Source organism: Enterobacter sp. BIDMC109, assembly GCF_001037885.1.
Classification (GTDB): domain Bacteria; phylum Pseudomonadota; class Gammaproteobacteria; order Enterobacterales; family Enterobacteriaceae; genus Enterobacter; species Enterobacter hormaechei_C.
Genome location: NZ_KQ090002.1, coordinates 3,352,105 through 3,467,447 on the forward strand (window position 1 = coordinate 3,352,105; position 115,343 = coordinate 3,467,447).

Annotated in this window: 102 protein-coding genes and 1 other RNA gene (1 of these 103 running past the window's edge); 46 read left to right on the forward strand and 57 right to left on the reverse strand. The window is 55.4% G+C overall.

Features of this window, described 5'->3' with window-relative positions:
• From SK62_RS15875 to acrR, 3 genes are all read right to left on the reverse strand, one after another.
• A partial coding sequence (locus SK62_RS15875; protein WP_156173210.1) for a helix-turn-helix domain-containing protein occupies positions 1-375 on the reverse strand: 375 nt, incomplete at its 3' end.
• Between the two features lie 101 nt (positions 376-476).
• A complete protein-coding gene (gene mscK / locus SK62_RS15880; RefSeq protein WP_048249726.1) occupies positions 477-3,824 on the reverse strand; it encodes a mechanosensitive channel MscK in 3,348 nt (1,115 codons plus the stop codon).
• Positions 3,825-3,937: 113 nt separating this feature from the next.
• Positions 3,938-4,591: a multidrug efflux transporter transcriptional repressor AcrR gene (acrR, locus tag SK62_RS15885; RefSeq protein ID WP_015571247.1), complete on the reverse strand. Its 654-nt coding sequence runs from the start codon at positions 4,589-4,591 to the stop codon at positions 3,938-3,940.
• Positions 4,592-4,732: 141 nt separating this feature from the next.
• On the opposite strand from acrR, the gene acrA reads away from it, so the two are divergent.
• The 6 genes from acrA (at position 4,733) to SK62_RS15915 (ending at position 11,570) form a co-directional block, all read left to right on the forward strand.
• A complete protein-coding gene (acrA, locus tag SK62_RS15890) occupies positions 4,733-5,926 on the forward strand; it encodes a multidrug efflux RND transporter periplasmic adaptor subunit AcrA (RefSeq protein ID WP_017694395.1) in 1,194 nt (397 codons plus the stop codon).
• 22 nt (positions 5,927-5,948) lie between these two features.
• On the forward strand, positions 5,949-9,095 hold the full coding sequence (gene acrB / locus SK62_RS15895; RefSeq protein WP_015571248.1) for a multidrug efflux RND transporter permease subunit AcrB: 3,147 nt from the start codon (positions 5,949-5,951) through the stop codon (positions 9,093-9,095).
• A gap of 510 nt (positions 9,096-9,605) precedes the next feature.
• Complete coding sequence (gene tomB / locus SK62_RS15900) at positions 9,606-9,980, forward strand: Hha toxicity modulator TomB (RefSeq protein WP_006809850.1); 375 nt, start codon at positions 9,606-9,608, stop codon at positions 9,978-9,980.
• Positions 9,981-10,007: 27 nt separating this feature from the next.
• Complete coding sequence (locus SK62_RS15905) at positions 10,008-10,226, forward strand: HHA domain-containing protein (RefSeq protein WP_015571250.1); 219 nt, start codon at positions 10,008-10,010, stop codon at positions 10,224-10,226.
• 208 nt (positions 10,227-10,434) lie between these two features.
• Complete coding sequence (gene maa, locus SK62_RS15910) at positions 10,435-10,986, forward strand: maltose O-acetyltransferase (RefSeq protein WP_045339381.1); 552 nt, start codon at positions 10,435-10,437, stop codon at positions 10,984-10,986.
• Between the two features lie 116 nt (positions 10,987-11,102).
• A complete protein-coding gene (locus tag SK62_RS15915; RefSeq protein WP_023296041.1) occupies positions 11,103-11,570 on the forward strand; it encodes a YlaC family protein in 468 nt (155 codons plus the stop codon).
• Here the strand turns inward: SK62_RS15915 and SK62_RS15920 are convergent.
• Complete coding sequence (locus SK62_RS15920; protein ID WP_047718606.1) at positions 11,542-13,002, reverse strand: MocR-like pyridoxine biosynthesis transcription factor PdxR; 1,461 nt, start codon at positions 13,000-13,002, stop codon at positions 11,542-11,544. The genes SK62_RS15915 and SK62_RS15920 overlap by 29 nt on opposite strands.
• 101 nt (positions 13,003-13,103) lie before the next feature.
• Between SK62_RS15920 and SK62_RS15925 the strand changes: the two genes are divergently transcribed.
• Positions 13,104-13,814: a GNAT family N-acetyltransferase gene (locus SK62_RS15925; RefSeq protein WP_023296039.1), complete on the forward strand. Its 711-nt coding sequence runs from the start codon at positions 13,104-13,106 to the stop codon at positions 13,812-13,814.
• Here the strand turns inward: SK62_RS15925 and ykgO are convergent.
• Both ykgO and SK62_RS15935 read right to left on the reverse strand, forming a co-directional pair.
• Entirely contained in the window at positions 13,811-13,951 is a 141-nt protein-coding gene (ykgO, locus tag SK62_RS15930) for a type B 50S ribosomal protein L36 (RefSeq protein ID WP_003859006.1), read from the reverse strand. The genes SK62_RS15925 and ykgO overlap by 4 nt on opposite strands.
• A gap of 2 nt (positions 13,952-13,953) precedes the next feature.
• Positions 13,954-14,214, reverse strand: a complete 261-nt coding sequence (locus tag SK62_RS15935; protein WP_015571255.1) for a type B 50S ribosomal protein L31 — start codon at positions 14,212-14,214, stop codon at positions 13,954-13,956.
• 216 nt (positions 14,215-14,430) lie between these two features.
• Here SK62_RS15935 and SK62_RS15940 point away from each other — a divergent pair, with 216 nt between their 5' ends.
• Positions 14,431-15,999 (forward strand): EAL domain-containing protein, encoded by a 1,569-nt coding sequence (locus tag SK62_RS15940; RefSeq protein WP_047718605.1) that lies wholly within the window; start codon positions 14,431-14,433, stop codon positions 15,997-15,999.
• Here SK62_RS15940 and SK62_RS15945 read toward each other — a convergent pair.
• Positions 15,992-16,264 (reverse strand): metal-sensing transcriptional repressor, encoded by a 273-nt coding sequence (locus tag SK62_RS15945; protein ID WP_015571258.1) that lies wholly within the window; start codon positions 16,262-16,264, stop codon positions 15,992-15,994. The genes SK62_RS15940 and SK62_RS15945 overlap by 8 nt on opposite strands.
• Positions 16,265-16,398: 134 nt before the next feature.
• On the opposite strand from SK62_RS15945, the gene SK62_RS15950 reads away from it, so the two are divergent.
• Positions 16,399-17,214 (forward strand): nickel/cobalt efflux protein RcnA, encoded by an 816-nt coding sequence (locus tag SK62_RS15950; RefSeq protein ID WP_047718603.1) that lies wholly within the window; start codon positions 16,399-16,401, stop codon positions 17,212-17,214.
• Positions 17,215-17,249: 35 nt separating this feature from the next.
• Here the strand turns inward: SK62_RS15950 and SK62_RS15955 are convergent, their stop codons facing one another.
• The 3 genes from SK62_RS15955 to SK62_RS15965 all read right to left on the reverse strand — a co-directional run bounded on the left by SK62_RS15955 (position 17,250) and on the right by SK62_RS15965 (position 22,202).
• Entirely contained in the window at positions 17,250-20,339 is a 3,090-nt protein-coding gene (locus tag SK62_RS15955) for a beta-galactosidase (RefSeq protein ID WP_047718602.1), read from the reverse strand.
• Between the two features lie 103 nt (positions 20,340-20,442).
• Complete coding sequence (locus SK62_RS15960; RefSeq protein ID WP_017694402.1) at positions 20,443-21,513, reverse strand: LacI family DNA-binding transcriptional regulator; 1,071 nt, start codon at positions 21,511-21,513, stop codon at positions 20,443-20,445.
• 77 nt (positions 21,514-21,590) lie between these two features.
• Positions 21,591-22,202, reverse strand: coding sequence for a membrane protein YczE (locus tag SK62_RS15965; RefSeq protein WP_047718601.1), 612 nt, complete (start codon positions 22,200-22,202; stop codon positions 21,591-21,593).
• An 84-nt stretch (positions 22,203-22,286) separates the two neighbouring features.
• Here SK62_RS15965 and SK62_RS15970 point away from each other — a divergent pair, with 84 nt between their 5' ends.
• Positions 22,287-23,708 carry a MocR-like transcription factor YczR gene (locus SK62_RS15970; protein WP_047718600.1) on the forward strand — a complete coding sequence of 474 codons (1,422 nt, stop codon included), beginning with the start codon at positions 22,287-22,289 and terminating at the stop codon, positions 23,706-23,708.
• Positions 23,709-23,778: 70 nt separating this feature from the next.
• Here the strand turns inward: SK62_RS15970 and SK62_RS15975 are convergent, their stop codons facing one another.
• Both SK62_RS15975 and SK62_RS15980 read right to left on the reverse strand, forming a co-directional pair.
• On the reverse strand, positions 23,779-23,994 hold the full coding sequence (locus tag SK62_RS15975; protein WP_047718599.1) for a hypothetical protein: 216 nt from the start codon (positions 23,992-23,994) through the stop codon (positions 23,779-23,781).
• Positions 23,991-24,242: a hypothetical protein gene (locus SK62_RS15980; RefSeq protein ID WP_047718597.1), complete on the reverse strand. Its 252-nt coding sequence runs from the start codon at positions 24,240-24,242 to the stop codon at positions 23,991-23,993. The genes SK62_RS15975 and SK62_RS15980 overlap by 4 nt, the downstream gene beginning before the upstream one ends.
• A 421-nt stretch (positions 24,243-24,663) precedes the next feature.
• Here SK62_RS15980 and SK62_RS15985 point away from each other — a divergent pair, with 421 nt between their 5' ends.
• A complete protein-coding gene (locus SK62_RS15985; protein WP_226877233.1) occupies positions 24,664-27,150 on the forward strand; it encodes a BsuBI/PstI family type II restriction endonuclease in 2,487 nt (828 codons plus the stop codon).
• Between the two features lie 121 nt (positions 27,151-27,271).
• On the opposite strand, the gene ffs is transcribed toward SK62_RS15985, so the two are convergent.
• Positions 27,272-27,368: signal recognition particle sRNA small type (gene ffs / locus SK62_RS22455), an RNA gene on the reverse strand.
• Positions 27,369-27,538: 170 nt separating this feature from the next.
• On the opposite strand from ffs, the gene SK62_RS15990 reads away from it, so the two are divergent.
• Positions 27,539-27,850 (forward strand): MGMT family protein, encoded by a 312-nt coding sequence (locus SK62_RS15990; protein WP_003859016.1) that lies wholly within the window; start codon positions 27,539-27,541, stop codon positions 27,848-27,850.
• A gap of 37 nt (positions 27,851-27,887) precedes the next feature.
• Here SK62_RS15990 and SK62_RS15995 read toward each other — a convergent pair whose 3' ends face one another.
• On the reverse strand, positions 27,888-28,415 hold the full coding sequence (locus SK62_RS15995; protein WP_040117270.1) for a YbaY family lipoprotein: 528 nt from the start codon (positions 28,413-28,415) through the stop codon (positions 27,888-27,890).
• A gap of 203 nt (positions 28,416-28,618) precedes the next feature.
• Here SK62_RS15995 and tesB point away from each other — a divergent pair, with 203 nt between their 5' ends.
• The gene (gene tesB, locus SK62_RS16000) at positions 28,619-29,479 is read left to right on the forward strand and encodes an acyl-CoA thioesterase II (protein ID WP_015571264.1); all 861 of its coding nucleotides are present in this window, start codon (positions 28,619-28,621) and stop codon (positions 29,477-29,479) included.
• 95 nt (positions 29,480-29,574) lie between these two features.
• Here tesB and amtB read toward each other — a convergent pair whose 3' ends face one another.
• The 5 genes from amtB to SK62_RS16025 form a co-directional block, all read right to left on the reverse strand.
• Positions 29,575-30,861: an ammonium transporter AmtB gene (gene amtB / locus SK62_RS16005; RefSeq protein WP_015571265.1), complete on the reverse strand. Its 1,287-nt coding sequence runs from the start codon at positions 30,859-30,861 to the stop codon at positions 29,575-29,577.
• A 35-nt stretch (positions 30,862-30,896) separates the two neighbouring features.
• Entirely contained in the window at positions 30,897-31,235 is a 339-nt protein-coding gene (glnK, locus tag SK62_RS16010) for a P-II family nitrogen regulator (RefSeq protein ID WP_006809867.1), read from the reverse strand.
• Positions 31,236-31,446: 211 nt separating this feature from the next.
• Positions 31,447-33,228 carry a SmdB family multidrug efflux ABC transporter permease/ATP-binding protein gene (locus tag SK62_RS16015; protein ID WP_015571266.1) on the reverse strand — a complete coding sequence of 594 codons (1,782 nt, stop codon included), beginning with the start codon at positions 33,226-33,228 and terminating at the stop codon, positions 31,447-31,449.
• A complete protein-coding gene (locus SK62_RS16020) occupies positions 33,221-34,975 on the reverse strand; it encodes a SmdA family multidrug ABC transporter permease/ATP-binding protein (RefSeq protein WP_039271554.1) in 1,755 nt (584 codons plus the stop codon). Before SK62_RS16020 ends, SK62_RS16015 begins: the two co-directional genes overlap by 8 nt.
• A 30-nt stretch (positions 34,976-35,005) precedes the next feature.
• Entirely contained in the window at positions 35,006-35,464 is a 459-nt protein-coding gene (locus tag SK62_RS16025) for an Lrp/AsnC family transcriptional regulator (protein WP_015571267.1), read from the reverse strand.
• Between the two features lie 115 nt (positions 35,465-35,579).
• Here SK62_RS16025 and SK62_RS16030 point away from each other — a divergent pair, with 115 nt between their 5' ends.
• Positions 35,580-36,626 (forward strand): PLP-dependent cysteine synthase family protein, encoded by a 1,047-nt coding sequence (locus tag SK62_RS16030; RefSeq protein ID WP_048249729.1) that lies wholly within the window; start codon positions 35,580-35,582, stop codon positions 36,624-36,626.
• 41 nt (positions 36,627-36,667) lie between these two features.
• On the opposite strand, the gene cof is transcribed toward SK62_RS16030, so the two are convergent.
• A complete protein-coding gene (cof, locus tag SK62_RS16035; protein ID WP_017383195.1) occupies positions 36,668-37,486 on the reverse strand; it encodes an HMP-PP phosphatase in 819 nt (272 codons plus the stop codon).
• Positions 37,487-37,587: 101 nt separating this feature from the next.
• On the opposite strand from cof, the gene SK62_RS16040 reads away from it, so the two are divergent.
• Entirely contained in the window at positions 37,588-39,288 is a 1,701-nt protein-coding gene (locus tag SK62_RS16040) for an SgrR family transcriptional regulator (protein ID WP_047718594.1), read from the forward strand.
• A gap of 66 nt (positions 39,289-39,354) precedes the next feature.
• Positions 39,355-40,050, forward strand: coding sequence for a 7-cyano-7-deazaguanine synthase QueC (queC, locus tag SK62_RS16045; RefSeq protein ID WP_045327595.1), 696 nt, complete (start codon positions 39,355-39,357; stop codon positions 40,048-40,050).
• Positions 40,051-40,112: 62 nt separating this feature from the next.
• On the opposite strand, the gene SK62_RS16050 is transcribed toward queC, so the two are convergent.
• The 9 genes from SK62_RS16050 to bolA form a co-directional block, all read right to left on the reverse strand.
• Positions 40,113-40,511, reverse strand: a complete 399-nt coding sequence (locus tag SK62_RS16050) for a YbgC/FadM family acyl-CoA thioesterase (RefSeq protein WP_017694410.1) — start codon at positions 40,509-40,511, stop codon at positions 40,113-40,115.
• A 97-nt stretch (positions 40,512-40,608) separates the two neighbouring features.
• Positions 40,609-40,989 carry a helix-hairpin-helix domain-containing protein gene (locus SK62_RS16055; protein ID WP_017383193.1) on the reverse strand — a complete coding sequence of 127 codons (381 nt, stop codon included), beginning with the start codon at positions 40,987-40,989 and terminating at the stop codon, positions 40,609-40,611.
• Positions 40,990-41,137: 148 nt separating this feature from the next.
• Entirely contained in the window at positions 41,138-43,009 is a 1,872-nt protein-coding gene (gene ppiD / locus SK62_RS16060) for a peptidylprolyl isomerase (RefSeq protein WP_017383192.1), read from the reverse strand.
• A gap of 212 nt (positions 43,010-43,221) precedes the next feature.
• The gene (gene hupB, locus SK62_RS16065; protein ID WP_002444653.1) at positions 43,222-43,494 is read right to left on the reverse strand and encodes a nucleoid-associated protein HU-beta; all 273 of its coding nucleotides are present in this window, start codon (positions 43,492-43,494) and stop codon (positions 43,222-43,224) included.
• Between the two features lie 210 nt (positions 43,495-43,704).
• Positions 43,705-46,059: an endopeptidase La gene (lon, locus tag SK62_RS16070; protein WP_014882775.1), complete on the reverse strand. Its 2,355-nt coding sequence runs from the start codon at positions 46,057-46,059 to the stop codon at positions 43,705-43,707.
• A gap of 184 nt (positions 46,060-46,243) precedes the next feature.
• Positions 46,244-47,518 (reverse strand): ATP-dependent protease ATP-binding subunit ClpX, encoded by a 1,275-nt coding sequence (clpX, locus tag SK62_RS16075; RefSeq protein ID WP_015571275.1) that lies wholly within the window; start codon positions 47,516-47,518, stop codon positions 46,244-46,246.
• A gap of 127 nt (positions 47,519-47,645) precedes the next feature.
• Entirely contained in the window at positions 47,646-48,269 is a 624-nt protein-coding gene (clpP, locus tag SK62_RS16080) for an ATP-dependent Clp endopeptidase proteolytic subunit ClpP (protein WP_006809880.1), read from the reverse strand.
• A 260-nt stretch (positions 48,270-48,529) separates the two neighbouring features.
• The gene (gene tig / locus SK62_RS16085; protein WP_048249733.1) at positions 48,530-49,828 is read right to left on the reverse strand and encodes a trigger factor; all 1,299 of its coding nucleotides are present in this window, start codon (positions 49,826-49,828) and stop codon (positions 48,530-48,532) included.
• A 331-nt stretch (positions 49,829-50,159) separates the two neighbouring features.
• Positions 50,160-50,477 carry a transcriptional regulator BolA gene (gene bolA, locus SK62_RS16090; protein ID WP_003859051.1) on the reverse strand — a complete coding sequence of 106 codons (318 nt, stop codon included), beginning with the start codon at positions 50,475-50,477 and terminating at the stop codon, positions 50,160-50,162.
• 303 nt (positions 50,478-50,780) lie between these two features.
• Here bolA and SK62_RS16095 point away from each other — a divergent pair, with 303 nt between their 5' ends.
• The 7 genes from SK62_RS16095 to cyoE all read left to right on the forward strand — a co-directional run bounded on the left by SK62_RS16095 (position 50,781) and on the right by cyoE (position 58,144).
• Positions 50,781-51,359 (forward strand): lipoprotein, encoded by a 579-nt coding sequence (locus SK62_RS16095; protein WP_003859052.1) that lies wholly within the window; start codon positions 50,781-50,783, stop codon positions 51,357-51,359.
• Positions 51,360-51,404: 45 nt separating this feature from the next.
• Positions 51,405-52,880 (forward strand): muropeptide MFS transporter AmpG, encoded by a 1,476-nt coding sequence (gene ampG, locus SK62_RS16100; protein WP_047718592.1) that lies wholly within the window; start codon positions 51,405-51,407, stop codon positions 52,878-52,880.
• 479 nt (positions 52,881-53,359) lie between these two features.
• Positions 53,360-54,307, forward strand: a complete 948-nt coding sequence (cyoA, locus tag SK62_RS16110) for a cytochrome o ubiquinol oxidase subunit II (protein ID WP_006809886.1) — start codon at positions 53,360-53,362, stop codon at positions 54,305-54,307.
• Positions 54,308-54,323: 16 nt separating this feature from the next.
• A complete protein-coding gene (gene cyoB, locus SK62_RS16115) occupies positions 54,324-56,315 on the forward strand; it encodes a cytochrome o ubiquinol oxidase subunit I (protein WP_017383189.1) in 1,992 nt (663 codons plus the stop codon).
• Positions 56,305-56,919, forward strand: a complete 615-nt coding sequence (locus tag SK62_RS16120) for a cytochrome o ubiquinol oxidase subunit III (protein WP_003859057.1) — start codon at positions 56,305-56,307, stop codon at positions 56,917-56,919. The genes cyoB and SK62_RS16120 overlap by 11 nt, the downstream gene beginning before the upstream one ends.
• The gene (locus SK62_RS16125; protein WP_006809888.1) at positions 56,919-57,245 is read left to right on the forward strand and encodes a cytochrome o ubiquinol oxidase subunit IV; all 327 of its coding nucleotides are present in this window, start codon (positions 56,919-56,921) and stop codon (positions 57,243-57,245) included. The genes SK62_RS16120 and SK62_RS16125 overlap by 1 nt, the downstream gene beginning before the upstream one ends.
• 11 nt (positions 57,246-57,256) lie before the next feature.
• On the forward strand, positions 57,257-58,144 hold the full coding sequence (gene cyoE / locus SK62_RS16130) for a heme o synthase (protein ID WP_017383188.1): 888 nt from the start codon (positions 57,257-57,259) through the stop codon (positions 58,142-58,144).
• A gap of 40 nt (positions 58,145-58,184) precedes the next feature.
• Here cyoE and fucU read toward each other — a convergent pair whose 3' ends face one another.
• From fucU to fucI, 3 genes are read right to left on the reverse strand one after another with little or no spacing between them, the layout of a single operon-like run.
• The gene (fucU, locus tag SK62_RS16135) at positions 58,185-58,613 is read right to left on the reverse strand and encodes an L-fucose mutarotase (protein WP_017694412.1); all 429 of its coding nucleotides are present in this window, start codon (positions 58,611-58,613) and stop codon (positions 58,185-58,187) included.
• Positions 58,606-60,009 (reverse strand): L-fuculokinase, encoded by a 1,404-nt coding sequence (fucK, locus tag SK62_RS16140; RefSeq protein ID WP_045339437.1) that lies wholly within the window; start codon positions 60,007-60,009, stop codon positions 58,606-58,608. Before fucK ends, fucU begins: the two co-directional genes overlap by 8 nt.
• A 49-nt stretch (positions 60,010-60,058) precedes the next feature.
• On the reverse strand, positions 60,059-61,837 hold the full coding sequence (gene fucI / locus SK62_RS16145) for an L-fucose isomerase (RefSeq protein ID WP_047718590.1): 1,779 nt from the start codon (positions 61,835-61,837) through the stop codon (positions 60,059-60,061).
• Between the two features lie 407 nt (positions 61,838-62,244).
• Here fucI and SK62_RS16150 point away from each other — a divergent pair, with 407 nt between their 5' ends.
• The 7 genes from SK62_RS16150 to SK62_RS16180 all read left to right on the forward strand — a co-directional run bounded on the left by SK62_RS16150 (position 62,245) and on the right by SK62_RS16180 (position 70,538).
• A complete protein-coding gene (locus tag SK62_RS16150; protein WP_047718589.1) occupies positions 62,245-63,744 on the forward strand; it encodes a sugar ABC transporter ATP-binding protein in 1,500 nt (499 codons plus the stop codon).
• Between the two features lie 2 nt (positions 63,745-63,746).
• Positions 63,747-64,730, forward strand: a complete 984-nt coding sequence (locus SK62_RS16155) for an ABC transporter permease (protein WP_017383183.1) — start codon at positions 63,747-63,749, stop codon at positions 64,728-64,730.
• Positions 64,731-64,777: 47 nt separating this feature from the next.
• Positions 64,778-65,728, forward strand: a complete 951-nt coding sequence (locus SK62_RS16160; RefSeq protein WP_000858088.1) for an ABC transporter substrate-binding protein — start codon at positions 64,778-64,780, stop codon at positions 65,726-65,728.
• 11 nt (positions 65,729-65,739) lie between these two features.
• A complete protein-coding gene (locus SK62_RS16165) occupies positions 65,740-67,329 on the forward strand; it encodes an FGGY-family carbohydrate kinase (RefSeq protein ID WP_017383182.1) in 1,590 nt (529 codons plus the stop codon).
• Between the two features lie 61 nt (positions 67,330-67,390).
• Positions 67,391-68,386: a LacI family DNA-binding transcriptional regulator gene (locus SK62_RS16170; protein WP_015571284.1), complete on the forward strand. Its 996-nt coding sequence runs from the start codon at positions 67,391-67,393 to the stop codon at positions 68,384-68,386.
• Positions 68,387-68,414: 28 nt separating this feature from the next.
• A complete protein-coding gene (fucA, locus tag SK62_RS16175; RefSeq protein WP_017383181.1) occupies positions 68,415-69,062 on the forward strand; it encodes an L-fuculose-phosphate aldolase in 648 nt (215 codons plus the stop codon).
• 114 nt (positions 69,063-69,176) lie between these two features.
• The gene (locus SK62_RS16180; RefSeq protein WP_017694418.1) at positions 69,177-70,538 is read left to right on the forward strand and encodes an MFS transporter; all 1,362 of its coding nucleotides are present in this window, start codon (positions 69,177-69,179) and stop codon (positions 70,536-70,538) included.
• Positions 70,539-70,570: 32 nt separating this feature from the next.
• Here the strand turns inward: SK62_RS16180 and SK62_RS16185 are convergent, their stop codons facing one another.
• Positions 70,571-71,062, reverse strand: coding sequence for a YajQ family cyclic di-GMP-binding protein (locus SK62_RS16185; protein WP_017383179.1), 492 nt, complete (start codon positions 71,060-71,062; stop codon positions 70,571-70,573).
• A gap of 125 nt (positions 71,063-71,187) precedes the next feature.
• Between SK62_RS16185 and panE the strand changes: the two genes are divergently transcribed.
• The 5 genes from panE to SK62_RS16210 all read left to right on the forward strand — a co-directional run bounded on the left by panE (position 71,188) and on the right by SK62_RS16210 (position 76,281).
• Positions 71,188-72,099 (forward strand): 2-dehydropantoate 2-reductase, encoded by a 912-nt coding sequence (gene panE, locus SK62_RS16190; RefSeq protein ID WP_045911111.1) that lies wholly within the window; start codon positions 71,188-71,190, stop codon positions 72,097-72,099.
• Positions 72,062-72,655: a protein deglycase YajL gene (gene yajL, locus SK62_RS16195; RefSeq protein WP_015571288.1), complete on the forward strand. Its 594-nt coding sequence runs from the start codon at positions 72,062-72,064 to the stop codon at positions 72,653-72,655. Before panE ends, yajL begins: the two co-directional genes overlap by 38 nt.
• Before the next feature lie 300 nt (positions 72,656-72,955).
• Positions 72,956-74,224: a PTS sugar transporter subunit IIC gene (locus SK62_RS16200; RefSeq protein ID WP_032670497.1), complete on the forward strand. Its 1,269-nt coding sequence runs from the start codon at positions 72,956-72,958 to the stop codon at positions 74,222-74,224.
• A 12-nt stretch (positions 74,225-74,236) separates the two neighbouring features.
• On the forward strand, positions 74,237-75,562 hold the full coding sequence (locus SK62_RS16205) for a 6-phospho-beta-glucosidase (protein WP_017383176.1): 1,326 nt from the start codon (positions 74,237-74,239) through the stop codon (positions 75,560-75,562).
• Complete coding sequence (locus SK62_RS16210; RefSeq protein WP_023303188.1) at positions 75,559-76,281, forward strand: glucosamine-6-phosphate deaminase; 723 nt, start codon at positions 75,559-75,561, stop codon at positions 76,279-76,281. The genes SK62_RS16205 and SK62_RS16210 overlap by 4 nt, the downstream gene beginning before the upstream one ends.
• 26 nt (positions 76,282-76,307) lie before the next feature.
• Here the strand turns inward: SK62_RS16210 and SK62_RS16215 are convergent, their stop codons facing one another.
• Positions 76,308-77,042, reverse strand: coding sequence for a GntR family transcriptional regulator (locus SK62_RS16215; protein ID WP_023296016.1), 735 nt, complete (start codon positions 77,040-77,042; stop codon positions 76,308-76,310).
• Between the two features lie 69 nt (positions 77,043-77,111).
• Positions 77,112-78,560, reverse strand: a complete 1,449-nt coding sequence (gene thiI / locus SK62_RS16220; RefSeq protein ID WP_006809903.1) for a tRNA uracil 4-sulfurtransferase ThiI — start codon at positions 78,558-78,560, stop codon at positions 77,112-77,114.
• A 178-nt stretch (positions 78,561-78,738) separates the two neighbouring features.
• Here thiI and xseB point away from each other — a divergent pair, with 178 nt between their 5' ends.
• From xseB to SK62_RS16240, 4 genes are all read left to right on the forward strand, one after another.
• Positions 78,739-78,981: an exodeoxyribonuclease VII small subunit gene (xseB, locus tag SK62_RS16225; protein WP_003859094.1), complete on the forward strand. Its 243-nt coding sequence runs from the start codon at positions 78,739-78,741 to the stop codon at positions 78,979-78,981.
• Positions 78,982-79,881 (forward strand): (2E,6E)-farnesyl diphosphate synthase, encoded by a 900-nt coding sequence (ispA, locus tag SK62_RS16230; RefSeq protein ID WP_017383172.1) that lies wholly within the window; start codon positions 78,982-78,984, stop codon positions 79,879-79,881. It begins immediately after the preceding gene.
• Positions 79,882-79,905: 24 nt separating this feature from the next.
• Positions 79,906-81,768 carry a 1-deoxy-D-xylulose-5-phosphate synthase gene (gene dxs, locus SK62_RS16235; protein WP_015571294.1) on the forward strand — a complete coding sequence of 621 codons (1,863 nt, stop codon included), beginning with the start codon at positions 79,906-79,908 and terminating at the stop codon, positions 81,766-81,768.
• Positions 81,769-81,830: 62 nt separating this feature from the next.
• Complete coding sequence (locus SK62_RS16240; RefSeq protein WP_017383171.1) at positions 81,831-82,805, forward strand: aldo/keto reductase; 975 nt, start codon at positions 81,831-81,833, stop codon at positions 82,803-82,805.
• Positions 82,806-82,895: 90 nt separating this feature from the next.
• Here the strand turns inward: SK62_RS16240 and thiL are convergent, their stop codons facing one another.
• The 5 genes from thiL to nrdR form a co-directional block, all read right to left on the reverse strand.
• The gene (thiL, locus tag SK62_RS16245) at positions 82,896-83,867 is read right to left on the reverse strand and encodes a thiamine-phosphate kinase (RefSeq protein ID WP_017383170.1); all 972 of its coding nucleotides are present in this window, start codon (positions 83,865-83,867) and stop codon (positions 82,896-82,898) included.
• A 77-nt stretch (positions 83,868-83,944) separates the two neighbouring features.
• Positions 83,945-84,364, reverse strand: coding sequence for a transcription antitermination factor NusB (gene nusB / locus SK62_RS16250; RefSeq protein ID WP_006809908.1), 420 nt, complete (start codon positions 84,362-84,364; stop codon positions 83,945-83,947).
• 21 nt (positions 84,365-84,385) lie between these two features.
• On the reverse strand, positions 84,386-84,856 hold the full coding sequence (gene ribE / locus SK62_RS16255) for a 6,7-dimethyl-8-ribityllumazine synthase (protein ID WP_003859098.1): 471 nt from the start codon (positions 84,854-84,856) through the stop codon (positions 84,386-84,388).
• A gap of 87 nt (positions 84,857-84,943) precedes the next feature.
• Positions 84,944-86,047, reverse strand: a complete 1,104-nt coding sequence (ribD, locus tag SK62_RS16260; RefSeq protein WP_017383169.1) for a bifunctional diaminohydroxyphosphoribosylaminopyrimidine deaminase/5-amino-6-(5-phosphoribosylamino)uracil reductase RibD — start codon at positions 86,045-86,047, stop codon at positions 84,944-84,946.
• Between the two features lie 4 nt (positions 86,048-86,051).
• Positions 86,052-86,501: a transcriptional regulator NrdR gene (nrdR, locus tag SK62_RS16265; RefSeq protein ID WP_003859099.1), complete on the reverse strand. Its 450-nt coding sequence runs from the start codon at positions 86,499-86,501 to the stop codon at positions 86,052-86,054.
• Between the two features lie 152 nt (positions 86,502-86,653).
• Between nrdR and SK62_RS16270 the strand changes: the two genes are divergently transcribed.
• Both SK62_RS16270 and SK62_RS16275 read left to right on the forward strand, forming a co-directional pair.
• On the forward strand, positions 86,654-87,193 hold the full coding sequence (locus tag SK62_RS16270; protein WP_032649957.1) for a SadB/YajI family lipoprotein: 540 nt from the start codon (positions 86,654-86,656) through the stop codon (positions 87,191-87,193).
• A 268-nt stretch (positions 87,194-87,461) separates the two neighbouring features.
• Positions 87,462-88,346 (forward strand): nucleoside-specific channel-forming protein Tsx, encoded by an 885-nt coding sequence (locus SK62_RS16275; RefSeq protein ID WP_026080602.1) that lies wholly within the window; start codon positions 87,462-87,464, stop codon positions 88,344-88,346.
• A gap of 88 nt (positions 88,347-88,434) precedes the next feature.
• On the opposite strand, the gene SK62_RS16280 is transcribed toward SK62_RS16275, so the two are convergent.
• The 7 genes from SK62_RS16280 to queA form a co-directional block, all read right to left on the reverse strand.
• On the reverse strand, positions 88,435-89,115 hold the full coding sequence (locus SK62_RS16280; RefSeq protein WP_047718588.1) for a helix-turn-helix transcriptional regulator: 681 nt from the start codon (positions 89,113-89,115) through the stop codon (positions 88,435-88,437).
• A gap of 10 nt (positions 89,116-89,125) precedes the next feature.
• Entirely contained in the window at positions 89,126-89,491 is a 366-nt protein-coding gene (locus SK62_RS16285; RefSeq protein ID WP_017383165.1) for a VOC family protein, read from the reverse strand.
• Between the two features lie 138 nt (positions 89,492-89,629).
• Complete coding sequence (secF, locus tag SK62_RS16290; RefSeq protein ID WP_003859105.1) at positions 89,630-90,601, reverse strand: protein translocase subunit SecF; 972 nt, start codon at positions 90,599-90,601, stop codon at positions 89,630-89,632.
• A 10-nt stretch (positions 90,602-90,611) separates the two neighbouring features.
• Positions 90,612-92,459: a protein translocase subunit SecD gene (gene secD, locus SK62_RS16295; RefSeq protein WP_017383164.1), complete on the reverse strand. Its 1,848-nt coding sequence runs from the start codon at positions 92,457-92,459 to the stop codon at positions 90,612-90,614.
• Positions 92,460-92,486: 27 nt separating this feature from the next.
• A complete protein-coding gene (yajC, locus tag SK62_RS16300; RefSeq protein ID WP_003859109.1) occupies positions 92,487-92,819 on the reverse strand; it encodes a preprotein translocase subunit YajC in 333 nt (110 codons plus the stop codon).
• Positions 92,820-92,841: 22 nt separating this feature from the next.
• Positions 92,842-93,969, reverse strand: a complete 1,128-nt coding sequence (gene tgt, locus SK62_RS16305) for a tRNA guanosine(34) transglycosylase Tgt (protein WP_015571303.1) — start codon at positions 93,967-93,969, stop codon at positions 92,842-92,844.
• Between the two features lie 53 nt (positions 93,970-94,022).
• A complete protein-coding gene (gene queA, locus SK62_RS16310) occupies positions 94,023-95,093 on the reverse strand; it encodes a tRNA preQ1(34) S-adenosylmethionine ribosyltransferase-isomerase QueA (RefSeq protein WP_017694427.1) in 1,071 nt (356 codons plus the stop codon).
• A gap of 92 nt (positions 95,094-95,185) precedes the next feature.
• Between queA and acpH the strand changes: the two genes are divergently transcribed.
• Positions 95,186-95,767 (forward strand): ACP phosphodiesterase, encoded by a 582-nt coding sequence (acpH, locus tag SK62_RS16315; RefSeq protein WP_015571305.1) that lies wholly within the window; start codon positions 95,186-95,188, stop codon positions 95,765-95,767.
• 127 nt (positions 95,768-95,894) lie between these two features.
• Positions 95,895-96,497 carry a peroxiredoxin C gene (locus SK62_RS16320; RefSeq protein WP_003859113.1) on the forward strand — a complete coding sequence of 201 codons (603 nt, stop codon included), beginning with the start codon at positions 95,895-95,897 and terminating at the stop codon, positions 96,495-96,497.
• Positions 96,498-96,546: 49 nt separating this feature from the next.
• On the opposite strand, the gene SK62_RS16325 is transcribed toward SK62_RS16320, so the two are convergent.
• From SK62_RS16325 to phoB, 7 genes are all read right to left on the reverse strand, one after another.
• A complete protein-coding gene (locus tag SK62_RS16325) occupies positions 96,547-97,926 on the reverse strand; it encodes a DUF3999 domain-containing protein (RefSeq protein ID WP_047718587.1) in 1,380 nt (459 codons plus the stop codon).
• Positions 97,923-100,532, reverse strand: coding sequence for a DUF2339 domain-containing protein (locus SK62_RS16330; RefSeq protein WP_017383162.1), 2,610 nt, complete (start codon positions 100,530-100,532; stop codon positions 97,923-97,925). Before SK62_RS16330 ends, SK62_RS16325 begins: the two co-directional genes overlap by 4 nt.
• Positions 100,533-100,623: 91 nt before the next feature.
• On the reverse strand, positions 100,624-102,441 hold the full coding sequence (gene malZ, locus SK62_RS16335) for a maltodextrin glucosidase (RefSeq protein WP_047718585.1): 1,818 nt from the start codon (positions 102,439-102,441) through the stop codon (positions 100,624-100,626).
• Between the two features lie 163 nt (positions 102,442-102,604).
• Positions 102,605-103,978, reverse strand: coding sequence for a proline-specific permease ProY (proY, locus tag SK62_RS16340; protein WP_017383160.1), 1,374 nt, complete (start codon positions 103,976-103,978; stop codon positions 102,605-102,607).
• Between the two features lie 81 nt (positions 103,979-104,059).
• On the reverse strand, positions 104,060-105,379 hold the full coding sequence (gene brnQ, locus SK62_RS16345) for a branched-chain amino acid transporter carrier protein BrnQ (RefSeq protein ID WP_017694430.1): 1,320 nt from the start codon (positions 105,377-105,379) through the stop codon (positions 104,060-104,062).
• Positions 105,380-105,788: 409 nt separating this feature from the next.
• Positions 105,789-107,084 (reverse strand): phosphate regulon sensor histidine kinase PhoR, encoded by a 1,296-nt coding sequence (phoR, locus tag SK62_RS16350; protein WP_017383159.1) that lies wholly within the window; start codon positions 107,082-107,084, stop codon positions 105,789-105,791.
• A 21-nt stretch (positions 107,085-107,105) separates the two neighbouring features.
• Complete coding sequence (phoB, locus tag SK62_RS16355) at positions 107,106-107,795, reverse strand: phosphate response regulator transcription factor PhoB (protein ID WP_003859122.1); 690 nt, start codon at positions 107,793-107,795, stop codon at positions 107,106-107,108.
• A gap of 187 nt (positions 107,796-107,982) precedes the next feature.
• Between phoB and sbcD the strand changes: the two genes are divergently transcribed.
• Both sbcD and sbcC read left to right on the forward strand, forming a co-directional pair.
• A complete protein-coding gene (sbcD, locus tag SK62_RS16360) occupies positions 107,983-109,188 on the forward strand; it encodes an exonuclease subunit SbcD (protein ID WP_017694432.1) in 1,206 nt (401 codons plus the stop codon).
• Positions 109,185-112,316 carry an exonuclease subunit SbcC gene (gene sbcC, locus SK62_RS16365; protein WP_047718584.1) on the forward strand — a complete coding sequence of 1,044 codons (3,132 nt, stop codon included), beginning with the start codon at positions 109,185-109,187 and terminating at the stop codon, positions 112,314-112,316. The genes sbcD and sbcC overlap by 4 nt, the downstream gene beginning before the upstream one ends.
• A gap of 516 nt (positions 112,317-112,832) precedes the next feature.
• Here the strand turns inward: sbcC and mak are convergent.
• Positions 112,833-113,738, reverse strand: coding sequence for a fructokinase (gene mak / locus SK62_RS16370; protein WP_017383156.1), 906 nt, complete (start codon positions 113,736-113,738; stop codon positions 112,833-112,835).
• Positions 113,739-113,861: 123 nt separating this feature from the next.
• Here mak and rdgC point away from each other — a divergent pair, with 123 nt between their 5' ends.
• A complete protein-coding gene (gene rdgC, locus SK62_RS16375) occupies positions 113,862-114,776 on the forward strand; it encodes a recombination-associated protein RdgC (protein ID WP_006809928.1) in 915 nt (304 codons plus the stop codon).
• Between the two features lie 47 nt (positions 114,777-114,823).
• On the opposite strand, the gene ppnP is transcribed toward rdgC, so the two are convergent.
• Both ppnP and SK62_RS16385 read right to left on the reverse strand, forming a co-directional pair.
• Positions 114,824-115,111: a pyrimidine/purine nucleoside phosphorylase gene (gene ppnP, locus SK62_RS16380; RefSeq protein WP_003859131.1), complete on the reverse strand. Its 288-nt coding sequence runs from the start codon at positions 115,109-115,111 to the stop codon at positions 114,824-114,826.
• Positions 115,112-115,182: 71 nt separating this feature from the next.
• Positions 115,183-115,343: the final stretch of an AroM family protein gene (locus SK62_RS16385; RefSeq protein ID WP_003859133.1), read on the reverse strand. The gene runs 517 nt beyond the window's last position; 161 of the gene's 678 nt are visible here — the last part of the coding sequence; its start codon lies beyond the right edge, outside the window — the gene reads right to left on this strand; its stop codon occupies positions 115,183-115,185.

Below are 115,343 nucleotides of genomic sequence, written 5' to 3' on the forward strand. Positions count from 1 at the left end.
TCCCGGCAGCAGGCCATGGCGGGCCATCAGGTTATGGACGGTGCTGAAGGCAGGCATGGTGTGTCCCTGGTCTTCGAGCCAGCGCTTAATCTTGCGGGCTCCCCAGCGTTCATGACGGGCATGTGCCATGCGCAGCAGGGCAGTGATGTCGTCTGACGAGCGGTTCGGGGAATGGTGCGGTATGCGCGGGCGGTCCTGAAGGCCGGCGGCGCCTTCCTGAACCCAGCGCTGAAGCCACTTGTAGCCGGTGGCAGGGGAAATGCCGTAGTGACGGCAGAGGGAACGGATGTTCGCCCCGTCCTGCGAGGCGAACAAAACAAACTCGGTACGTAATGACATGGTATCTCTCGCATCCCAGGGCATAAGCGACTCCATAAACGGGTTCTTATGCCTTAGTTGTAAGTGTCTACCATGTCCCCGAACAAGTGTTCACTATGTCCCCGGACCGTACACCCCAGAGGGGAGAGGGAAATAGATTAGGCGGGAGTAGGGTCGTCCCCCTTAATCTCGCGCTTCACTTCCGTATGCTCATCGCCTTTCTCGTTGCGCAGATGAACCTCAAGCTGGTTAAAGGCGATATTAATATCGTTTTCACGACACAGACGGTCAATGGTGCGGTTCAGCTCATCGACGGTGTAGCTGCGATCGCGCAGTTCGCGTACGTACAGGCGCAGCTCATGATCCAAAGTGCTCGGCCCGAAGGTGGTGAAGAATACCGCTGGCGCAGGATCGTGCATCACTTTTGGATGGTCGGCTGCCGCCTTCAGCAGTACCTCTTTCACCTTGTCCAGATCCGAGCCATAGGCCACCCCGAGTCGGATCACCACGCGAGTGGTGGTATCCGAGAGCGACCAGTTGATCAGACGCTCGGTCACAAACGCTTTGTTCGGGATGATCACCTCTTTACGATCGAAGTCGGTAATGGTGGTCGCACGAATGCGGATCTTGCTGACGGTCCCGGAGAAAGTACCGATGGTGACGGTATCGCCGATACGCACCGGACGTTCGAACAGGATAATCAGGCCAGAGACAAAGTTACCGAAGATCTCCTGCAAGCCGAAGCCCAGACCCACCGACAACGCCGCCGCCAGCCACTGGAGTTTATCCCACGAGACGCCCAGCGAGCCGAATACCGTCATCGCCCCGACAATAATAATGACATAGTTCAGGATGGTGGTAATGGCGTACGACGCCCCCTGACGCAGGTTCAGCCTTGAGAGCACCAGCACTTCCAGCAGACCCGGCAGGTTGCGGATCAACGCCCAGGCAACCACTGACGACACCAGCGCAAAGAGCAGGCTGCCCATGGTGACGCTTTTCATTACCGCAGCGCCCGCTTCGGTACCGTTGTATTGCCAGAGCGTGATACTGTCGAGGTAGGCGAAGACGGTAATTAAATCAGACCAGATGGCCCAGAACATCACCGCAAACAGGGCGATCATCACCAGCATGGTAATACGCATCGTTTGCTGGTTAACCTGCTCCAGAGCAATGGTCGGCTCTTCCTGCGGCTCTGCCCCTTCAGCCCCCTCTTTCACCTGATGCTGCCGACGGGCAACAGCACGACGATAAGCAATGCGGCGCGCCGCCACGCTCAAACCACGCAGCACGGTCTGGAACAGCAGGTTCCATACAATCACCAGATAAACCGTTTCGATCCAGCGACCGGACAGACGCAGCGTGGTATAGAAGTAACCCGTCGCCGTCAGCACCATCAGCGCCAGAGGAATGATCGCCAGTACCGTTACGGTAGCCAGACGAAGATTGTGGGACTCTTTATCCCGCCAGCTGTCGCGGCACATTGGCCACATCAGAACGGCAATCAGCAGCAGGTTCAGCATAATCACCAGTTGCCCCAGCACGTCATCCATCAGGTGCAGCGGGGAAAGCTCCGCCACAACTGACCAGAAGTGCAGCGGCAGCAGCGCGAGGCTGATGCGCACAATCTGGCGACGCCAGTGGCTGGTGAGTTTTTCCGGCATGTTGAAGTGGCGGACGGCGACGCCATCTTTTTCCAGCACTTTCCAGCACAGACCAAACACCAGCCAGAACAGCGCCAGCTTCTTGCTGAACGCCCACAGCAGATCGCTGATATTCAGCTGCATGGTCAGCAGGATCAGGCCCACGGCGAGTATCAACAGGCAGACCGGCAGAGCACGGATCAGATCGATCAGGATCGCTTTCGGGGTGTGCAGTTGGCTGTCGTTACGCAGTTGCCCCACTTCCGAGGCCAGCTTCGCCTGGTACTGTTTCAGCCATTTCAAACGCCAGCGTATGACGCCAGCGATGAGCAGCAAAGGCAGCCCCGTCAGGAAGGCAATCATCACCGCAGGCCAGGCTTTCTCCCAGTTCACGGTAATTTTCATGCTTTTGATCTGGGATTTCACCGTTTCCGGGAAAGATTTAAACCAGTCCCAGTCCATGGGTTTATTGCTGTTCACCCAGAAAATCTGCTGGGTCAGGATCTCCTGGAGGCTTTTAGAAACGCTCACCAGCTGCTGCTGGTTGATTTGCAGGTTAATCGCCATCATCAGCTGGTTGCCCAGCTGCTTGTTAAGCTGATCGAGCAATTCGCGGCGCATGTCCACCACCTGCAACAGCGCGTCGTGAACTTCAGCATTCACTTCACCTGAATGGCCCTCTTCCACTTTGGCAACGAAGGTATCGCTCTGAAATAGCGCATCGCGCTGCTGGTTAACGTCAAACTGTTCAAGACGCAAATCCGCAATGCGGTTGGTCATGTCTTCCAGCTCGTCGGCGGAAGGCAGCGTCTGCTGTTGCTGGTAGAGAATGCGCGACAGCAGCAGGCTGCCCTTCAGGACGGCAATCTGCTCCTTGACGTTGCGCTCGGCCTGCAAAGCGCGATCCAGCCAGTTTTTGACCTTAATATTCTGCTGCACCAGCGCGCTGCCGCTTTCAGTCGCCTGAATCAGACGCTCGCTCAGTTGGTGGTTAATCTCCAGCTCCTGCTTCACCAGCGGGTTGGCCTGAATACGGGCCGTCTCGTCTGGCGAAACCGCTTCCTGCGCCGTTTTTTCAGTCAGCGTCAGGCGCTTGCTGTTCACCGCTTCCTGCAACAGCTGAAGCTGATGCTCAAGCCGGTTGATATTCGCGGTCACGTAGTCACGCTGTTTTTGCAGCGCATCCTGTAGCACCGTGTTGCCTTCCAGGCTCTTACGCTGCTGTTCAATCTCCGCGTTTAGCAGCGTCTGTTGGATGTTCAGCAGCGTTTGCTGGGTGGGACGAAGCGCCCCTTCCCCCACGGTGATGCCATTCAGACGGTTACGTATCTGCTGTAGCTGTTGCGACGCCGAGTACATGGCGTTCTGCACGCGCTCAGGCTGGGTTTGCAGCGAAACCAGCTGGCTGTTGTAGGTTGAGAGATCGGATTGCGCCGTTTGCAGATCGTCCAGCAGCTGCGCCACGCGCGACTCAAGCTGGCGCAACGACAGCGTGGCAAGCGTTTTTCGGGTTTCATCGTCGTTATCGACGTCGCTGAGCGCACTCAGCGCCTCCGTTGCCTTACGCATGTTCTCCGGCGCCTGAGCGACCTTCTGCCGTAGCTGGGCCGTTTCGGCTTTGATGCGATCGATCTTGTCCAGCGTTTCCAGGGTTTCCGTCAGATCCTGCTGAACGAGTTTTTCCTGGGCGGAGAGATCTTTTTGCTTATTCAGGGTGTCGAGTTGCGACTGAACATCAGCACGCGTGGGAATGTCACTGCCGTTGTCTGCACGGGCCCATGAAAGCGGCGCGGCTGCAAAGTAAAACAGCAGGATCAAAAACAGGGCCAGAACAGGATGTTGCGAGCGATTGATGTGCAGCATAGTTGTGAATGTGATGTGAGAAATGACCGGAAATAGTCGGGCATGAAGGATATCACGCCCGGCTGAAGCAGAATAGTACGACGGAAAGGGTCTACGATTTTTCCCATGCCCGATCAGGCAGAGCGCGGGCTAAGTTTACTTTGAAGGGTCGGACAGAGCTGGCACATCTCAAGAAAAATTTCGACGTAGCTGCGCGCCTCTGATCTGAGATCGAACGACTCCGGAGCAAAAAGCCAGTTTTCCATCAGGCCGGAAATATAGCTGCGCATCAGGATCGCCGCCCGGCGGGTGAGTAATGTGGCAGGAAGCATTTTGGCCTGCATGCACTCCGTGAGGACCTGTTCGATGCGATCGTAGCTTTCCAGACACAGGTCGCGCTGCGCCTGTTGAACCACCGCCATTTCACCAACGAACTCACATTTATGGAAGATGATTTCCATCATCAGACGACGACGCTCTTCAACAACCGTCGCTTCAAGGATATATACTAGAATTTCTCTTAACACTGAGAGTGGATCGTGAGGGAATTTTGCCCGATACTCACTCTCAAGATCGCTAATGCTGGACTCTGAAAGCTCCCAGATTTCACCAAACAGATCGGACTTGTCTTTGAAATGCCAGTAAATCGCTCCCCGCGTGACGCCCGCGGCCTGAGCAATCTGTGCCAGCGAGGTTGCCGAAACACCCTGCTGTGAGAACAAACGCATTGCCACATCCAGAATGTGTTGTCGGGTTTCCAGCGCTTGTTGTTTGGTTTTTCGTGCCATACGTTGATGAATTTACAGGAGTCAGATTTACATACATTTATGAATGTATGTACCATAGCATGACGATAATATAAACGCAGCAATGGGTTTTTAGACTCAGGACCCTTGATCAATTTGAAATCGGACACTCGAGGTTTACATATGAACAAAAACAGAGGGTTAACGCCTCTGGCGGTCGTTCTGATGCTCTCAGGCAGCTTAGCGCTTACAGGATGTGACGACAAACAGGCTCAACAAGGAGCTCAGCAGGTGCCAGAAGTTGGCGTCGTGACGCTCAAATCCGAACCTCTCCAGATGACAACAGAACTACCGGGCCGCACCAGCGCCTACCGCATTGCGGAAGTGCGTCCGCAGGTGAGCGGTATCATCCTGAAACGTAACTTCACCGAAGGCGGTGATGTCAAGGCAGGCGAGTCTCTGTATCAGATTGATCCAGCAACCTATCAGGCGTCTTATGAGAGCGCTAAGGGCGATCTGGCCAAAGCCGAAGCGGCAGCCAAAATCTCGCAGCTGACGTTGAATCGTTACAAGAAACTGCTCGGCACGCAGTACATCAGCCAACAGGATTACGATTCTGCCCTGGCCGATGCACAGCAAGCCAACGCAGCCGTTGTGGCGGCGAAAGCGGCGGTAGAAACCGCGCGTATTAACCTGGCCTACACCAAAGTGACCTCCCCTATCAGCGGTCGCATTGGTAAATCAGCCGTCACCGAAGGTGCGCTGGTGCAGAACGGTCAAACCAACGCGCTGGCCACCGTGCAGCAGCTCGACCCGATCTACGTTGACGTCACCCAGTCCAGCAACGATTTCCTGCGTCTCAAACAGGAGCTGGCTAACGGCACCCTGAAACAGGAAAACGGTAAAGCCAAAGTGGAACTGGTTACCAACGACGGTATCAAGTTCTCACAGACTGGCACACTGGAATTTTCTGATGTGACCGTCGATCAGACCACCGGCTCTATCACCATCCGGGCCATTTTCCCCAATCCGGATAAAACCCTGCTGCCCGGTATGTTCGTACGCGCCCGTCTTGAGGAAGGGACTAACCCAAGCGCCATTCTGGTTCCTCAGCAAGGTGTGACCCGTACGCCACGCGGTGATGCGAGCGCACTGGTTGTGGGTGCCGATAACAAAGTCGAAACACGCAATATCACTGCAACGCAGGCGATTGGCGACAAGTGGCTGGTAACGGAAGGTCTGAAAGATGGCGATCGCGTAATTATTACTGGTTTGCAAAAAGTTCGTCCTGGTGCGCAGGTCAAAGCTCAGGAAGTGAAATCTGACGACAAACAACAAGCGTCGGCCGCTGGCCAGTCAGAACAAACCAAGTCTTAACTTAAACAGGAGCCGTTAAGACATGCCTAATTTCTTTATCGATCGCCCCATATTTGCGTGGGTGATCGCCATAATCATCATGCTGGCCGGGGGACTTGCGATCCTGAAGCTGCCTGTCGCGCAATATCCAACGATTGCGCCGCCGGCAGTGACGATCTCCGCAACCTATCCGGGCGCTGATGCCAAAACGGTGCAGGATACCGTTACGCAGGTTATCGAACAGAACATGAACGGTATCGATAACCTGATGTACATGTCCTCAAACAGTGACTCAACCGGTACGGTTCAGATCACCCTGACCTTTGAATCCGGTACGGATGCGGACATTGCACAGGTTCAGGTGCAGAACAAATTGCAGCTGGCGATGCCTCTGCTGCCGCAGGAAGTACAACAGCAGGGCGTGAGCGTCGAGAAATCGTCCAGTAGCTTCCTGATGGTTGTCGGCGTGATCAACACCAACGGCACCATGACGCAGGAGGATATTTCCGACTACGTGGGCGCCAACATGAAGGACGCCATCAGCCGTACGTCTGGTGTGGGTGACGTTCAGCTGTTCGGTTCCCAGTACGCGATGCGTATCTGGATGGATCCGAATAAACTGAACAACTTCCAGCTGACGCCGGTTGACGTGATCAGCGCAATTAAAGCGCAGAACGCCCAGGTTGCCGCCGGTCAGTTGGGTGGTACACCGCCGGTGAAAGGCCAGCAGCTTAACGCGTCGATCATCGCGCAAACGCGTCTGACCTCCGCCGATGAGTTCAGCAAAATTCTGCTGAAGGTGAATCAGGACGGTTCGCAGGTTCGCCTGCGTGACGTGGCGAAGGTTGAGCTGGGCGGTGAGAACTACGACATCATTGCGAAGTTCAACGGTAAACCGGCTTCCGGTCTGGGTATCAAACTGGCGACGGGCGCGAACGCCCTGGACACCGCGACGGCTATCCGTGCAGAACTGAAGAAGATGGAACCGTTCTTCCCGTCAGGTCTGAAAATCGTTTATCCGTATGACACCACGCCATTCGTTAAAATTTCGATTCACGAAGTGGTGAAAACCCTGGTTGAGGCGATCATTCTCGTCTTCCTGGTGATGTACTTGTTCCTGCAAAACTTCCGCGCAACGCTGATCCCAACCATCGCCGTGCCGGTTGTACTGCTCGGGACCTTCGCGGTGCTGGCGATATTTGGCTACTCGATAAACACCCTGACGATGTTCGGGATGGTGCTCGCCATCGGCCTGCTGGTGGATGACGCCATCGTGGTGGTCGAAAACGTCGAGCGTGTCATGGCGGAAGAAGGCCTGCCGCCGAAGGAAGCAACCCGTAAATCAATGGGCCAGATCCAGGGCGCGCTGGTCGGTATCGCGATGGTACTGTCTGCGGTATTTATCCCGATGGCCTTCTTTGGCGGCTCTACCGGTGCGATTTACCGTCAGTTCTCCATCACCATTGTTTCGGCGATGGCGCTGTCGGTACTGGTTGCACTGATCCTGACGCCAGCCCTGTGCGCGACGATGCTGAAGCCGATTCAGAAAGGCGGTCACGGCGAGCATAAAGGCTTCTTCGGCTGGTTCAACCGCATGTTTGATAAGAGTACGCACCACTACACCGACAGCGTGGGTAATATCCTGCGCAGCACCGGTCGTTACCTGCTGCTCTATATCATCATCGTGGTGGGCATGGCTTTCCTGTTCGTTCGTCTGCCAAGCTCGTTCCTGCCAGATGAAGATCAGGGCGTGTTCCTGAGTATGGCGCAGCTTCCGGCCGGTGCGACGCAAGAGCGTACGCAAAAGGTGCTGGATGAGATGACCGACTACTTCCTGACCAAAGAGAAAGACAACGTCGAATCCGTGTTTGCGGTTAACGGCTTTGGCTTCGCGGGTCGTGGTCAGAACACCGGTATCGCCTTCGTTTCTCTGAAAGACTGGTCTGAACGTCCGGGCGCAGAGAACAAGGTAGAAGCCATTACCGGCCGCGCGATGGGCACCTTCTCACAGATTAAAGATGCGATGGTCTTCGCCTTTAACCTGCCAGCGATTGTTGAACTGGGTACGGCGACCGGCTTCGACTTCCAGCTGATTGACCAGGGCGGTCTGGGCCACGAAAAACTGACTCAGGCGCGTAACCAGCTGTTTGGCGAGGTGGCAAAACACCCTGACCTGCTGGTGGGCGTTCGCCCTAACGGTCTGGAAGATACGCCGCAGTACAAGATCGATATCGACCAGGAAAAAGCGCAGGCGCTGGGTGTTTCCATCAGCGACATTAATACCACGCTGGGTGCAGCCTGGGGTGGCAGCTACGTCAACGACTTCATCGACCGTGGTCGCGTGAAGAAAGTCTACGTGATGTCCGAAGCGCAATACCGTATGCTGCCGAACGATATCAACAACTGGTATGTTCGCGGCAGCGATGGCCAGATGGTGCCATTCTCCGCCTTCTCAACCTCGCGCTGGGAATACGGTTCACCGCGTCTGGAGCGTTATAACGGCTTGCCATCGATGGAAATCCTCGGTCAGGCAGCGCCGGGCCGAAGCACCGGTGAAGCCATGAACCTGATGGAAGAACTGGCTAGCAAACTGCCTGCGGGTGTCGGCTACGACTGGACCGGCATGTCCTATCAGGAACGTCTGTCCGGTAACCAGGCCCCTGCCCTGTACGCCATTTCACTGATTGTGGTGTTCCTGTGTCTGGCGGCATTGTATGAGAGCTGGTCGATTCCATTCTCCGTTATGCTGGTGGTTCCGCTGGGGGTTATCGGTGCGCTGCTTGCCGCAACGTTCCGTGGGCTGACCAACGACGTTTACTTCCAGGTGGGCCTGCTGACAACCATTGGCTTGTCGGCGAAGAACGCGATACTAATCGTCGAATTCGCCAAAGATCTGATGGAGAAAGAAGGAAAAGGCCTGATTGAAGCAACGCTGGAAGCCGTTCGTATGCGTTTGCGTCCAATCCTGATGACGTCCCTGGCATTTATCCTCGGCGTTATGCCGCTGGTTATCAGCTCCGGCGCGGGCTCCGGCGCACAGAACGCAGTAGGTACCGGCGTAATGGGTGGGATGGTAACCGCGACCGTTCTTGCGATCTTCTTCGTACCGGTGTTCTTCGTGGTGGTTCGCCGCCGCTTCAGCCGTAAGAATGAAGACGTTGAGCACAATCATTCGGTAGAACATCACTGATACCGGTTTCACATGATAAAAAGGCCGCATTTGCGGCCTTTTTCTTTTTCAGAAAAAATCATAAAATAGACCTATTGCCTTTCTATTTATTTTCCTCTTTTTTAATAAGGCCTATCATAATAGGCCGATAACTTACACCAGGAACTCAGCATTCTTTTATTATCATTTCGTGACGTAAATTATTCGGACTATTCCTAAGCAATGGAAAATATCTGAAGATATCTGGTTTCGGACTTCACATGAAACTTTGCGCTAACTCAATGAATTCTAAGGAACCGATAAAAATCGTCTTTTTTATTGATTAACGCGTTCGCTGCAAAAGGTAGATTTGCGTAAAGGCTCGAACAGTAACGATTTAATTGTAATTTTTCGTAATAGCGCGGTGAAATCTTGATCAGAGTGGCTTATAGTTAGAGTTATCAGGAACACAGCTCCCGTGTGGCTAAGCAAGTTGTATCCATCCCGACATGATGTTCGGTGAGTAAAAAATCACTCAGAAGGGGATGCGCTATGGACGAGTACTCGCCAAAAAGGCATGATATCGCGCAGTTGAAATTTCTCTGCGAATCCTTGTACCATGACTGCCTTGCCAATCTTGAAGAAAGTAACCATGGCTGGGTGAACGATCCAACGTCTGCTATCAATTTACAGCTTAACGAGCTGATCGAGCATATCGCCACCTTCGCACTTAATTATAAAATTAAGTACAATGAAGATAATAAGTTGATAGAGCAAATTGATGAATACCTGGACGACACCTTTATGTTGTTCAGCAGCTACGGCATTAACGCACAGGATTTGCAGAAATGGCGTAAATCAGGAAACCGTCTATTTCGCTGCTTCACTAATGTCAGCAGAGCTAATCCGGTTAGTCTTTCCTGTTAAAATTATTACAATTACTAAGGTGAATTTATGTCTGATAAACCATTAACAAAAGTCGATTATTTGATGCGCCTGCGACGCTGCCAGTCAATTGACACCCTTGAACGAGTTATTGAGAAAAATAAATACGAGCTGTCTGATAATGAACTGGCGGTATTTTATTCAGCTGCCGACCATCGTCTTGCTGAGCTGACCATGAATAAACTGTATGACAAGATCCCCTCTTCGGTGTGGAAATTTGTTCGTTAATCGTTGAAGAGAGACTGTAAAGGCATTACGCCCGTTGTTAAGCTGAATTTACCTTTCGAATTACGCTTCAAATGCAAACGCCAGGTTCCCGTATAAAACGTATTTATGCGCAAGAATGTTGTGACTCCCGTCACAGCCACTTTTAGGGAACGTTCCCTTTCTGGTTAATCCTCTTTACGCTGCGTAAAACGATTCCAGAGAGGTTCCCATGAGTGAAGAAAAACAGAAGATGATTGCAGGTGAATATTACCGCCCTGGCGATGACACGCTGAGGGCTGACCGTTTACGCGCGCGTCATCTTGTTCACCGCTATAACCATACCGCACCCGATGAGAAGGCCGAACGTCGCGCCTTATTAGCTGACCTGCTGGGTCAAAGCGAAGGTGCCTATATAGAGCCAAGCTTCCGCTGCGACTACGGGTATAACATCTATCTGGGCAAAAATTTTTACGCCAACTTTGACTGCGTCATGCTGGACGTCTGTCCTGTCCGCATTGGCGATAACTGTATGCTGGCGCCGGGAGTGCACATTTATACGGCCACGCATCCTCTGGATGCGACCGAACGTAACAGCGGGCTGGAGTACGGTAAACCGGTCACCATTGGTGATAATGTCTGGATCGGCGGACGCGCGGTGATTAATCCAGGCGTGACCATTGGCGATAATGCGGTTATCGCTTCCGGCGCGGTAGTGACCAAAGACGTGCCGGCCAATGCGGTAGTGGGCGGGAATCCGGCGAAAATCATTAAAATGATCTAAGTGCATCCTGAGTAACTGTTATGCTTTTTCCTGGCATAACTGTTACTTTCATCGCATAAACCCCTCTCATAAAATAGGCAGATCACCTGTATTTTTAACAATCATAAAGGCAAAAAATGACAGAGATACAGCGCCTGCTTACCGCCACCATCGACGATCTCAATACCCGCGAAAAGCGCGACAATCGCCCGCGCTTTAGCATCAGCTTTATTCGCAAACACCCCGGATTGTTCGTCGCCATGTACGCCGCCTGGCTGGCAACGCTTATCGTCATGCTGAAGTCTGAAACACTGGTCGATTCCGTCTGGCTACTGGTTGTGCTGTTCGTGGTGTTTAACGCGTTTTTCTTTTTCGACGTCAATCCGCGTTACCGGTATGAAGATATCGACGTACTCGATTTCCGCGTGTGCTACAACGGGGAGTGGTACAACACGCGCTACGTGCCGAAGGAGCTGATCGACAATATCCTGCTCTCGCCGGCCGTCGAAGCCGGGCAAAAAGAGAAGTTGCAGAAAATGGTCATCACTAAGGGCCAGCTCTCTTTTTATGATGTCTTTACCCTTTCCCGCCCCACTGCTGTGTAATGAGCGCCTGAAGACGTCGGATGCCCGGCGCAAACTGCGAAGCAGAGGTATTACCGTAACCTAAAACCAGACCGGTTTGCCCCTGCTTCGTCTCAAGGTAATACCCGCTCAGCGCAGCGGGTGCCAGCTGAAACGCTCTCGCCTGCTCCACCAGCCGCTGGTCGTCGATACCGTCAATCGCCAGCGTCAGGTGCATTCCCCCTTCCCCGGCAAGAACACGGTGCGGCGTATGAAGCTCTGCGCTCAGCACCTCCCGCAGCTGGCGGTAACGCTTACGATAAAGGCGGCGCATGGCGGCAAGATGTCGTGCATAGTGGCCTTCCTCAATAAACAGCGCCAGGGTGCGCTGTTCAGCGCGATGCCCGCCGCGCAGCAGCGAGCCGATGGCCGGACGCGCCGCCTTCGCCAGCGCTGGCGGTAACACCATGAACCCCATCCGGAGCGATGGAAACAGCGTTTTGCTGAACGTCCCCAGATACACAACGGGCGCATTGTTGACCATTCCCAGCATCGCCGGGACGGGCTCACCGGTATAACGAAATTCGCTGTCGTAATCATCCTCAATGATCCACGCGCTGTGCTGCCGGGCCAGTTCCAGCAGCGCCAGACGCCGCCGCGCGCTGAGCACGCTTCCGCAAGGGAACTGATGCGATGGCGAGGTAAAAATCAGCGTGGGTGAAGGCGCAGACAGCCCTTCCCAGCACATCCCCTCGTCATCCACCGGTATGCCTGTCATCGCCAGGCCGGTTTTGACAAAAGCGCTTTTGGCGCCGCTATAGCCGGGATTTTCCACCCAGGCGACATCCCCCGGCTCGCTTAACAGCATCGTGCAGAGATTGACGCCCTCCAGCGCCCCTTCGGTTATCACTATCTGGCTGGCATCGCAGTCAATGCCGCGGGAGAGCGCAAGATGGCGGGCAATGGCGGCCCGCAGCGTCGGCTCGCCGGCCGGGTCGCCATACCCTAACAGGGCGCTTCCCTCCTCGCGCAGGACGCGATCGTACAACCGCCGCCACAGCGGCAAGGGGAAATAGTTGATGGCAGGCGTTCCCGGCGTAAACGCCATCACCGGAGTGTCGCGCGGCACAGGCGCGGGCAGCAGGGCGACACGTTTTGTCAGCCTGACGTCCGGGTCCGGTAATGTCCGGGTAATCGTCCGAGGAGCGAATTGCCCCACCCGCGTACCCTGGCGGCTACGCAGCAAATAACCTTCGAGCGTGAGCTGGTCCAGCGCGGCATTGACGGTGTTTCGGGACACTGAGATCTGCTGTGCCAGCGTTCGCGAGCCGGGAAAATGGCTGCCGGACCGGAGCCTTCCGCACAGTATGGCCTCCCGCAAAGCAAGATAGAGCGCACGCTGGAGCGTCTCTCCCCCACGTTTTTTCAGCGCAGCATGGATCAAGGTGTAAAGCTCATCACCCGGTATATTCATCTTTCCTCCTCGTGGTACCAGAAAAACATAGCCTGGTGGTTCTTTTTAAGGAACCAGCAATTCATTAATCTGGAGATCTTTTCAATGTGACGGGAATAAAGATGAATACATTCAATGAGTTTGGACAAGCTGTAGGGGAAAGCCTTTTCGACTGGCAGCCTCGCCCGCACCCGTCCCGGGTGATACTTCAGGGTCGCTATTGTCGGCTTGAGCCGCTGCGCGTGGAGCATGCCCCGGCGTTGTTCTCTGCGTATTCCCTGGCCGGAGATACCCGAAGCTGGACGTGGCTGCTGCGTGAACCCGATGCCACCGCAGAGGAGTTTGCCGAATGGGTGGCAAGCGTAAGCGAATTAGCCGATCCCATCCACTTTACCGTTATCGATAACCAGACCCAGTCTCCTGTCGGGACGCTGTCCCTGATGCGGATCGATCCTAAAAACGGCGTTGTGGAAGTGGGACATGTTCACTTCTCGTCACTGTTAAGTCGCACGCCCATGTCGACAGAAGCGCAGTATCTGCTGATGCGGTACGTGTTCGATACCCTGGGCTACCGGCGTTATGAATGGAAGTGCAACAGCCTGAACGAACCATCCCGCAAAGCGGCTCTGCGTCTGGGCTTTCAGTTTGAAGGGCGTTTTCGCCAGGCGCTGGTCATTAAAGGCCGAAACCGGGACACCGACTGGTTTTCAATTCTCGACAAAGAGTGGCCAGCGCTGGCGAGCGCGTTTGAAAGCTGGCTTGCCACCGACAATTTTACCGCCGATGGCAAACAGAAAAGCTCCCTGGAAAGCTGGCGAGAGACGCGCGTTTAGCGTCTTTTTTTACGTCCCTGCACCGCCTTAAAGCGCGGGTTAGATTTGCAGATCACGTATAAGCGTCCCTTGCGTTTGACTATCTGGCAATCCGGGTGACGCTGTTTTGCACTGCGTAATGAGTTCAGCACCTGCATGATTAGCCTCGCTTCGCATCAAGAAAGCCACCAAAACGCTTGCGGAAGCGTGCCGCGCTGCCATCCGTCGAGAAGGTCTTCTGCTTCCCGGTATAAAACGGATGTGATTTAGAGGAGACATCAAGGGTAACGTAGGGATACGTTTTCCCCTCCAGCTCAATTTCACGGTCTGTCTTAATTGTTGAGCCGACTTTAAAGTATTCATTAGCCGTGGTGTCGTGAAACACAACGGTGCGATAGGTTGGATGGATATTCGGTTTCATCTCTGGCCTTCATGTATTGTTATAACATAACAAAATACTATCTGAGCTTTACTGCAAAAACAACCCCTGTGACGCACAGCCTGTTTTGAAAGGTTGATTCAGATACCTGCCTGAGACTGTCACATGCTATAACTATATCATTTAGCGATAAAAAACTTTTTCTTCTGGCGCGCAAACTCCAGGCCCAAGGTGGGCATATGGAAAGGATAAAGCAGCATGCGAACCCGACATCTGGTCAGCCTGGTAACAGGCATACTGATCTTCTCTGTGCTGGTCCCTGTGTGCCTCAGTATCTGGCTGGCGCATCGTCAGGCAGAGGATAAATTTGTGGACGCTCTGGACAGCTATGCCTCGCGCGTCCTGATCCGTACCGACAGAGTCGTTGCGCAGGCAAAACAGGCGCTCACGCACCTACAGACATTCCACGCCCCACCCTGCACTCCCCCGCATTTACGCGAAATGCGCCGGGTCGCGTTCTCCTGGCGCTATATTCAGGAAGTGATGTATACCGATAACCTGAAGCCGCTCTGCTCATCCCTGGAACAATCCAGTAATACGGCGATCTTGCCGCCCCCGATGCGGATCACCGCAGACGGGTATAGCGCGTGGCTCACCTCGCAAAACGACCTCGGCATTCACCGTTATATGGCCGTGCTGGGGAAAGGACATTATCTGGTGATGGTTGATCCGGCCTCGCTTGTGGATGTTGTTCCTTTCGGTGATATTTCGATGGATGCCGCCCTGGTGGGCAGCGAAACCCATCGGATATTTGCCAGAAGCAATATTGTCGACCCGTATATTCTTTCTGTCGTTAAGGAGCAGCAGGACGTTACGCGCGTGCAATACAACGGCTCGATGTACGTATTGAAGCCTGTACCCGAACTGGGGTTTACGGTGATCGCGTGGGCGTCGTTAAAACCGCTGGCGGAATCCTGGCACCAGCAGCTGATCATCTGGCTACCGGCTGGCATCTTGCTAAGCCTGGCTGGTGCCCTTATTGTCCTGCGCATCCTCCGCCGTTTGCTGTCCCCGCGTCACCGCCTGATCGACGCAATCAACAACCGGGAGATCGAGGTTTACTATCAGCCCATCGTAGCGCTGTGCAGTGGAAAACTGGTGGGTGCTGAAGCGCTGATGCGCTGGCCGCAGCCAGATGGCAGTCACCTGTCGCCCAATCTCTTTGTGCCGCTGGCTGAGCAGACGGGGCTTATTTCAACGCTGACGCAGCTGGTGGTGAATAAGGTGTTTGAGGATTTAGGCGCCTGGCTGCATCATCACCCGGAACTGCACATTTCTGTCAACCTTGCGCCATCCGATTTAACGTCCCCCGAGCTGCCTCGCCAGCTGAGTCAGTTGCTCAACAAATGGGGCGTCCACCCGCGCCAGATCGCCCTTGAATTGACCGAGCGCGGCTTTGCCGATCCCGCCGTCAGCGTGCCTGCCATCGCTGCGTTTCGCCGCGCCGGGCACGCTATCTACATTGATGATTTTGGTACGGGTTACTCCAGCCTGAGCTATTTGCAGGATCTGGATGTCGATACCCTGAAGATTGATAAATCCTTTGTGGATGCGCTGGAGTACAAGAACGTGACTCCCCACATCATCGAAATGGCCAAATCGCTTAAACTGGCGATGGTCGCAGAAGGCATTGAAACTGAAGGGCAGATCGAATGGTTGCATCGCCACGGCGTGCAGTACGGCCAGGGCTGGTATTTCAGCAAGGCGCTGCCTAAAGAGGATTTCATTCTCTGGGCCGGGCACAATCTGGAGAAGCACATTACTTAAGGTACGATTTGATCACCTGCATCACGACCCCGAGATCGGCCTCGCGCTGCGCTTCCTCTGGCTCTTTCACCACGTGATCGGTTAAATGTCCCTCAATCACTTGCATCATCATGCCGTTTACCGCACCCCTGATCGCCGCCAGTTGCTGTAACACCTCGGCGCATTCATGATCGCTGTTAAGCATTTTTTCCAGCGCAGCGCTTTGCCCCTGAATTTTTTTCAGGCGGGTCAATAACTTCTTTTTATCACGAACTGTGTGTGACATCGCTTAGCTCCTCTTTGGTGGCGTAAAAAGCATATCACGCTCTACTCCCCCTGGGTATTTTTCTACTGGGGGGTAGTATTATACTACTGGGGGGGAGTAGTTTTCTCGGCATGTTTTCCACCCCGGAATGTTCAATGAACGATTTTTCTTCTCTTCTACAGCAGGGTAACGCCTGGCTGTTTGTCCCCAGCGCCATCCTGCTTGGCGCGCTCCATGGCCTTGAGCCAGGCCATTCAAAAACAATGATGGCGGCTTTCATTGTGGCGATCCGCGGTACGCTGAAACAGGCTGTGTTGCTTGGGTTGTCCGCAACGCTGTCTCATACGGCGGTCGTCTGGATCATTGCGATGGCGGGATTATGGTTTGGTCGGGGATGGGATGCAGATACTTCTGAGCCCTGGTTTCAGTTGATTTCCGGGGTTCTGATCGTGTTGATCGCCCTGTGGATGGCGTGGCGAACCTGGCATGAGAGCCAGCCGCATCACCACCATGATGATCATCATCACCATCATGATCATCACGACCACGCGCATCATCACGACCACACGTCTCCTCTGGTTGAAGAGGAGTGGCAGGATGCCCACCAGCGCACACACGCCCAGGACATTAACCGACGCTTCAACGGTAAAGAGGTCACCACCGGGCAAATCGCGCTATTCGGCCTGACCGGTGGGCTTATCCCCTGTCCGGCCTCCATTACGGTGCTGCTGATCTGCCTGCAACTGAAACATTTCGCGCTCGGCGCCACGCTGGTGTTCAGTTTCAGTATCGGACTGGCGCTCACTCTCGTCGCCTCTGGCGCAATTGCCGCATTAAGCATGAAACATGCGGCGAAGCGCTGGCCCGGCTTTAGCGCCTTTTCGCGCAAGGCGCCGTGGATCTCAGCGGCACTGATCGCGGTAGTCGGGATTTATATGAGCATTCACGGCGCAAGCGGGATCCTGAGATAAGCATTGCGGCCACGGCAGTGGCCGCACGTGTCGGCTCAGCCGTTCTGCTGCCAGCTAAACGTGTAGCGCAGCCGGCGGTTTTGCAGAATGAAGGCCGGGGCTACGCTCGGGCTCCATGAGTCGTCCCCCCCTACGCCCATGTGAAACGCATCAAGATTCAACCAGCAGCCAGCCTCTTCCCGCAGCAAATGCTGATGCGTTGTCTCATGCAGCTGCCGCTGGCTATAACGGCTCAGGGAGAAATGGAACTGTCCCTGCAACTGATGGGAGCCAAACGTCAGCTCGCGGGTGTCGCAGCGCAAACCGTTCTCCGTCGGGAAGATATACGGCGTCTGCATCTCTTCCAGCGGTAACGCCCAACGCCCCTGCTGCGCCGCCAGTTTTCTGTCCGGATAGTTCTCCAGCGGGCCTAGCCCCAGCCAGCGCACCGTTTCCGGGATATCCGCCAGCATAACGCTCAGGCCCACGCGAGCGGGCTCAGGAATATCAGACGCCACCGTCACCTGCACATCACCGTGCAGTACCCCGTGGTCATCAATCCGCCAGACCTTGCAGCTGATAAACAGCGCTTTCCCCTGATGTTCCCAGACATGCTGCGTGGTCACCACCACCTCACGGGCATGCTGCTCCGCTTCACACTGGAGGAGCCGCGCGGACATCTCATACATTCCCGCCGCTTTCCAGCGTTCCACCCACGCGTTCGGATCGATGCGGGTCGCCTCGCTGACGCCAATGTCATTGTCCAGCGGCGCGCGGGTGAAGTTATCCGTTAGCGGGTAACGGAGCGTTTCAGCACCCTCGTTCCACCACTGGGTCAGGTTTCCGGTGAGACGGCTAAACTGCCAGCGCTGCTGCTGATGAGTAATGTCCAGCGCCTCGTCCTGCACCGTTAGCTGCGGAGGGGTTCCGCCTGCTTTCGGGGGCGCAAGGTACAGCGGAGCCGGGAGCGGCCACTGATCCCAGGCACAACGGTGGTCGGGCGGCGACCAGGGCGTGGCCTGCGGCTGAACGATTTCCACGTTGAGCCAGACCTCGCCCGGCTCAGCGTCAAGCTCAGGCAGCGGGATCTCAACACGCTGCGTCTCCTGAGGCGCAACAGAAAGGGGTGTTTTGCCGGAAGCCAATACCGCACCGTCACGCGCCACTGACCATCGCAGATGCTCGTTGTCAGTATGACGGAACAGATAATCGCTCTGGATATCGACGACCAGCGGAACGGTGCTCACCAGCGTAAAGGTAAAGAACTGCTGGGCACGCTGCGCCTCGTAAAGGGCGGGGTGCGGAGTGCGATCGGGAAATACCAGCCCGTTGAGGCAGAACTGACGGTCGTTGGGCTTATCGCCAAAATCGCCGCCGTAGGCCCAGAATGCCGTGCCGTCTTCCGCTTTTTTCGTCAGCGCCTGATCGACCCAGTCCCAGACAAACCCGCCCTGCAACCGGGGATGGCTGCGGAATGCCTGCCAGTAGCTGGCAAAGCCGCCAAAGCTGTTGCCCATCGCGTGGGCATACTCGCACAGGATCAGCGGACGGGTTTCGTCCGGCATGCCGATCCACTTTTTAATCGACCACTTTGGCACCGCCGGGAATGGCTGATCCTGATCGACGCGGGCATACATCGGGCAGACAATATCGGTAGCGGCCGTACTGGCGCCACCGCCTTCGTACTGCACCGGCCGCGTGGGATCGGCGGTTTTCAGCCAGCGGTACAGCGCATCGTGATTCGCCCCATGCCCGGACTCATTCCCCAGGGACCAGATGATGATGGACGGATGATTCCGGTCCCGCTGCACCATACGCGTTACGCGTTCGCTCATGGCAGGCAGCCAGCGCGGATCGTCCGCCAGGCGGCTCATCGGCACCATGCCGTGGGTTTCAATATTCGCCTCATCGACCACGTACAGGCCGTAGCGATCGCAAAGCGTGTACCACAGAGGATGGTTCGGATAATGCGAGCAGCGCACGGCGTTGAAGTTATGCTGCTTCATCAGTTCGATGTCGCGGCGCATGGTCGCCTCATCCATCACCTGCCCCTTCTCAGGATGATGTTCGTGACGGTTCACGCCGCGGATCAGCAGCGGTTTGCCGTTAAGCTTCAGCAGGCCGTTGCTGATTTCGACGCGTCTGAAACCGACATCGCAGGCTTCAGTCTCCAGCACGTTACCCTGCGCATCCCGAAGCGACATTGTCAGCCGATAGCATTCCGGTGTTTCAGCGCTCCACAGCGCGGGAGCGTTCACGGGGATCGCCACCGTGAGCCGTTCTGCCCAACTGCCGCGTTCGTCCACGATGGCCGATCCGGGCTGCTGCGTGGTTTGCGCGCAGGCTTCGCCGTTACGCCACAGGGTAAACGCCACCTCGCATTCGGCGTAGCGTGAGCCTTCCAGCGCAACGTCAACCCGGAGTATCGCCCGATCGCATTCGGCATTCAGATCGGTCACGATCTGATAATCGGCAATTCGCGTTTCCGGCTTGTGCAGCAGCGAGACGTCACGGAAAATGCCGCTCATCCGCCACATGTCCTGATCTTCCAGGTAGCTTCCGTCGCACCAGCGTAACACCATCACCGCCAGACGGTTCTGCCCCGGTCGCAGCACCGCGCTGAGATCGAACTCCGCAGGCAGACGGCTGTCCTGCGAATAACCCACCCACTGGCCGTTACACCACAGATGAAAAGCTGAATTCACCCCGTCAAAAATAATGCGGGTTTGCCCGCTGCACAGCCAGGCGTCATCCATATCAAATGTGAGCGAGTAACAACCGGTTGGGTTTTCAGCCGGAACATACGGCGGGTTCACATTTATCGGATAGGTGACGTTGGTATAGATGGGAGTATCAAATCCCTCCATCTGCCAGTTCGACGGCACGGGCATCCCAACGGCGTCAGCCAGATCGTCCGTTAACCATGTCTCGGGAACCTGCTCTGGCGCCGGGAAAAAGCTGAATCGCCAGACGCCATTAAGCAGACGCTTGCTCAGCGAAGGCTTATCCTCGCGGGCGAAGGTATCATCGCGCCAGCTATGAAAAGGCGCGTGTGCGGCCAGACGATTCCACTGCGTCACGCCCGGGTTTTCCCAGTCACGACGCGCCAGAAGTGCGCTGAGGGTCAGCGGCAATGTAGAAGACATATCAACCTCTTTGCGAAGCGCTCACAATTTCAGCCAACATGCCCTGGTAAACGGTGGCGGTAAAGACTTTGATCGTCACCAGGCGAGCACGATCACAAAAGTGCTAGCTGCGCGCCAGTTTCTCCGCCAGCAGCGCCAGAGTTCTGAGCTGTTGCGCCAGATCTTCACGATCGGCCTGCTGTGCGGCGCGCGGCGCGGTGGAATGACGCACGATCAACGTAACGGGAAGTTGTTCCTGCCAGCATTCGTCGTGATGGGCAGGTGCCATCAGCCGCTCCACGCTGCGCTCACCGGCCTCGCGGAACGCCTGCCGAACGGTGGTGAGCGGAGGTGAAAACCACGCGCTGTCAGCCGTATCATCAAACCCGACAACCGAGATCTGCCCCGGTACCGCAACGCCTTTTTCCGCACAGGCGCGTAAAACGCCAAGCGCCATCTGATCGTTAGCGACGAGGATCGCCTCCGGCAGCTGCGCGCCCGCCAGGAGCTGATGCCCTTTCTCATAGCCCGAGGCCGCGCTCCAGTCGCCCTGCGCCACCGCAAACGCCTCCACGCCGGCCCGGGCCAGCGTGGTTTTCCATCCCGCCAGACGAGCCCGGGCAGAGACAGAACTTTCCGGCCCGGCGAGCAGCGCAATTCGCTGGTGCCCCAGCGAAAGCAGATGCTCTGCCCCCAGGCCAGCGCCCTGTTCGGCATTGAAAACAAGGCTGTTAACCCGAGCTGTGGGGGAAACATCGAGAAAAAGAACCGGGGTCGGCGAGGCCATTTCCTGAAGCATTTCTGCCTGTGCATCTTCCAGCGGAACGTTCACCAGCAGCGCCTCCACGCGCTGCGCCAGTAATTCCTGCAAAGCAGCCTGACACTGCGCGGGTTGCTCCACCATGGAGATGAGTACGCTAGCCCCCTGCTCCACTGCCCGGGATTTTACAGCTGAGGCGATTTGCGACGGCGCATGCAGCGCCAGATCGCTGGTCATTAGCCCCAGCGTGCGGGTACGTTTCCCGGCCAGCTGCTGCGCGCCACGGTTAGGCACATAGTGTAGCGCCGCCATGGCCTGCCGGACCTTTTCCCGCGTACGGGCAGAAACGTGTTCTGCGTCGTTAATCACCCGGGAAACGGTCTGATAGGAAACGCCCGCCACGCGGGCAACGTCATAAAGAGTGATCGCTTTCATACATTCTGGCGTCGTAAAAAGAGAAGTCTCTATTCTGACACAGTTACGCCATCATAGCCTGTGAGCGCTTCGCAAAATTAAACAATCCGCTCCGGCTGCGCGGCTTTCTGAATGCGCGGCCTCTGGCGAAACCACGGCAAACAGAGCTGGATCAGCGGGCCGATGGTTAATGCATACAGTACGGTTCCAACGCCAAACGCTCCCCCGAGGAAGTAGCCGACGATCAACACGGTCACCTCGATCGCGGTACGCACGCTGCGGATCGACCAGCCCAGCCGGGCATGTATGCCGGTCATCAGACCGTCGCGCGGGCCTGCGCCAAAACCCGCGCCGATATACATCCCGGTGGCAAGGGCGTTAACCACAATGCCGGAAACCAGCAGGGTGATGCGCACGGGCAGCGAGGTGAGCTCAGGGATCAGCGCCATTGACGCATCGGCCGCCAGACCAATACAAATCACATTACTGATAGTACCCAGTCCCGGCAGCTGACGCAGCGGGATCCACAGCAGCAGCACCGCGGCCCCGGTTAAAATAATCACCGTGCCGATGCTCATCCCGGTCTGGATGGCGACGCCAAGGTGAAAGACATCCCACGGGTCGACACCCAGATCCGAACGAATAAACATCGCGGTTGAAAGCCCGTACAGGCCTAAACCGACATAAAGTTGTACCAGACGACGTACCATTTTCTCTTCTCCGAAGAACCAGGTTCCATCTTCGGTGAAAATGGCACTATGATTAATGTCCAGTTTTCAAATAGTGGACTGCACATGTCATCACGTCGTTTTGGTAGCCAGTCTCTGGTTCGCCTGTTAGGGCACTGGCAGCAAGCCTCTTCCCGTACCCCGCTGTGGCGCCAGCTGGCTGACGCGTTACGCCTGTTAATTCTGGATGGCAGGCTGGCGTTAAACACGCGCCTGCCCGGAGAGCGGGAACTGGCCGCCGCTCTGAGCGTAAGCCGCACCACCATCAGCAGCGCGCTGGCACATCTGCGGGAAGAGGGTTATCTGGAGAGCCGTCACGGCAGCGGTTCGCGGGCGATCCTGCCAGACAGCCGCGCCGTGCCCACGCTTTCTACTGCCAGCGCGGCGCTGGATCTCTCAACCGCCGCACTCAACGCGGGACCAGAGATCCACCAGGCCTACGCCCACGCGCTGACGGCCATCACGCCGAATCTGGCGCTGACCGGGTACGATCAGCTTGGGCTTCCGGCGCTGCGTGAAGCTATCGCCGCCCGCTACACCGCACGCGGTCTGCCCACCCGGGCAGACGAAGTGATGGTAGTGAACGGCGCCGTCAGCGGCTTCGCCCTGATCTTAAGAATGATGACCGGTCCCGGGGATCGCGTGGTGGTGGATCATCCCACCTACCCGCTGGCGATAGCCGCTATTCAGGGGGCGCTATGCCGGCCCGTGGGCGTTTCGCTGCCTGAAACGGGCTGGGATACCGACGGTTTTGCCGCAACGCTTGCCCAGACCGCCCCGCGTCTGGCCTATCTGATGCCGGATTTTCATAATCCGACCGGACGTTGCATGGATGCCGTGACGCGCCAGACCATAACCGACATCGCCGCGCAGACCCGCACCACGCTGGTGGTGGATGAAACCATGGTCGATCTCTGGTTCGATGTTCCCCCGCCGCCGCCGCTGGCCGCCTTTAACCCGGAGGCCACGGTGATGACGCTGGGTTCCGCAGGTAAAAGCTTCTGGGGTGGGCTGCGTCTCGGCTGGATCCGCGCCTCGTCACGCACTATCGCCACCCTCGCGCAAACGCGCGACACGCTGGATCTGGGCTCTCCGGTGCTGGAACAGCTGGCCACGCTGTGGCTTATCGAAAACAGTGCAACCTTCCTGCCTGCCCGGCGGCAAATGCTGGCAGAACGGCGCGACCGCTGCGGCCAGATGCTGCGGGAACATTTCCCCGAATGGCGGTTTCAGGAAGCGGAGGGAGGGCTTTCATACTGGATTGAATTACCCGGCATGCTGGCGACACAGCTGGCGGCACGCGCCGAAACGACAGGCATCATTATGGGCACCGGCACGCGTTTTGGACTATCAGGCGCGTTTGACCGCTACCTGCGTATGCCCTTCTCACTCAGTTCACCAGAACTTGAAGAGGCATTATTGCGGATCAAACCGCTGTGGCGTGCATTAAATAAAAGTGTAGCGCCAGTAAAACGGAGCCTGGTGTAAATTATTCGCCAGAAACAATAAAAACTGCTGACTGTATCGCATGCAGTCAGCAGTTTTCATGAAGAACAACTTAATGTTGAGGTGGAATCGGGAAGCCTTTCAGCGAAATAATGAAATTATCCCCTTCTTTCTTTATTTTTGCACCGGTATCACACCAGTCAGACGCAATACGAAAGAACTCATCACTTCCTACATTCCAGCCAAGACGAACATGTTTCACGTAGCCGGAACGTAACAGATTGCAGGCCTCGTTGTAGTCACTGGCAGTCGTTAGTTGTTGTTTCATTTTCTCTTCTTCAGAAGTTTACGTAGTGCTTTGATTTCTTTAGGAGTAAATGGAGTTACGCTCTCTTCTTCCGTATGCTGATTATCAATATCCTCTTCCGATACTCCCGCCTCTTCTACTGCTTCAAATGCCAGCAGCAGCAGTTTCTCTGTGGTCACGCTTAAATTCTCATTATTTTCTTCCGCATAGTGGCGAAGTCTTTCTTTTAGCGCTTCATCAATTTTAACGTTTAAAACCGCAGTAACCATGATTGTCACATCCGTTCGGAACACGTGTTTAATTTAATACACGAAGATAAGTTTGTTATCCAGATATATATTTTTTAGCTTATGACAGAATAAAGGCATCGTAAATAAAATGACAGTCTATTATTACAGGTTTATGACATTATTATTTCAGTTAAATGAAGTCTGTATTACACGCCAGGATAGCAGAATCGGTAAAGCAACCGTTGAACAGCTACGGACTGTTGACGCTGGGTTTACCATTAGCGGTGGCGCAGGCTAGGCTGGCGATCGGCAAAGCGGCCTTTGACGGACTAAAGATATCCTGATCGCTGCTCTGTTTGTAGTAACATTGTCGGCATGTGACGCATTCTGACTCTTAATATTGTTCCGGATGACACAGGAGCAGTATGCAATTTGAACTTTTTTGTTACCTAGTGGAAATATGATGCGCTTGTTGGAACTGGCTGATCAGCATAGAAAAGAAGCGAATAAGCTGTTAAATCCAAAGACAAAATCTGCACTCGGTCAGTTTATGACCCCGGCTCCGATTTGTCTGTTCATGGCAAGCCTGTTTGACGACATAAAAGGTGACATCAAGCTACTCGATCCAGGCTGCGGAGTGGGGTCGCTCTCTGCGGCGTTCGTAGAACGAGCGTTGCGCCTTGATGTCGACAAGATGGAGCTCGACGCCATCGACATTGCAGAAGTGATGCTTCCGTATCTTAGCAAGACACTGAAAGCCTGTGATGAGGCTGCAAATGGAAAATTAACCCATAAAATTAGTAAGGTAGATTACATACTTGAGGCAAGTCTGGCTAAAAATATTTCGACCAGTGAAGAGCCAGGGACTTATAGCCATGTGATTATGAATCCCCCTTATAAAAAAATTCTCTCGTCGAGCGCTCACCGGGCCTCTTTACGCAATGCAGGCATAGAAACGGTCAACCTATACTCTGGGTTTGTGGCGTTAGCTTTGAAACAGCTGAAAAAGGGAGGAGAATTAGTGGCGATTATTCCACGCTCTTTCTGTAATGGCCCTTACTATCAGCCTTTCCGCGAGCTTTTACTCTCTGAAACGTCCATCAAGCACATCCACATTTTCGACTCCCGTAATGCGGCATTTGCTGAGGATGAAGTGCTTCAAGAAAATATCATCATTCACTGTGTTAAAGGCGTTCCGCAGGGGCAGGTTATTATCACCTCCAGCCCAACGTCAGATTTTCATCTTGATGAAGAATCCGGGCAAATCACGGCCACCGATATGACGCAGCGCAAGGTGTCGATAGACAAAATAGTTAACCCAGCAGACAAACAAAAGTTCATTCATATCGCTGCAAGTCCCAGAGAACAGGACATAATCGAGAGATTATCCCCTTTTACAACAACTCTGGACGAGCTTAATGTTCAGGTTAGTACTGGGCCGGTAGTTGACTTTCGCCTTAAAAATGACCTCAGAGAAAGAATGGATTCCGGGTCAGTGCCGCTACTTTTTCCTCAGCATTTGAACGGCAAAGTGAATTGGCCCCTTGATGGGAAAAAACCTAATGCAATTAGGGTTTCCGAATCATCACGTCCCTGGTTATGGAAAAACCAGGGCTACTTCCTGATTTTAAAAAGATTTAGCAGCAAAGAGGAAAAGCGTCGCATTGTCGCAACATTATATGACTCCTCACTTCCTGGCGAGTTGATCGGTTTCGATAACAAAACCAATGTCTTCCATATTCAGAAGAAGGGTATGGATGCGGATCTCGCCCGCGGGCTTTATATCTATCTGAATTGCACTTTGCTGGATAAGTATTACCGTCAGTTTGGTGGGCATACTCAGGTAAATGCCTCTGATTTAAGATCAATTCATTATCCATCAATGCAAGTATTGCGAAAAATGGGTAGTGAGTTCGATGATGAAGTGCTTAAACAGAACCAAATTGACGAAATTATTAACAGGGAGTTAGATCTTATGACGAAAGGAAAAATCGCTGACCCGTTGAAAGCGCAGGAAAAAATAGAGCAAGCTCTTGATGTGTTGCGTCAACTTGGAATGCCTCGTGCTCAAATAAACGAGCGTTCGGCTTTAACTTTGCTCGCATTGCTTGATCTTCATCCTGATGGCGAGTGGGAGAAAATTGAACGCCCAATGTTGGGTGTGACACCGATCATGGATTGGTGTAGAGACGTTTACGGAAAAGAGTACGCCCCAAACACACGTGAAACCTTCCGTCGACAAACGCTCCATCAGTTTTGTGATGGCGGAATAGCTATATACAATCCGGATAAACCCGAACGCCCCGTTAACTCCCCTAAAGCTTGCTATCAGATAGCGCCTGAACTGCATACCGTGTTATTAAACTATGGTTCTGCCAAATGGGAAACAGCGCTTAAAGAACATATGGGCAACGTACCGACCTTAGTTGAGCAGTATGCCATGGCGCGAAAAATGGAAATGGTGCCATTAAAGCTGAATGACGGTACTGAATTAGAATTAAGCCCCGGTGCGCATAGTCAGCTCATCAAGGATATCATCGTTGAGTTTGGTCCTCGTTTCGCTCCTGAAGCAGAAGTTATTTACATCGGAGATACTGGCGCGAAGGAAGATCATTTTAGAAAAGACCGACTTGCGGAACTGGGAGTAAATGTTGATCGAAAAGGTAAACTGCCCGATGTTGTTCTTTATTGGCAAAAACGCAACTGGTTACTTTTAATTGAATCAGTTACTTCCCACGGGCCCGTCGATGGAAAGCGTCACGGTGAGTTAGCAAAATTATTTGCTTCTGCTAAACCCGGATTGGTATACGTTACAGCCTTCCCTGACCGGAAAGTGATGGCAAAATATCTGATGGAATTATCCTGGGAAACAGAGGTCTGGGTAGCTGATGCTCCAACCCATATGATCCACCTGAACGGCGATCGATTCCTTGGACCCCATACTTAAACCGAAAACGTCATCTTCGATTAAGGGAGCCGGATATAATCGGCTCTATATCAGAATGATTGTTGGCAAAGAGATGAGGTTTTAATCTATACGACTTAGCGTAAGCTCAAATGGGTGGGGGCCCTGCCAGCTACATCCCGGCACCCACGTCGTCTGCCCTGGCTGCTTCCTTCCGGACCTGACCTGGTGAACAGAGTAGCGTTGCGGGAGAACCAACAGAGCCCCCATTGAGAGCGTTGATAACCAACGCGCTGGCGCATTATCCCTGTGGAGCACCTCAATTGCAAGCCGCTGGCAACCGGATGCTGGATTATTGCGCAAACTGCCCCGACAATCTTCTTTATCTTCGTATAACATTACCCTTCGCTGATTTCCCGCAGGAGAAACAATGGACGAACATGACACTTTCCCACAGCGAGTGTGGCAAATCGTAGCCTCGATCCCGGAAGGCTGTGTCACGACCTATGGGGAAGTCGCCCGGCTGGCGGGTTCTCCACGCGCGGCGCGTCAGGTAGGCGGCGTGCTAAGGAGGCTACCAGAAGGAAGCACGTTACCGTGGCACCGGGTCGTCAATCGCCATGGCGCCATTTCCCTCACCGGGCCAGACTTGCAGCGCCAGCGTCAGGCTTTACTTTCAGAAGGGGTGCAGGTGTCCGGGGCAGGACAAATTGATATGCAGAAGTATCGCTGGGAGTACTGACGCCCTCTCCCGTCAACATGGAGAGGGCGAAAGAGAATTACAGCTGTGTTGGCGGTGTAGGCAGAGTCGGCTGATTGGTCTGCGTTGCAACAGGCACTTCAGTTTGCTGCACCGGTACCAGGTTCAGGTCGATTTTGGTGCCGCCTTTGTTGACCGCTTCCTGCACGGTATCGGTGATAAAGACCAGCTTATCGTTGATCGTTACCGCCGCGCTCAGGAGGATACGCGCATTGGGTTGCACGTCAGACGGGTTGTACGGCAGCACAAAGCTGAACGGCGCCTGTTTACCCTCTGTACGAACCGCGCGCTGCGCAAGCACTTTAGACGGCGCATCCGCCAGGGAAGCATCAGACAGCGTGACCGTTAAAACCGCATCCGGCGGCAGCGCAACCTTCTGTTTGATCCAGATCGTACCGGAAACATTTGGCTGCTGAATAGCTTGCTGTGAAAGGGTGTTAATCCCGTTTGCGCTTGCTGTTGGCACCGGTACATCGGCACTCTTACCAGCACAGGCGGACAACGCTACCGCAATTGCTACACCACTGAGCATAGGCACGAGTTTCATTGAAGTCTCCTTATCATCAATGCACCAGCGGGATCGATCCCATCTGATGTCGTTTTATTCACATAACGAATACAAGTGTGGCACAAATCACGGATTTATGCCTAATTTCGTCCGGATATTAAGATTATTCTACCCATCGGACCACTTTCATTTCTGGGTTATACTCAGCGTATCTTTCGCCACGGCGTTTATTGAGGACCACTATGAGTCAGGCACTGAACAATCTGCTGACATTACTGAACCTGGAAAAAATAGAAGAAGGGCTATTTCGCGGACAGAGCGAAGATTTAGGCTTACGCCAGGTTTTTGGCGGCCAGGTCGTGGGGCAAGCGCTGTATGCCGCCAAGGAGACCGTCCCGGCAGACCGTCTGGTGCACTCGTTTCACAGCTACTTTTTACGCCCCGGTGATAGCGCTAAACCGATTGTTTACGACGTGGAAGTTCTGCGTGACGGTCAAAGCTTCAGCGCCCGTCGCGTGGCGGCCATCCAGCATGGCAAACCCATCTTCTACATGACCGCCTCGTTCCAGGCGCCAGAGCCGGGCTATGAGCATCAAAAAAAGATGCCGTCTGCCCCGTCGCCGGACGATCTGAAATCGGAAACCGAAATTGCCCGCGCTCTCGCGCATCTGCTGCCGCCGCAGGTAAAAGAGAAGTTTCTGTGCGATAAACCGCTGGAGATCCGCCCGGTCGAATTTCATAACCCAATGAAGGGGCATACCGCTGAGCCCGCCCGCCAGGTGTGGATCCGCGCCAACGGCAGCGTACCCGCAGATTTACGCGTGCATCAGTACCTGCTGGGGTATGCGTCGGATTTCAACTTCCTGCCGGTTGCGCTACAGCCGCACGGTGTGGGCTTCCTCGAAAAAGGGATGCAGGTAGCCACAATTGACCATTCCATGTGGTTCCACCGTCCATTCGATATGAATGAATGGCTGCTTTACAGCGTGGAAAGTACCTCTGCGTCCAGCGCGCGCGGCTTTGTACGCGGGGAGTTTTACACTCAGGATGGCGTGCTGGTGGCTTCTACCGTGCAGGAAGGTGTGATGCGTAATCGCGGATGATGTAAAAAGCCCGGTGGCGCTGCGCTCACCGGGCCTGCGAATTGTGCTTTTTCAGGCCGGGTAAGGCGAAGCCGCCGCCCGGCAAGGCACTCAAATTATGCGTTATAGGCATTCTCGCCGTGGCTGTTGACGTCCAGGCCTTCGCGCTCCTGCTCTTCCGGCACGCGCAGCCCAACGGTCATATCAGCCAGCTTGTAACCGATAAAGGCCACAACACCGGACCAGACAACGGTGATCGCGATGCTTTCCAGCTGTACCAGCACCTGATGCATCATGGTCACGCCTTCTGCGTAACCTACTCCGCCCAGAGATTGGGCAGCAAAGATACCGGTCATGATACAGCCGACGATGCCGCACACACCGTGTACGCCGAATACATCACACGGATCGTCAACGCGCAGAACACGTTTCAGTGCGGTAACGCCCCACAGCCCCGCCAGTCCTGCGACGATACCGATCAGCAGCGCACCGCCCACGCCCACGTAACCGCACGCTGGTGTAATACCTACCAGACCGGCAATCGCCCCGGAACAGGCACCCAGCAGCGATGGCTTGCCGCGAACGGCCCACTCGCCAAATACCCATGAGAGGATAGCGCCGGCGGTTGCCACAACGGTATTCACGAAGGCCAGCGCGGCGATTTCGTTAGCGGCGCTGGCTGAACCTGCGTTGAAGCCGAACCAGCCAAAATAGAGGATGGCGGTGCCGGTAAAGACCATCGGCAGATTGTGCGGCTTGAATGCTTCCTTCCCGAAGCCCACGCGCTTACCAATCAGGTATGCGCCTACCAGACCTGCTACCGCGGCGTTGATGTGCACAACGGTACCGCCCGCAAAGTCCAGCGCGCCATGGGAAGCCAACAGACCACCTCCCCAGACCATATGCGCAATCGGGATATAGGAGAGCGTCAGCCAGACCACCACGAAAATCAGTACCGCAGAGAAGCGGATACGCTCAGCCAGCGCGCCCACAATCAGCCCCACGGTGATGCAGGCGAATGAGCCCTGGAACGCGACATGAATATACTGATAAAAACTGCCCATCACCGCGGTCAGTTCGATATTTTTCAGCATCGCCCAGTTAACGTTGCCGAAGAAGGCGTTGCCCTCCCCGAAGGCCAGCGAGTAACCGTAAACCACCCACAGCACGCACACCAGCGCGAACGTGACGGCAACCTGCGTCAGCATGGAGAGTACGTTCTTGCCGCGGATCAGGCCGCCGTAAAACAGCGCGATCCCCGGAATCGTCATGAACAGCACCAGCGCGGTGCAAATCATCATAAAGGCGTTATCGGCTTTGTCTGCCACAGCAGGTGCAGCCATTGCCAGGCCCGGCAGCAGTGCCAGCGAACCCAGACCTGTTTTCATTGTTGCTTTCTTCATTTTCTCGATCCCTATCACTGTGTGCCAGGAGTTACTTACAACGCCGCTTCGTCAGATTCGCCGGTACGGATGCGAATGACGCGCTGTAGTTCGGCAACGAAAATTTTGCCGTCGCCAATTTTTCCGGTGTAGGCTGCTTTGCTGACGACATCAATCACCTCATCAAGCTGATCGTCGGCAATCGCCACATCAATCTTCACTTTTGGCAGGAAGTTAACGCTGTATTCCGCCCCGCGATAAAGCTCGGCATGACCTTTCTGACGCCCAAAGCCTTTCACTTCGGTGACAGTCAGTCCCTGAATACCCATGGAAGACAGCGCTTCACGCACGTCTTCGAGTTTGAATGGTTTGATTACCACCGTAACCAGCTTCATATATCCCCTCCAGTCAGAATTCGGTAATGGCCGCAGCTAACACGAAAGGGATATTGCAAAGGGTGTGCCAGAAGTGAAAGGTGAGGAGGAAAGCGCCGCGGCGCGCATGCGCCGGGTAGGGATGAAAAAAAACGCACCATGGCAGTGCAGGGTGCGTTTCAGTTTTGCACCAACGGTTAAGTCTGTTAGCGCATTGCCTTGTTATGGTGCATCAGGCGCTGAGTGACTCTTCCTCGCGCGCGCTGGCGGCCAGTTCGTCGCCTGCCAGCTGCAACTGATACATCTGCCAGTAGCGTCCTTTTGCCTCAAGCAGCGCTCTGTGCGTCCCCCGTTCAACGGCCTGGCCACGGTGCAGCACCAGAATGGTATCGGCATCGACGATGGTTGAGAGGCGGTGGGCGATTACCACCAGCGTAGTGCGATCCCGCACGGCAGCCAGCGCCTGCTGGATCGCCTGCTCGGTACCGGAGTCAATGCTTGCGGTCGCTTCATCCAGAATTAACACCTGTGGCGTCTCAATCAGCACGCGCGCCAGCGCAAGAAGTTGCTTTTGCCCGACCGAGAGATTATTGCCCTGCTCACCCAGCCGGGTATGGATCCCCTCGCTTAACCCGCGCGCCAGATCCGCAAGCTGCACCGTTTCCAGCACCTCCCATACCTGCTCAGGCGTGAAAGGTCGTCCCAGCGTCACGTTGGCATAAAAGGTATCCGCCAGTACCACCGGATCCTGCTGCACCATCGCGACGCCCTTACGTAACGCGTTGTGGCTAAGCGCGGCAAGCGGCCGTCCGTCCAGACGGATCTCCCCCTGCGTCAACGGATAGTAGCCCATCAGCAAACTGGCGAGCGTGCTTTTGCCGCTGCCGGTATGCCCAACCAGGGCGACAAAACCGCGCGACGGTACCTCGAGGTTGATATCCTGCAAGACAAGCTGGTCGTCGCGGTAGGCAAACGAGACATGATCAAACGCTATGGATCCACTTTCCAGCGGGCGTTCGTCATCGCCATAGGTCTGACGCGGCCTGTCCATCAGCTCGAATACACGCTCGCCCGCAACCACCGCCTGTTGCAGCATCGATTGCTGCGTGGTGAGTTCAATCAGCGGTTCGTTAAGGCGTCCAAGGTAGCTGATAAATGCGTACAGTACCCCCACCTCGATGGTTCCGCGCGTCGTCAGGCCAAACAGCATCAACAGCCCGCACAGCACTAGCGCAGAGAAGAGGCTCAGCAGCGGGCGTAACAGGAAGCCATCCAGCCGTAACGTCTGCATCCGCGCCATATAGTGCGAGCGGCTGGCTTCTCCCATTCGCTCGCCAAAACGCGCCTGCTGGCGAAACTGCTGGATAACGCTCATGCCGTTGATCACTTCGTTGAAGCCATCATTGATATCTGCGAGGTAAGCGCGCACGCGACGAACAATCGGCGTGCTGTAGCGCTGGTAAATTACCATCACAATCAGCACCGCCGGGAAAATAGCGATCGCCACCAGCGCCATACGCCAGTCCAGGCTGAACATCGCCACCAGCATCGCGCCAATCAACGCGGCACTGCGCAGAACCGTTGCGACAACGGTTACATAGAGGTCGCGGATCACCTCGGTGTCATTGGTGACGCGCGAAATAACCTGCCCGACCGGCTGAGTATCAAACTCGCTCAGCGGCTGGCGCAGCGCGGCATCCATCACATCCGTGCGAAGCTGCTGGACCACGCCCACGGCGGCCCGGTTAAACAGCAGCGACTGCGCATAGTGCAGCCCCGCCGCCGTCAGCTGTAGGCCGACATACGCCACGCCCAGCCCCGCCACCAGCCCCAGCGGCAGATAGTTTTTCGCCACCATATTGTCGATGAAATAACTGATAAGCAGCGGACCGGTCACCTCCGCAATCGCGGCGATCCACAGCAACAGCACGGCGATGGAAAGCGGTTTGCGCCACGGTGAGCCATAGGCCAGCAGCCGTTTTAACGTCGGCCACATCTGTCCAAACTTACGCATCGGCGACCTCCTCATCCAGCGCGGCTTCAAGCTGTTGATAGCGGTACATATCCCGATACCATCCGGTCTGCCCGGCAAGCTGCTCATGCTGACCACGCTGAGCAATATGCCCGTGCTGAAGCACCAGAATTTCACTGGCTTCGGTAAGGGCCGACAGACGGTGCGCGCTGATGATGACCGTGCGCCCCTCTCCCCACTGGCGAAGGTTATGCAAAATTTGATGTTCAGTACGCCCGTCAACTGCGGACAGCGCATCATCCAGTATCAGGATCTCAGCGTCCAGCAGCAGCGCGCGGGCAATAGAGATACGCTGTTTTTGTCCGCCGGAGAGCATAACGCCCCGCTCACCCACTTCCGTATCGTAGCCCTGCGGCAGGCGCAGAATATCCTCGTGGACGCTGGCCAGACGCGCCACGTGCTCGATCTGGTCCTGTGTCGCCGTCGGACACCCGAGCGCGATATTGTTGGCAATGGTGTCTGAAAACAAAAACGGCGTCTGGCTGACGACCGCCAGGCGGCTGCGCCAGTCATCCAGCAGCAGACGTGGCAGAGGGACGTCGTGGAAACGGATATCGCCTTCGCTCACGTCAAAATGGCGCTGAATCAGTGACAGAATGGTGCTTTTACCGGAACCCGTCGGGCCACAGATGCCCAGCATCTGACCAGGACGCAGCGTGAAACTGACGTTCTCAAGCACCGGATGTTCCGTTTGCGGGTAGATAAAGGCGCGGATATCAGCCTTGAGAATACCCGGACCTTCCGCCACCGGCTCGCTGCCATCGTTCACGACCGGCACTTCCGCCAGCATGGCGCGGATACGGCTGTAAGCGGCGCTCCCGCGTTCAACGATATTAAACATCCAGGCCAGCGCCAGCATCGGCCAGATCATCAGCCCAAGGTACATCGCAAAGCTGGTTAACTGCCCGAGGGTCATCGTGCCTTGCACCACCATCCAGCTGCCGCCGCCCACTGCCAGCAGGTTCGCCATGCCAATCGCAATATAAATTGTCGGATCGAAACGGGCATCAATACGCGCCACGCGCATGTTTTTCGCGCCGGTATCGGCGGCGTCGGCGGCAAACAGCGCGGACTGGCGGTCTTCCAGACCAAACGCTTTAATCATGCGGATGCTGGTCATGCTCTCCTGGGTGCGATCATTCAGCGACGAGAACGCCGCCTGCGCCAGCTTAAAGCGTTCATGGAGCTGCTCGCCGTAGCGGTTAATTGCCAGCGCCATCAGCGGCATCGGCAGCAGCGCCAGCAGCGTGAGCTCCCAGCTAATTTGCGTAGACATCACAATCAGTACCGCACAGCCCATCACCAGGGAATCCACCAGCGTTAGCACCCCTTCACCGGCGGCAAACACCACGCGGTCTACATCGTTAGTGGCGCGGGCGATGAGATCCCCGGTACGGTGACGCAGATAAAACTCAGGGTGCTGGCGGCTCAGCTGGCGGTAAAAGTCCTCGCGCAGCTCAACGGCAAGCTGATAGGACGCGCCGAACAGCAGCACGCGCCAGACATAACGCAGCAGGTAAACCACCACGGCCGTCAGCACCAGCGTACCGCCCCACATCATCACCCGTGCGGCGGTGTAATGTTGTTCCGTAACGCCATCCACGACGTAACCCACCACTTTGGGCGGGATTAGTTGCAGAATGGCAATGATAATAAGCAGGGCCACCGCGCCGAGGTAGCGTTGCCACTCCCGACGAAAGTACCAGCTTAATTGGGCAAATAATCGCACGCGGTCTTTTCCTGAAGGTATTTTAAGAAGTTATTCAATGGGTAACGCTGTGGTGTATTTAATCTGTTCCATGGCGAAACTGGAGGTGACATCGGACAAGCCTGGTACGCTATTGACCAGCCGCTTGTAGAAATCATCGTAGCGCTTCATGTCTGCCACCTGAACGCGCATCAGATAGTCGTATTCCCCCGCCATGCGCCAGAAGCCGAGCACTTCGGGCATGTCGGAAACCTGGGTGACGAAGCGGCAGTACCATTCGCTACTGTGATGCTGCGTTTTTATCAGGACGAAGGCGGTCAGTCCAAGCCCCAGTTTTTCGGGATCCAGCAACGCCACGCGTCCCAGCAGAATGCCATCATCTTCCAGCTTCTTGAGGCGCTTCCAGCACGGTGTGGTGGTCAGATTAACGGCATCTGCCAGCGCCTGCAAAGAGAGGGTGCAGTCGCTTTGCAGCAAAGAAAGCAGCTTACGATCAATTTTATCTAACATAGCCACCTCGAAGAGAAAATTATTCTCCTTACATTCTATTTTAAAGGTCAGATAGCAACAATTTTTTCTGTGCTTTTCGCTATGCTGGGCACAAAATGACAAACGGATAACTACGATGAATAGCACCTGGGTTAAACATGCCATCAGCGAAATAAATGCCGACTATCAGCGCTCGGCAGACACCCACTTGATCCGCCTGCCTCTGCCTGGATTTCCCGGCATTCAGCTTTACCTGAAGGATGAAAGCACCCATCCTACCGGCAGCCTGAAGCATCGCCTGGCGCGTTCACTCTTTTTATACGGTTTATGTAACGGCTGGATTAAAGAAGGCACCACGATTATTGAATCGTCGTCCGGATCAACTGCCGTCTCCGAAGCCTACTTTGCCCGCCTGCTGGGCCTCCCGTTTATCGCCGTGATGCCCTCCTGCACGGCGAAACGTAAAGTCGAACAGATCGAATTTTACGGCGGACGCTGCCACTTTGTGGAAAGCGCCTGCGAAATCTATGCGGCCTCCGAAATGCTGGCCCGCGAACTGAATGGTCACTATATGGACCAGTTTACCTTCGCCGAGCGCGCCACCGACTGGCGCGGCAATAATAACATTGCGGACAGCATTTTCCGCCAGATGACCCACGAGCCGCATCCTGTTCCCTCTTACATTGTCATGAGCGCGGGCACGGGCGGAACCTCCGCCACCATCGGACGTTATATCCGCTGTCAGGGTTATGATACGCAGCTGATGGTAGTTGACCCGCAAAACTCGGTGTTCCTCGATTACTGGCAATCCCGCGATGCCAGCCTGCGCAGCCCCGTGGGGAGCAAGATCGAAGGGATTGGTCGCCCGCGCGTCGAACCCTCGTTCATTCCGGACGTTGTGGATGAGATGCTCCGCGTGCCGGACGCCGCCAGCGCCGCGACGGCGCACTGGCTGGAGACACAGCTTGGCCGTAAAGTCGGGGCTTCCACCGGCACCAATATGTGGGGCGCGCTACAGCTGGCCGCGAGGATGCGCGAAGAAGGCCGTACCGGCTCTGTCGTCACGCTGCTGTGTGACAGCGGGGAGCGCTACCTGGACACCTATTACAACGCAGAATGGGTGCAGGCAACTATTGGCGATGTAGAACCGTGGAAAGCGCAGATTTCGCAGCTGGTGAAATAAAAAAAAGCCAGGCTTTAGCCTGGCTTGCTGGAAGGGTCTCACTATTCGGGGGAATATGGGAGGTTATTTTTGTCCAGCCAATGCGTCAAAAAATGGGACACCGCTTCGTTACGACAGTGTCCGATAACCGGTAAATGCGGGAGCGCGGCAATAAGTTGCGGCATCGCGTTCCCCATAATCAGTCCACGACCCACGCTGCTCAGCATCTCGTGGTCGTTCATGGCGTCACCAAAGGCCATACAGTCCTGCATCGTCAGCCCCAGATGATCGCTCAGCACCGCCAGCGCAGATCCTTTGTTACAGCCCACCGGCAGCACTTCAAGGCAGTCCACCGCCGAGAAGGTCAGGTGCGCCCGGTCGCCCAGCGCCTCGTTAAGCTGAATACGCAGGCGGCAGAGATCGTCGTGATCGCCACAGAAGCAGATCTTGGTCACCTTGTGTGCCGGAATGCGGCGCAAATCGATAAGCTGATATTTAAAGCCGCTGTAAACGTGAGCGTGCAGCAAGGCCGGGATCTCACGCCCGGTAAACCAGCCTTCATCATTAAAAACATGCACGCTGGCCTGCGTATCCCAGGTGCTGTGCAGGACAATGTCCGCCACTTCCGGATTCAGATCCTGACGGTGCAGCATATTGCCGTCGACGGAGTGAATGCGCGTCCCGTTGCCGGTGATCAGGAACGCATCGAGGGCAAATGTTCCCAGCAGATGGCGCATCTCGAGAACATGACGACCAGTGGCAAACGTCAGGGTGACTTCACGCTCGCGCAGGCGCTTAAGTGTGTTCAGGGTTTTCTCCCCTAAACGGTGATCCGGCATTAACAGCGTGCCGTCCATATCAAATGCAGCGAGCCGAGCCATAATTACTCCCGAAATGTGATGCGGTTAACTTGTGCATCAGTATTACGTGAGATATACGGAAGTAATAGTGAATAGATGATAATTATTGTTCCGGGTTTTTCATGCGCCAGCTTAATCGTCTTAACCAGTATCAGCGTCTGTGGCACCCCTCCGCCGGCGCACCGCAGCAGGTTACCATCAGTGAACTTGCCAGCCGCTGCTTTTGCAGCGAGCGACATGTTCGCACCCTGCTGCGCCAGGCGCAGGAGGCGGGCTGGCTAAGCTGGCACGCCCGCTCCGGACGAGGTAAGCGTGGGGAATTACGCTTTCACGTCACCCCGGACTCGTTGCGTAATACGATGATGGAAGAGGCCCTGAAAAGTGGACAGCAGCACAACGCGCTGGAGCTGGCCCAGCTCGCGCCTGAAGATTTGCGATCGCTGCTGCATCCGTTTATGGGCGGGCAGTGGCAGAACGATACGCCGACGCTGCGTATTCCCTACTATCGCTCGCTGGAGCCGCTCCAGCCAGGGTTTCTCCCTGGCCGGGCGGAGCAGCATCTGGCGGGACAGGTATTCTCTGGTTTGACGCGTTTTAATGGTAACAGCAGTGAACCCACGGGCGATCTGGCGCATCACTGGGAAATCTCCGCTGACGGCCTGCGCTGGCATTTCTACATTCGCTCCACCCTGCACTGGCATAACGGCGATAAAATAGAGACGGCACAGCTCCGGCAAAGCCTGACGGCGCTGTTAACGCAGCCCGGCTTGGGCACGCTTTTCCGCAGCGTCTTACGTATCGAAACCACGCATCCGCAGTGCCTGACGTTTATTCTCCATCAACCTGACTACTGGCTGGCGCACAGGCTGGCAACCTACTGTAGCCGTCTGGCGCATCCCGATTACCCCGTGGTGGGCAGCGGTCCCTTTCGACTGAGCGTTTTTGAGCCTGAACTGGTGCGTCTGGAAAGCCACGAGCAGTATCACCTTGGCCATCCGTTGCTTAAGGCTATCGAGTACTGGATCACGCCCCAGCTTTTTGACTACAGTCTGGGCACCAGCTGTCGCCACCCGGTGCAAATCGCCATTGGCGAGGCCGACGAGCTGGCCAGCCTGCGGCTGGTGAGTAACAGCACCAGTCTGGGTTTCTGCTACCTCACGCTGAAACAGAGCCCACGTCTGAGCGAACTTCAGGCAAAGCGGCTGATTAATATCATTCATCTCTCAACGCTGCTGCACACGCTTCCCCTGAACGAAGGGCTCATCACCCCTACCGAGGAACTGCTTCCCGGCTGGGCGATCCCCCAATGGCCTGATTTAACCGACGTTGCGCTGCCAGAGGCATTGACGCTCGTCTACCACCTGCCGGTTGAGCTTCACACCATGGCCAGCCAGTTAAAAGCATACCTTGCGCGGCAGGGTTGTGAACTGACCGTCATCTTTCACGACGCCAAAACGTGGGACGGGTGCCAGCAGCTTGCCGATGCAGACATCATGATGGGAGACAGACTGATTGGCGAAGCGCCAGCGTACACGCTTGAGCAGTGGCTCCGCTGCGATGCGCTCTGGCCGCATCTGCTGAGCGCACCGGCATACGCCCATTTGCAGGCCACGCTGGATGCGGTGCAGACGCAGGCCGACGAACGTGACCGACACGCAGGACTTCAGGCTATCTTCAGCCGGTTAATGGAGACAGCCGTCCTGACGCCGCTCTTTAACTACCAGTATCAAATCAGCGCGCCTCCGGGCGTCAACGGCATACGCCTTAACACTCGCGGCTGGTTTGACTTCACCGAAGCCTGGCTTCCTCCCCCAAACGCGTGAAGAAGCTGGTCGCCGCTTTAGCCAGGCGTTAACATGACGCTTTTACTGTAACTGTCGAGATGATCTATGAAACGTGCCGTCGTCGTGTTCAGCGGAGGACAAGATTCCACCACCTGCCTGATTCAGGCGCTTCACCAGTATGATGAAGTGCACTGCGTCACTTTTGATTATGGTCAGCGTCATCGCGCTGAAATCGATGTCGCTCGTGAACTGGCCCTCAAACTGGGCGCCCGCGCTCATAAAGTGCTGGACGTGACGCTGTTAAATGAACTGGCCGTCAGCAGCCTCACCCGCGACAGCATTCCAGTGCCTGATTACGAACCGGATGCCAGCGGCATTCCGAGCACCTTCGTACCGGGCCGCAACATTCTCTTCCTGACCCTGACGGCGATCTATGCCTACCAGGTGAAAGCCGAAGCGGTGATCACGGGCGTATGTGAGACCGACTTCTCTGGCTACCCGGACTGCCGGGATGAATTCGTGAAAGCACTCAATCACGCTGTCGATCTGGGAATGGCAAAAGAGACCCGCTTCGAAACGCCGCTGATGTGGCTGGATAAGGCTGAAACCTGGGCCCTGGCCGACTACTGGGGCAAGCTGGATGTTGTTCGCAACGAGACCCTGACCTGCTACAACGGCATTAAAGGGGACGGCTGCGGGCAGTGTGCCGCCTGTAACCTGCGCGCGAACGGTCTGAATCATTATTTTGCGGATAAAGCGGGCGTGATGGCCGCGATGCAGAAAAAGACCGGGCTGAAATAAGGGCTACCTGACCGTGCTGTCGAACGGTAAGTGTCGACAGCACAGTTATTCCTGAACATTTCTTACGCGATCATCAGCTCCAGCTTTTCGCGCAACTCCCCTTCCAGCGGCAACGCTTTCTGGGTTTTGAGATCGATACAGACAAAGGTGATCAGCGCATCGGCCACCACCTGCCCTTCTGGCTCCAGCGTAACGACCTGGCTCAATACACCACTTTTGCCATTCAGTTGTTGGACCTCACTGGTCACGGTGAGCACATCCCCCAGCACAGCCGGGCGGCGGTAGTTAATGTTGATATTGACGACCACAAACGCGATGTTGTGTGCGGTCAGCCACTGGAAGCTTTCGCTGTTCTCCAGGCCGTCCCAGCGCGCCTCTTCAAGAAATTCAAGGTAGCGGGCGTTATTGACGTGCTGGTAAACATCGAGGTGATAACCACGGACTTTGATTTGTGTCTGCATAGCGCAATAGCCTTTCGTTGTTATAGGTTCAGAGGTCATAACTGGTATGACCTCTTTATCCTGGCAAATTTTTGCCGCAGTGCAAGTGATTACGCGATTACAGCGTCAGGTGTGCGAGATTGCGCTCAACCAGCGCGCTGCCCATACCCGGCACCTGCTTGAGATCGTCAAGGGTTTTGAAAGGGCCATACTCTTCACGATAGCTGACGATGGCCTGCGCTTTTTTTAGACCCACACCATTCATAACGCGGGCAAGATCGTCCGCAGAGGCAGTATTGATACTGACCCGCGTACCCTCGTCCTCAATGGCTTTCGTGCTGGCCGTCGCGTTGGCTTTAACATGACCTTGTGACGTTGCATCGGCCTGGTTTTGTGCAGCCTGCGCTTTAACCGAGGGGGACGCCGCCAGCGCGCCCGCACTCATCCCGGAAGTGGCAATAGCCAGTGTAATTAACAGTGCTTTGATTCCACATTTCATGCTGTTTTCTCCTTGTTTGTTGACAGCCACGCCACAATAACCGCACGGGAAAACAGGGACAAACAACAGATTGCAGAAATGGAAAAGGCCGCGAAAGCGGCCTTTAGTTTTTGCAGAGCGTTACGAAAATCTGCGAGCAGATACGTAATTATTGCTCCTGAGTGACCACATCACCCAGTTTGATTTTGGCTTCTTTACGCAGGTTGCTCATCATCGCTTCGAAAGCAATCTGGGCATTGTTCTGGGTAATTCCCTGAACCATGGCCTTCTTCTGCGCGTCTGGCAGCGTACCGGCTTTTACTTCATCCAGCGCCAGAAGCACCACGTTACCCTGCATATCGGTCGTGGTGCCAAAGACAGGTTTGTCTTTCGCCGGCAGGCTCAGGCCAAACGCCGCCTGGCTGACAGGATCCTGACCGGTACGGCTCAGCGTTTTTGCTTCGCCAAAGCTCAGGCCAGCCGCTTTCAGCGCATCGTTCTTACCGGCTTTCAGATCGGCCAGAATTTTCTCTGCATCCAGTTTTGCCTGCTGTGCCGCTTTGTTGTGTTTGACCAGCGCCACCACCTGATCTTTCACTTCCGCCAGGGGCTTCACTGCCTCGGCTTTGTGCTCGCTGACGCGCAGTACGAACGCACGGTCACCGTCAACGGTAATGATGTCTGAGTTGCTGCCCGGCGTACCGTTCTCACCGACCAGACCACCATTGAAAATGGCATCTGAAACTGGTTTGAAGTTCAGTTCTTCCGGCAGGTTTTCGTGGCTGAACCAGCCCGTCTCAACCGCTTTAACGCCAGCAGCCTGCTCAGCACCCGCCAGTGATTCATTGTCGTTGCTTGCGGCATCGCTCACTTTCTGTTGCAGAGCATAGAAGGCGTCCAGCGCTTTCTCCTGCTTCACTTTCGCAGCGATATCATCACGAACGTCAGCCAGCGGCTTGGTTTTCGCCGCCACAACATCGTCCAGACGCGCCACCAGGAAACCAACGGAGGATTTGATTACACCAGACAGTTGGCCTTTCTCTTTCAGGCCTGCATTTTTCAGCTCGTCCGGGGTAGTGGACTCTTCCAGCCAGCCCATATCACCGCCGTTTTTGGCAGAAATAATGTCGGTGGATTTTGCTTTCGCTAAGGTGGCGAAATCAGCGCCTTTGTTCAGCTCGTCCAGCACGGCTTTCGCTTCTGCTTCCGTTTTGGTCTGGATCACGCTGTAACGGTTACGCTGCGGCTGAGTGAACTGATCCTGATGCTGGTCGTAATAAGACTGGATCTCGGCGTCAGTCGCGTTTTCCTGCATCGCAGCTGCATCCAGCTTGATATAGCTTACGCGGAACTGTTCCGGAGAGATGAAGTTGTTCTTGTTTTGCTCGTAGTAAGCATTAACTTCAGCGTCGCTAACCTGCTGTTTCGCTGCCAGTGCGTTGACATCAATCGTCGCTTCACGCACCACGCGTTGCTGCGCCACCAGTGCCGCCAGCTCTTCAGTTTCGCCTTTCAGCATGAAATCGGTGCCCACCACCGCGTTGATCAGCTGTTGCGTGGTCAACTGGTTACGCAGCGCCTGAGCGTACTGGTCAGCCGTCATACCCATCTGGTTAACAATGCTGTTGTAACGCGCGTTGTCGAACTTCCCATTAGACTGGAAAGCCTGCGTCGAGAAGATGGCTTTTTTAACCTGCTCATCGCTGATGCCCAGACCGAGGCTTTTCGCGTACTGATCCAGCAGCGCTTCGTCGATAAGGCGGTTCAGCGTCTGCTGACGCAGGTTTTTCATATAGCCTTCGTTGGCTGCAAGTTCAGAGTATTGGTCGCCCAGTTGCTGCTGCATGCGGTTACGTTCACCAGCAAAAGCGTTCTCGAACTGCCCACGGCTAATTTCCTGGCCATTCACTTTTGCGGCGTAGTTCGCGCCACCGCCGATGAGGTAACTACTCACACCGGTCAATATGAACGACACGATAATGATACCGAAAATAATCTTGAGCACGAGACTGTTAGCAGCCGTGCGTAAGCTGTCCATCATGGTGTAACAACACTCCGCTGTAGGTGACTGGTTACCTGACGCTGACGGAAAATCCTGACCGTCGCGCGTAAAGGCGTATTGTGACAAGAAAACAGGGCAATTGTCAGCCCACAACTCGCATAAACTCGCACAAATCAGGTCTGGACAAACAAAAAAGGCACATCAAACGATGCGCCCTTGTACTTTTCAGCTTCCCTGGAGCGGGAAAGCAATCAGTTTACTGCGTCTTTCAGCGCTTTACCTGCACGGAAACCCGGCACTTTAGCGGCAGCAATGGTGATCTCTTTACCGGTCTGAGGGTTGCGGCCAGTACGGGCTGCACGCTCTTTAACCGCAAAAGTACCGAAGCCTACCAGTGCAACGTCGTCCCCAGCTTGCAGAGATTCAGTAACAGAAGCAATTAAAGCATCTAAAGCACGTCCCGCTGCAGCTTTAGAAATATCAGCACCCGCAGCAATTTTGTCAATCAGTTGAGATTTATTCACTGTTCTCTTCCTCTCTTTATAATTTATATCGCACCTGAATCCTTCACAGCGCGACCGCGCAGCAGTTATATCAGTCCTGCTATGACCTTACAACACCCGTTGTTGATGGCTAACCCAATCAGCAATCTAAATTAGCTATACAAAAAAAGGCTGGCAAGTACGAAATGACTTACCAGCCTTGTTTTTATTGGCGCTCTTTGCGCGAGGTCACTATTTTGCGGTCACAACCTGCATTCCGGACGGTTCATTTTGCAGTGCGAGAGTCAGAACTTCCTCAATGCGTTTCACCGGATGGATCTGCAAATCGGCAATAACGTTGTCCGGAATCTCTTCCAGATCGCGTTTATTTTCGTAAGGGATCAATACGGTTTTGATCCCACCGCGGTGTGCCGCCAGCAGTTTTTCTTTTAACCCGCCGATAGGCAGTACCTGACCACGCAGCGTAATTTCACCGGTCATGGCCACATCAGCACGAACCGGGTTCCCTGTCAGGCAGGAAACCAGCGCCGTACACATGGCAATACCCGCGCTTGGGCCATCTTTCGGCGTCGCCCCTTCCGGAACGTGAACGTGAATGTCGCGTTTTTCGTAGAAATCCGGGTTGATACCCAGTTTTTCCGCGCGCGCGCGCACCACGGTCAGCGCCGCCTGGATGGACTCCTGCATCACTTCACCCAGTGAACCGGTGTAGGTCAGCTTGCCTTTGCCCGGGACACAGGCGGTTTCGATGGTCAGCAGATCGCCGCCCACTTCCGTCCATGCCAGACCGGTCACCTGACCAACGCGGTTTTCGTTGTCTGCACGACCGTAGTCGAAGCGCTGAACGCCAAGGTACGCATGCAGATTGTCGCCGTTAATCACAATGTGTTTCAGGCTCTTATCCAGCAGCAGCTGTTTCACCGCTTTACGACACAGTTTGGAGATTTCACGCTCAAGGCTACGCACGCCCGCTTCACGGGTGTAATAGCGAATGATGCCGATAATCGCGCTGTCCTCGACGGTCAGCTCGTTGGCTTTCAGCGCGTTACGCTCAATCTGTTTCGGCAGCAGGTGCTGCTTAGCAATGTTCAGCTTCTCATCTTCGGTATAACCGGAGAGACGGATCACTTCCATACGGTCCAGCAGCGGGGCCGGAATGTTCATGGAGTTGGAGGTCGCCACGAACATCACATCGCTCAGGTCGTAGTCCACTTCCAGGTAGTGATCGCTGAACGCCACGTTCTGTTCTGGATCAAGCACTTCCAGCAGCGCCGACGCCGGATCGCCACGCATGTCCGAAGACATTTTGTCGATCTCATCGAGCAGGAACAGCGGGTTTTTAACCCCCACTTTCGCCATCTTCTGGATCAGCTTGCCCGGCATGGAACCGATATAGGTGCGACGATGGCCGCGGATTTCCGCTTCATCGCGTACGCCGCCCAGCGCCATACGGATATACTTACGTCCGGTCGCTTTGGCGATGGACTGGCCCAGAGAGGTTTTACCCACGCCTGGAGGCCCTACCAGGCACAGGATTGGGCCTTTGATTTTGTTCACACGGCTCTGTACCGCGAGGTACTCAAGAATGCGGTCTTTCACGCGTTCCAGGCCGTAGTGGTCGGTATCGAGGATTTCCTGCGCCTGACGCAGGTCTTTTTTGACCTTGCTGCGGGCATTCCACGGAACCTGCACCATCCACTCAATATAGCCGCGCACGACGGTCGCCTCTGCCGACATCGGAGACATCATTTTCAGCTTCTGCAACTCAGCTTCGGCTTTCTCTTTCGCCTCTTTCGGCATCTTCGCCGCGTCGATCTTACGCTTCAGCGCTTCGTTTTCATCCGGCGCATCGTCCATCTCGCCGAGCTCTTTCTGAATGGCTTTCATTTGCTCGTTCAGATAGTACTCACGCTGCGATTTTTCCATCTGCTTTTTGACGCGGTTGCGAATGCGCTTCTCAACCTGGAGCAGATCGATCTCAGACTCCATCATCGCCATCAGGTATTCCAGACGTTCGTTAACGTCGGACATTTCCAGCACGGACTGTTTGTCGGCAAGCTTCAGCGGCATGTGCGCAGCGATGGTATCCGCCAGACGTGCAGGATCGTCGATGCTGTTCAGCGACGTCAGCACTTCAGGTGGGATTTTCTTATTCAGCTTGATGTAGCCTTCGAACTGGCTGATCGCGGTGCGTACCAGCACTTCCTGTTCGCGCTCATCAAGTTCCGGTGAATCAAGGTACTCTGCCTTCGCAGAGAAGTGCTCGCCATCGTCTGACAGAGTGGTAATACGCGCACGCTGTAAGCCTTCCACCAGCACCTTCACGGTGCCGTCTGGCAGCTTCAGCATCTGCAAAATAGAGGCCACGGTCCCGACGGTGAAAAGATCGTTTACACCCGGCTCATCCGTTGATGCTTCCTTCTGCGCGACCAACATGATTTTTTTATCATGATCCATGGCGGCTTCGAGGCAACGGATAGATTTTTCCCGCCCTACAAATAAGGGTATGACCATGTGCGGATAAACCACCACATCGCGCAACGGCAATACGGGGATTTCAATGCGTTCAGAACGCTCAGGATTCATAGAGCTCTCTCTTAGTTTAGTGTCCGCCAGGTAAACTGGTCATGTAACTGTGCTTCACACAACCATTAACATGTAATCCAGTATATGGGGATGTTTCCCATACATTCAACGCCATGAATACGGAAAAAGTAAAGGGGAGATAAAATCCCCCCTTTTTGATTAACTGATTGTATGAAATGGTGAATTATTCGCCAGATGCCTGCTGCGCTTCCGGTTTACCGTAAATCAGTAACGGCTTGGACTGGCCACCAATGACGGACTCGTCGATCACGACTTTTTCAACGTCTTCCATAGAAGGAAGATCGTACATCGTGTCGAGCAATGCTGCTTCTACGATAGAACGCAGGCCACGGGCACCGGTTTTACGCGCCATCGCTTTCTTGGCAATCGCGTCCAGTGCTTCGTCACGGAATTCCAGCTCAACGCCTTCCAGATTAAACAGCGCCTGATACTGCTTGGTCAGCGCGTTTTTCGGCTCTTTCAGGATCTGAATCAGCGCGTCTTCGCTCAGTTCGTTCAGGGTCGCCACAACCGGCAGACGGCCGATAAATTCCGGAATCAAACCGAATTTGATCAGATCTTCCGGTTCAACCTGCGCCAGCAGCTGGCCTTCGTTTGGTTTTTCAGACGTGGCTTTCACCGTTGCGCCAAAACCAATGCCGGAGCCGGTTTCCACACGGTGAGAGATCACTTTATCCAGGCCTGCAAACGCACCACCACAGATAAACAGGATCTTGGAGGTATCAACCTGCAAGAATTCCTGCTGCGGATGTTTACGCCCACCCTGCGGTGGAACAGCCGCAACCGTACCTTCGATCAGCTTCAGCAGCGCCTGCTGCACGCCCTCGCCCGAGACGTCACGGGTGATCGACGGGTTGTCTGATTTACGGGAGATTTTGTCGATCTCATCGATATAGACGATCCCGCGCTGGGCTTTCTGTACGTCGTAATCGCACTTCTGGAGCAGCTTCTGGATAATATTTTCAACGTCTTCACCCACATAACCGGCTTCGGTCAGGGTGGTGGCATCCGCCATGGTGAACGGAACATCCAGCAGGCGCGCCAGCGTTTCCGCCAGCAGGGTTTTACCAGAACCCGTAGGCCCGATCAGCAGAATGTTACTTTTGCCCAGCTCTACGCCATTGCTGGTATCGCCGTTACGCAGACGTTTGTAGTGGTTGTATACCGCCACCGCCAGCACTTTTTTCGCCTGCTCCTGACCAATGACATAGTCGTCCAGGTGGTGGCGAATCTCGTGTGGCGTTGGTAACGCGCTGCGCTCACGGTGCGGCGCGACTTCTTTAATCTCTTCGCGAATGATGTCGTTACATAAATCGACGCATTCGTCGCAGATATACACGGACGGCCCGGCAATCAGTTTACGCACTTCATGCTGGCTTTTGCCGCAAAAAGAGCAGTACAGCAGTTTGCCCGAACCATCTTTGCGTTTATCTGTCATGAGTCCAAACCTCTTTTTAAGTTCTATGTGCCGCACATGACGACGCAAATGCCATTCTCAGACGCAAGCTGCTTACAGGCAACGTTCCGCCCTACCTTAGTATAGCGGCACACTCGCGTCGCGGGCATCAATTACGATGGGTCAAAATGGAGTCGACTAAGCCGTACTCAACTGCCTCTGGTGCAGAGAGGAAGCGATCGCGCTCGGTATCGCGCTCGATCTGCTCGAGAGGTTGACCCGTATGCTGCGCCATAAGTTCATTCATGCGCGCTTTTACTTTCAGAATTTCTCGGGCGTGGATTTCAATATCCGTCGCCTGGCCCTGGTAACCACCCAGCGGCTGGTGAATCATCACGCGGGAGTTAGGCAGGCAGAAACGCTTACCTTTCGCCCCTGCGGTTAACAGGAAAGCACCCATGGATGCCGCCTGCCCCATACAGATGGTACTGACATCCGGCTTGATGAATTGCATGGTGTCATAAATTGACATACCCGCCGTAATCACACCGCCTGGCGAGTTGATGTACAGGTAAATGTCTTTTTCCGGGTTTTCCGCTTCCAGGAACAGCATCTGCGCCACGATCAGGTTAGCCATATGGTCTTCCACCTGGCCGGTCAGAAAGATAACGCGTTCCTTGAGCAGACGGGAATAGATATCGAAAGAACGCTCACCGCGTGAGGTCTGTTCAATAACCATTGGCACCAGCGCCATATGGGGTGCAAAGTTATCTCGTTCGCCACTGTATGACATTTCCGTCTCCTGGTTCAAAATTGAAAACACCTGCTGTACTGATTGTAACCTTATGGACGGATTATCAGCCAGTCTCAATCATCGTGATTACATACTAATGGGGGTCGCCATGCCCTATTTCAAGCATAACAACGTTTTGTTGTAACGCTAACACTGAAAGGGCGTTTTAGCACCCTTCCAGGACTAAAGCTGTGATAAAAAAAACCCGTCGCCGGAGGGCAACGGGTTTTTTGTTCAAACTTTAAACCGTCGGGGCGAAATTACGCCTGCTGGTTCATCAGTTCGGTGAAAGAGGTCTCTTTTTCGGTCACTTTCGCTTTCGCCAGTACCGCTTCAACAGCCTGCTCTTCCAGTGCGACGTTGCGCATGTTGTCCATCAGCTCTTTGTTCTTACCGTAGAACTCGATCACTTCTGATGGGTCTTCGTATGCAGAAGCCATCTCTTCGATCAGGCCTTTCACACGCTCTTCGTCAGCTTTCAGCTCGTGGGTACGAATCACTTCGCCCAGCAGCAGGCCAACAACAACGCGACGTTTCGCTTGCTCTTCGAACAGCTCGCGTGGCAGTTCCATCGCTTGCTGCTGGTTGCCACCGAAGCGCTGTGCAGCCTGACGGCGCAGAACGTCGATTTCGCTGTCGATCAGGGCAGCAGGAACGTCGATGTCGTTCGCTTTCACCAGACCTTCAATCGCCTGAGACTTCACGCGGTTACGTACAGCGCCGTTCAGCTCGCGCTCCATGTTTTTACGCACTTCGGTACGCAGGCCCGCAACAGAACCATCTTCCACGCCGAAACGCTTGATGAATTCTTCAGTCAGTTCTGGCAGTTCGCGCTCTTCCACTTTCTTCAGGTTGATAACGAACTTCGCTGCTTTACCTTTCAGGTTTTCAGCGTGGTATTCTTCAGGGAAGGTCACGTCAATGGTGAACTCTTCGCCCGCTTTGTGGCCTTTGATACCGTCTTCGAAGCCTGGGATCATACGACCCTGGCCCATCGCCAGTACGAAGTCAGACGCTTTACCGCCTTCGAACTCTTCGCCGTCTACAGAACCGGTGAAGTCGATGGTTACGCGGTCTTCCGCGTCAACAGCGCCTTCTTTCTCTTTCCAGTTCGCCTGCTGCTTGCGCAGGGTATCCAGCATGCCGTCAACGTCTTCGTCAGTCACGGAAACGATCGGTTTTTCAACTTCGATAGATTCCAGACCTTTCAGCTCAACTTCCGGGTACACTTCGAACTCTACGGAGTAGGTGAAGTCTTCGCCCTGCTTGTATTCACCTGGAACGTAGTTCGGCGCGCCGGCTGGATTGATTTTTTCTTTGATGATCGCGTCGATAAAGTTGCGGCTCATCAGTTCACCCAGCACATCCTGACGCACGGAAGCGCCATAACGCTGAGCAACAACATTCATTGGTACTTTGCCCTTGCGGAAGCCGTCAATACGTACTTTTTTTGCTACGTTGAACAGCTCGCTTTTCACAGCAGTTTCGATGCTGTCAGCAGCGATAGTAATCGTTACACGGCGGCCAAGGCCTTGAGTGGTTTCAACTGAAACTTGCATCTTGTTACCTCAAAAAAATCACAGTGCTCGGTCAACTCTGAATCTGTCTGTTATACCGGGATGCTCTCTTATGTGCAGATTCACATTCCCTGTCGCCAGAATCATCCCGAAGACATTCAATAAGACGCGGCATTATAGCGGCATCACTTAGGTGAGTCGAGAACGGTTGGAGCATGTTGCTGCGGCTTTTTTCACACTTTAAGGCTATTTTTAGCCTTAAAAACGCGCCATCCGCTCAAAACTCAGACAAAACAAAACGGCCCGAAGGCCGTTTTGACGAAATCTGTAAGCAACATACTGGAAAAACTCCGGCGGTTGCAAATCCGATTTATCAGGCGATGGTGCCTGCACCCCGACAAGGCGGTGATGCGAATACCGTATCCTGTAGCCCTTCCCATTCCTTAATGGTGTAGGTATGCAGCGCCAGCGCATGTACGGTTGTGGAGAGTTCTTCCGTCAAGGTGCTGTAGATCAAGCGGTGTCGGTTCAGGAAACGTTCTCCCGTGAAGCGATCGCTGACCAGAACCACTTTAAAGTGGCTTTCAGAACCTGCCGGCACGTTATGACGATAGCTTTCGTCGACAACTTCGAGAAACACAGGGTTGAACGCTGCCCTTAATTTTTCTTCTATCTGTTCACGTATCATCATGAAATCACTCCTCCGACAACGCTAAGGTGTCACCCATCCCTTTAAATATTAGCCGCTTTTACCGGTTCCATTACACCTTGACAACAAATATTTAGCTTTCGTCTGATTTTCTCATCCAAACGAATGAAGTTCACTATGAGGTTCATACGTTTTGTCACTTACAGGCAGAGAAAAGCGGAAAGGTGGTCAGTTTTCGGACAAGGCGATGAATTTACATGCGTTGACCACTTCCCCTGGCCGTTAGCGATGTTATGATGGCGGCAATTTTTCTCTCTTTGCTTACGATTCGTTGAGAACCCGAAAATGTTAAAAAAACTCTTCTTTCCGTTGGTAGCACTCTTTATGCTCGCCGGCTGCGCGACTCCGCCGACGACCATTGACGTTTCACCAAAAATTACCCTGCCTCAGCAGGATCCAAGCCTGATGGGCGTCACAGTCAGCATTAATGGCGCCGATCAGCGTCAGGACCAGGCGCTGGCGAAAGTGACTCGCGACAACCAGCAGGTCACGCTGACCGCCTCCCGCGACCTGCGCTTCCTGTTGCAGGAAGTGCTGGAAAAACAGATGACCTCCCGTGGCTACATGATTGGCCCAAGCGGCGCGGTTGATCTGCAAATCATCGTGAACAACCTGTACGCTGACGTCTCCCAGGGTAACGTTCGCTACAACATTGCGACCAAAGCCGATATCGCCATCATTGCTACCGCGAAGAACGGCAATAAAATGAACAAAAACTACCGTGCAAGCTATTCCGTTGAAGGCGCATTCCAGGCCTCCAACAAAAATATCGCTGACGCGGTTAACAGTGTGCTGACTGACACCATTGCCGACATGGCACAGGACACCAGCATTCACGACTTCATCAAGCAGAACGCCCGTTAATCCTGCTGACTGACCCGGTGCTTCACCGGGTCAGTTCATAAGAACATGTCCAGTCACTACTTACGTATTTTCCAGCAACCGAAATCAGCTATTCTGCTGATCCTTGGTTTCGCCTCCGGTTTACCCCTTGCGCTCACCTCCGGCACGTTACAGGCGTGGATGACGGTTGAGAACATCGATCTTAAAACCATAGGTTTCTTCTCGCTCGTCGGCCAGGCTTACGTCTTTAAGTTCCTGTGGTCGCCGGTGATGGATCGCTATACCCCACCGTTCCTCGGGCGCCGTCGCGGCTGGTTAGTGATGACGCAGGTGCTGCTGTTGCTGGCCATTGCCGCAATGGGTTTCCTTGAGCCGTCAACACAGCTGCGCTGGATGGCCGCGCTTGCGGTGGTGATCGCCTTCTGCTCCGCTTCGCAGGACATTGTTTTTGACGCCTGGAAGACGGACGTCCTGCCAGCGGAAGAGCGTGGCGCCGGTGCGGCAATCAGCGTGCTTGGCTACCGCCTGGGTATGCTGGTTTCCGGCGGGCTGGCCCTCTGGCTTGCCGACCGCTATCTCGGCTGGCAGGGAATGTACTGGCTGATGGCCGCTCTGCTGATCCCCTGCATTATTGCCACGCTATTCGCGCCTGAACCGAGCGATGTGATTCCGGTCCCCCGCTCGCTGGAGCAGGCCGTCGCCGCACCGCTCCGCGACTTCTTTGGTCGCAATAATGCCTGGCTGATCCTGCTGCTGATTGTCCTTTATAAGCTTGGCGACGCTTTCGCCATGAGTCTGACCACCACCTTCCTGATCCGCGGCGTCGGGTTTGATGCGGGCGAAGTCGGCGTGGTGAACAAAACCCTGGGACTGTTTGCCACGATCGTCGGCGCGCTGTACGGCGGTGTATTGATGCAGCGCCTGACGCTGTTCCGCGCTCTGCTGATCTTCGGCATCCTTCAGGGCGCATCGAATGCCGGTTACTGGCTGCTGTCGATCACCGACAAGCATATGATCAGCATGGCGACGGCGGTATTCTTTGAAAACCTGTGTGGCGGTATGGGCACTGCGGCATTTGTCGCCCTGCTGATGACGCTGTGCAATAAGTCATTTTCCGCCACCCAATTTGCGCTACTGTCTGCCCTTTCTGCCGTCGGGCGCGTATACGTTGGCCCCGTCGCGGGCTGGTTTGTTGAAGCTCACGGCTGGCCGACGTTTTATCTCTTCTCGGTGGTGGCGGCGGTGCCGGGGATTTTATTGCTGCTGGTCTGTCGCCAGACGCTGGAATATACCCAGCGGACGGAACACTTCATGCCGCGCACGGAATATCAGGCTGCCTATCGGTTTGCCCTGCGTCTGCTGATGGCTGGTTGTCTTGCGCTGATAGTGTGGCTCGCGGTACTCATCTTGAATGCGACGACCACCTTGTCGCTTCCGTTTGAAACCCAGCTGCTTGATGCAGGGGTGTTACTCGCCATCGTGGGTATCCTGACCGGTGGGATGCTGGATTTCATGTCATTGCGGAAAACGCAGATGACATGAAGTAAAAAGCGAAAGGTTATTTCCCGTTGTAATAACGACACGAAATTATAACGGCGAAATAACCGCCATCGGCAAAAAAAAATATTTGTTGTTTTGTGCGGGATAGCATTCGGAAATTATTGGAGCTTATTTCGCTACGCTATTTTCCGTTAAACGATTCAGCATTCGAAAGATTGAATTTTCGTTTTTTAGTTGTCTTTTTATTGATAATTAATTGTTAATTATTTGTATATTTTTCACAATGGTTATACCAATTGTCCCTTTTGCGGTATGCTGGGGCACCCTTTCGTTATAACGCCCGCTCCGTGCGGCTTCCCCCGGAAAACGCGACATAATTTGCAACACTTGTGACATGTGCGGCAGAACCCGGTAACACCTTCCTGACACAGGGCTAATGATGTTTACAGTAATGTAACCTTCCCGTAAAATGCCCCCACACTTTAAACGCCACCAGACTCCCGTGGAATTGAGGTCGTTAAATGAGACTCAGGAAATACAATAAAAGTTTGGGATGGTTGTCATTATTCGCAGGCACTGTATTACTCAGTGGCTGCGATTCTGCACTACTAGACCCCAAAGGACAGATTGGACTGGAACAACGTTCATTGATACTGACGGCTTTTGGCCTGATGTTGATTGTGGTTATTCCTGCCATCTTGATGGCTGTTGGTTTCGCCTGGAAGTATCGTGCGAGCAATAAAGATGCGAAGTATAGCCCTAACTGGTCACACTCCAATAAAGTGGAAGCTGTGGTCTGGACGGTACCTATTCTGATCATCCTGTTCCTTGCTGTACTGACTTGGAAAACCACTCACGCACTTGAGCCGAGCAAACCGCTGGTTCACGATGAAAAACCTATTACCATTGAAGTGGTCTCCATGGACTGGAAATGGTTCTTCATCTATCCAGAACAGGGCATTGCTACCGTGAATGAAATCGCCTTCCCGGCGAACACTCCGGTTCAGTTCAAAGTGACCTCCAACTCCGTAATGAACTCCTTCTTCATCCCACGTCTGGGCAGCCAGATTTACGCGATGGCCGGTATGCAGACTAACCTGCACCTGATCGCGAATGAAGCAGGCACCTACGACGGTATCTCCGCCAGCTATAGTGGCCCGGGCTTCTCGGGTATGAAGTTCAAAGCTATCGCTACGCCAGACCGCGCGACTTTCGACCAGTGGGTTGCAAAAGCGAAGCAGTCTCCAAACACCATGTCTGACATGGCGGCGTTCGAAAAAGTGGCTGCACCTAGCGAATACAACAAGGTGGAGTACTTCTCTAACGTGAAACCGAATCTGTTCAAAGACGTTATTGGCAAATTTATGGATCACGGCATGAGCATGGACATGACCCAGCCTGAAGGCGAGCACAACACGCACCAGGGTATGGAAGGCATGGACATGAGCCACGCGGAAACCGCTCACTAAGGGGCCGAGGAAGAAAATGTTCGGAAAATTGACACTGGATGCAGTGCCCTACCATGAACCGATTATTATGGTTACGGTGGCTGCAATTATCATTGGTGGCGCGGCCTTAGTTGGCCTGATCACTTACTTCGGTAAGTGGAGCTACCTGTGGAATGAGTGGCTGACTTCGGTTGACCACAAAAAACTCGGTATCATGTACTGCATCGTCGGTATCGTCATGTTAATTCGTGGCTTTGCGGATGCAATCATGATGCGTAGCCAGCAGGCGCTTGCGTCTGCGGGCGAAGCCGGCTTCCTGCCACCGCACCACTACGATCAGATCTTTACCGCCCACGGCGTTATCATGATCTTCTTCGTGGCGATGCCGCTGGTAATCGGTCTGATGAACGTGGTCGTTCCGCTGCAAATCGGCGCGCGCGACGTTGCGTTCCCGTTCCTGAACAACCTGAGCTTCTGGTTCACGGTTGTCGGCGTTATCCTGGTTAACCTATCACTGGGTGTGGGCGAATTTGCTCAGACTGGCTGGCTGGCCTACCCGCCGCTGTCGGGAATTGAGTACAGTCCGGGCGTGGGCGTTGACTACTGGATTTGGGCGCTTCAGCTCTCCGGTGTCGGTACCACCCTGACCGGTATTAACTTCTTCGTGACCATCCTGAAGATGCGTGCACCAGGTATGACGATGTTCAAGATGCCAGTATTTACCTGGGCATCTCTGTGCGCCAACGTCCTGATTATCGCGTCGTTCCCAATTCTGACCGTCACCATCGCGCTGCTGACCCTGGATCGCTATCTGGGTACCCATTTCTTCACGAATGATATGGGTGGCAACATGATGATGTACATCAACCTGATTTGGGCCTGGGGTCACCCGGAAGTGTACATCCTGGTTCTGCCGGTGTTCGGTGTGTTCTCCGAAATCGCGGCAACCTTCTCGCGTAAACGCCTGTTTGGTTACACCTCTCTGGTGTGGGCAACCGTATGTATTACCGTCCTGTCGTTCATCGTCTGGCTGCACCACTTCTTCACCATGGGTGCGGGTGCCAACGTAAACGCCTTCTTCGGTATTACCACCATGATTATCGCGATCCCTACCGGGGTTAAGATCTTCAACTGGCTGTTCACCATGTACCAGGGTCGTATCGTGTTCCACTCAGCTATGCTGTGGACCATCGGCTTCATCGTGACCTTCTCCGTAGGTGGGATGACCGGCGTACTGCTGGCGGTACCAGGTGCTGACTTCGTTCTGCACAACAGTCTGTTCCTGATTGCGCACTTCCATAACGTTATCATCGGTGGCGTGGTCTTCGGCTGCTTCGCTGGTGTGACCTACTGGTGGCCAAAAGCGTTCGGTTTCACCCTGAACGAAAAATGGGGTAAACGCGCGTTCTGGTTCTGGATCATCGGCTTCTTCGTGGCGTTTATGCCGCTGTACGTGCTGGGCTTCATGGGGATGACCCGTCGTCTGAGCCAGCAGATCGATCCGCAGTTCCACCCAATGCTGATGGTTGCAGCGGGCGGCGCAGCGCTGATTGCCTGCGGTATTCTGTGCCAGCTGATTCAGTACTACGTGTCTATCCGTGACCGTAACCTGAACCGCGACCTGACCGGTGACCCGTGGGGTGGTCGTACGCTGGAGTGGGCGACCTCTTCTCCGCCTCCGTTCTATAACTTTGCCGTAGTGCCGCACATTCACGAGCGTGATGCATTCTGGGAAATGAAAGAAAAAGGTGAAGCGTACAAGCAACCTGAGCATTACGAAGAGATCCATATGCCGAAAAACAGCGCCGCGGGCATGGTTATTGCCGCTTTCGCAACGGTATTTGGTTTCGCAATGATCTGGCACATCTGGTGGATGGCGATTGTTGGCTTCGCTGGCATCGTAATCAGCTGGATTGTGAAGAGCTTTGACGAGGACGTGGACTACTACGTACCAGTCCGTGAAGTTGAAAAGCTGGAAAACCAGCATTTTGACGAGATTTCTAAAGCGGGGCTGAAAAATGGCAACTGATACTCTGGCGCACTCAACTGCCCACGCGCATGAACATGCGCACCATGATACAGGACCGACGAAAGTCTTCGGTTTCTGGATCTACCTGATGAGCGACTGCATCCTGTTCTGCTGTCTGTTCGCAACCTATGCCGTTCTGGTGAACGGCACAGCGGGCGGCCCGACCGGTAAGGACATCTTTGAACTGCCGTTCGTTCTGGTTGAAACCGCACTGCTGTTATTCAGCTCCATCACCTACGGCATGGCGGCTATCGCCATGTACAAAAACAACAAGAGCCAGGTTGTCTCCTGGCTGGCGTTGACCTGGCTGTTTGGTGCTGGCTTTATCGGGATGGAAATCTATGAATTCCATCACCTGATCATGGAAGGTTTCGGCCCGGATCGTAGCGGCTTCCTGTCAGCGTTCTTCGCGCTGGTAGGCACCCACGGTCTGCACGTGACCTCGGGTCTGATCTGGATGGCGGTGCTGATGTTCCAGATCTCCCGTCGCGGCCTGACCAGTACTAACCGTACCCGTATTATGTGCCTGAGCCTGTTCTGGCACTTCCTGGACGTGGTATGGATCTGTGTGTTCTCTGTTGTCTATCTGATGGGGGCGATGTAATGAGTCATTCTAACGATCATGGCGCTTCCCACGGCAGCGTAAAAACCTACATGACAGGTTTCATCCTGTCGATCATTCTGACGGTGATCCCGTTCTGGATGGTGATGAACGGTTCTGCATCTAAGCCGGTTATCCTGGGCGCAATCCTGGTGACCGCGGTGATTCAGATTCTGGTGCATCTGGTTTGCTTCCTGCACATGAACACCAAGTCCGATGAAGGCTGGAACATGACGGCCTTTATCTTTACCGTGATTATCATCGCTATCCTGGTAGTCGGTTCCATCTGGATTATGTGGAACCTTAACTACAACATGATGGTTCACTAAGAGCGGCGAGTATGTTTAAGCAATACCTGCAAGTCACGAAACCAGGCATCATCTTTGGCAACCTGATCTCCGTAATCGGAGGGTTCCTGCTGGCCTCTAAAGGCAGCATTGATTACACCCTCTTTATTTACACGCTGGTCGGTGTGTCACTGGTGGTTGCGTCCGGTTGTGTATTTAACAACTACATCGACATGGATATCGACAAGAAGATGGAAAGGACCAAAAATCGGGTGCTGGTTAAAGGCCTGATTGCTCCTTCCGTCTCGCTGGTGTACGCCACCTTGCTGGGTATTGCTGGCTTTATGCTGCTGTGGTTTGGTGCTAACCCGCTGGCCTGCTGGCTGGGGGTGATGGGGTTCGTGGTGTATGTGGGCGTCTACAGCCTGTATATGAAACGTCACTCCGTCTACGGCACGCTGATTGGTTCTCTCTCCGGCGCGGCGCCGCCGGTGATTGGCTACTGCGCCGTCACGAACGAGTTCGACAGCGGTGCGCTCATCCTGCTGGCTATCTTTAGCCTGTGGCAGATGCCGCACTCCTACGCCATCGCGATTTTCCGCTTTAAGGATTATCAGGCGGCGAACATTCCGGTTCTGCCGGTCGTGAAAGGCATTTCGGTTGCCAAGAACCACATCACGCTCTACATCATCGCTTTTGCCGTGGCAACGCTGATGCTCTCTCTGGGCGGTTACGCCGGATATAAATATCTGGTGGTAGCAGCTGCGGTGAGCGTATGGTGGCTCGGCATGGCCCTGCGCGGTTATAAAGTGGAAGATGACAAGGTCTGGGCACGCAAGCTGTTTGTGTTCTCGATTGTCGCCATCACCTCACTGTCCGTGATGATGTCCGTAGACTTCATGGTGCCAGATTCACAACACCTGCTGACTTACGTCTGGTAAGAAGACTGATGTAAAAACGCCGGGTTTAGCCCGGCGTTTTTTATTGGTACGGCGTAACCCCTTTCTTTAACAGTATATTGCCGTATTTCGCGGTCTCGCCCGTCACCACGATGGCGTACGCTTTCTGTGCCCGCGCATAAAACGCATAACGGTCAATACGCGTAACCCCCTCCCCTTCCGCCTCACCAAAAAGTGCGTTGCGATAGCGCGCTTCTACCTGTATATCGAGCGTATCCCCGTCGACAGGGGCCATCATCACCAGCGGTGGCGCATAGCTGTCCAGTTCAAACAGCGGTATCACCGCGGCCAGCAAATCGCTGATGAGCAGGCCATCTGCGCGGATCGTCTTTGGCCCCAGGCTGTGCGCGGGAAAGTGAGCATCTGCAAAAATAATCTCGTCACCATGACCCATTTCTGCCAGCGTTTTCAGCAGCTCGGGTGAAATCAGAGGGGATATCGTTTTAAGCACAAGGTTGCTCCTCAGGATAGAAATAACGGTAACGATAGTGGACCCGATCGCGAGCAGCCTCAGCGCTGGCCGTTTCTCCGACGCCCCACCATCCGTACAAAGACGCCCCCAGCACGGTCGTATCAGCCTCTTCAAGAACCTTCACCGGGATCCCAAGCGCATTGGACTTGAGCTGATTCCACAGCATATTGCGGCTACCTCCCCCCACCAGCAGGAGTTCACGCGCCTTAAATTGCGCGATCGCCTCCAGCGCCAGGCATTTTTCTTGCAGATGCACCGTGAGTCCTTCCAGGGCTGCGCGGTAAAAATGGGCTGGCGTTGTGGTGAGCGTAACGCCCTGCCAGCCGGCGAGTGGAGAATCGAGCAGTTGGGTATTCATCGTGACGCCATCCGCGCCGTTCGGAATTGCCGCCGCCTGAGCCAGAATAGTGTCCCAGTCGGTACCAGGCGACCAGAACAGCGCGCGGATCCACTCCAGTACGCCAGACGCCAGATATTGCATTCCCGGATTATAGAGCCCCGTCCGGCTATCCAGTTCGCAGGTCGCACCCGGGTATTGCCCCAGCAAAGCGGTATCAACCTGCGTGGTGCGCGCCATTAAAATCTCCCAGGTACCCGAAGAGAGAACTGGCTCATTAATTCCCGCCCCGGCGCCAAAAAGGGCAAACTGCGTGTCGTGCCCGGCGGAGATCACCGGCACACCGCAAGGCAATCCGAGCCTGGATGCAGCGTCGGGCCGCAATTCACCAATCCTTTCTCCGGGGGAAACCAGCGGCGGGAAAAGGGAATGAGGCACGCCGATCTTGCTTAAGATCGTTTCACTGAAGCGCTGCTGATGCAGATCGAACATCTGACTGGTACCGGCCATCGTGAGATCGGTCGTCATCTTTCCGGTCAGACGATGGTTGATTAGCGAGGAGATAAAAAGCCAGGCGTGAGCACGCTGTAACAGATCGGGATGGTTGTCCTGAAGCCAGCCTAGCTTATACAACGTGTTAAAACTAAACTGCCCAACGCCGGTGATCTGCTGTAGTTCTGCCGGGGAGCATGAACGGGCAACCGCTTCCATCACCGGCACGGTTCGCGGGCACTTCCAGCTGATGATCGGGTAAAGCAGTTCTCCCCGCTCATCTACCAGTGCGCCATCCACGCCAAAGGTCGTCACACTCATTCCGCACAGCTGATGCTCGCTCAGCGCTGCGCTGATTTTCTGACAACAGACGGCAAACCGTTGCATGATGGCGTCGAGCGACCACTGGTGCCAGGCCGGATTTTCAGCGGCGCTTTCGCTTTCGTTCGCCACCGCGGCGCGCGCCACAATATTCCCTTCAGGATCCAGTGCAATGGCGCGCACGTTCGTCGCGCCACAATCGAGAACCAGAAAACATTTTTTCATCGCGGTCCCCACAGGCTGCCAGCCCGCCGGAGCAGGCTGGCAGGCCGGCTTAATGTTTGTATAACGGTCCGTAATTTTCACAGGCGCGGTAATCCTGCCCTTCCGGATCCATACCGTGAGCGCCCCAGGCCGTCGGCCGATAAATCAGCGCCTCCGGTACGTTATGCATGCATACAGGGATGCGTAGCATGGACGCCAGGGTGATGAAATCAGCGCCGACGTGCCCGACGGTTAATACCCCGTGGTTAGCGCCCCAGTTCGCCATCACTGAATAGACGTCGCTGAACGGGCCTTTACCGGTCAGGCGTGGGGCAAACCAGGTGGTGGGCCAGGTTGAATCGGTGCGCTTATTCAGAATGTCATGTACGTGTTCCGGCAGCTCAACACTCCAGCCTTCCGCTATCTGTAATACCGGACCCACACCCTTGATGAGGTTTACGCGGGTCATGGTAAATGGCACGCCACCCCGGGTGAGGAAGTTTGATGAGAAACCGCCCCCGCGGAAGTATTCATGCACCGCCGGACACCAGTGGGTTACGGCCAGGCACGCGTTGGCTTCCTGCTCAGTAATGTCCCAGTGTGGTTTCAGGGTCGGTTTCCCCTCGGCGTTTTTCTGCTCCGCTGTACCGTCCAGCGCCGCCGAGCCGGAGTTGATCAGATGAATAATGCCGTGCTCAGCCCGTCCAGTGAGCTTCTGGCCGGTAACACGCTCAACCGACTCCGGCGACCAGTAGGTGCGTACATCAGCAAAAATCTGCGCGGTGCCGGTCATCAGATGCCCAAACAGCATCGCTACCCCGTTAAGGCTGTCATTTTCCGTCGCCACTACCAACGGCTGGCGAATACCGTTCCAGTCGAAAGAGCTGTTCAGCAGCGCCTCTGCGGTATCACCATTTGGATACTGATCCGTCCAGTGGCGCTGCCCCTGGAAACCGGACGCAATGGCGTTATAGCCCAGCGATTCCTCCACGCGGCCCATCGCAGCGAGTTTAGGGTTGCCCTGCATCATGTCGCGGATGCACATCGCCATTAGCAGGCTCTCCCGCAGGATCGCGGCATTTTCCTGTTCATTGCGACGATACTGCTCTGCGTTTTTATCCTCGCCGAAACGGAAATGTGCCTTCGCCCAGCTCAGGGCCAGCTCAAGTTCTTGCTCGTCGTAAATCTTATGATCGATGCGGCGACGCAGTTCGGTCATATCCACCGCCTGCACCTTCATCCCCAGCCAGGATTCAAAGAAGTTGTGATCGACAATCGAGCCCGCGATCCCCATTGAGACACCGCCCACCGACAGATAACTTTTCCCCTTCATGCTGGCGACCGCCAGGCCCGCCCGGGCGAAGCGCAACAATTTTTCCTCAACGTCTGCCGGGATGGTCTCGTCGCCCGCATCCTGTACATCGTGGCCGTAAATGGAAAACGCCGGGATCCCTTTCTGGTTATGCGCTGCCAGCGCCGCTGCGAGGTATACCGCCCCCGGACGCTCGGTGCCATTAAAGCCCCAGATCGCTTTCGGGCGCAGCGGATCCATATCAATGGTTTCACTCCCGTAACACCAGCAGGGGGTGATGGTGATCGTCAGACCAACGTGGCACGTGCTGAACTTCTCTTCGCAAGCGGCGGATTCCGCCATTCCGGCAATGCAGCTGTCGGCAATTACGCACTCTACGGGCGTACCGCAGGGGTGGCGTAATTTTTCACTGAGTAGCGCCGCCGTGGCTTTCGCCATGTTCATGGTCTGCTCTTCCAGAGACTCACGTACGCCCATTCGGCGGCCATCAATAACAGGTCGAATGCCAATCCGGGGTAACGCTTTTATCGTTTTCATAGCCCTTCCTCACGTTGGTTAACCTATCCGTCTCAGGGGCATAGCCGTGAAAAAGCGCCCGGGCAGCACCGTGAACGGAAAGCGGTGAAATCTGCTAACTCGAATTAGCTTAGGGTTCTCACTAAAAATGAGACAAGATAAATGTGCAGGATCTGTGAGCAGTTTCACGATGAGAGGTCAAAATTCGATCAGTGTCAGGTATTACGATTCAGCAAAAACTAAAAATATCGTTTAAATTCAATTAAATAACAAAATACCTTTGCACGACGTCACAATTTGAATACAAATGATTTGGCTAAATTATGACCCTAAAATAGCTTTTAAGGACGAAAGCTAAGTCGAGTTAGCTTAATAACTAAATCACTGTGGCTTGTGATTCATTGCCTTTCCAACACAGGAATTTTGCAATGTCAGAGACTCTTATTCAGATGACGCGCATCACCAAACGCTTTCCCGGCGTGCTGGCGCTGAATCAGGTTGATTTCGATTTACGCCGCGGCGAAGTTCATGCCCTGTTAGGTGAAAACGGTGCTGGCAAATCGACGCTGATGAAAATATTATCCGGTGTTTACCAACCCGATTCCGGTGAAATTCGCTTTGAAGGGCAATCCGTATCATTCAGCGATCCGCTAAGTGCTCAGCACGCAGGTATTACGATTATCCATCAGGAATTTAATCTCTTTCCCGATTTAACCGTGGAAGAGAATATCTTTATTGGCCGTGAATTCTGCAAAAATAGTCGCTGGCAGTTAGATAAACGCGCCCAGCGACAGGCGGTTGAGAAAATACTGCACACGCTGAATTTAAAAATCGCCCCGGACGCCCGCGTCAGTGAATTAACCGTAGCCCAGCAGCAGATGGTGGAAATTGCCAAAGCGATTTCGGTCAATGCCAAAGTGCTAATCATGGATGAACCCACCGCCGCGCTGACCGAAAGTGAAATCGAGAGTTTATTTGACGTCACGCGGATGCTCAAGGCTCAGGGCACGGGGATAGTCTACATCTCGCACCGTCTGGAAGAATTGGCGCTGATCGCCGATCGCGCGACCGTCATGCGCGACGGACAATACATCGCCACCGTAGATTATGAAACGGTTCAGATCGGCGAGCTTATCGCCATGATGGTTGGCCGCAATCTCGATAACATCTACCCAAAACGCCCGCCGCATCAGCGCAGAGAAAAAGTGCTGGAGGTGAATGGCCTGACGCGAAATGGTGTACTGCACGACATCAACTTTACCCTCTGGCGCGGTGAGATCCTCGGCCTCGCTGGCTTAATGGGCGCAGGCCGAACGGAACTGGGCCGGGCCCTGTTTGGCGCCGATGCGATCGACGCCGGTACCCTGACGCTGAACGGCACCCCCACACGGATTAAAGACGTGGCTGACGCCATTGAGAAAGGCATCAGCTATTTAACAGAAGACCGCAAAAAAGAGGGACTCGCCCTCGGCCTTTCCGTTGAGATGAACATTATGCTCGGCAATTACCCGGACTACGCCGGCGCCGCGGGTAATGTCGATGAAAAACGCTGCCGGGTGTCCAGTCAGAAACTGGTGGATGCGCTGCGAATAAAAACGCCGCATCTGGAACAGGCGGCACTGAATTTAAGCGGCGGTAATCAACAGAAGATCATTATTGCCCGCTGGGTCTGTAAAGATACCGATATTTTAATTTTTGATGAGCCAACCCGGGGAATTGATGTTGGCGCCAAGCTGGAAATTTATGAACTAATGAACCGCCTTGTCGCTAAAGGTAAATCGATCATCATGATTTCATCCGAACTGCCGGAAGTATTAGGAATGTGCGACCGCATACTTGTGATGCGCAGCGGCCGCATTGCCGGCGAAATAGAGGCTGAGCACGCCACCCAGGAAAAAATCATGCAATACGCCACGCTGGAGGATTAATCATGTCCGTTACCGTTCCATCGCCGCAAAGCGGAAGTCATACGATGAAAATAAATAAAGCGCTCCTGATGCGTCTGGCGCCTCTTTTTAGCCTGGTATTGCTGGTTCTGTTTTTCAGCTTCAGCTCACCGTTCTTCTTTAATACTGAAAATATCATGACTATCGCCCTGCAAACGGCGGTGATTGGCATCATGGCCATTGGCGTAACCTTTGTGATTATTACCGCCGGGATCGACCTGTCGCTCGGATCGGTGGTGGCGTTCTCAGGGGTTGCGGTGGGCATCGCCGCCGGGTTTGGTATGCCGCTGCCGGTCTGTATTCTGGCAGGCGTGCTCGCCGGCGGGCTTTGCGGCTATGTGAACGCGTTTCTGGTCACCAAAATGACCATACCACCGTTTATTGCCACCCTCGGCTTAATGATGTCGGTACGCGGCATCAATATGGTGATGACCGATGGCCGCGCGATTTATTTTTCTGACTACCCGCAGTTCAAGCTGCTAGCGCAGGGTCGCCTGTTCGACGTCCTGCCTTACCCGGTGTTCTACCTGGTCATCGTGGCACTGATCGCCATGTGGATCCTGAAGAAAACGGTGATGGGCCGCTATATCTACGCTGTCGGCAGCAATGAAACGGCGGCACATCTTTCCGGGATCAAAGTCCAGCGAGTGAAAATTTTCGTTTACGCCTTATGCGGCCTGTTAACCGGCGTGGCCGGGGTGATCCTCGCCTCTCGTCTCAATTCAGGCCAGCCAACCGTAGGCGTGGGTTATGAGCTGGAAGCCATTGCGGCGGTAGTGATCGGCGGTACCAGTCTGATGGGCGGCGTGGGCACGATTGGCGGCACCATCATAGGCGCGTTCATTATGAGCGTGCTGAAAAACGGCCTCAATCTCATGGGCGTGTCCCAGTTCTGGCAGATGGTGGCGATGGGCGTGGTCGTCGTTGCCGCCGTCTACCTGGACACGTTACGTAAAAGAATGCGTTAGGTTCTCGATACAACAAGCCCTGCCAACCCCTACAACGGAGCAAAATAATGAAAACCAGCCATATCCTGAGCGCCCTGTCGCTCGTTGCCATCCTGTCCAGCAGCGCGCTGGCAAAAGATTTAAACCTGCCGGTAGTCAGTAAAGGTTACCAGCACGAATTCTGGCAGACGGTCAAAATGGGGACGGAAGCTGCCGCAAAAGAGTTGGGTGACAAAACCAGCTACGTTGGCCCTGCCGATGAAACGCAAATCGCCGAGCAGATCCAGTTAGTCGAAAACACCATGGCACAAAAGCCAAACGGCCTGTTGCTGGCCGCGCTTGATGCAAACGCCCTTGCCCCGCTGGTCGAAACTGCCAACAGCCGGGGGATCAAAGTGGTGACCTTCGACTCGGGCGTGAACTCCGATATCCCGGCCAGCTTTGTCGCCACCAATAACCGTAAGGCGGGCGCACAGGCTGCGGATGCGCTGGCGGAGCAGGTAGGCCAGAAGGGGAAAGTGGGTATTATCGCCCACGTAGCCGGAACGACGTCCGCCATTGAGCGCTCTGAAGGATTCAGCGAGCGAATGAAAGAGAAGTACCCGAATATTCAGGTACTGCCGGTGCAATATAGCGATGGCGACCCGCAAAAAGCGATGGATAAAACCATTGATATGGTTCAGGCCAACCCGGATATCGCCGGTATTTATGCCACCAACGAAGGCTCAACCCTGGGCGTTGCGAACGCTATCGACAGCCAGAATCTGAAGGGCAAAGTGAAAGTCATCGGTTTTGACAGCACCGAAGCCATCATTAACTTCCTCAAAAACGGCGTGATTCAGGGCTTCGTGGTGCAGGACGCGTACCAGATTGGTTATCAGGGCATAAAGGCGCTGAACGCGGTAATTTCCGGACAGACGGTGGCTAAAGAAATTGATATTCCAGTGAAATATGTCAATGCGCAGAATATCAACACCCCTGAAATTGATAAACTGTTACATCCGTTTGGTAAAAAATAAGGAAGTTTATGATGAGTGACGGCTATTTCCTCGGGGTCGATGTGGGTTCAGCCAGCGTTCGTGCTGGGCTTTACTCTGCGCAAGGCGAGCGTTTGAGCTTCGCGACCCGTCCGATTTCGCAGTTTCACGCCAGCAACGCGCGCGTGGAACAGTCCTCCGCGGAGATCTGGCAGCAGGTTTGCGCGGTGGTGCGGGAAGCCGTCGACTCCTCTGGGATCTCACCCGACGCCATTTGTTCGATTGGCTTCGACGCCACGTGCTCGCTGGTCGCGCTGGATGCTGAGGGTAACGGCCTGAGCGTGTCCCCCGACAGTCCGGCATCGCAGGACATCATTATGTGGATGGATCATCGTGCTCACGAAGAAACTGTTCGCATCAATGCCACACGCGATCCTGCCCTGTGCTACGTGGGCGGCGAGGTGAGTATTGAAATGGAACTGCCAAAACTGCTGTGGTTGCAGCGACATCATCCTGAAACATGGAATCAGGCCTGGCGCTTTTTCGACCTTGCCGATTTTCTGGTCTGGAAAGCGACGGGCCAGGACGCCGCCAGCCTGTGCACCCTCACCTGCAAATGGAACTACCTTGCGCATGAGGCGCAGTTCAGCGAATCGCTGCTCAGGGAGGTAGGGCTGGAGACCTTACTGACAAAAATTCCCGATACTATTCTGGACGTCGCTGAATGCGTCGGGAAACTCAGCCCACAGGCAGCGCAAGCTCTGGGGTTGCCCGAAGAGGTGGTTGTGGCAAGCGGCATGATCGATGCCCACGCGGGTGGCGTGGCGCTGACGGGCTCACACCCGGAGGGCACGCTGGCGCTCATCAGCGGAACCTCGAACTGCCATATGCTTGCCAGTCAGACGGAGATCCATACGCCCGGCGTCTGGGGGCCTTACTGGAGCGCCATGCTGCCGGGCTACTGGCTGACGGAAGGCGGGCAAAGTGCTGCCGGGGCGCTGGTCGACTGGACGTTGCGCGAGCACGGAGCCAGCGCAGACCTGTTTGCAAAAGCAGAAGCGGCGCAACGCCATCCGGTGGCGCTGCTCAACGACTGGGTAGCCGCGCTTGAACAGGAAGAAAAATATCCCACCCGCAACCTGCACATTCTGGCCGATCACCACGGCAACCGCTCGCCGCGTTCGCGTCCGGATGCGCGGGGCAGCGTGGTCGGTCTGACATTAGAAACCGGTGAACGTGCGCTGGCGAGGCTCTATCTGGCCACGCTACAGGCCATAGCCTATGGCACACGACATATTATGGATACCCTGAAACATCACGGGCACACCTTGTCGCGCATTGTCATTTGTGGAGGAGCCACCCATAACCGGCTCTGGCTGCGGGAGTATGCCGATGCCACGGGCTGCGATATTCATCTCTTAGCCGAAGAAGATGCCGTCACTCTCGGCGCGGCCATTTGCGGCGCTGTGGCGAGCGGTGCATGGGCAACGCTCACCGATGCCACCCGGGAAATGGTCAAAGCCGGCGACATCATCACCCGTCGGCCGGAAACCGCGGCTTTCCACAGGCAAAAATATGAGGCGTACCTGATGCTGTGGACCCAGCAGCAGGCGCTTAATCTCCTGATGCAACAGGAAATGTAATGGCAGGATGCGTATGCTTTATCAGCAGTTTTTTACGTACGTTAAGGATTGAGGCGTAGCGATGGCCAAAACAGTTGAACAGATAGCGAAGGATCTGAATTTATCCGTCACCACCGTGCGGCTGGTACTGAGCGGGAAAGCCGAACAGTATCGGATCAGCGTGAAAACACAGTCCCGAATTAATGAACACGTCGAGCGCTTCGGCTATACCCTCAACCATTCGGCGCGCAGTCTTAAGCTAAACAAAACCGAGACGCTGGGGCTCATCGTGCCCAACATCTCGAACGTGTTCTTTGCAACGCTCGCCGAGAAACTCGAACTGCGCTGCCGCCGTTCGGGCTACCAGCTGATGATCAGCTGTACTTACAACGATGTGGATTACGAAAACAAGCTGGTCAAAGCCCTGATGGCGCGCAACGTGGACGGCTTGTTTATCGTTCCCTCGACGCTGGAAAACCAGCAGCATCATTTGCGGCAGATCCAAAAACCACTGGTGCTCCTCGACCGGGATTTTGGCTTTACTGACAACGCGCTGGTTGAGAGTCATAACGAGGCCGGGGGGGATGAACTGGCCCGCAACATGCTGGCAGAGAGAAAAACGCCGCTCTGGTTCCTTGTGGGCGATACCGCACTGCCCAGTATTACGGACCGTCTGAACGGCTACTTACAGGCCCTGAAAACAGCCGGTATTCACCATCGCGAGTGGGTCATCGAAGGGCCGGACAATACGCCGGAGGGCGGATATGCCCTGATGGATTCGCTTATCGACAGCCAGGGTGTTCCGCAGGCGTTTATCGCCTCATCGTTACCCGTTCTGGAAGGGGCAATCGAAGCCCTGCGGACGCGTACCGGCACCGTGCCCCAACACATCAATATCGGCACCTTCGATGAGCACCCCATGCTGGGGTTCCTGCCTAACAGCGTCTGGTCCATGCAGCAGGATGAAGATACCTGGGCGGAAAAAGCGTTTGAACTGATGCAGCGAGCCATCGACGGCGAAGCGGTCAACGAGACGGCGAAAGTCGATATGAAGCTGGTCAAACGTTCCCGCCAGTAAATATAAAACTGTACCCGGAGAATAAAAAATGGAACGAGCCCGATTAGCCAGAGACATTATCGACACCTGCCTTGAGATGACCCGCATGGGGTTAAATCAGGGCACCGCCGGCAATATCAGCGTTCGCTATCGCGACGGCATGCTGATTACGCCGACCGGAATTCCCTACGAGCATCTGACCGAAGAGAGTATCGTCTATGTAGATGCACAGGGGCGGCACGAAGAAGATAAACTGCCCTCCAGCGAATGGCGTTTTCATCAGGTTGTGTATCAGACCCGCCCGGATGCTAACGCCGTCGTCCATAACCATGCGGTTAACTGTACCGCCGTCTCGATACTCAACCGCCCCATTCCTGCTATTCACTATATGATTGCCGCCGCCGGGGGAAACTCCATTCCCTGCGCCCCTTACGCGACCTTCGGGACGCGCGCGCTGTCAGAGCATGTCGCGGTCGCATTACGCGATCGCAAAGCGACGCTCTTACAGCACCACGGCCTGATAACCTGCGAAGAAAATCTTGAAAAGGCACTGTGGCTGGCGCAGGAGGTAGAGGTGCTGGCAAAACTCTACCTGGCCACGCTGGCGATAGTAGATCCCGTTCCGGTACTCAGTGACGATGAAATTGCCATTGTTCTTGAGAAATTCAAAAGCTACGGATTGCGCGTCGAGGCGTAATTTTTTATCCGGGGGTGCTTTTATCACACCCTCGTAATATCTCTTAAACAAACACCTATTTACCGCACTTATCACCCCGCCTAAACTATGGCCTGCTTTTTGGTAGAGGTGGTAATGAACGATTATAAAATGACGCCAGGCGAACTGCGTGCGACCTGGGGTTTAGGGACTGTTTTCTCGCTGCGGATGCTTGGCATGTTTATGGTCCTGCCCGTTCTGACCACATATGGCATGGCGTTACAGGGTGCCAGCGAAGCGCTGATTGGTCTGGCGATTGGTATCTACGGCCTGGCGCAGGCGATATTCCAGATCCCCTTTGGCCTGCTCTCCGACCGCGTGGGTCGCAAACCGCTGATTGTCGGCGGGCTGCTGGTGTTTGTACTTGGCAGCATCATCGCCGCCCTCTCCCACTCCATCTGGGGAATTATTCTTGGGCGCGCCCTGCAAGGTTCCGGGGCGATTGCCGCCGCCGTGATGGCGCTGCTGTCAGACTTAACCCGCGAGCAAAACCGCACCAAAGCCATGGCGTTTATCGGCGTCAGCTTCGGCGTCACGTTTGCCATTGCCATGGTGCTGGGGCCTGTTATCACTCATGCGCTCGGCCTGCACGCCCTGTTCTGGATGATTGCGGTGCTGGCGACCATTGGGATCGCACTCACGCTGTGGGTTGTGCCTGACAGTAAAAACCACGTCCTCAACCGTGAATCCGGGATGGTGAAAGGCTGCTTCAGCAAAGTCATCGCCGAGCCGCGCCTGCTTAAGCTGAACTTCGGCATTATGTGCCTGCACATTCTGCTGATGTCCACCTTCGTCGCCCTGCCCGGTCAACTTGCCGCAGCCGGTTTCCCGGCGGCAGAGCACTGGAAAATTTATCTGGTCACAATGCTGATCTCGTTTGTCTCCGTTGTGCCCTTCATTATTTACGCCGAAGTGAAGCGCAAAATGAAACGCGTTTTCGTGGGCTGCGTGGCGTTATTGCTGATTGCCGAGATTGTGCTGTGGGGCGCTGGCCCGCATTTCTGGGAACTGATCGCCGGCGTACAGCTGTTCTTCCTGGCGTTTAATCTGATGGAAGCCCTGCTGCCGTCGCTTATCAGCAAAGAGTCTCCGGCAGGATACAAAGGCACCGCGATGGGCATTTACTCCACCAGCCAGTTTCTCGGCGTGGCGATCGGCGGGTCGCTCGGCGGCTGGGTGGACGGTTTGTTTGACTCCCAGACCGTTTTCCTCGCCGGTGCGCTGCTGGCGATGCTCTGGCTGTTTGTTGCCAGCACCATGAAAGAGCCGCGCTATGTAAGTAGCCTGCGGGTAGAAATTCCCGATGACGTGGCAATCGGTGACGCGTTAAAACAGCGTCTGGAAGCGACAGAGGGCGTGAGCGAAGTGCTGATTGTTCCGGAAGAGCGCAGTGCGTATGTCAAAATTGACAGCAAAGTGACTAACCGCTTTGAGGTGGAGCAGGCGCTGAAGGCCTGAAAAAATGCCCGGTTTAGCCGGGCATGATTGTCTTAATCGCGGAAGTTTTTAAACTGGAATGGCTGGCCGAGATCGCCGCCACGCACCAGCGCCATCACGGATTGCAGGTCATCACGGGATTTTCCGGTCACGCGGATCTCTTCACCCTGGATCTGCGCCTGCACTTTGAGCTTACTGTCTTTGATAAGCTTAACGATTTTTTTCTGTACCGCGCTCTCAATCCCCTGCTTCAGCTTCGCTTCCACAAACCAGGTTTTGCCGCTGTGAACAAAATCTTCCGGTACATCGAGTGAGGTCCCTTCAATGCCGCGCTTGAGCAGCTTGGCGCGCAGGATATCCAGCAACTGGTTGACCTGGAAATCAGACTCGCTCAGGACTTTGATCGTCTTGTTCGCGTCGTTCAGTTCAATGGTCGCCTCAACGCCACGAAAATCGAAACGTGACTCAACCTCACGGACAGCATTTTCTACGCCGTTACGCGCTTCCTGCAAATCAACTTCAGAAACAATATCGAAAGATGGCATCTTTTCTTCTCCCTTCATTTTTGTTGCGTTGCATAATACCCGCAACGAGGCATAACGAGAAGCTTAGCTGATGGCGCTATACTTAGCGTCATAGCACCTGGCGCCGTTGCAGGTGAGGAGGAACGATGAAAGTAACAGTGCTTGGATGCGGAGCCCTTGGCCAACTCTGGCTTACAGCGCTATGCAAACAGGGACACGACGTTCAGGGCTGGCTGCGAATTCCCCAGCCCTATTGCAGTGTGAACGTAATTGGTACAGACGGTTCAATTTTCAACGAGTCTTTGACGGCAAACGATCCGGAATTTCTTGCCACCAGCGATTTGCTGCTGGTCACGCTGAAGGCCTGGCAGGTCTCCGATGCGGTGAAAAGCCTGGCCGCCCAGTTACCTGAAAGCACGCCAATCCTGCTGATTCACAACGGTATGGGTACCATTGAAGAGCTAAAATCTGTCCGGCAACCCCTGCTGATGGGGACAACCACCCACGCGGCACGTCGCGACGGTAACGTCATTATCCATGTTGCCAGTGGTATCACCCATATCGGTCCTGCGCGTGAACAGACCGGCGATTACAGCTATCTTGCGGATACCCTGCAAAGCACGCTGCCTGACGTCGCCTGGCACAATAACATTCGCGCGGAACTGTGGCGCAAACTGGCGGTCAACTGCGCGATCAATCCGCTGACCGCCCTGCTGGATTGCCCTAACGGTGAGCTGCGCAAGCATCCCGATCGGGTAGCGCTGATTTGCCGGGAAGTTGCCGCCGTCATTGAACGCGAAGGCTACCACACCTCAGAGTCCGATTTACGTTATTATGTCGACCAGGTCATTGAGAGTACGGCAGAAAATATCTCCTCAATGTTGCAGGATATCCGGGCTATGCGGCATACCGAAATTGATTACATTACCGGTTATCTGTTAAAACGCGCCCGGGCACACGGTATTACCGTTGCGGAAAACAGCCGTCTGTTTGAGTTAGTAAAACGAAAGGAGAGTGAGTATGAGCGCATCGGCACTGGTATGCCTCGCCCCTGGTAGCGAAGAGACAGAAGCGGTCACCACCATTGATTTGATGGTGCGTGGTGGTATTAAGGTTACTACCGCCAGCGTCGCCAGCGACGGAAGTCTGGCGATTACCTGCTCGCGTGGGGTGAAGATCCTGGCGGATGCACCGCTTGTACAGGTGGCGGACGGTGATTACGACATGATCGTTTTGCCGGGTGGGCTGAAGGGTGCAGAGTGTTTCCGCGACAGCCCGCTGCTGGTTGAAACCGTTCGTCAGTTTCATCTTTCCGGGCGTATCGTCGCGGCAATCTGTGCGGCCGCGGGTACGGTGCTGGTTCCGCACGACATTTTCCCCATCGGCAATATGACAGGCTTTCCTGGCCTGAAGGACACAATTCCGGAAGATCAGTGGGTGGATAAACGCGTGGTCTGGGATCCGCGCGTTAACCTGCTCACCAGCCAGGGGCCGGGCACCGCCATTGATTTTGGCCTGAAGATTATTGACCTGCTGGTCGGGCGCGAAAAAGCGTACGAAGTGGCGTCATCGCTGGTGATGGCGGCGGGGATTTATAATTTCTACGAAGCCTGATGTCCTCCCGGGCTGGCAACGCGCTGGCCCGTCTGCCCTACAGAAATAGTGCAGCCAGCGTCACAGTTCTGTGATTCATTTTCCTGCCCTAAAGCGTCTCTCCACCGTTTTACCCTTTCAAAAACCCTTTATTTTCAGACAAATAATCAAATCCGCACCGCATTGCATGCCTGTTTGACAGGCTAAAAGAACCGTGAAAAACTGCATTCAACTGGTATATACCAGTTTAAAAATCCGCCAGCAAAGCCTGATAACATCAACAGCGGCGGGAGAGCAGAAATCTCTTCTGGAGTAAGCAATGTGATTACATTTCTTGAGCACAGAGTCATTCCTGTACTGATTCGCGTAGGCGAAAATAAAATACTGGTCGCCGTGCGCAACGGTATTGCGCTGACCTTACCCTTCACCATCACCGGTAGCCTGTTTCTCATTCTCGCCAATCTACCGATACCCGGCTGGAGTGAATGGCTTGGCCCGTTTGCCGAAAAGCTCAGCGCCCCGGTGGGCGTTACCTTTGGTGCAATAGGGCTGATTTCTGCGGTGGGTATCAGCTACAACCTCGCGAAGGAGTACAACCTCAACGCTATCACCTGCTGCATAGTCACGCTGGTGGTTTTCTTACTGGCGCAACTCAACGACAGCTATCAGCTCAACGTTGACAATCTTGGTGCGGCGGGGCTGTTTTCTGCCATCATCCTGGCGATTTTGACGGTGCACATCGTGCGATTTTTTATCCGGCACAACGTCGTGATCACCCTGCCGGAGGGCGTGCCTCCTGCCGTGGCGCAATCTTTTGCGAGCCTGATCCCCGCCGCGGTAGCAATCACTCTGATCTGGCTGATTAGGGTCATCCTGAATTTTGATATCAACCACTTCTTCACCCTGCTGCTCAGCCCGCTCGTCTCCGGCCTCGGTTCGCTGCCGGGCATGCTGGTGCTTATTTTTCTGATTTCGCTGCTGTGGTGCTGCGGCATACATGGCGACAACGTGCTTTCCGGCATCACCAGTCCCATTTTCCTGAAATACATCGCTGAAAATACTCAGGCCTATCTGCATCATCAGCCCATTCCCCATATTACCGCCGACGGGTTTTATATCGTCTTTATGTGCCTGGGCGGAACGGGCGCGACCATGGGGCTGGTCATTGCCATGCTGCGTTCCCGCAGTCGGCTGTACAAATCAGTGGGTAAGCTCTCCCTGCCCTCCGCGATATTTTGTATTAACGAACCTGTCATTTTCGGTTGCCCGATAGTCTTCAACCCACTGCTGATGATCCCGTTTACCCTGACGCCGATGATCCTGTGCATCTCAACCTGGTCGCTGATGTACTTCGACATCATTGGTCGCCCCGTCTTACAGATCCCCTGGACCATGCCGCCGATTTTCGCCGCATGGTTCGTGACCGGCGGCAATATCCCTGCCGTGATCTGGTCCATCTGCACGCTGGTTATTTCCGCCCTGGTCTGGCTGCCGTTTTTCAAACTGGCCGAGCGCAAACAACTTGAAACCGAAGCGGCCGAAGAAAATGCCCGCCGCAACGCGGACACGCTTTCCGACCCCATCTTGTAAAAAGGAACCACGATGAAAAAGCTCAAGGTTGTCACTATTGGCGGCGGCTCCAGCTACACGCCAGAATTGATCGACGGTTTTATCAAACGCTACGCAGAGCTGCCGGTCACCGATTATTATTTGCTGGATATTGAAGAGGGAAAAGAGAAGCTGGAGATTGTCGGAAAGCTGGCCCAGCGCATGGTAGCTGAAGCCGGGCTCCCAATGAATATCCACCTGACGCTCGATCGGGAAGAGGCGCTGAAAGATGCCGATTTTGTCACCACGCAGCTGCGTGTCGGCTTTCTTGATGCCCGCATCAACGATGAAAAAATCCCGCTAAAATACGGCGTTCTGGGGCAAGAGACGACAGGTCCCGGCGGGTTTATGAAAGCTCAACGCACGATCCCGGTCCTGCTGGATATCTGTAAGGACATGGAAAGATGGTGCCCGAACGGCTGGCTGATTAACTTCACCAACCCGGCCGGGATTGTCACCGAGGCAATCACCCGCCACTCGGCCATTCGGACCATAGGCATTTGCAGTGGCGCAAACAGCATGATGATGGACATCGCCACAGCCTACGGCGTGCAGAAGTCGGACGTTTACGCACGCATTATTGGTCTGAACCATCTTATTTTTGCCGACCAAATTTTCCTCAAGGGAGAGGATTATACCGACGACTTTATTGAAAAACTGGCCGAGGGCAGCGCAAATAACTCCCTGAAAAATATACCGGACATTGGGTTTAGTGCCCGCTTTGCCAGGGCACTCCACATGTACCCTATCTCCTACCTCAAATACTATTTTTTGACCCGCGAGATGACCGACGCCGCGCTGCGCGATGCAAATACTAAGGGAACCCGCGGCGAGCAGACGCGCGAAATTGAGCAACGGCTTTTTACGCTTTACCAGGACCCCCATCTCGCGCACAAGCCGAAAGAGCTGGAGCAGCGCGGAGGCGCCTGGTACTCCGATACTGCATGCTCGATCATCAGCGCTATTTATAACGATAAAAAAGAGATCCACGTCGTAAATGTTCCTAACAGGGGCACAACACCCGATCTGCCGGATCACGTTACGCTGGAAACCAACGCCATGATCGACCGAAACGGCGCGCATCCCCTCGCCTATGGCAGGCTGCCCGTGAAGATCCGCGGCCTGATCCAGAGCGTGAAGGCCTATGAAGAGCTCACCGTTGAGGCCGCTGTCACTGGAAATTACGACACGGCGCTGCTGGCGCTGAGCGTAAATCCCCTTGTGCCTTCTGCCGCCGCGGCAGAACAGATCCTTAATGAATATCTTGAGGTCAACCACCGTTATTTACCCCAGTATGCTAAACGTAAGGACGCACAATGAACGTAGAACAGACAGACGATTATGCGGCGCTGAGTGACGCCGTGGCGAAAGCGGTCATTGAAACCGTTACGCAAAAACCCGATGCGCTGATTTGCATCGCGGGTGGAGATACGCCGCTGGGCGTTTTTGCCGCGCTTGTGCACGCCAGCAAACAGGGTAAGGTCGATTTTTCCCGTGCGGCATTTGTTGGCCTGGATGAGTGGCTGGGGCTCGGTCAGGCCGATAAAGGCAGCTGCCGGGAGATGGTATGGGGCCATTTCTTCAGCCACCTGGCCCTGCGCGACGATCAGATCTGTTTCTTTGATGGCCTGACGCAATCCCCCGAGGAAGAGTGTCAGCGTGTGGATAACTTTATTACGGCCCACGGTGGGCCTGACATCATTGTGTTGGGGATCGGTATGAACGGCCATATCGGCTTCAATGAACCGGGCGCCGCCCTCGATACCGGTTGCCACATCGTGGACCTGGATGCGGTGACGCAGGCCGTTTCGGTTAAATACTTCGGCCAGCAGCGTCATATCCGTCAGGGCATTTCGCTGGGGATGAAGACTATCCTGGCCTCACGGGCCATTATTTTGATGGCAAGCGGCGAGAAAAAAGCCGACATCATCGCAACAACCGTCAATTCCGCACCGGACCCGGCGGTTCCCGCGACGCTGCTAAAGCCGCACCCACGGTTAAGGATCATTGTCGATAAAGCGGCAGCCGCTAAGCTGTAAAAGAGAAACAGGCGCTGATGCGCCTGTTATCGTTTGATGTGCATATTCTTGACGCGGAAAATATCTGCCCGGTTGTAGCTGATGGAGAAGTTAAATGCTCTACCGTCATCGAGGCGCGTGACTTCGGTAATTTTCAACATCGGCTGGCCTGGCAGAATATTGAGATGGGCCGCCAGCTCCTCATCAAAAAGATCCGCTTCAATCAGTGAATCGGCGTCGCTGATTTTCTTACCGGTAAAGTCTTCAATATAGCCATACAGCGATCCCACTTCGAGAATAGCCTGCGGAACAGTGGCAACCACCTTGTGAGGAATATTGCTGTCTTCAATTAACACCGGCTGTCCGTCCAGTAAACGGATACGGCGAATAAACCAGACATCATCACCCTGCGCAATTTCGAGGTGCTGTGCCAGCGCCGCGTCGGCGTGAAGGGTCGTCAACGTCAGCAAGCGGCTGGTTACGTTGACCCGCCCCTGAAATTCACGGGAAAACCCGAGAATACTGTCACTCTTTTCATTATTCAGAATGTAAATATTGCTGGCAGTATTCTTTAAAACAAACATGCCCTTGCCGTGGATACGCTCGATATACCCTTCCTGTACCAGCATCGCCATGGCTTTCTGAACCGTTACGCGCGTAACGTCATAAATACCGGCAAGATCGCGCTCCGACGGAATGCTTTCGCCCTTTTTGTAGACTTCATTGAGAATATCTTTTTTGATTCTCTCTTTGATTTCCCAGTACTTATGTTTTTTTTCCATTGTCGATTACCCGGCCAAAAAGAGCATAGAATCGCAGGCCCGGTAGCGCTCGCGCCACCGGGCGAGAAACTACGGGCGATACACCTTCACGTTCGCGAAGCCCTGCTCACGCAGATACAGCGCCTGCAAACGGCTCATGACCCCACGTTCGCACCACAGCAGATACGTTTTGCTCTGGTCGAGATCGCCAAACTGGGTGCTCAGCTTGTAGAACGGCAGCGAAACCACCTCGACGCCTTCCACCTGCAACGGCTTGTCATCCTGCTCATCAACAGAACGGATATCCAGAATCGTATCGTTAGCACCGAAGCCGCTGACCGTCTCCACCTCAACCACTTCCTGCTCGGTCTGCTGAGCGATCTCACGGATATCGATGTTGGACGCTTCCGCCACCACTTTTTCCAGGATGCTGAAATCGAAGTTCTCTTCTTCCGCTTCGATCTTCGCCTTCACCGCTTTGATGGTTGGACTTTTTGAGATCACACCGCAATATTCCGGCATGGTGCGGGCAAAATCTTCAGTACCGATTTTACGCGCCAGATCGATGATGTGCTCTTTATCGTGAGAGATCAGCGGACGCAGGATCAGCGTATCAGACACGTTATCGATAAGACGCAGGTTGGTCAGCGTCTGGCTGGAGACCTGCCCCAGCGCTTCACCGGTGACCAGCGCCTGCACGCCGTAGCGCTCAGCCACTTTAGACGCCGCACGTACCATCATGCGCTTCAGCACCACGCCCATCTGACCGTCGTCCACTTTTTCGAGGATTTCGCCGACCACCGGCTCAAAGTTGATCGCCACAAAACGCACGCGGTGAGAGCTGCCGAAGCGGTTCCACAGGTAATGCGCCACCTGACGTACGCCGATTTCATGCGCCGCGCCGCCCAGGTTAAAGAAGCAGTAGTGCACGCGGCAGCCACGACGCATCAGCATATAGCTGGACACGCCGGAGTCGAAACCACCGGAGATCAGCGACAGCACATCTTCCTGAGTGCCGATAGGGAAACCGCCAATACCTTCATAACGACCCTTGACCAGCAGCAGGCGATCGTTTTCGATCTCAAGGTTAACGGTGACGTCCGGGTTAGTCAGGCGCACGCGCGCCGTTTCAACGTGCTGGTTCAGACCACCACCGACGTAGCGCTCAACCTCAATAGAGCTAAACTCATGCTTACCCCGGCGCTTCACGCGCACGCAGAACGTTTTCCCTTCGATCTGGTCGCGGTACTGCACCAGCGCCTTTTCGAAGATATCGTGCATATCGGTGAAGGGAACGTCTTCCACTTCCAGAATATGGTGAATACCCGGGATACGGGTCAGCGCGTCGCGAATATCAAGACGTTTGTTTTCGTCTTTCGCGCGGACTTCTACGTGGTCCCAGTGACGCACCACGGCGAGCGTTTCGTCGTAGTGTTTTAATACGTTACGAATGTTCCCGGTGAGAATTTTAATAAAGCGCAAACGCACGGATTGGCTTTTGATGGTGATTTCAGGGAACAATTTAATGATAAACTTCATGGCGGCAATGTTTCTTAGGCAAGCTTATAAAGGCTTGTAGTGGAAAATGATACAGCAGCCCACACCCGTGGCTGCATCCAGGCGCGCAAGTATACCACCATCGCGCCACTCGCGTTATTTGATAATTGCCCCGAGTCCGTTACCATGTCAGGGCGAAAAATTTAAGAGTCAATTCACTATGCCGAAGAAAAACGACGCACCGGCCAGTTTCGAAACTGCGCTGAGTGAACTGGAGCAGATCGTTACCCGTCTTGAGAGTGGCGATCTCCCGCTGGAAGACGCGCTCAACGAATTTGAACGCGGCGTGCAGCTCGCGCGCCAGGGGCAGGTAAAACTCCAGCAGGCCGAGCAGCGTGTGCAGATCCTGCTTTCCGACAGCGAAGACGCTAAAACCACGCCATTCACACCGGACGCCGAGTAAATGGATTTTTCCAACGCGCTTCAGGCGCGCGTCATCCGCGCCAACGATGCGCTGCGCCGATTCATTGAGCCGCAGCCTTTTCAGAACACTCCACTGGTTGAAGCCATGCACTATGGCGCACTCTTGGGGGGTAAACGCCTGCGTCCGTTCCTGGTGTATGCCACGGGCAATATGTTCGGTATCAGCGATAACACGCTGGACGCCCCGGCAGCCGCCGTGGAGTGTATCCACGCCTATTCGCTGATCCATGATGATTTGCCGGCCATGGACGATGACGATTTGCGTCGCGGTCAGCCAACCTGCCATATCAAATTTGGCGAAGCGAATGCCATTCTGGCGGGGGATGCGCTGCAAACCCTGGCCTTCTCCATTCTGAGCGATGCGCCGATGGTTGAGGTGAGCGATCGCGATCGTCTGGCAATGGTGTCCGAACTGGCAATGGCCAGCGGCGTCGCCGGGATGTGCGGCGGCCAGGCGCTGGATTTAGAGGCTGAAGGGCGTCAGGTTACTCTGGAACAGCTGGAGCGCATCCACCGTCACAAAACGGGCGCACTGATTCGTGCAGCCGTTCGCCTGGGCGCGTTGAGCGCGGGTGAACGCGGGCGTAAAGCCCTGCCGGTTCTGGACAGATACGCAGAAAGTATCGGTCTGGCATTCCAGGTTCAGGATGACATTCTGGATGTGGTGGGCGATACTGCAACATTGGGAAAACGTCAGGGTGCGGATCAGCAGCTTGGCAAAAGTACCTACCCCGCCCTGTTGGGCCTTGAGCATGCCCAACGTAAAGCCCGGGATCTGATAGACGATGCCCGCCGGTCGCTGAATGAGCTGGCCGCGCAATCGCTGGATACCTCGGCACTGGAAGCGCTAGCGGACTACATAATCCAGCGTGATAAATAAACTATAAATCTCGATGAGCCTTTGATGAGTTTTGATATTGCCAAATACCCGACACTGGCGTTAGTTGACTCCACTCAGGAGTTACGTCTGTTGCCGAAAGAGAGTCTGCCGAAGCTGTGTGACGAGCTGCGTCGCTACCTGCTCGACAGCGTTAGCCGCTCCAGCGGCCACTTCGCCTCCGGACTTGGCACGGTTGAGCTGACCGTGGCGTTGCATTACGTCTATAACACGCCGTTCGATCAGCTGATCTGGGATGTAGGCCACCAGGCCTATCCGCACAAAATTCTGACCGGACGTCGCGATAAAATTGGCACCATTCGCCAGAAAGGGGGCCTGCACCCGTTCCCGTGGCGCGGCGAGAGTGAATATGATGTGTTAAGCGTCGGCCACTCTTCCACCTCCATTTCTGCGGGCATTGGTATTGCCGTTGCCGCCGAAAAAGAGAATAAACAACGCCGCACCGTCTGCGTGATTGGCGACGGGGCGATCACCGCCGGGATGGCCTTTGAGGCCATGAACCACGCGGGCGATATCAAACCGGACATGCTGGTGATCCTCAACGATAACGAAATGTCGATCTCCGAGAACGTCGGCGCGCTGAATAACCATCTGGCGCAGCTGCTGTCCGGCAAGCTTTACTCCTCACTGCGTGAAGGCGGTAAAAAAGTCTTCTCCGGCGTACCGCCGATTAAAGAGCTGCTTAAGCGTACCGAAGAACACATCAAAGGCATGGTCGTGCCGGGTACGCTGTTCGAAGAGCTGGGCTTTAACTATATTGGCCCGGTGGACGGCCACGATGTGCTGGGCCTGGTGACGACGCTTAAAAACATGCGCGACCTGAAAGGCCCGCAGTTCCTGCATATCATGACCAAAAAAGGGCGTGGTTACGAACCGGCGGAAAAAGATCCGATCACCTTCCACGCGGTGCCTAAGTTCGACCATACCAGCGGTTGTCTGCCGAAAAGCAGCGGCGGGATGCCAAGCTACTCAAAAATCTTTGGCGACTGGCTGTGCGAAACGGCGGCGAAAGACAACATGCTGATGGCGGTGACGCCTGCCATGCGTGAAGGCTCCGGCATGGTGGAGTTTTCCAAAAAATACCCGGACCAGTATTTCGACGTGGCTATCGCCGAGCAGCACGCGGTAACTTTTGCTGCGGGCCTGGCGATTGGCGGCTACAAGCCGGTGGTAGCGATCTACTCTACCTTCCTGCAACGCGCCTACGATCAGGTTATCCATGACGTTGCCATTCAGAAGCTGCCGGTGCTGTTTGCTATCGATCGCGCGGGCATTGTGGGGGCTGATGGCCAGACGCACCAGGGCGCGTTTGATCTCTCCTTCCTGCGCTGCATCCCTGATATGGTGATCATGACGCCAAGCGACGAAAACGAGTGTCGTCAGATGCTGTATACCGGTTACCACTATCAGGACGGCCCCTGCGCGGTACGTTACCCGCGCGGTAATGCCCTTGGCGTTGAATTACAGCCGCTGGAAAAACTGGATATCGGTAAAGGTCTGGTGAAACGCCGTGGTGAAAAAGTGGCGATCCTGAACTTTGGTACGTTGATGCCGGAAGCGGCAAAAGTCGCTGAAAACCTGAATGCGACGCTGGTCGATATGCGCTTCGTGAAGCCGCTCGATGAATCTCTGATTCTGAGCATGGCGGAAAGCCATGACGTTCTGGTCACGCTGGAAGAGAACGCCATCATGGGTGGCGCGGGTAGCGGCGTGAACGAAGTGCTTATGGCGAACCGTAAAGCCGTTCCGGTGCTTAATCTCGGCCTCCCTGACCACTTCATCCCGCAAGGCACCCAGGATGAGGCGCGCGCCGACATTGGTCTGGACGCCGCCGGTATCGAAGCTAAAATCCGCACCTGGCTGGCCTGATCCCTCCCCTTTTCTGCTCCTGCTATGCTTAAACGTATTGTTTAAACAGCAGGAGCGGAACCATGCAATACACGACATTAGGAAAAACGGACCTTAAGGTGTCCCGGCTTTGCCTGGGATGCATGACGTTTGGCGAGCCTGACCGGGGAAATCATGCCTGGACGCTGCCGGAAGAGAGCAGCCGCCCTATCATCAAGCGCGCCATTGACGGCGGCATCAACTTCTTCGATACCGCCAACAGCTACTCAGACGGCAGCAGCGAAGAGATTGTGGGCCGCGCCCTGCGAGATTTTGCCCGTCGTGATGACGTTGTGGTCGCCACTAAGGTGTACTACCCGTCAGGCGATCTGGCGGAAGGCCTTTCTCGCGCGCAGATCCTGCGTTCCATTGATGACAGCCTCAGACGCCTGAACATGGATTACGTCGACCTGCTGCAAATCCACCGCTGGGATTACAACACCCCGATCGAAGAGACGCTTGAAGCGTTAAACGACGTTGTGAAAGCCGGTAAAGCGCGCTACATCGGCGCATCGTCCATGCATGCCTCACAGTTTGCCCAGGCGCTCGATCTCCAGGCGCAGCACGGCTGGGCGCGCTTTGTCACCATGCAGGATCACTACAACCTGATTTACCGGGAAGAAGAGCGCGAGATGCTGCCGCTCTGCTACCAGGAAGGCGTGGCGGTGATCCCGTGGAGCCCGCTGGCGCGCGGAAGGTTAACCCGTCCGTGGGGGGAAACTACCGCCCGGCTGGTATCGGATGAAGTGGGTAAAAACCTGTATGACGATACAGAAGCCAGCGATGCGTTAATTGCCGAACGCTTAGCCGGGATCGCCGACGATATCGGTGCAACGCGCGCGCAGGTGGCGCTGGCGTGGCTGCTGAGCAAGCGCGGTGTCGCCGCGCCGATTGTGGGCACATCGCGGGAAGAACAGCTGGATGAGTTGTTAAGTGCGGTGGACTTATCGTTGACGCCGGAGCAGATTGCCGAGCTGGAGACGCCGTATCAGCAGCATCCGGTGGTAGGGTTTAAGTAAACACTTGCCGGGTGGCGCTACGCTTACCCGGCCTACAAATAAAGTGCGATCGTAGGCCGGGTAAGGCGAAGCCGCCACCCGGCAAAACACTCACCCAAAGTGATCGTACCCTTTCCAGTCAAGCGTAACCGGGGCGCCGTCGCGGACAAACAGCAACCCTTCACTTTCCGGCATCACCTGCCCGATGCAGGTAAATTTCGCGCCGAGATGCGCTAGCGCCACATCCAGCGTCCCGCGATTCAGCTCAGGCACGGTGAAGCACAGCTCATAATCTTCTCCACCGGATAACGCCCAGCGCAGCGCCTGTTCAGGTTCGACATGGCGAAGCAGTTGCTCCGACAACGGGAACAGATCCAGGTCAACGCGTGCGCCCACGCCGCTGGCCTTCAGGATATGGCCGAGATCGGAGATCAGCCCGTCAGACAAATCGATAGCCGAACTGGCCCGCTCGCGCAGCGCCTGACCGTGCAGAATACGCGGCGTTGGCCGCAGATGGCGCTTCACCAGATACGCCGCATCGTCAGCCTCTTCAACCGTTAAACGGTTCTGAAGGATCGCCAGCCCTGCCGCGCTGTCGCCCGGCGTACCGGTCACGTAGATCCAGTCGCCTGGTTTTGCACCCGAGCGCTTCAGCGCGCGCCCGGCAGGCACATAGCCGTGGATTGCCAGGGTCATGGACAGCGGACCGGCGGTGGTATCACCGCCAATCAGCTGCATATCGTAATAATTCAGCTGTTCAAACAGGGCATCGCTGAAGGCTTCAAGCCAGGCTTCATCCACCTCCGGCAGGGTCAGAGCCAGCGTCAGCCAGGCCGGGTCGGCGCCCATTGCCGCCAGATCGCTGACGTTCACCGCCAGCGCTTTATACGCCAGATCGGCAGGATCGATATCCGGCAGGAAATGACGCCCACACACTAAGGTGTCGGTGCTGATTGCCAGCGTCTGTTTTTCGGGAATATTGAGAAGTGCGCAGTCATCGCCAATGCCGGTTTCAACATCAAGACGAGAGGTTCTGACACGGTCGAAATAACGGGCAATCAGGGAGAATTCGCCGCATGCCATACGTTATGCCTCAGCAAATTAAATAAAAAACCGGAGCAGCACTGCCAAAAAGGCAATGCAAGACTCCGGTTTGCGGATCACTTTTTGTGGGGACGGATCGCAGGTGCGGCTTTATCCAGCACGCCGTTAACAAACTTGTGGCTGTCTTCAGCGCCGAAGGTTTTCGCCAGTTCGATCGCTTCGTTGATGGCCACTTTGTACGGCACATCATCACGTTTAGACAGCTCAAACAGCGCGATACGCAACACTGCTTTTTCGACCTGGCCCAGCTCTTCGAGCAGACGGGACAGGTATGGCTTCATCAGACCATCGAGATACGCGCTATTAGTCGCCACTCCCGACAGCAGTTCACGGAAGTACAGAACGTCAACGTCTTTCACGTCCTGTTCTGACAGGAACTGGTATTCAACATCAGCGATGTCGTTCTGGGACAACTGCCAGGAGTAAAGTGCCTGGACGGCACATTCACGGGCGCGGCGACGAGCAGCAGGTTTCACGGAATTCCCCTTACAAAAAAATCAGGCCTTGATGGCTTTCAATACATTGATCATTTCAAGCGCGGTCAGTGCAGCTTCTGCACCTTTGTTACCGGCTTTAGTGCCAGCACGTTCGATGGCTTGTTCAATACTTTCGGTGGTCAGCACGCCGAACGCGACAGGGATTTCAGCATCCTGTGCAACGTGTGCCAGACCGTTGCTTGCACCGCCCGCAACGTATTCGAAGTGCGCAGTGCCGCCACGAATAACGGTACCCAGCGCAATCACCGCGTCGTATTTACCGGTTTTCGCCAGCGCGCCCGCTGCCAGTGGCAGTTCGTAAGCACCTGGTACCCAAACGACGGTAATGTTGTCATCTTTAACCTGGCCGATACGTTTCAGGGCGTCAACCGCACCTTCCAGCAGGCTATCGTTGATGAAGTTGTTGAAACGCGCAATGGTGATGGCGACGCGAGCGTCCGGGGTAGCTACAGCAGCTTCAATAATGTTCATACTCTTCCTTTACGGGTTCATTTGGCCCCGCAGGGGGGCGGATTTTATCATAATACTTTGCGCACTGCTTCCCTATTTCAGGAGCAATTACGCTGTCGTTAAATGGAGGCAGACATCCGGGCCTACCGGACGAATCTCGCTGAATGAGAGTTGCGGCGCATCGGCCAGTTTTTCTAGGCCGGGCAGCACAAACAGGCCGCGCGCGTCATTACCTAACAGTTTAGGCGCAACGTAGACGAGAAGCTCATCCACCAGCCCCGCCTGAAGCAGTGCGCCGGCGAGCGTCGGACCGGCTTCAACCCATATGCTGTTGACCTGCTGTTTGCCGAGCAACATCATCAGCACCACGAGATCGAGATGCCCGTTATGTTCCGGCACCATAATGCTGCGCACGCCTTCCGGCCACTCGCGCGTATCTTCTTTGGTGCGGGCAATCCAGGTTTCACCCGGCTGCTGCACGATGCGGTGCTCCGGCGTCACGCGGTTCTGGCTATCAACAATAATGCGCAGCGGCTGACGCAGGTTCTCCTGCGGATAGAGCGCCTGCGTATCCGCATTCAGCTCTTCCCAGCGCACGGTCATGGCCGGATCGTCAGCCAGTACCGTTTCACTGCTGGTGAGAATAGCATGGCTTTGCGCGCGCAGACGTTGCACATCGCGCCTTGCCTGCGGCGAGGTGATCCACTGGCTCTCGCCGTTCGCCATCGCCGTGCGGCCATCCAGTGACGCGCCAAGCTTAAGCTGGATAAACGGGAAGCCGGTGCGCATACGCTTCAGGAAGCCTTTGTTAATGTTTTCGGCATCCTGCATCATCAGGCCGTGGCTGACGTCGATGCCTTCCTGTTGCAGACGATACAGCCCGCGGCCCGCCACCTGCGGATTAGGATCCTGCATAGCGGCGACAACGCGCGAGACGCCCGCCGCAATCAGCGCCTCACAGCACGGCGGCGTACGTCCGTGATGGCTGCATGGCTCCAGCGTCACATAGGCCGTCGCGCCACGCGCTTTCTCACCCGCCATGCGCAGGGCATGCACTTCAGCATGCGGCTCGCCTGCGCGGTAGTGAAAACCTTCCCCCACGATCTCGCCATCTTTAACAATGACGCACCCGACATTGGGGTTAGGGTGAGTGGTAAACCGACCGCGCTGCGCCAGCTTCATGGCGCGCGCCATGTACATCTCATCGTGCATGGGCTTAATCCTGTAAGCGGGCGATCTCTTCGCCAAACTCTTTAATGTCTTCGAAGCTGCGGTAAACGGAGGCAAAGCGGATATAGGCGACTTTATCGAGCTTCTTCAGCTGTTCCATCACCAGATTGCCGATCATTTTGCTCGGCACTTCGCGCTCGCCTAACCCCCGCAGATAAGATTTAATATGGTTTAACGCCATTTCGACGTCATCGGAGCTGACGGGCCGTTTTTCCAGCGCCTTGAGCATCCCGCTACGCAGTTTCTCTTCATTGAACGGTTCGCGCACATCGTTACTTTTTACCACGCGCGGCATTACCAGCTCTGCCACCTCAAAGGTGGTAAAACGCTCGTTGCACACCAGACACTGCCGACGACGACGCACGGAAGACCCTTCGCCTACAAGACGCGAGTCGATGACTTTGGTATCCACAGCGGAGCAAAATGGGCAATGCATACGATGTCCCTGTTATCTGGTTAACTGATTTCTATTTTACCCTGAACTGGCCCGACAACAAAGGAAGAGCTTTTTGAGACAAAGGATCTATGCCTGACGGCACTATCCTGTCTACCATTGCAGGAATCTGTGATTTCAAGGAATTAAACGCAATGACAAGACGTTACCTGAAAATAGTGCTGGTGGGGAGCCTGTTCACGCTCAGCGCCTGCGCACAGCAAAGCGAAGTCCGCGAGATGAAACAAAGCGTGAATACGCTTAACGTGGCGATGGACAAACTTAACAAAGAAACCGTGAAGATCACCCAGCAGAACGCGCTGAATGCCAAATCCAGCAATGGCGTTTATTTATTGCCAGGTGCAAACACGCCCGCGCGTCTGAACAGCCAGATTGGCACGCTAAAGATGTCTGTGGTGAATGTTGCAGCGAATGCCGATGGTACTCGCGCAACATTACGCATTCAGGGTGAGTCCAACGATCCGCTTCCCGCGTTCAGCGGCACCGTAGAGTGGGGCCAGATTCAGGGCACCACGGAGAGCTATCAGGAAGTGAACGTGAAGAATCAGCTCTTCACCGCCCCCGCCAGCACGCTGGCGCCGAGCGATGTTGATATCCCGCTCCAGCTGAGCGGACTGACCCCAGAACAGCTGGGCTTTATCCGTATTCACGACATTCAACCCGCCGCGCAATAACCCGCCCTTCTAGCGGAGTGAAATGTCACTCCGCTAACATTTACATTTCGTATGGATTGGCAACATAAATGATTGCCGCTACAATCCCGCCCGTCTAAAGTACGCAAACGTGAACGCAATCGATTACGTATGTGAGAGATATGTGAAACAACACATATTTTTGTGAGCAAGGATTCCTATAATAGGCTCCGCAGAAATACGAAATATTTAGAAACGCAATTCGCGCATTTTTCACTCCCGGAAGGGAATTTCAATCAGTGGCATGATTATGAAAAAAACATTACTCGCAGCCGGTGCAGTTCTGGCACTCTCCACCTCTTTCACTGTTAACGCAGCGGAAAACGACAAACCACAATACCTTTCCGACTGGTGGCATCAGAGCGTTAACGTTGTAGGCAGCTACCATACCCGTTTCGGACCGCAGATCCGTAACGATACCTACCTCGAGTACGAAGCATTCGCTAAAAAAGACTGGTTTGATTTCTATGGCTACATGGACGCACCGGTATTCTTCGGCGGTAACACCGACGCGAAAGGTATCTGGAACCACGGTTCCCCACTGTTCATGGAGATCGAACCCCGCTTCTCCATTGATAAACTGACCGGTACCAGTCTGGCGTTTGGTCCGTTCAAAGAGTGGTATTTCGCAAACAACTACATCTACGACATGGGTCGCAACAAGTCCGGTCGCCAGAGCACCTGGTACATGGGTCTGGGTACAGACATTGAGACTGGCCTGCCGATGAGCCTGTCCATGAACGTCTACGCAAAATACCAGTGGCAGAACTACGGCGCCGCGAACGAGAACGAGTGGGACGGCTACCGTTTCAAAGTGAAATACTTCGTGCCAATTACCCAACTGTGGGGCGGTAACCTGAGCTATATCGGCTTCACCAACTTTGACTGGGGTTCAGACCTGGGCGATAACGATTTCCGCGACCTGAACGGCAGAAAAGCGCGCACTAACGACTCCATCGCGTCCAGCCACATCCTGGCGCTGAACTACGATCACTGGCACTACTCTGTTGTTGCGCGTTACTGGCACAACGGTGGCCAGTGGAACGACGACGCCAGCCTGAACTTTGGCAACGGCGACTTCAGCGTTCGCTCTACCGGTTGGGGTGGTTACCTGGTCGTGGGTTACAACTTCTAATCAGTGCGGATTCCGCCCGGTGGCGCTACGCTTACCGGGCCTACGATCCGAATGTAGGCCGGGTAAGGCGTAGCCGCCCCCCGGCTTTTTACTGCCTCACCTTGCGCAAAAAATCTGCCAATGACCTGTCCGCACTCTCGCTAAACCGCCTCTCCATCTGCACAATATTGAGGCATCGGTCGAGCCGGAAACAGCGGTAGTCATCGCGTCGCTCGCACCACGCAGCCAACAGCCAGTGCTCCCCCCAGAAGAACAGCCCAAGCGGCTGCACCTCACGCCAGGTTAACTGCCCGGCCTCATCACGATAATGCAGCGCCAGCACGCGCTGCGCAGATATCGCCTGATGAATCACATCAAATCCGCTGCGGGAATGGGGCTGAAGCGCAATATCCGGCGCATATATACGCGTCTGCTCCGCCTTGCGGCGGCTCTCTTCTGGCAGGATCGCCAGCACTTTTTCCTGGGCCGACTCCAGCTCGCGCGACAGCGATTCCCCGCCCCAGGTTTTGAGCAGGCGAATCGCCACCATCAGCGCCTCGGACTCTTTGTTGGTCAGCATCAGCGGGGGTAAATCAAAACCCGACATCAGCCGATATCCGCTTCCCGCCTCGCCTTCCACCGGCACGCCGGAAAGCGACAGGTCGCGGATATCGCGGTACACCGTGCGCTCGGACACGCCAAGCCTTTCCGCCAGATGCGCTGCCGTTGTCAGACGCCTGCCCCGAAGGATCTGCACAATCTGGAACAAACGGTCAGCGCGTCGGGTCATCGGTTTACTCTCATACCGGTTGATGGAGGCCGACGCGATTACCTTCGCTGTCGGTAAACAGGGCTATAGTACCAATGCCTTGCGGCAGTTCCAGCGGGCCAAACACGCACTCACCGCCCGCAGAAGCAATACGATCGAGCGTGGCCGCCAGATTGTCAGTATGCAGGTAAATAATAGCGCCCTGCGAAGACGGTGTAACGCCGTCAAATTTCGCCAGCGCGCCGCCGGTGGCCGGATCCTCGTGCGGGAAAATCGCCAGATCAGCCACATCCATCTTCTCGCGCCGCAGCGCGACCTGCATCACCGACTCATAAAATTTGATGGCGCGATCCATATCGGCGACCGGAATTTCAAACCAGTTAATAACACTTTTCATACGTCCTCCTGCCTGTTGTTAGGGTTCAGAAGGAGTCTACGACAGGGCTCCTGACAGCATACTGTCAGGAGTGTTTGTGAGATGCAGACAAAAAAAATCCCGGCCAACAGGCCGGGATTTCGATACAACATAAGACTCTTACGGCAGAATGGACGGCTGATCCGCCCCTTCTTTCTCGACTTTCTGCTGGATCAGATGCTCACGCTTCATGCCCAGCTTCAACGCCAGTGCGGACGCGACGTAGATAGACGAGGCCGTACCGATAGACACACCGATCAGCATGGTCAGCGAGAAGCCTTCCAGCACCGGGCCACCGAACAGGAACAGCATCAGGATCACCATCAGGGTGGTGCCGGAGGTGATCAACGTACGGTGCAACGTCTGGGTCAACGACACGTTAAAGATTTCGTACGGCGTGCCGCGACGGATCTTACGGAAGTTTTCACGAATACGGTCAGATACCACGATACTGTCGTTCAGTGAGTAACCGATAACGGACATCAGGGATGCCACAATCGTCAGGTCAATCTCAATGTGGAACAGAGACAGTATGCCCATGGTGATCACCACGTCGTGCGCCAGGGCGATAACCACGCCTGCCGCCAGTCGCCACTCAAAGCGGAAACCGACGTAAATCAGGATCGAGATCAGCGCCACCAGCAGCGCCATCGCACCGGTCTGCGCCAGGTCAGCACCAACGCTCGGGCCGACAAACTCAATACGCTTAACCGTTGCATCCTGGCTGGTCGTTTCGTTAATAACCTGGACGACCTTGCTGCCCAGCTCCTGGCTGCCGTTGGCATCGTGTACCGGCGGCATACGCACCATGATGTCGCGGCTGCTGCCGAAGTTCTGTAGCAGCGGCTCTTCAAAGCCCGCTTTTTGCAGAGACTCACGCATCTGGTCCATATCGACCGGTTTTTCCAGGGTAATTTCGATCACCGTACCACCGGTGAAATCCAGACCCCAGTTAAAGCCTTTCACGCCCATAATGACGATGGACAAGATCAGCAGAAAACCTGAAATGCCGAAGGCCCAGTAGTCCCAGCGCATAAAGTCCCAGACTTTACGGCCGTGGTTCAATTGTTCAACAGTATATTCCTGTGCCACAACGCACTCCTCAGATAGACAGCTTTTTGACGCGCTTGCCGCCGTACAGCAGGTTCACGATGGCACGGGTGCCGACAATAGCGGTAAACATCGACGTTGCGACACCGATACCGGTAGTAATCGCAAAGCCTTTGATCGCGCCAGTACCCACTGCATACAGGATAAGAACCTTAATCAGTGTTGTTACGTTCGCATCGAAGATGGAGCTGAACGCCCCTTTGTAGCCTTCTTCAATCGCCTGCTGTACAGAACGACCGTTGCTCAGCTCTTCTTTGATACGTTCGTTTATCAATACGTTGGCGTCGACCGCCACCGCAAGGGTTAGAACGATACCCGCAATCCCCGGCATGGTCAGCGTCGCCCCCGGCAGCAGGGACATGATACCGATGATTAGCACCAGGTTGGCAATCAGCGCGGAGGTCGCAATCAGGCCGAACTTCTTATAGAAGAAGATCATGAAGATGATGGACACCGCCAGACCGGCCAGACACGCTTCCAGACCCTGTTTGATGTTCTGCATACCCAGGGTTGGACCGATGGTACGTTCTTCAACAATCTGAATTGGCGCAATCAGCGCACCGGCACGCAGCAGCAGAGAGAGCTGACGCGCTTCGTTCGGGTTGCTGATACCGGTAATACGGAAGCTGTTACCCAGACGAGACTGGATGTTGGCGATGTTAATCACCTCTTCCTCTTTCACCAGCACGGCACGGCCATTGGCGTCTTTCTTACCGCTGTCTTTGTACTCCACGAACAGGGTCGCCATCGGCTTGCCGATGTTGTCCTTGGTGAAGTTAGACATGATGTTGCCGCCTGCGCTATCCAGCGAGATGTTAACCTGCGGCTGGTTGTACTCATCCTGGCTTGAAGTGGAGTCGGTGATATGGTCACCGGTCAGGATCACGCGTTTGTACAGCACAACAGGCTGGCCTTCGCGGGTCTGTTTCACTTCAGAATCGCCCGGCACACGGCCTGAAGCCGCAGCAGCCTGGTCGACATTGGAGTTAACCAGACGGAACTCCAGGGTCGCCGTCGCGCCCAGAATCTCTTTCGCACGGGCGGTATCCTGGATACCCGGCAGTTCGACCACGATACGGTCAGCACCCTGACGCTGTACCAGTGGCTCAGCCACGCCCAGCTGGTTTACACGGTTACGCAGAATGTTAATGTTCTGCTGAACGGCGTATTCACGTGCTTCACTCAGACGCGCGTCGGTCATTACCGCACGCAGCTGGTTGCTGCCCTGAGAGGTGATCACCAGATCGCGGTGACGCTGAGACAGATACGTCACAGCCTGATCGCGTGCCGCGCTGTCGCGGAACGTGATGCTCAGGCCGTAGTTATCTTCTTTACGTACGGTGGTGTACGGAATGCCCTTATCGCGCAGATCGCTGCGCAGGCTGTCGATATTCTGTTCCTGTAGCTTGCCGAGCGCGGTATCCATATCCACTTCCATCAGGAAGTGAACGCCGCCACGCAGGTCAAGACCCAGTTTCATTGGCTCTGCGTTCAGCGCAGCCAGCCAGCGTGGGGTTGCAGGAGCAAGGTTAAGCGCCACGACATATTTATCACCCAGCACGCCCATCAGCGCTTCACGTGCGCGGAGCTGCGTGTCGGTGGTGTCGAAGCGAGCAAGAATTGCGCCCTCTTCCAGTGCCACAGACTTAGCGGTAATTTTTTCTTCTTGTAACGTTTTCTGGACCTGGATCAGCGTTTGCTCACTGGCGGCGACACCGCGCGCGCCAGTGATTTGAACGGCCGGATCCTCACCATACAGGTTGGGAAGCGCGTACAGCAGGCCGACGATAATCACGACGACCAGCATGATGTACTTCCACAAAGGATAACGGTTTAACACGGCAGTTCCCTTTGGGAAAAGTTGGGATTACAGCGCCTTCATGGTGCCTTTCGGCAGAACGGCAGCTACGAAGTCACGTTTGATAACCACTTCAGTGGTGTCGTTGAGGGCGATAGCAATGTAGCCGTTTTCCGCTACTTTGGTTACGCGACCCACCAGGCCACCATTGGTCAGGACTTCATCGCCCTTCGCGATGGAGTTCATCAGGTTTTTGTGCTCTTTAGTACGCTTCTGCTGTGGACGCAGGATCATGAAGTAGAAGATCAGACCGAACACAACCAGCATCAGAATCAGAGACATCGGGCTGCCCTGCGCTGGTGCACCCGTTGCTGCTACCGCATCAGAAATAAAAAAGCTCATTCAAATTCCCTCATTATTAAAATTAATCAACGTTCAACGGTGGAACATCCCGCCCCTGACGTTGGTAGAAATCGGTCACGAAGCTCTCTAATTTACCCTCTTCGATAGCCTTACGTAAACCAGCCATTAAGCGCTGATAATAACGAAGATTATGAATGGTATTGAGACGCGCCCCCAAAATCTCGTTGCAACGATCGAGATGATGCAGATACGCGCGAGAATAATTGCGACAGGTATAGCAATCGCACTCGGAATCGAGCGGGCTGGTGTCACTCTTATGCTTCGCGTTACGGATTTTCACCACGCCATCGGTAACGAACAAATGACCGTTACGCGCGTTTCGGGTTGGCATAACGCAGTCGAACATATCAATGCCGCGACGTACGCCTTCCACCAGATCTTCTGGTTTACCCACACCCATCAGGTATCGTGGTTTATCCGCCGGGATTTGCGGGCAGACATGCTCCAGAATGCGGTGCATGTCTTCCTTCGGCTCACCCACAGCCAAACCGCCGACAGCGTAGCCATCAAAGCCTATCTCTACCAGACCTTTAACCGAGATATCGCGTAAATCTTCGTAAACGCTGCCCTGAATAATGCCGAACAGCGCATTTTTGTTTTGCAGGGCGTCAAAACGGTCGCGGCTACGCTTCGCCCAACGCAGGGACATCTCCATGGAACGCTTGGCGTAGTCCCAGTCCGCCGGGTATGGCGTACATTCGTCGAAGATCATTACGATATCGGAGCCGAGATCGTACTGAATCTCCATGGATTTTTCCGGATCGAGGAAGATTGGATCGCCGTTGATCGGGTTACGGAAGTGTACGCCCTGCTCGGTGATCTTACGGATATCGCCCAGGCTGAAGACCTGGAAACCGCCGGAGTCGGTGAGGATCGGGCCTTTCCACTGCATGAAATCGTGCAGGTCGCCGTGGAGCTTCATGATCTCCTGGCCCGGACGCAGCCACAGGTGGAAGGTGTTGCCGAGGATAATCTGTGCGCCAGTGGCTTCAACTTCTTCCGGCGTCATTCCTTTTACGGTGCCGTACGTGCCCACAGGCATAAACGCGGGGGTTTCTACCACGCCGCGATCAAACACCAGACGACCGCGACGCGCGCGGCCATCGGTGGTATCGAGTTCAAATTTCATTTTTTCTCCGACGTCAGAAAAACAGTCCAACGTTGTAATACGGTGCCGCGGACTTATTCCCCGACACGCTCATTCAAAGCCTGCGGATTGTACGTGATAAACATCGCGTCACCGTAGCTAAAAAAGCGATATTTTTGTTCTACCGCAGACTTGTAGGCGTTCATCGTATGCTGATACCCCGCAAACGCGGAAACCAGCATAATCAACGTCGATTCAGGCAGATGGAAGTTGGTCACCAGCGCATCAATGACTTTGTACTGATAGCCCGGGTAGATAAAGATCTGCGTATCGCCAAAGAACGGCTCAATCAGCTCGCTTTTCGCGGCTTGCGCAGCGCTCTCAAGGGAACGTACCGACGTTGTACCGACGGCCACGACGCGATTACCGCGCGCTTTCGCCGCCAGCACCGCATCCACAACCTCCTGTGGCACTTCGGCATACTCAGAGTGCATGATGTGGTCTTCGATGCTGTCCACGCGCACCGGCTGGAAGGTGCCTGCACCAACGTGCAGCGTCACGAACGCCATCTCTACGCCCTTCGCGCGCAGTTTCTCCAGCAGCGGCTCATCAAAGTGCAGGCCCGCCGTTGGCGCCGCCACCGCGCCAGGCTTCTGGCTGTAGACGGTCTGATACAGCTCGCGGTCGGCCTCTTCGTCCGGGCGCTCAATATACGGCGGCAGCGGCATGTGGCCGATAGCGTTCAGGATGTCGAGCACCGTGCGCTCGTCGTTGAATTCCACTTCAAATAGCGCGTCGTGACGCGCGGTCATGGTCGCTTTGATGCTCTCGTCATCCCCCAGCAGCAGTTCAGCGCCCGGCTTCGGCGCTTTAGAGGCGCGAATATGTGCCAGAATACGTTTATCATCGAGCATACGTTCGACCAGCACCTCGATCTTGCCGCCGCTGGCTTTACGGCCAAACAGACGCGCCGGGATCACGCGGGTATTGTTAAAGACCAGCAGATCGCCAGGGTTGAGCTTGTCGAGAAGATCGGTGAAAGTACCGTGCGTCAGCGCGCCCGTTGGCCCGTCCAGTGACAGCAAGCGACAGCTGCTACGCTCAGGCATGGGATAGTGAGCAATCAGGGATTCAGGTAGTTCAAAGGAGAAATCGGCGACGCGCATGACGTATACTCGTGACTTAAAAACAGGCGGCATAGTCTAGTGCTCACACCCTTTTGCTGCAACAACTAGCCGCCACCGGACAACGAAAACGCATGAATTTTCTCGCTCACCTGCATCTCGCTCATCTCGCGGACAGCTCCCTCTCCGGCAATTTGCTGGCCGATTTTGTACGCGGCAACCCCGCGGAAGCGTACTCCCCTGAGGTTGTCGACGGGATTTTTATGCACCGCCGCATCGACGTGCTGACCGATAACCTGCCGGAAGTGACGGAAGCCAAAGCCTGGTTCCGCCCCGAAACCCGACGCGTGGCGCCGATCACGCTCGACGTCATGTGGGATCATTTCCTGTCGCGCCACTGGTCCCGGCTGTCGCCTGATATGTCGCTGCCTGAGTTTGTGCGCTACGCCCACGCGCAGGTGTCGATCATTTTGCCGGACTCCCCGCCGCGCTTTGTGAATCTGAATAACTATCTCTGGTCTGAACGCTGGCTGGAGCGATACCGCGAGATGGATTTCATTCAGAACGTCCTGAACGGCATGGCGAGCCGTCGACCGCGTCTGGACGCGCTGCGCGACTCATGGCATGACCTGGATGAACATTATGATGCGCTGGAAACCCGCTTCTGGCAGTTCTACCCGCGTATGATGACGCAGGCGAAAAATAAAGAACTGTGAAGTCGGTTCGATTGATAGGTAAAAGCTGGTGGAACGATTGTTACCACCTCTTTGTCTTATTCCCGTACTGCCTCTATACTGGTCCGCGTTGCGTTCCAAATAACCTTAGTATCTACAGGAGAATCATATGGTTCTGGTAACTCGTCCGGCTCCGGATTTTACAGCTGCCGCCGTTCTGGGCAATGGTGAAATCGTTGAAAACTTCAACTTCAAACAGCACACCAACGGTAAAGCGACCGTTCTGTTCTTCTGGCCAATGGACTTCACTTTCGTTTGCCCGTCTGAGCTGATCGCGTTCGACAAACGTTACGAAGAATTCCAGAAGCGTGGCGTGGAAGTGGTTGGCGTCTCCTTCGACTCTGAATTTGTACACAACGCATGGCGTAACACCCCTGTCGAAAACGGCGGCATCGGTGCAGTGAAATACGCGATGGTTGCGGACATCAAACGCGAAATCCAGCAGGCTTACGGTATCGAACATCCGGACGCTGGCGTTGCACTGCGTGGTTCTTTCCTGATCGACGCGAACGGCATCGTTCGTCACCAGGTTGTGAACGATCTGCCGCTGGGTCGTAACATCGACGAAATGCTGCGCATGGTTGACGCGCTCCAGTTCCACGAAGAGCATGGTGAAGTGTGCCCGGCTCAGTGGGAAAAAGGTAAAGAAGGTATGGCGGCTTCCCCAGACGGCGTAGCTAAATACCTGTCTGAGAACGTATCCAGCCTGTAATCGGCACGGTTTACCAAAAAACCCGCGAATACGCGGGTTTTTTTATGGCTTATGCTGCGCCGTCTTTTTTTACCTCGCGCCAGATGCGCCATGCCATACCTGCAAGCACCATCACCCCCGCAATCAGTACGCCCCAGACCATCAGCGTTTTCATTCTGCTTTCCTGCTCAGCCGCAGACGTCGCGGTTAAACGCGCCTCGCCACCCAGCGGGACAGGTTCCAGCGTATCCGCCATCGGCAGGGCTGCCAGATCGTAGGTTTTACGCAGTTCGATCGGGATCAGCATATCCGTCTCCACGCTCGCCGGTTTCGCAGCCCCGTTCCCCCACGCGAGCAGGTACGGCCCCTTCCCCTGCGCGTTAAACACCAGATCGTAGCGCACGCGTTGCCCGGTCACGCCAGGCAGGTTCTCAGGCAAACGCGCACTGAGGGTCTTGATTTTTACCGCCTCGACCAGCCCGCCAGGGAGCGGAACAGGTTCAGACGTTTTGCCGCCGAGCTGGTAGATCACCTCTTTTTTCAGCGTATGCCACCGATCCTTATCCGCCTCCCGCCAGGCTATTTCTGCCGGGAGAACGCCGTCGCCATTCAGCATGAAGCCGATCGCACTCAGAGGCTGCGGATGTTTCCAGCGCCACACGGCTTCGCTTTCGGATAACCGCTCCCCCTCTCCCGCCAGGCTAATGTGCTCAGATTCCGGCTGTTCAGTCGCGTTAATCGCGTTGACGCCGGTTAACGTCAGGGCAGAACGCCCCGTGTTCAGCACCAGCAGCAGATAACGATTCGCCTCAGGCGATAACACCAGATCGGTATCGATGCGGTCGAGCTTCAGGCGATCCTGTCCACTCATCACGTCCAGCAGGGGCATCTCTTCGCGCAGGGTATACCAGTTTTTCAGATCCTCGCTGTAATAGACCGATGCCGTCCCCTGCCACGAGCCCTGCGGCGTGTCCCAGAAAAGCTGGAGCTGAGAGAGCGGAACCTCCGTCGCGTTTTCCGGCAGGGTCAGCAGATAGTGCTGTCCGGCAGCCGCTGCGTGTTGCCCTTCCAGCACAATTTCCACGCCGTTTCTGGCCCGTAGCATAATTTTATCGCCGCTGTCCTCTTCTCCGCCCGGCGAGGCGTTAAGCGCAAAGAGGCGCAGCGCCGTGGTGGTCGGTGCCGGCTGCGGACGCGTCGTGGTAACCAGGCTGAACGGTACCGGCTCGCCCGACTGATTAAACACGCGCACGTCGCGCAGATCGGGCGATGTGCTCTGCTGATAAACCGCCAGCGGCAGCATGACCCGATACCACGGCGAAGAGGCAGAGGTATCAAGGGACAGGCCATAGGCATAATCCCGCGGGGATTCCGCTGGCGCGCCCTCGCAGAATGCCGGACCGGCCACGGCCAGCAGTGCCGTACAAACAACCGCGTTCATCCATTTCATTTTTCTTCTCCTGCTTTAGGCGGTAGCGGCGAGAAATAGCCCACAATCAGGACCAGGATCGCCACGCCAATAAACGCGACGGCGCGCGCCAGGCCGCCACCGCCCGCGCTGTCCACCAGCATCAGTTTGAGCATGACCACCCCCAGTAGCGCCGCACCGCCAAGCCACTGCTGACGGGAGGCGTGACGGGTGGCGCGGATCATGACCACCAGCGCGCACAACATCCAGAACAGGGCAAAGGTGGTCTGGATAAGCCGCGAATGCCACAACGACTCCCAATTCCAGGCCACCTCGCCGTACCACGCCAGCGCGCGCAGCAATGCGCCGTTAAGCCACCAGAAACCCAGGGCCATCAGCACAACGGCGGGCCACGGACGGGACTGCGCAAACGATGCCGGATAGTAGCGATCCACTTCCCGATAAAACACCACCAGCCCCAGCAGCGCGAACGCCGCCCCTTCCTCAAGCGGGTTCACCAGCGGCAGCCATGTCTGTTGATAGACCACACCGTCCTGCAAATTGGTCACGACCAGCAATACCACCAGCGCCACAACCACAGGGATCGCGGCAAGGCAGGCGTAGAGCGCAGGCCATACCCGGAACGGCCACCCGCGACGCCGTACGGCCGCGGAGAGCGCCATAATCACCCCACCGCCAACAGCCATCGCAATGCCGCTTCCCCAGGCCGCCATGCCCCACGGCAGGGAGCGGGCAAACCAGTAAAGCTCGGCGGCTATGGCGAGTAAAATCATCCACACCAGCGACAGATGCAGTCCCATTGAGATGCGCGGCAGAAGTTTATCTTCGTCGCGCCGCAGCAGCATCAGGGCGGCAGGCAGCGCAATAGCCCAGGCCAGATTTGCCCAGCCGGCCGCCAGGATTTGCTGTTGCCAGATCTGATACAGCACCATCAGCAGCATCACCGGCCACAGCAGCCATTTGCTGGCATCCAGCTCCCGCCACGCCAGACGAGCGGCAGCCTGCCGCCATCCCCAGGCCGACGCCGCCGTCAGCGCCATTACGCCTTCCAGAACCGATAACTCCTGCTTCAGGAACAGCTGCGACGCGCCCAGCTGCGCCACTAACCAGAACAGCAGCCCACCGGCCAGCAATGCCCAACTGCCCGGCTGTGCGATTTTCTGCCACAGCCAGGCCGCAGCCAGCCAGCAAAGACTGAGCACTGCGAAAATAAGCAGCAGGCTCAACGAGGTGACGCCGTCCATTTGCGCCCATATCGCGCTGCCGAGCGCCAGCACCAGCAGCGCCGTCCCGCTATAGCTCATGCGCCGCTGCTGCTGTTGCACGCCCAGCCAGAGAATACCCAACCCTTCCAGCGCCCAGGCCATCGCCGTCCAGCGCGCTGAAAGCGCCAGCGGTATGGCAAGCGTGGCAAACCCGCCGCCGATCGCCAGCGCCGCCATAACCAGTGGCCGCCCGACAGACGGATAGCGTCGCAGTGCGAGAAACGCCAGTGAGAGATAAAACGCACCATAGCCCAGCGCGCTGAGCGCCGGGCCGTACGTCCAGTGAGACGTCATGCCATACTGCATCCCAAAACCAATCAGCGGAGGAGCAAACAGCAGTGCGCCGTCAATAATCTGTTTGCCTTTTTCCTGCGCCCGCAGCGACAGCGCCACGCTAAACACGCCAAAAATAAGCGTATTGGCAATCAGGAACAGCTGACAGATAGCATAGTCTTCAGGCTGGTAGTCGCTCAGCCCCCATACCCCGCCAACGCCAAACGTGAAGAGCAGCCCGAGCAGGTTGAGCTCGCGCCAGTGCTGCCAGATGCTGATGGCGAGAATGCCGATGGAAAGCATGAGATAGAAGGAGAACAGCGCCACAACGCTGCCGCCTCCGGTAGACAACAGCAGCGGCGCAAGGTATCCGCCGAGGCTCGCCAGCATGGCAAGGCTCAGCGCCTTTTGCAGCACGGCCAGCCCGACGCTCGCCGCGCAAATCACCACCAGCAGCGCAAACGCCAGCGTCATCGGCAGCATTTGCCACAGCCGGAATGCGCCAAAGACGGTCAGATAAAGCACGCCGGTCGCCCCGCCCTGGAGGATCAGCGCGTAGATCCGCTGCCTGTGCCGCAGCCGCCATCCAACGGCCAGCAGAACCATGGCAAACAGCGCCGTGGCGGCAAGACGCAGCTCAATCGGAAACAGTGAATGTTCAACGGTATAGCGCAGCAGGAAAGAGAGGCCGAGGAAGAGCAGTACAATCCCCAGTTTTGCCAGCGGATTGCCCTGCATAAACCAGCGCGTCAGCGAGGACAGGATGCCGCCAAAGGCGGAAGGCCGTTTTGCCGCCGGTACAAGCGCTGGTTCTGCTTCAGTGACGGGCGGTTCGGGACGCCAGGGATCGACAGGTGGGGTAACGGCTTCTGCCACCGACGCTGGCGTCTCCACCGGCGCGGCGGTCTGCACCGGCTCCGGCGCTTTCTCAGTGACACCGCGCTGCTCAAGCGCCTCAATGCGCTGGCGAAGCCGGGCGATCTCCTGCCGCGCCGCCGTGCTTCGGTTAAAACCTATCACCGCGAGCACGGGTGCCACGACCAGCGCAAAAACCAGGAACAAACAGCCAAGGATGTAAAGCTCGTCCATGTTTCCACCTTCACCGTAAACGATCCGCTAAGATTGACACAAATCGTTGCATTTGCGCCATCTTAAAAGGTGAAAACCATTCTGCCTGCGCTTAGCTGCCGAACCAGACCGCAGCGGAAATCGCGGGCAGCGTGAGCACGCTCTCCTGGAACGTCGCTTTACCCTCTTTGATCTTCCACGTTTTACCGGCCAGCAGCGGTGAATCTTCCAGCACCACTTCACACGCCTCGCCCCGGTTGATCGCCACCAGCACACGCTGCTGGTTATAGACGCGGACAAACACCACCACGTTATCGTGGGCGTACATCACCTGACAGCCCCCGTAGCGCAGGGCCTGACTCTGCCTGCGCAGCGTCGCCATACGCTGGTACAGGCTGAGCAGATCCTGATCCTGTTTTTCACTCTCCCACGGGAAGGTTTTACGGCAGAACGGATCGTTATTCCCCTCCAGCCCCACTTCATCGCCATAGTAGATGCAGGGTACGCCCGGCCAGGTAAAGAGCCAGGTCACTGCCAGCGGCAGACGCGCCACATCTTTACCCAGCAATGATTTAAAGCGCGCGGTATCATGGCTGTCGAGCTGGTTAAACATCCGCAGCTGCTGCTGATGCGACAGGCCAGCGCGATAGTTTTCCATCCACGCCATGCAGGTTTCGGCGTCGATATGCTGCGGATCGTAAGAGATATCGGTGTTAGCGAGGAAACCCCACAGCGGGAAGGTGAAGCCGCGATAGTTCATCGCCGCGTCTTCTGCATCAGCCTGCAACCACTGACGCGCGTCGCCAAAGTGCTCCCCGAAGACGAATGCTTCCGACCGGACCGCTTTTGCCGACCGGGTAATGGCGGCGACATGCTGAAGGTTATTCCGCGCCCCGCCTGCTTCACCCAGCATATGCACCACGTCCAGCCGCCAGCCGTCCATGCTCCACGGCGCTTTCAGCCAGTGGCGCACGATGCTGTCGTCGCCGCCGTAGATCTCATTCACCAGCGATGGCGACTGGAAATCGAGCTTCGGCAGACTCGGATAGCCCAGCCAGTCCAGGGCGCGGCCATTCTCATCAAAACTGTACCAGTCACGCTGCGGTGAGTCCGGATTATGGCATGCGCCGCTCATCGACTGATTATGACGGTCAAACCACGCGTGAGAATCACCGCTGTGATTGAACACGCCATCAAGGATCAGGCGCATACCCTCTTTTTGCGTGTTGTGCCGCAGCCGCAGCAGCGCCTCGTCACCGCCAAACTGCTCGTCAACGTGGCGGTAGTCCTGCGTATCGTATTTGTGCACGCTTGGCGCTTTAAACACCGGGTTCAGGTACAGCGCCGTGACGCCGAGCTTTTTCAGGTACGGCAGTTTTTCGCTGATACCGTCGAGATCGCCGCCGTAAAAGGTCGATCCCCCCGCCTGGGCGGTCAGCGGCTCGTCCCATTTTTTCAGAATGATGTCGTGACCGACCGCATGATGGTAATAAACCTTGTCCTGATCGGCGGTGCGCTTTTCGCTGCGCGCAAAGCGGTCCGGGAAAATCTGGTAAAAGACCTGATCGTTAACCCACTGCGGGCCGTTATCCGGGTGATCCACGGCAAACTGCTCCAGCCGGGCCGGAGGAAAACGGCTGAAGCCCTGCGGGGTAAACCACAGCTGCCGGTTATTCCACAGCAGCTTGAAGCCGTAGCGGCGACGCGGCTGCCCGCTGCGCAAATCGATATTTGCCCGCCACGCCGTGACGCCCGGCTGCGGCTGGCTGCGCACTTTGTGCATTTTCAGCGACGTTTCTTCGTTATCCACTTCGGCGCGCAGGGTCACACGTTCAGGCTGATTGTCCCCTGCCAGCCAGAGCGTAATCACAAGGTTGTCTTTGTTTTGCTTAACAAATGGGGCAACCGGAAGGTGCCAGGCGTTTAACATCACGAATCCCCTTTGATGAAATTGACGTCACCTTGCCACAGGGTGATTAAAGATAGCTCATCGTGTTCGGGATTATTGGGGGAGGAGAACGGAGGAGGAGATTTTTTCCAGGGCAAAAGGGAGTGTAGGCCGGGTAAGCGCAGCGCCACCCGGCATTTTTACCTTACTGTGCTTCCGCCAGCTGACGATCGCGGCGACATTTAAACATCCAGCCCACCAGCAGCAGGACGATCCACGCGAAGCCCACGTACAGGGAAATACGGGTATCCGGGTGATAACCAATCAGGCCAATGATGAAGACCAGGAAGATGAGACCGACAATGGTCGTTGGCACGCCGCCCGGCACTTTAAACTTCAGCGCTTTGGCCTCTTCTGGCGACAGGCGGCGACGGAACGCAATCTGCGACAGCAGGATCATGATCCACACCCACACCGTCGCAAAGGTCGCCAGTGACGCAATCACCAGGAAGACGTTCTCCGGCATGATGTAATTCAGGTAAACCGAGAACAGCAGCGCCACGGTCATGACCAGCACCGTTACCCACGGGGTGCCGCGACGCGACGTTTTGGCAAACACCTTCGGCGCACTGCCCTGCTCCGCCATGCCATGCAGCATACGACCCACGCCGAACACGTCACTGTTGATGGCCGACAGCGAGGCGGTCAGTACCACAAAGTTGAGAATGCTGGCGGCAAACGCAATGCCCATATGCTGGAAAGTCAGGACAAACGGGCTGCCGTTGGTGCCCACCTGGTTCCACGGGTAGATGGACATAATCACAAACAACGTGCCCACGTAGAACACCAGGATACGCATCGGCACCGAGTTGATGGCGCGCGGAATGGACTTCTCCGGATCTTTCGCTTCCCCGGCGGTGATGCCGATAATCTCAATACCGCCATAGGCGAACATGACCATCTGGAGCGACATGACCATCCCGAGCCAGCCGTTGCTGAAGAAGCCGCCGTTGCTCCACAGGTTATGGATGCCGGTTGGCTGCCCACCGTTGCCGATACCCCAGATGATGATGCCGAAACCGGCGAGGATCATGATAATAATGGTCGCGACCTTGAAGAAGGAGAACCAGAACTCCAGCTCGCCAAACACCTTCACGCTCATCAGATTGACGGCGCAGATGATCAGCACCACGCTCAGTACCCAGATCCAGTGCGGCACGGCGGGGAACCAGACCCCCATATAGATGCCAAACGCCGTCACATCGGCAATGGCGACAATCAGGATTTCGAAGCAGTAAGTCCAGCCGGTGATAAACCCGGCCAGCGGGCCTAAGTTTTCTTGTGCGTAGCGGGAGAAGGAACTGGCAGACGGGTTGTGAACCGACATCTCCCCCAGCGCACGCATGATGATATAGGCCGCCACGCCGCCGATGATGTAGGCCAGCAGAACGCTTGGACCGGCCATTTTGATGGCATCTGCCGAGCCATAAAAAAGACCGGTGCCGATAGCCGAGCCCAGCGCCATAAAGCGGATGTGGCGGGTGCTCAATCCACGTTTAAGTTTGTTAGTGCTTTCCATTAAAATCTTGCCATTCAACACGAAAAAAACAAAAAACCACGGGGCCTTAAGCCCCGTGGTTAAACAATTTGTTGCCGTTGATTAATGGGCGTTGGATGTCACCTGACGCCCTGCCGCACGGTCCCAGATAATCGCCAGAACCAGCGCTACAACGGAAGGCATCAGCCAGGCCAGGCCCTGCTCGGACAGCGGCAGACGCTGTGTCCAGGCTGGCAGGATTTCTGCAAATGCTGATGCTTTGATCCCGTCAAGGATACCAAAAATCAGGCTGATAAACATGGCCGGCGCAATAATTCGCGTCGAGTTATGCCACCACGGGCGGGTGAAGCTCAGCACCACCAGCACGATACATGGCGGATAGATCGCCGTCAGCACCGGAATTGACACCTGAATCAGGTGGCTCAGACCGAGGTTTGACACCGCCATGGAGAAGATGCCGAGGATAAACACCAGCGTGCGGTAAGAGAGCGGCAGATACTGGGCGAAGAACTCCGCGCAGGCGCAGGTCAGACCCACCGCCGTCACCAGACAGGCCAGGAAAATCAGCGCCGCCAGCAGCATGCTGCCTGCACCACCAAAGGTATGCTGCACGTAAGCATGCAGGATCGCCGCGCCGTTTGCGTTCTGATCGACCAGCGTTGCGCTATCTGAGCCCAGACGGAACAGCGCCAGATACAGCAGCGTCAGGCCGACACCGGCCATCAGGCCAGCCCAGATGGTGTAGCGAGTCAGCAGACGCGCTTCGGTCACCCCGCGGGAACGCGCGGCGTTAACGATAACGATACCAAACACCATCGCACCGAGCGTATCCATTGTCAGATAGCCGTTCACGAAACCGTTTGAGAACGCCGCGTTCTGATAAGCGTCCATCGCGGAGCTGATGGGCCCCGCAGGCCAGACGATGGCCGCAACCGCCAGCACGATCAGCGCCACAATTTTCAGCGGAGCCAGGAAGTTACCCACGGTATCCAGCAGTTTGCCGGGATAGAGAGAAACCAGAATCACGATGGCGAAGTAAATGAGGCTGTAAATAAACAGCGGCATCGCGCCGTCACCGGTCAGCGGGGCGATACCCACTTCAAAGGAGACGGTCGCCGTACGTGGGGTCGCGAACAGCGGGCCAACGGCCAGATAGCAGACGGTTGCCAGCAGAACGCCAGCCACTTTGCCAATCGGGGTGCTGAGGCTGTCCACACCGCCACCGACTTTCGCCAGCGCGATAACGGTCAGTACCGGCAGGCCCACGGCAGTAAGCAGGAAGCCAAACGCAGCCGTCCAGACGTGTTCACCCGCCTGTAAGCCAACCATTGGAGGAAAAATGATGTTACCTGCGCCAACGAACAGCGCAAATGTCATAAAGCCCAGCGCGATAATGTCACGCGATTTCAAGTGATGGGTCATAAAACCTTACTGCCTGTGGATGTGGTGTTGAATACGTTGAGATTTTCGCCATCCCTCACGGGACGATACAGCGGAAAATTTGCTCAATTTCAGCGGGATATGCTCCCGTCCTGGCGTGGCGAAGAATAGTTTTTCGATTTACCACGCAAATACAGTCGGTCTGACAGTATATGGGGGGCAATTTAAACGCTTATAACGTTTAAAGGCAAGAAGGGATCGTAAAACCAGAACAATATGCCAGCATGAAAATTCAGACCAAAATAATATGCCATGTATAAGAAAAACTCATGGCTAATCATGCGAACAAAAAAGCACCAGCCGTATAATATTCATCCGCGTTTCGCTTGACTGCAAAGCAAACGGGCCAGCAATCGCTGGCCCGTGGAAAGGTAGCCTGACACATCTGCCGTCAGGCGCTTTTTTTGGCAATTAATCGTTCCGGAATCACGAAGCTAAAGCGCGTGCCCTTACCCAGGGTGCTTTCGATATTGAGCCGGCTTTCGTGGTGGCTGACGGCATGCTTCACAATTGCCAGTCCCAGTCCGCTCCCGCCGGTCTGCCGCGAGCGCGCCTTATCCACCCGGTAGAATCGTTCGGTGAGACGCGGGAGGTGCTCGGGCCCAATCCCCGGCCCGTTGTCCTCGACGCTAAACTCAGCGCCCGCCGGGGTATGCTGCCAGCACACCGCGATATGCGTCCCTTTCGGGGTATGATTCACGGCGTTATAGACCAGGTTTGAGATAGCGCTTCGCAGCTCATCTTCACTGCCGAGCACTTTCAGCGTGTTATCAACGTCAAAACTCAGGGTGTGCTGATTATGACTCAGCGTTTGGGCTTCGCGCTCCACCACCCGCAACATCATCGGCACATCAATGATGTCGTTTAGCGCCAGCGACGGGGCAGCCTCAATCTTTGAAAGCGTCAGCAGCTGTTTGACCAGCCCTTCCATGCGGAACGTCTGCTCCCGCATGGTATGCAGTGCTTTCTCACGCGGCGCCCCCTCAAGCGTTTGCTCCTGCATCATCTCCAGGTAGCCCTGAAGCACCGTCAACGGCGTACGCAGCTCGTGGCTGACGTTGGCAAAGAAGTTACGTCTCGCGCCCTCAAGCTGGTGCATCTGGGTAACGTCCCGCGCCACCATCAGCCACTGCCGATCGCTGTAGGGCATCACGCGGATTTCCAGATGGCGACCGTTATTGAGCTTCAGATTGTGCGGGCGCGAAAAATCCCGCTTTTTCAGATACAGCGTGAACTCGGGATAACGCAGAAGGTTCAGGATGTTCTGACCATTATCATCCGGCCAGCGCAGGCCCAGCAGCTGTTGCGCGAGGCCATTACACCAGAAGATTGTCCCTTCTTCTGTCGTCAGGATCACCGCGTCCGGCAGCGACTCCGCACCGCTACGAAAGCGTTTGATCAGGCTTCCCAGCTCACGACGGCGCTTTTTGTTACGCATCTGCATCTGGTGCAGGCCGTAGAGTAGCGGTTCCCAGCTCCCGCTTCCCGGCGGGGGTGTCATACTTCTGTCGACCCACAGCCACCAGGAGAGACGCAGTAAATTCCAGAAATGCCAGACGAGCAATCCCGTCACGGCCACCAGTAAAAACCACGGCAGATAGCCAAAGATAGCCCCCAGAATGAGGGCCGGAATACAACATAAGATCAGTTCAAAGACGAGCCTTTTCCATGACAGACGTTCCAGCACGCGTCACACTCCTGTCATTGTTCAGAAACGGGTCGAGAAACGATAACCCGTGCCGCGGACCGTCTGTACCATGCGATCGTGGCCACTCAGTTCCAGTGCTTTACGCAGGCGGCGAATATGGACGTCAACCGTTCGGTCTTCGACATAGACGTTAGTTCCCCAGACGTTATTCAGCAACTGTTCGCGGCTGTAAACGCGCTCCGGGTGGGTCATAAAGAAGTGCAGGAGTTTAAATTCGGTCGGTCCCATATCGAGGGGATTTTCACCGGTCATGACCCGGTGTGAGGTAGGATCCAGGCTCAGCCCCTGCATCTCAATCACCTCTTCCACCGCCATCGGTGAAATACGGCGCATCACGGCTTTGATACGCGCCACCAGCTCTTTCGGGGAGAACGGTTTAGTGATGTAATCGTCCGCGCCGGTTTCCAGACCGCGCACGCGATCCTCTTCCTCGCCGCGCGCCGTCAGCATTACCACCGGGATATCGCGGGTCATCGCCTCGCGTTTGATATGCTTGATAAACTGCAATCCGGAACCGCCAGGCAGCATCCAGTCCAGCAGGATCAGATCGGGCCAGGGTTCATTCAGCTGGTTCACCGCGCTGTCATAATCTTCCGCTTCAACCGGCTGGAAGCCATTTTGTTCAAGCACGAAGCACACCATTTCACGGATCGGAGCTTCATCTTCTACGACCAGAATACGTCTCGCCATACTTTGCCCTGTCTTATCGTATTTAAGTTACAAGTCTGTAATGCGGCGTCATTATGCGTCAGATTTATGACAGATTTATGAAAAACATTACCACTATAAATAGCAAACTGTTGTTTTATTACAGCGGTTATTTTCCGTTCCCCGAACGTTTATAATCCTGCTTTCTTATTATTGCCACGGATCTTTTATGCGCATACTTCACACCTCAGACTGGCACCTGGGTCAAAATTTTTACAGCAAAAGCCGCGCCGCGGAACATGAAGCGTTCCTGAACTGGCTGCTGGAGACGGCTCAGGCTCACGAGGTGGACGCGATTATTGTGGCGGGCGACATTTTTGATACCGGATCGCCGCCGAGCTATGCGCGTGAGCTGTACAACCGTTTTGTGGTCAACCTCCAGCAAACCGGTTGTCACCTGGTGATTGTCGCCGGAAACCATGACTCGGTGGCGACGCTGAATGAATCCCGCGATATTCTGGCGTTCCTCAATACCACCGTGGTGGCCAGCGCCGGACACGCGCCGCAGATCCTGAAAAAACGCGACGGCACGCCGGGCGCAGTGCTGTGCCCAATTCCGTTTTTACGCCCGCGCGATATCGTGCAAAGCCAGGCAGGTCTGTCCGGCAGCGAAAAACAGCAGCATCTGTTGCAGGCCATCACCCGCTATTATCACCAGCAACATACGGAAGCCTGCGCCCTGCGCGGCGATCAGGCCATTCCGATCATTGCCACCGGGCACCTCACCACCGTCGGAGCCAGTAAGAGTGATGCGGTGCGCGAGATCTATATCGGTACGCTGGACGCGTTTCCGGCGCAAAACTTCCCCCCCGCCGACTACATTGCCCTCGGGCATATTCACCGGGCGCAGATCATCGGCGGCTGCGAGCATATCCGCTACTGCGGCTCGCCCATTTCGCTCAGTTTTGACGAAACGGGCAAGGCCAAATCCGTGCATCTGGTGAGCTTCACCGGAGGCAAACTCAGCGCCGTTGAGACGCTTGAGGTGCCGGTCACCCAGCCGCTGGCGGTGCTGAAAGGCGATCTGGCCGCCATTACCGCTCAGCTTGAGCAGTGGCGCGGCGCAGCGCTTAATCCCCCCGTCTGGCTCGATATCGAAATCACCACCGACGACTACCTGTACGATATGCAGCGTAAAATACAGACGCTGACGGAAGACCTTCCCGTGGAGGTGCTGCTGGTACGCCGCAGCCGCGAGCAGCGCGAGAAAATACTGCTCAACGCCCAGCGTGAAACGCTTAGTGAACTTCGGGTTGAAGAGGTGTTCGCGCGGCGGCTTGCGCATGAAGAGGTGGACGAGGCCAGACGCACCAGGCTTAACGAGCTGTTTGCCCAGACCCTGCATTCCCTCCATGACGAGGACGAAAACGCATGAAAATTCTGAGCCTGCGCCTGAAAAATCTGAATTCGCTAAAGGGTGAGTGGAAAATTGATTTCACCGCGGAGCCGTTCGCCAGCAACGGGCTGTTTGCCATCACCGGCGCAACCGGCGCGGGTAAAACCACGCTGCTGGATGCCATCTGCCTGGCGCTGTACCACGAAACGCCGCGTCTTAATAAGGTCTCTCAGGCACAAAACGACCTGATGACGCGCGATACCGCCGAATGCCTGGCGGAAGTGGAATTTGAGGTCAAAGGCGTTGCTTATCGCGCTTTCTGGAGCCAGAACCGCGCCCGCAACCAGCCGGACGGGAACTTACAGGCACCGCGCGTTGAGCTGGCCCGCTGCGAAGACGGCAAAATTCTGGCCGACAAAGTCACGGATAAGCTGGAACAAACCGCCACACTCACCGGGCTGGACTATGGTCGCTTTACCCGCTCGATGCTGCTCTCTCAGGGGCAGTTTGCCGCCTTCCTGAATGCCAAACCGAGCGATCGCGCTGAGCTGCTGGAGGAACTGACCGGCACGGAAATTTACGGCCAGATTTCCGCCATGGTTTTTGAAAAACACAAAGCGGCACGTAACGCGCTGGAGATGTGCGAAGCGCAGGCCGCAGGGGTTGTGCTGCTGAGCGAGGAACAGCAGCAGCACTTACAGCAAAGTTTGCAGGCACTTACTGACGAAGAAAAAGTCCTGCTGGCACAGCAGCAAAGCCAACAGAAAGATTTTCAGTGGCTTACGCGTAACGACGAACTGATACGTGAGCAGCAGCGCGCAGCCGCTTCGCAGCAGCAGGCGCAACAGGCTCTGACGGACGCCGCGCCCCAACTGGCGAAGCTCAAGCTGGCACAGCCCGCCGCCCAGCTACGTCCGCTGTGGGAGTATCAGCAGGAGCAGACCACCCGCCTGTCGCAGACAACAGAGCGAATTGTTGAAGTAAATACTCGCTTACTCCACAGAGCGGCGCAGCGCTCGCGTATCCGTAACGGTGCGCTGCGAAACCGTGAACAGTTGCAGGCAGAGCACACGGTACTGACGCAGTGGCTGACCGAACACGATCGTTTCCGTCATTGGGGGCAGGAAATTGCCGGCTGGCGGGCGCATTTTACGCAGCTGAATCGCGATAAAAATCAGCTTGTTGCCCAGGCAGCGCGCATGGCTGAGCTTCGTCAGAAGCTGGCTGAGATGCCTGAAAGTAGGTTGACGCTGACGGCTGAGGATCTCGCGACGGCAATGGAGCGACAGGCACAATCGCGGGCGCTCCGCCAGCGTCTGACAGCGCTTCACGCTCGCTTTCAACCGCTGCAAAAACGGCTGCGCCAGAATGCGGAAAGCGTGCAGAAAGCGCAGGCTGAGCAGGCTAAGCTCAATGAAACGCTGATCCTGCGGCGTCAGCAGTTCAAAGAGAAAAATCAGCACTATGCCGACCTGAAAGCGCTCTGTGAGCGTGAGGCGACAATCAAGGATCTTGAGAACTATCGTGCACAGCTCGAAGCGGGTAAGCCTTGCCCGCTCTGCGGTTCACGCGAACACCCGGCAGTTGTGCAATATCAGGCGCTTGAACTGACCGACAATCAGCGCCGCCGCGACGCGCTGGAGAAAGAGGTTGCCGCGCTAAAAGAGGAAGGATTGCTGGTGCTCGGGCAGGTGAATGCGCTGACCCAGCAGATCCAGCGCGAGACAGAGGAAGCACAGACTCTCTCTGAGGAAGAGCAAGCACTCACTAAAGAGTGGCTGGAGGTCTGCGCCTCCCTGAACATAGCGCTGAATATTCAGGATGATATTGCCCCCTGGATGAGCGAACAGGAACAGTATGAACGCCAGCTGTATCAGCTCAGCCAGCGTCTGACGCTGCAAAACCAGCTCAATGAACAGGAAGGTCAGGCGCGCCAGTACCAGCAGCAGCTGACGGCGACGCGTCAGGCGCTGGCGGCCTCGTTACAATCGCTGTCGCTTAGCGTGCCCGATGAAGGGGCTGAAAGCGCCTGGCTGAGCGCGCGCGAAAGCGAATATACCCTGTGGCAGGAAAAACAGGCCCAGCACGGTACGATTCAGGAAGGTATTAACGCCCTGATGCCCATTCTGGAAACGCTGCCGGTTACCAATGATGCAGAAGCCGACGCGGTTATCCCTGAGAACTGGCGCGGCATCCACGACGAATGCGTGTCGCTGCAAAGTCAGCTCACCACCCTACAGCAACAGGAGACGCTTGAGCGTGAACGGCTCCAGCAATCACAGGCTCAGTTCAACGCCGCGCTGACCGCGAGCTGCTTTGCCGATCGGGAAGCATTTCTCTCCGCCCTGCTGGATGAAACGTCGATCCACCAGCTTGAACAACAAAAGCAGACGCTGGAAAACCAGCTCCAGCAGGCCACGGCGCTTTCGATGCAGGCAAGCCAGCAGCTTCAGGCGCATCAGGCACAGCGCCCCGAGGGGCTGGAAACCGATGCCGCAACGCTTCAGGCGCAGTTACACCAGCTGGCGCAACAGCTTCGGGACAACACCACGCATCAGGGGGAGATCCGCCAGCAGCTCAAACAGGACGCCGATAACCGTCTGCACCAGCAGGCGCTTATGCAGCAGATTGAGGAGGCGGCGCGTCAGGCCGACGACTGGGGCTATCTCAACGCGCTGATAGGCTCCAGCACCGGCGATAAATTCCGTAAATTCGCCCAGGGGCTGACGCTGGATAATCTGGTGTGGCTTGCCAACCAGCAGCTCAACCGTCTGCATGGCCGCTATCTGCTTCAGCGTAAAGCCAGCGACGCGCTGGAGCTGGAAGTGGTCGATACCTGGCAGGCCGATGCGGTACGCGATACCCGTACCCTTTCCGGCGGGGAGAGTTTCCTGGTCAGTCTGGCGCTGGCTTTAGCGCTTTCCGATCTGGTCAGTCACAAAACGCGCATTGACTCGCTGTTCCTGGATGAAGGATTCGGCACGCTCGACAGCGAAACGCTGGACACCGCGCTGGACGCGCTCGACGCGCTGAACGCCACCGGGAAAACCATTGGCGTGATCAGCCACGTAGAGGCAATGAAAGAGCGCATTCCGGTGCAGATCAAAGTGAAGAAGATCAACGGGCTGGGATATAGCAGGCTGGACAGGGAGTTTGCGGTGCAGTAAATGGGGGGATGATGCGCTCTGGTGCCCTCACCCTGGCCCTCTCCCTGTGGGCTGAGAGTTCCCCACAAAATAATGCCTGCACAGACGGCCCCCTCTCCCTTGAGGGAGAGGGCTGGGGTGAGGGGGAACATACGGCTCTGGTGGTCATTCCGTTCACGTTATGTTCCTTACTACTCTGTCACGACATGAGCGGTGAACGTGCCAGGGTGGCTCAGTCGCCACCACCCTGGCGACCCGGGCTTCCGGCGGAAAATCGCCGCTTCGCGGTGCCTTCGGCTTATTCCTTCCGGCTTATCGGGGACGGGCGGAGGTAACATCCCTGTAAAGCCCACCCTCTCGGCGCATCCCTGCGCCTCGCCCCGGCCTACAGGAAACGCCTCAGCGATTTACAGCCGGACCGAGGCATCGCTGAAAGCCCTCAGTTATTCTGAGGCAACGTTATAGCTTTTGCTTTCAAATTACTGGGGTAGCCTCTCCCCACGGGGAGAGGCTACAAACATCAAAAACGGTTTGCGTTTATTCCGGCCAGAGCCACGCCGCGCCGCGCACTCCGCTGGAATCTCCGTGGACGGCTTTGCGGATCGGCGTTTCGCACTCGCCGCCAAATACCCACTGTTTCACCAGCGTTGGCACCGTGGCGTACAGCCGGTCGACGTTGCTCATGCCGCCGCCCAGTACAATCACGTCGGGATCAAGAATATTGATCACATGCGCCAGTGACTTAGCCAGCCGCATTTCGTAGCGGCTGAGCGCCAGTTCAGCCACCGGATCCTGCTCCTCAACCAGACGCATAATCTCGTTACCTTTCAGCGGCTGACCGCTCAGGCGATGATAATCGGTGGCAAACCCCGTGCCGGAAATAAAGGTCTCAATACAGCCCTGCTTGCCACAGTAGCACGGTACTTCGGCGCGGTATTTGAGTTCATCTTCATCCATCCACGGCAACGGATTGTGCCCCCACTCGCCCGCGGTGCCGTTGCCGCCAATATGCGAGCGCCCACCGAGGGCCACGCCCGCCCCGCAGCCGGTGCCGATAATGACCGCAAATACGGTCTGCGCGCCAGCCGCTGCACCATCCACGGCCTCAGAGACCGCCAGGCAGTTGGCGTCATTCGCCAGACGCACCTCCCGGTTCAGGCGCTGGCTTAAGTCTTTATCAAACGGCTGACCGTTGAGCCAGGTGGAGTTGGCATTTTTCACCACGCCGGTATACGGCGAAATGGAGCCGGGGATCCCCATCCCGACCGTGCCCGTCTCGCCCGTTGCCTGCTCTGCCATATCGACCAGGCGGGCAATCGTCTCTATGGTCTGGTGATAATCATCGCGCGGCGTAGGCAGACGGTGGCGAAACAGTTGCTCCCCCTGCTCGCTCAGCGCAATAACTTCTGTTTTGGTGCCGCCCAAATCAATCCCAATACGCACAAGACACTCCTCATTATTTTGATTATCAACAGAGTAGAAGCCCGCTTCCCGATTAGCAATGCAAGCGATGCGACAATTCGTTATCATGCCCGCTGATTTAACGACAAGGCCGTGGAAATTATCATGCTGTGGTTCAAAAATTTGATGGTTTACCGTCTCAGCCGCGACGTTTCGCTGCGTGCAGAAGAGATGGAAAAACAGTTAGCCGCTTACTCCTTTACCCCTTGCGGTAGCCAGGATATGGCAAAAACCGGCTGGGTTCCGCCAATGGGTTCTCAAAGCGATGCGCTGACCCACGCCAGCAGCACGGGGCAAATCATCGTTTGCGCCCGTAAAGAAGAGAAGATCCTGCCGACGCCCGTGGTTAAGCAGGCGCTCGAAGCGAAGATCTTCAAGCTGGAAGCTGAACAGGGCCGTAAGCTTAAAAAAACCGAAAAAGATTCGCTGAAGGATGAAGTGCTGCACTCGCTGCTGCCGCGCGCTTTTAGCCGCTTTAGCCAGACCATGATGTGGATCGACACCGTGAACGGGCTGATCATGGTGGACTGCGCCAGCGCCAAAAAAGCGGAAGATACGCTGGCGCTGCTGCGTAAGAGCCTTGGCTCATTACCGGTGGTACCGCTGGCGCTGGAAACGCCGATTGAGCTGACCCTGACCGAGTGGGTGCGCAGCGGGACTGCCGCGCAGGGCTTCCAGATCCTTGATGAAGCAGAGCTGAAAGCGCTGCTGGAAGATGGCGGCGTGATCCGCGCGAAGAAACAGGATCTGGTGAGCGACGAAATCGCCGTGCACATTGAAGCGGGCAAAGTGGTGACCAAACTGGCACTCGACTGGCAGCAGCGCATTCAGTTTGTGATGTGTGATGACGGCTCCGTGAAGCGCCTTAAGTTCTGCGATGAACTGCGCGATCAGAACGAAGATATCGACCGCGAAGATTATGCTCAGCGCTTTGACGCAGACTTTATCCTGATGACCGGCGAGCTGGCGGCGTTAATTCAGAACCTGGTGGAAGGTCTCGGCGGCGAAGCGCAGCGCTGACAGGCAAAACGCAGGCCGGGTAAGCGAATGCGCCACCCGGCATGCTTTTATTTCAGATAGCGGCACAGATAAGAGGTTGGCTCTGCAACCTGCAAATGGAACTCGCTGTGGCCCGGCACGTTGAAGACCTGCCCGGCACTATAGACTTTCCACTCCGTTTCACCCGGCAGCAGGACGTTCAGCGCGCCGCTGACCACCGTCATCTCTTCCGCTTCTGCGGTGCCAAAGGTGTATTCCCCTTCCGCCATGACGCCGACACTGGCGCGGCCAGTGCTGCTGCTGGTAAAACCAATGGATTTCACTTTACCGGAAAAGTATTCGTTACTTTGAAGCATGAACTGGCCCTTATATTTATTGAGAAAAATCCACTATAGGGGCCATGCTCATGACCTGTCACGCAAAATCATTACACCAGTAATTCTGACGCCAGGCGCGCCATCAGGACGTTAGAGAGCAGCACCGGAACATCCAGCGCCTTTTGCAGTAAATCACGATGCCGCTGATGGAAGCCCAGGCAGTCGAGCATCAGGACATCCGCCCCTCTGTCGATCAACTCCTGCCCGGCCG

Coding starts and splice junctions, on each gene's coding strand:
- mscK (WP_048249726.1), bottom strand. CDS start 3,824: ATGCTGCACATCAATCGCTCGCAACATCCTGTTCTGGCCCTGTTTTTG.
- acrR (WP_015571247.1), bottom strand. CDS start 4,591: ATGGCACGAAAAACCAAACAACAAGCGCTGGAAACCCGACAACACATT.
- acrA (WP_017694395.1), top strand. CDS start 4,733: ATGAACAAAAACAGAGGGTTAACGCCTCTGGCGGTCGTTCTGATGCTC.
- acrB (WP_015571248.1), top strand. CDS start 5,949: ATGCCTAATTTCTTTATCGATCGCCCCATATTTGCGTGGGTGATCGCC.
- tomB (WP_006809850.1), top strand. CDS start 9,606: ATGGACGAGTACTCGCCAAAAAGGCATGATATCGCGCAGTTGAAATTT.
- SK62_RS15905 (WP_015571250.1), top strand. CDS start 10,008: ATGTCTGATAAACCATTAACAAAAGTCGATTATTTGATGCGCCTGCGA.
- maa (WP_045339381.1), top strand. CDS start 10,435: ATGAGTGAAGAAAAACAGAAGATGATTGCAGGTGAATATTACCGCCCT.
- SK62_RS15915 (WP_023296041.1), top strand. CDS start 11,103: ATGACAGAGATACAGCGCCTGCTTACCGCCACCATCGACGATCTCAAT.
- SK62_RS15920 (WP_047718606.1), bottom strand. CDS start 13,002: ATGAATATACCGGGTGATGAGCTTTACACCTTGATCCATGCTGCGCTG.
- SK62_RS15925 (WP_023296039.1), top strand. CDS start 13,104: ATGAATACATTCAATGAGTTTGGACAAGCTGTAGGGGAAAGCCTTTTC.
- ykgO (WP_003859006.1), bottom strand. CDS start 13,951: ATGCAGGTGCTGAACTCATTACGCAGTGCAAAACAGCGTCACCCGGAT.
- SK62_RS15935 (WP_015571255.1), bottom strand. CDS start 14,214: ATGAAACCGAATATCCATCCAACCTATCGCACCGTTGTGTTTCACGAC.
- SK62_RS15940 (WP_047718605.1), top strand. CDS start 14,431: ATGCGAACCCGACATCTGGTCAGCCTGGTAACAGGCATACTGATCTTC.
- SK62_RS15945 (WP_015571258.1), bottom strand. CDS start 16,264: ATGTCACACACAGTTCGTGATAAAAAGAAGTTATTGACCCGCCTGAAA.
- SK62_RS15950 (WP_047718603.1), top strand. CDS start 16,399: ATGAACGATTTTTCTTCTCTTCTACAGCAGGGTAACGCCTGGCTGTTT.
- SK62_RS15955 (WP_047718602.1), bottom strand. CDS start 20,339: ATGTCTTCTACATTGCCGCTGACCCTCAGCGCACTTCTGGCGCGTCGT.
- SK62_RS15960 (WP_017694402.1), bottom strand. CDS start 21,513: ATGAAAGCGATCACTCTTTATGACGTTGCCCGCGTGGCGGGCGTTTCC.
- SK62_RS15965 (WP_047718601.1), bottom strand. CDS start 22,202: ATGGTACGTCGTCTGGTACAACTTTATGTCGGTTTAGGCCTGTACGGG.
- SK62_RS15970 (WP_047718600.1), top strand. CDS start 22,287: ATGTCATCACGTCGTTTTGGTAGCCAGTCTCTGGTTCGCCTGTTAGGG.
- SK62_RS15975 (WP_047718599.1), bottom strand. CDS start 23,994: ATGAAACAACAACTAACGACTGCCAGTGACTACAACGAGGCCTGCAAT.
- SK62_RS15980 (WP_047718597.1), bottom strand. CDS start 24,242: ATGGTTACTGCGGTTTTAAACGTTAAAATTGATGAAGCGCTAAAAGAA.
- SK62_RS15985 (WP_226877233.1), top strand. CDS start 24,664: ATGATGCGCTTGTTGGAACTGGCTGATCAGCATAGAAAAGAAGCGAAT.
- SK62_RS15990 (WP_003859016.1), top strand. CDS start 27,539: ATGGACGAACATGACACTTTCCCACAGCGAGTGTGGCAAATCGTAGCC.
- SK62_RS15995 (WP_040117270.1), bottom strand. CDS start 28,415: ATGAAACTCGTGCCTATGCTCAGTGGTGTAGCAATTGCGGTAGCGTTG.
- tesB (WP_015571264.1), top strand. CDS start 28,619: ATGAGTCAGGCACTGAACAATCTGCTGACATTACTGAACCTGGAAAAA.
- amtB (WP_015571265.1), bottom strand. CDS start 30,861: ATGAAGAAAGCAACAATGAAAACAGGTCTGGGTTCGCTGGCACTGCTG.
- glnK (WP_006809867.1), bottom strand. CDS start 31,235: ATGAAGCTGGTTACGGTGGTAATCAAACCATTCAAACTCGAAGACGTG.
- SK62_RS16015 (WP_015571266.1), bottom strand. CDS start 33,228: ATGCGTAAGTTTGGACAGATGTGGCCGACGTTAAAACGGCTGCTGGCC.
- SK62_RS16025 (WP_015571267.1), bottom strand. CDS start 35,464: ATGTTAGATAAAATTGATCGTAAGCTGCTTTCTTTGCTGCAAAGCGAC.
- SK62_RS16030 (WP_048249729.1), top strand. CDS start 35,580: ATGAATAGCACCTGGGTTAAACATGCCATCAGCGAAATAAATGCCGAC.
- cof (WP_017383195.1), bottom strand. CDS start 37,486: ATGGCTCGGCTCGCTGCATTTGATATGGACGGCACGCTGTTAATGCCG.
- SK62_RS16040 (WP_047718594.1), top strand. CDS start 37,588: ATGCGCCAGCTTAATCGTCTTAACCAGTATCAGCGTCTGTGGCACCCC.
- queC (WP_045327595.1), top strand. CDS start 39,355: ATGAAACGTGCCGTCGTCGTGTTCAGCGGAGGACAAGATTCCACCACC.
- SK62_RS16050 (WP_017694410.1), bottom strand. CDS start 40,511: ATGCAGACACAAATCAAAGTCCGTGGTTATCACCTCGATGTTTACCAG.
- SK62_RS16055 (WP_017383193.1), bottom strand. CDS start 40,989: ATGAAATGTGGAATCAAAGCACTGTTAATTACACTGGCTATTGCCACT.
- ppiD (WP_017383192.1), bottom strand. CDS start 43,009: ATGATGGACAGCTTACGCACGGCTGCTAACAGTCTCGTGCTCAAGATT.
- lon (WP_014882775.1), bottom strand. CDS start 46,059: ATGAATCCTGAGCGTTCTGAACGCATTGAAATCCCCGTATTGCCGTTG.
- clpX (WP_015571275.1), bottom strand. CDS start 47,518: ATGACAGATAAACGCAAAGATGGTTCGGGCAAACTGCTGTACTGCTCT.
- clpP (WP_006809880.1), bottom strand. CDS start 48,269: ATGTCATACAGTGGCGAACGAGATAACTTTGCACCCCATATGGCGCTG.
- tig (WP_048249733.1), bottom strand. CDS start 49,828: ATGCAAGTTTCAGTTGAAACCACTCAAGGCCTTGGCCGCCGTGTAACG.
- bolA (WP_003859051.1), bottom strand. CDS start 50,477: ATGATGATACGTGAACAGATAGAAGAAAAATTAAGGGCAGCGTTCAAC.
- SK62_RS16095 (WP_003859052.1), top strand. CDS start 50,781: ATGTTAAAAAAACTCTTCTTTCCGTTGGTAGCACTCTTTATGCTCGCC.
- ampG (WP_047718592.1), top strand. CDS start 51,405: ATGTCCAGTCACTACTTACGTATTTTCCAGCAACCGAAATCAGCTATT.
- cyoA (WP_006809886.1), top strand. CDS start 53,360: ATGAGACTCAGGAAATACAATAAAAGTTTGGGATGGTTGTCATTATTC.
- cyoB (WP_017383189.1), top strand. CDS start 54,324: ATGTTCGGAAAATTGACACTGGATGCAGTGCCCTACCATGAACCGATT.
- SK62_RS16120 (WP_003859057.1), top strand. CDS start 56,305: ATGGCAACTGATACTCTGGCGCACTCAACTGCCCACGCGCATGAACAT.
- SK62_RS16125 (WP_006809888.1), top strand. CDS start 56,919: ATGAGTCATTCTAACGATCATGGCGCTTCCCACGGCAGCGTAAAAACC.
- cyoE (WP_017383188.1), top strand. CDS start 57,257: ATGTTTAAGCAATACCTGCAAGTCACGAAACCAGGCATCATCTTTGGC.
- fucK (WP_045339437.1), bottom strand. CDS start 60,009: ATGAAAAAATGTTTTCTGGTTCTCGATTGTGGCGCGACGAACGTGCGC.
- fucI (WP_047718590.1), bottom strand. CDS start 61,837: ATGAAAACGATAAAAGCGTTACCCCGGATTGGCATTCGACCTGTTATT.
- SK62_RS16150 (WP_047718589.1), top strand. CDS start 62,245: ATGTCAGAGACTCTTATTCAGATGACGCGCATCACCAAACGCTTTCCC.
- SK62_RS16155 (WP_017383183.1), top strand. CDS start 63,747: ATGTCCGTTACCGTTCCATCGCCGCAAAGCGGAAGTCATACGATGAAA.
- SK62_RS16160 (WP_000858088.1), top strand. CDS start 64,778: ATGAAAACCAGCCATATCCTGAGCGCCCTGTCGCTCGTTGCCATCCTG.
- SK62_RS16165 (WP_017383182.1), top strand. CDS start 65,740: ATGAGTGACGGCTATTTCCTCGGGGTCGATGTGGGTTCAGCCAGCGTT.
- SK62_RS16170 (WP_015571284.1), top strand. CDS start 67,391: ATGGCCAAAACAGTTGAACAGATAGCGAAGGATCTGAATTTATCCGTC.
- fucA (WP_017383181.1), top strand. CDS start 68,415: ATGGAACGAGCCCGATTAGCCAGAGACATTATCGACACCTGCCTTGAG.
- SK62_RS16180 (WP_017694418.1), top strand. CDS start 69,177: ATGAACGATTATAAAATGACGCCAGGCGAACTGCGTGCGACCTGGGGT.
- SK62_RS16185 (WP_017383179.1), bottom strand. CDS start 71,062: ATGCCATCTTTCGATATTGTTTCTGAAGTTGATTTGCAGGAAGCGCGT.
- panE (WP_045911111.1), top strand. CDS start 71,188: ATGAAAGTAACAGTGCTTGGATGCGGAGCCCTTGGCCAACTCTGGCTT.
- yajL (WP_015571288.1), top strand. CDS start 72,062: ATGAGCGCATCGGCACTGGTATGCCTCGCCCCTGGTAGCGAAGAGACA.
- SK62_RS16205 (WP_017383176.1), top strand. CDS start 74,237: ATGAAAAAGCTCAAGGTTGTCACTATTGGCGGCGGCTCCAGCTACACG.
- SK62_RS16210 (WP_023303188.1), top strand. CDS start 75,559: ATGAACGTAGAACAGACAGACGATTATGCGGCGCTGAGTGACGCCGTG.
- SK62_RS16215 (WP_023296016.1), bottom strand. CDS start 77,042: ATGGAAAAAAAACATAAGTACTGGGAAATCAAAGAGAGAATCAAAAAA.
- thiI (WP_006809903.1), bottom strand. CDS start 78,560: ATGAAGTTTATCATTAAATTGTTCCCTGAAATCACCATCAAAAGCCAA.
- xseB (WP_003859094.1), top strand. CDS start 78,739: ATGCCGAAGAAAAACGACGCACCGGCCAGTTTCGAAACTGCGCTGAGT.
- ispA (WP_017383172.1), top strand. CDS start 78,982: ATGGATTTTTCCAACGCGCTTCAGGCGCGCGTCATCCGCGCCAACGAT.
- dxs (WP_015571294.1), top strand. CDS start 79,906: ATGAGTTTTGATATTGCCAAATACCCGACACTGGCGTTAGTTGACTCC.
- SK62_RS16240 (WP_017383171.1), top strand. CDS start 81,831: ATGCAATACACGACATTAGGAAAAACGGACCTTAAGGTGTCCCGGCTT.
- thiL (WP_017383170.1), bottom strand. CDS start 83,867: ATGGCATGCGGCGAATTCTCCCTGATTGCCCGTTATTTCGACCGTGTC.
- ribE (WP_003859098.1), bottom strand. CDS start 84,856: ATGAACATTATTGAAGCTGCTGTAGCTACCCCGGACGCTCGCGTCGCC.
- ribD (WP_017383169.1), bottom strand. CDS start 86,047: ATGCACGATGAGATGTACATGGCGCGCGCCATGAAGCTGGCGCAGCGC.
- nrdR (WP_003859099.1), bottom strand. CDS start 86,501: ATGCATTGCCCATTTTGCTCCGCTGTGGATACCAAAGTCATCGACTCG.
- SK62_RS16270 (WP_032649957.1), top strand. CDS start 86,654: ATGACAAGACGTTACCTGAAAATAGTGCTGGTGGGGAGCCTGTTCACG.
- SK62_RS16275 (WP_026080602.1), top strand. CDS start 87,462: ATGAAAAAAACATTACTCGCAGCCGGTGCAGTTCTGGCACTCTCCACC.
- SK62_RS16280 (WP_047718588.1), bottom strand. CDS start 89,115: ATGACCCGACGCGCTGACCGTTTGTTCCAGATTGTGCAGATCCTTCGG.
- SK62_RS16285 (WP_017383165.1), bottom strand. CDS start 89,491: ATGAAAAGTGTTATTAACTGGTTTGAAATTCCGGTCGCCGATATGGAT.
- yajC (WP_003859109.1), bottom strand. CDS start 92,819: ATGAGCTTTTTTATTTCTGATGCGGTAGCAGCAACGGGTGCACCAGCG.
- tgt (WP_015571303.1), bottom strand. CDS start 93,969: ATGAAATTTGAACTCGATACCACCGATGGCCGCGCGCGTCGCGGTCGT.
- queA (WP_017694427.1), bottom strand. CDS start 95,093: ATGCGCGTCGCCGATTTCTCCTTTGAACTACCTGAATCCCTGATTGCT.
- acpH (WP_015571305.1), top strand. CDS start 95,186: ATGAATTTTCTCGCTCACCTGCATCTCGCTCATCTCGCGGACAGCTCC.
- SK62_RS16320 (WP_003859113.1), top strand. CDS start 95,895: ATGGTTCTGGTAACTCGTCCGGCTCCGGATTTTACAGCTGCCGCCGTT.
- SK62_RS16325 (WP_047718587.1), bottom strand. CDS start 97,926: ATGAAATGGATGAACGCGGTTGTTTGTACGGCACTGCTGGCCGTGGCC.
- SK62_RS16330 (WP_017383162.1), bottom strand. CDS start 100,532: ATGGACGAGCTTTACATCCTTGGCTGTTTGTTCCTGGTTTTTGCGCTG.
- malZ (WP_047718585.1), bottom strand. CDS start 102,441: ATGTTAAACGCCTGGCACCTTCCGGTTGCCCCATTTGTTAAGCAAAAC.
- proY (WP_017383160.1), bottom strand. CDS start 103,978: ATGGAAAGCACTAACAAACTTAAACGTGGATTGAGCACCCGCCACATC.
- brnQ (WP_017694430.1), bottom strand. CDS start 105,379: ATGACCCATCACTTGAAATCGCGTGACATTATCGCGCTGGGCTTTATG.
- phoB (WP_003859122.1), bottom strand. CDS start 107,795: ATGGCGAGACGTATTCTGGTCGTAGAAGATGAAGCTCCGATCCGTGAA.
- sbcD (WP_017694432.1), top strand. CDS start 107,983: ATGCGCATACTTCACACCTCAGACTGGCACCTGGGTCAAAATTTTTAC.
- sbcC (WP_047718584.1), top strand. CDS start 109,185: ATGAAAATTCTGAGCCTGCGCCTGAAAAATCTGAATTCGCTAAAGGGT.
- rdgC (WP_006809928.1), top strand. CDS start 113,862: ATGCTGTGGTTCAAAAATTTGATGGTTTACCGTCTCAGCCGCGACGTT.
- ppnP (WP_003859131.1), bottom strand. CDS start 115,111: ATGCTTCAAAGTAACGAATACTTTTCCGGTAAAGTGAAATCCATTGGT.